Raw genomic sequence first — 115,090 nt, forward strand, 5'->3', positions numbered from 1 at the left:
CGCCTATTAGGGCATCGTCACCCGTATAACCAAATAAGGTATCGTTGCCTGCCAAACCCGATAAGGTATCGTTGCCTGAACCGCCCGTCAGGGTATTGGCATTGGCATCGCCCGTTTTAATTTGGTCGGCGGCAAAAATCAGTAGGCCTGAATTGGCGGCGGATTCCACTAAATTAAGCGGTTTTTTATAGTTGCCCGGCGACAGTAATTCAAGCTTGCCGTCCGCAACCGCATCGCCATTGCTGTCGATTAAGACTTCTGTGACAAAATTAAAAGATTGTTGGAGAGTGAGGGTGTTGTAGCTAAAGGCATAGGTATAAACATAACGGATTTCTCCAGCCACGCCATTAAATTCTGCATTGCCGATAAAATGTCGGCTGGTTAACGCCGAAAAGTCGAGTTTATCGCCCGCACTAAAATCATGCACTTCTTCGGTGAGGTTCAACGGGTCTATTTGTATGTCGGCAACTGATTTGTAAACAAACAGATCGGCGCCTGCCCCGCCAAATAATTCATCTGCGCCTAGGCCACCTTGTAAAATATCATTACCATTACCGCCTGACAACATATCATTACCCGTGCCGCCAACTAAGGTGTCATTACCATCTAAGCCATAAAGCCAGTCGATACCTGCTGTGCCTGTTAGGGTATCGTTTGCCGATGTTCCCATTTTTGTATTAATTGCCATAGATTATCCTGTATGTATTTAAGTGAGCCTTTCCTAGGAAAAAGACATTCTTAGGTATAAGGCATTGACAGTATAGTCAATGTTTTTAGGCTTTTACAGAATTTATGTAATTAATTTGTATGTTACGGGTAATGGGTGGGCTGGCGGTTATTAGTCCGTTTTTCGTGGGTGCAACGGGATGCATAGCCGAAATGGTTTGTTGGGTTTTTTTAAGGGGATGTTGGCGTAGGGCTGTTTATCGTAAAATCGATTACAACAGCAAGAACCTAAAAACAAAGGTTTAGCAGGCAAGGCCTTAGGCCAGCCATTTACGGCGAATGACGCGACGATGTTGCCGTTGGATTGTTGGAAAAAGCGCCGCGTCCTTCTTGGTGAATGTGGTTTGTCAGTATGAAAGGCCTTATTTTTTAACCAACACTTCCCCACGCCCCATTTCCGCCATATCCCCGGCATAACGCTGGACGCGGTTAAACGCAGCCGCGCTGTCGGCAAATTTTGAGTTTAACGTTTGGAAGGCTTTGAACAGCAGGGGTAAAAACGCTAGGGTATGGGTGCCGCAATCGTTGAAGCTGGCGGACAATTGCGGTGGGTTCCAGAGCAATAAAGTGCCACGGCGCATGGCGTAGCCTAGGTAACGTCCGGTTTGCCCCATGACCGCGATAGTGCCTGCGGTCATGCGTGAGCCGCAATAATCGCCCGCGTCGCCTTCGATAAGGATAGTGCCGCGCCGTAAATGGTCGCCGACCCGCTCACCCGCGTTGCCTTTGACCAAGATCATGCCGCCTTTCATGCCCATTTTGTTGCCGGGCAACGCCGCGCCCAAAAAGTCGCCGACATTGCCGACGATTTCCAGATAGCCTTTTTTCATTTCACAACCGGCATACAAGCCGGCATTGCCGGAGACGGTGATGGTGCCGGTTTTCATGCCCATTGCCAGATACGCGCCCGCGTCGCCTTCCACGCTGATGCTGCCGCCGTCAAGGTCTTTGCCGATGAAGTCGAGCTTTTCAAAGCTGTTTTTGATGACGATAGTTTGGGTGTCGGAGCCGGACACGCTGAACAAGTCGGCCACGCGCAGTTTGCATTTGCCGCTTTGCAGTTCGATGGCGGCGATGTCGCTGGGGTCTTTGTCCTGTAACAGGTGGCAGGACAGCGGTGACATGTCCACGCGCTGGTCGGGGCGGTATTTTAAGGTGAAGGTTAACGCGCTCATGCCATGATCTCCTGTAAATGAAAGTGGAACGGCCCCAGTTTGCCGCCGTAATTGCCCGCGCTGATGCGTTGGATGCCGTTGGCCGCGCCCAGGTCGCACACGGCTTGGATGCCGACGCGCATGGCGTGGTCGATGTCGGCTTTGGTCAGGCCATCAATAACGATTTCCATGACTGATTCAATGTCCGGTGACAAATCGGTTTTGGTCATGCCTTTTAAGGTCGGGCAGAACGCATCGTTGCTGGATGCGCCCAAGGATTTGTATTTGGAGCCGACTTTGGAGCCGGAACGCACGACCCCGCCAGGGAAGGGCATGATGACATTGGGGATTTTTCTCATTTCTTCAATCGCCGCTTCACAGGCGGCCAAGGCTTGTGGCTGGGATTGGGCCAAGACCAAAAAATTGCCGCCGCCAATCGCTTCGACTTGGCCGGTGGTCGCTTCGGCCAAAAATTCGCCGTCCATGACCGGCACCCGCCAATAGCGTTTGCCGCCGATGACTTTGGCGATTTGGAAGCCATCGCCGAAGTAGCGCAGGTTTTTGCCTAAGGGGATGCGGGTGCCGCCGTCTATGCCCGCAAACAAGGCCGAAGTCGGCGAGGTCAACACGCATTGTCCGGCGCGGGTTTCCAGTTGTTTGGCTAGGCCTTTGCCGCCCATGGCAAAGATCATGACGGCCACGCCAGGGCGGCCATCGGGGGTTTCTTCGGGGCTTAACGTGCGCTCGATACCGGCCTCACAGCCACAGGCGATCACCGATGTGGCAAAGCCGGTCATGGCTTGGGCGGCGATCAGTGCCCATTTCTCGTTTTGCGCCGTGATAATGGCGCGGGTCGCTTTCATAGGAAACGCTTCGGCAAACGTAGCGTCTATGGTTACACCGTTAATGATCATAGTGTGTTGCTCATGGTTAATGTGTTTGTTTGTTTTAGAGGGATTAGGGCAAAGGCACAAGTTCGATATAAATCAATTCCATTGGTTAAGATGCCGCCTTTTTTCTTGGATGGCTTGATACTCCTCATCCGTCATTTCCGGGCTATCAAGCAGAAGCTTCTGGAAATTGTTGGTATCTGGGTTGTTGCCATCCACGGCCAAAATAATCAGTTCCACCCGTTTGGCGGTAAAGTCTTTCGGCAGATTGACGTGGATGCTACCGTTGATGACTTCAGTGTATTGTTTGATCGCTTGCATCTGTTTTTCTCCTTAAGGGTGTGCAACCTTTATGGCACAGGATTGATATTGCCGCCCTGGCGTTGTTCTTGTTGCCCTGCCATTAATCTGCCAATCCAGTCATCAAAATGGGGGCATTTCGCCCTTAATGCGGTCATGCCAATGTCTTCGGCGATTAACGGCCCCACTTGCGCTTTTTGGTTAGTATATTGTGGCAGGTGGCAGATGATTCTTTTTGATGGCGCAGTTTGTGGTGAGCCGTTAATTTCTTCTGGATTTGTATTGCCAATATCGGCTTTCAGTTTATTGATGCCGGTTATCCCATCAGGATATAGGCCGCTTAAGCGGTCTGGATCAACTAATAAAAAGGCTTCAAATTCATGAAGCTGGACGTAGGGTATAAACCTATGGTGATTAATGTCCTGGCTAATAGCCGCTTCCAGCGTAGCAATTTTACTATACGGGTCGCGGATGTCCTGAATATCCGCTTGATAAGGGCTGTCTTTTCCGGTTGGAAAGGCGTACAGATCAATAAAGCTGGTGTACCATGTATCCGGCCTGCCATTATCTGAATGTATCCAACGGGTCACGTCATCACGAAATTTACTGTATTGGCGCAAACCGCCTTTGGCGGGTTTATTGCTCTGCTTATCCCAGCCTGTGGTTATTTTTCGGACGCTGACATAAATGCCCAAAGCCGCAAAATGCCCAACCAAAACCTCATTGACAAAATTTTCTTCGGTGCTGCCCTCGGCGATGATGTTCAAATATTTCAAGGGCGGCCCCCAATGATGTTTTTCTCCCAAATTTCCCCGGTCGAAAATGCTTCCAGGTAGGCTTGTAGCGAAGCGGTGTCGGGCCTTGAGTATTCGGAGCTTCTGCCATGACGGTCAATGACGACCAAATCATCCAAATCAAAGTTATTGACTAGGCTGATGGACTGCGTGGCGACAAACACTTGGCAATGGCTTGAGGCTGTTTTTATCAGCCCCGCTACGGCATCAATCGCGCTCGGATGCAAGCCCAGCTCAGGCTCATCTAAGAATAATACGGTCGGCAAGTCTTTAGGGTTTTGGGCCAGTAAGCTGATAAGGGCGATAGTCCTTAGCATCCCATCGGATGCCTGTCCGGCGTTAAATACTTTATTGGTGCCTTTTTCTTTCCAGCGCAATAAAATTTGCCCAAATTCATCGTACAGCTCAAAATCGTCAAAAAACGGTAGCACTAAACGGATGTATTTGATTATCCTTAAATAGTAAGGCTTTTCTTCGTTTTGCAGACGGTATAAAAAGCTGCCGAGGTTGTCGCCATTTTGTTTCAGCCACTTGCCATCGGCCAGCGACCATTTCAGTCTCATCGGCGCAGTGTCGCTGGTATTGTGAAACTGATAAACAATGAGTTTCCGCAATAAATTGAGGATGGTGGTCGCGGTTTCATTGTTAATGCCAGGCAACTTGGCTTCTTCATGGCCTACGCCACAGGTATGCCAATCAACTGCTTGAGCGGTACCGGCCTCTGAAAAGCGGTATTTTTCTGCCTTAAAAACCAGCTTGTCTGGTTTTGCAAACATTAAGCTAAATTTATACTCATTGATTCCAGACGCTGTTTTTATGGCAATTTGAGCCTCTATGCTTTTCGTAATGTCAGCGCCATCGTGCAAAATATCATTTGCCCCCCCTAAATAGGCCACATGCTCTTGAAGTTTGCCGTCAGAATAAAGCATCCAACTTAAAAATTTAAAGAACGCTATAAAATTGCTTTTACCCGCCCCATGGGGGCCTATCAATATATTGATGGGTCTAGGCGTAAAAACACTAATGTCCTTAATGCTTTTGTAGCCTTTGATGGTAAAGCTTTCCAGTTTTATAGTTGGCATATTATTTGGGTTAAACGGATAGGAAGCATTCTAATGGCATTGAAGTTTAAACCAACGGATGCACGGTAACACTCCCCCGTCCATCATCGGTAATTTCATCATCGCTGATTTTAAAGTTACCCACTTTCATGGTCAGGTAGCGGTCAAAATAGTCCTTTAGGCCTTTTTCCACCGAGGGGTCAAAGTCGGGTTTGACGGTGTGGGTGGTTCCCCATGGGGTGGCGATGACTTTGCCGTCAACTACGACCAATTGGCCGTCCTTAAAGACATAATCGGGTTTTTCGAACATTTGTTCGCGGTTGGGATTGTCGGTGTAGACGGTGATGTCCGCCCAGTTGCCTGCGCTTAAGCCGCCCCGGTCTTTTAGGCCGATCAGTTTGGCGGCTCCGGCGCGGGTCATGATGGCGATTTCTTGCAAGCTGTATTCGCGGTCTATCGAAGCCAAAGTGGTCATTTTTTGCGCTTCGGGGTGGATGGTCGCCAGCATGTCGTTGCGGAAGGATTTGTCCATCAGCAAGCGTATCAGATGCGGGTAGCTGGTGAACGGTGCGCCGTTGGGATGGTCGGTGGTCAGGAAAATGCGCCACGGGTCATCGACCAACAAGAAGGTTTCCAAGCCTATCGCCCATTGCAAGGCGTTGACAAAATTTTGGTCTCGGTATTTGAACGGCACGACCCCGCAACCGGCATCACATTCGATGTCCATCGTCACCCATTTGTTGGGGCTGGCGTGTTTGTGGTTGGCGTGTTGGCGCATACTGTCGCCGGAGGCGGTGACGGTTTGCCCGAACAGGATTTGCCCGACATCGATGGTGATGTTTTTGTTTTTGTTGACGGCTTCGGCAATCTGCGCCGCGCCGGAGGAGAATTTAAAATCGCCTTCGGTGCCGTAGCTGTGAAACTGGATGTGGGTCAAGTGCATGGGCAAGCCGCCGATGCCTTGGATGGTGTCCAAGGTCGTTTGCACATTGCCCGGTACGCCCAAGTTGCAGCCGTGGACATGCAGCGGATGGCTTACACCCAATTCTTTGACCGCCGTTGCCAACACCCGCAGGATTTCACGCGGGGTCACGCCGTAATGGCTGTTTTGCTCATCCAAGTCCAGCTTGCGTTGGTTGAACTTAAACGCATTGATGCCGCCGGGGTTGACGACTTTAACGCCGATGGCTTTGGCGGAATTGATCGTCCACGCCACATAGTCGTTAATGGCCTTTTGGTCTTGTTTGGCGGTGAGCATCCGCAGCAGGTAGTCGTCACTACCGAGCATGACGTAACCGCCTTTGTCCAAAATCGGGATGTCGCCCATTTCCATGTGCGCCTGACGGGCATTGATCGGCAACAGCGCGGGTTCAAAGCCTGCGGTATAGCCCATTTCCGCATAGCGGTAGCCGGTGACGAAAGTGCTGGGCATGGCGTGGCCGCAACCGGAGCGGCAGATATGGGTGCGCTCGACCGGATCGGCGCGATGGTCTTCGGGCAACAGGGTACGGGCGATGTTGCCCTTGCCGCCGCCGATGTGGGTGTGCATGTCGATGGCCCCTGACATCACCACCTTGCCTTTCAGGTCGTAGTCCTTATCGGGCGTGGCTTCGGCGGGCGCGTTGATGATGCGCCCGTCTTGGATGTAAATGTCCTGTTGCTGTCCGGCTATGCCAGCGGCTGGGTCATAGACAGTGCCGCCGCTTAATTTGATTAACATGGTGTTTCCTTATAAAGCGTGTTCAATGGCATTCAGGACATCCGCCGTACTAGGCAAACCCGAATCGCGTAATTTTTTCAGCCGGATGGCGACGACATTATCCATGCGGAAAGCGTGTCCGGCATGGTCTATCCCAGGTGTGCCGACGGGGATGTACACATCAGGCTCTTGGCTAAAGGTCATGCCGGAGCGGCCCACCACAATAGTTGGCAAGCCAGTGACGGGTGGCACGGACTGGCTGTTGAACGCTTGTACCCAGACCAGCGCGTCCGCTTCGCCGTTGGCCAGCAACGTGCGGGAGTCGTTCAGGAACGGGTCGTATTCGGGATAACCCCGGCTAAAGCGCGTCCGTGCCGGATAGCCGGTCGTCCAACCGCACACTTGGTTGGCGGTTTGGTCGCCTTCCTTGCCCGCCAAGGGCAAACCGGAACAGCGGGTGTTTTGGTCGTTAATGTCCTTAATCATCTCCGAGAGCGTTTGCACAGTCAGTTCGGCTTGGCTATAGGCCAACGCCCCCGCCGCCCACGTCACCACGCCGTACTTTGCCGCTTTAAGTTGGTCGGCAATGCCCTGCAAATCGGCCACCGCCAATCCCGCCACGCAGGCGCTACGGATAGGCTGTTTTTTCACCAACGCGCGTAAAACCGCCATGACTTCGGGCAGGTCGGCGGTGGCGCATTCAAACACTTGGGCTTGATTGCCGTTAGGCGAAGTCGAGGCGCTGCCGCTGGGGGCTTTGCCCAGATAGATCACCTGCCGTTGGCTGGAGTCCTCAACGAACATGGCATCCGTCCACAAATAACGCTCGAAAAAGCGCGGCGCGAAGGCTTCCAAATCCGTACCGACAACCAGCAGCACATCACAACGGTTTTTCACCTCCGCCAGCGTGGTGTTCATCCAACCGGAGTCTTGCAAGGCCAAGAAGTTATTGCGGGCACCGACAAAATTCATATTATCGACCACCGCGCCGCAATGGTCAGCCAAGGCCAGTAAGCCCCGCATCCCGTTGACATCGGTGGCGCAACCGCCGATGACGGGCAGTTTGGTGTTTCTTAATAATTCTGCCGCCTTGGCGACAGCGGCCTCTAGGCTGGCTTCCTTGCCACCCACCCGTGGGCTGGTGTCGGTAATGGCTTGTTCAAACAGCGGCGTATTGACCGCGCAGCCATTGGCTGTCACTTTCAGCGATAGGCCGTCCACCTGAATGCTCAGGTCATCCGTGCCGATACCGCAAAAAGGACTGGGTACTTCAGTTATTTCAGTCATTGAGCTGTCCTTTGATGGTTTTGGGGTATAAAAAACGCCAGTCACCCGCGTTGTGTGGCCGATATTCTAGCTTGATTTTATCGTGCTGTCTTGGGTGGGTAGATTATGGGAGAGGGGATAGGTGATTTTGGGGTCGGCAGGCTTGATTAAGGCATGCCCGGCATTAATTTATAAAAGGTGTTTCGCTTTGCTTAATAAGCTATATACGCTATACTTTGTCTCAATAAAGCTACTATAATTGCCAATGTAACAACAGTTTTTTTATTGGTTGCTAAAAAGCTATGATTGGCTTTTGGTTATCTGCATGAAATTTATTGCCTGTCAAATACCTTGCTGTTGGGTTTGAATCCAAAATACATGCCGCTTCTTTTGGGGTCGCCTTGTTTGTCCCTTAACTCTCTTTTAGGAAAATATGTTATGAAAAAATCACATTTATGGGCGCTTGCTGCCTTGACGGGTATCGGTGCTATGCCTGCCCATGCCGACACCGTTGAAGACAACCGCTTTTATGTCGCACCATTTGCCTCTTTTTTAAACACGGGCGGTGATCGTGGGGCCGATGACGGTTTTAGTGCCGGTGCGGGTGTAGGTAAAATCCTGAATAAGCATTTCAATCTCGAACTGAGAGGGTTTTATCAGGAAGCCGACAGCAATCAAGGTACTTGGGAAATGCCCGGCGGTACAGTCGATTTGCAATATTATTTCTCGCGTGACAAATTGGCGCCTTATACCGTGATTGCTTTGGGTGGTATGGATACGACCGTGAATGGTATTGAAGCAGGTTCGTTTATTGGCGAGGCAGGTGCGGGTGTCACTTACGAGCTGAATGACAATTTCTTGTTGCGGACTGATATTCGTTACCGTTACAACAACAATTTTGGCACTCAGTTTAACCGCAATACCGATGAGTTTCATGATATGACCATGAATTTTGGTTTTGTCGTGCCATTTGGCCCTAAACCAACCCCTGTGAAGTTTGAAATGCCTGCGCCGACTCCTGTGCCGTTGCCGGTTGAAAAGCCAATGGATTGCTCCATGATGGATTCGGACAGCGATGGCGTGAACGACTGTAAGGACAAATGCCCAGAAACGCTGGCCAGCAGCAAGGTCGACTTTAAAGGTTGCCCAGTCAGTTTGGAACTGAAAGGTGTCAACTTTAAGGTCAATTCAGCGGATTTGACCCCAGGTGCAATGGGCATTTTGGATCGGGTTGCCGTCAGCCTGAAAAAATATCCTGAAAAGGTCAACATTGAAGTACATGGCCATACCAGTAGTGAAGGCAGCGATGCCCATAACCTGAAATTGTCACAAAACCGCTCACAATCTGTGGTCAACTATCTGAAAATGAAAGGTGTGACCAATCGGATGACAGCAAAAGGTTTTGGTGAAAGCCGACCGATTGCCGAAAATGTCACCGAACAAGGCCGTTCTTTGAACCGTCGTGTCGAGCTGGTTTGGATGGGCAATTAAGCTTAGCGACCGCTACCGCGCATTAACGAAAACCCGCTGTTATGGCGGGTTTTTTTATGCCGGATAAAAAGGGGGGAGCCATGCCGCCTGGTGGTTTTGGCGATTAATTTACTGTGGGTGTAATGACAATTTCATCTTTAGGCTATAATTTTGCCAGCCCCATCGATTTTTGATGGTTTTTTATTCACAGGAAGTCGTTATCATGCGTTTACCCGCTTCAGAACTTGCCCAAGCTATCCATTATTGTCGTCAGTCCTTCCAGTCCGCCGCTATTTTTAGTCTGTTCATCAATCTGCTGATGTTGTTGCCTTCCATTTATATGATGCAGGTTTATGATCGGGTACTGACCAGTAACAGTACCTCAACATTGTTGATGTTGACCTTATTGGCGGTCGTCCTTTTTATCACGTTGGGGGCGTTGGAATGGGTGCGTTCACAAATCTTAATCCGTGTCAGTACCCGTTTTGATGTGTTGCTCAATGAGCGTTTGTATAAAGTGATATTCAGGCAGGCTTTAATCAGTGGCGGTAAAAGCAGCGTCCAGCCGTTAAGCGATTTGTTGGCGTTACGGCAATTTTTAACCGGTAACGGTTTATTTGCCTTTTTTGATGCGCCGTGGCTACCTGTTTATATTGGTTTGCTGTTTCTGTTCCATCCGGTATTTGGTGCGGTTGCCGTCGTTTCCGCCGTGTTGTTAATTTTATTGGCGATTTGGAATGAGCGGGCGACCCATGACGATTTGGAGCAGGCGAACCGGGTTTCGGTAGAAAGCGCCAATATCACCGCGCGTAATTTGCGCAATGCTGAAGTCGTACAGGCTTTAGGGATGTTGCCGGATTTATTGGCGCGTTGGCAAGCCAAGCAAAAAAAGCTGATTGTTTTGCAAGCGGTCGCCAGTGAAAAAGCCGGACTGATTGCCGCGCTATCAAAAACCTTCCGCTTGACCATCCAGTCGTTAATTTTGGGTTTGGGGGCGTGGTTGGCGATAGAAAAGCAAATTAGCCCCGGCATGATGATTGGCGGTTCTATTTTATTAGGCCGTGCATTGGCGCCTATCGATTTGATGATTGGCAGTTGGAAACATTTTTTGACTGCGCGTACGGCTTACGCACGTCTGAATACTATTCTGGGGCAATTTCCGGCCGAGCCGGAGCGGATGCCTTTGCCGGCCCCTAGGGGAGAATTGCGGGTCGAGCAGGCGGTGGTTGTGCCGCCCGGCTCGAAAGTGGCAGTTATTAAAGGGGTTAATTTTGTCATTCAGCCGGGGACGTTTGTTGGTTTGATCGGTTCCAGCGCGTCGGGTAAATCGACCTTGGCTAGGGCCTTGCTGGGTGTTTGGCCGGTCGCTAACGGGGCAGTGCGTATTGACGGGGCAGACGTGGCGCAGTGTGACCGTGCTATGATGGGCCAGTACATTGGCTATTTGCCACAAGATATAGAGCTGTTTGACGGCACGATTGCCGATAATATTGCCCGTTTTGGTGAGTTGGACAGCAATAAAGTCGTCGCTGCCGCGCAGGCGGCCGGGGTGCATGAGATGATTTTGCACTTGCCGCAAGGTTACGACACCGAAATTGGCGGTAGTGGCGGAGCGTTGTCGGCGGGGCAAAGGCAGCGGGTAGGCCTGGCGCGGGCGTTGTATGGCGATCCGGTGCTGGTGGTGTTGGATGAGCCGAATTCTAACCTTGATGACCAGGGTGAGCAGGCGCTTGCCAGGGCTTTGTTGGCATTGAAGCAACGCGGCAGTACCATTATCGTTATTACCCATCGGGTCGGTATTTTAAGTTTGGTTGACCGTATTATGCTGTTAAATGAGGGTGCTGTGGCACTGGACGGCCCGCGTGATGAAGTGTTGGCAAAACTTAACCAACGGCAAATACAACCCGCAACTCCTGGAGCTTCTGCATGACCTCTCTTGATAAACCCGTAATGGACAAATCTTCTATGGATACGTCTGCCGATACTGATGTATCCCGCTATGCGAATGACGGCCCGATACGCCGTTTAGGCTATTTTATCGTTATTTTTATTTTTGGTTTCTTTGGTGCTTGGTCGGCTTTTGCCCCCCTAGGTAGCGCCGCCCTTGCGCCGGGTACGGTGGCAGTGGAAGGTTATCGGAAAACCGTGCAACATTTGGAGGGTGGTATTGTTAAGGCCTTGCATGTGCATGACGGTGATACCGTTACTAAAGGCCAAGTGTTGGTCGAATTGGAGGACACCTCGCCACGGGCGCAAGTGGAAACGATGCGAGGGCAATTGTTTTCGGCCTTGGCGCGTGAGGCGCGGCTGACTGCCGAGCGTGACGGTAAGGCATCGGTCAATTATCCCGATTTGTTAAGGCAAGATAACCATGACCCACGGGCGCAGGAAGCCATGCGTGTCCAAGACCAAGCTTTTGCGGTACGCAAGCATTCGCGCAATGGCGAAATCGGTATCTTAAAAGAGCAGCATCGGCAACTGTTGGCGAAAATTGAGGGCATTAAGGCGCAAAAAAACAGCCGCAATAGCTTGGCAGCTTCTTTAGAGAAGGATTTGGTAGATTATCGCGCCATGCTCAAGGAAGGCTATATGGAGAAACAAAAAGTCACCGAACTGGAAAGGCGTAAAGCGGAGGCGCAAGGTGATGAGGGTGATTTCACCGCTAATATTGCCACGGCACAAACGCAAATCAGCGAAATTGCCTTGAAAGTGCTGCAAATTGATAAGGATTTCCAGCGTGAAGTCATTGATGAGCTGAGTAAGGTGCAAACCGAGCTGTCGGAGTTGCGTGAAAAAATCCAATGGCTGGACGATACGGTGGCGCGTACCGTCATTAAAGCCCCCGAAGCGGGTATGGTGTTGGGCTTGACTGTCCACACGCTAGGTGCGGTCATTCCGCCGGGCGGGCATATTCTGGACATCGTGCCGCAACAGGAAAAACTGGTGATTGAGGCGCAGGTGTCGCCGATAGATATTGACCGTGTCCATATCGGCCAAAGCACGGAAATCCGTTTCAGTGCCTTTAAAAGTGCGAAAACGCCAAAAGTGGCGGGCCGGTTGATTGCCCTGTCGGCAGACCGTTTAAGCGATGAAAAGCAGGAAGTCAGTTATTATCTGGCGCGGGTCGAAGTTGACCCGGACGGTTTGGCGGAATTGACCCGCCGGGGCTTGGTATTGTTGCCGGGGATGCCGGCGGAAGTGCTGATTAATACCGGTGACCGCACCTTTTTTGAATATCTGATGCAGCCGCTCAGTAATGTGTTCGCCCGTTCGTTAATTGAGGATTAAGTTGATGCGTTACCCAGTTATGTTACCGTTATTGGCGGCTCTGAGTTTGCCGGCGGCGGCCGAGGATTTGTTGTCGCTGTATGAGCGGGCGGTTTTGGCTTCGCCTGAGTTGGGCAGCAGCGAATATTCATTGGATATTATCAAAGCCCAAGAAGACCAAGCGTTTGGTAAGCTGTTGCCGGAAGTCAGTGTGGTGGGCAACTATTCTTTAAACGAATATCACCAGCAACATTCTACGCTAGGCCGTAGCTCTAATAGCAGTTACCCTGGCACGCGCGCCAGTATCACCTTGCAGCAACCGATTTTTGATTTGCAGGCGTATTTGCTGATGAAGAGCCAGCAGGCAAAAACCTCGCAATATGAGGAGAACTTGTTGGCGGCGCACCAAAAATTGGTAGCCGATTTGTTGGAGCGTTATGTCAATGCCTTAAAAGCCCAAGATAAAAGCGAAATTATCGCCGCCGAATTGGCTTCCACGGAAAAGCAATTGGCGCGGGTTGAGGCAATGAGCCAGCGGCAATTGGCGATGATTACCGATAAGTACGAATTGCAGGCGCGTACCGAAACCTTGCGTACCAACCTGATTGACAACGACAACGATGCGCGGATCGCCTTGGAGAAGTTGCGGGAATTGACTGGCGATGCCGTGGGGCCGGTTCAGCCTGTGCGTATGAATGCGGTGCAATTGCCGCCGGAAGGCAGTGTTGACACTTGGGTGAAGCAAGCGGGGCAAATCAACCCCGAATTGCAAGGGCTTAAACATGCGGTCGAATCCGCCCGGCAAAGTATTAGCGCCTATCAGGCCGGGCATTTGCCGCGTATTGAGTTGCAATTGAGCGGCACTTATAGCGACACGGTTTATAATAATCTGACTTCGTCGCCTTATGATATAGGCTCGGCCTCTGTCCAAGCGGTTGTGCCTATTTATGAGGGCGGCATCACCAGCGCCAAAGTCAGGGAGGCACAGGCGCGGAAAAAGCTTGCCGAAGCGGAATTGGAAAAAAAACTGCGTGAATTTGAGCAAATTACCCGTGCGGCTTATTTGGATATGGTGACATCGCCTAAGCGTAGCCAAGCGACTGACCGGCAATTGCAAGCGAGTGAGCAATCGCGTGATGCTATGAAAAAAGGCTACGAATTGGGTGTGGTGACGATTGTCGATTTGCTGAATGCGGAAAAGCAACTGTCCGAAGCCCGCCAGGCTCAGCGCGAAGCCCGCTACCGCTATTTTACGGCGCGTAGCTCCCTGTATTTTCAGACCGGGCGTTTAATCGGCGACGAATTGCTGAAATTTAACCAATGGTTGGTGGCGGATGTCCGCCCTGGCAAAAAAACACCCTGAGGCATCGCCTCTTCAGCCACTTTTTGTTTACTGTCTCGCTATGTCATTGTTAATAGAGTATTTACAGCTTTGCTGGTTTGTCAATAACCCCACTGAGCTACATCCGGCACGCGCATTTTTTTGGAAAAATGTGCTGTTTTATGTGGTGTCGGGGATTATCGTCGAAGCGAATATCGGTGATTTTCCCGAAGCTACGCTGGAAGTGGCGATGCGTGCTATCGTCGCGTTAATGTTATTGTCGACGCAAATTCTGGCCACTAAGAAAGCGGCGGTGTTTTATCAGCTACAGACCGCCGTCTTCATCTGCGAAAACTTTATGATGACCTTAGGGATAGGGGTCGAGATTTTTGATGCCTTTGCCCATAACACGCCCTACGAAGATTATCCGCTCTATTTAGGTGCATTTTTGATTGTATGGTATCTGGCGATTATCAGTTATGTGTTCAAACGGGTATTTGCCTTCCATTATGCCAAATGTATCGGGATGGCTTTGCTTTATTTTTGTTTGACGTATGGCGGGCCGTTTTTGGTGATGGAGGTCATTTGAGACTCGATGCGAGTGTCCTGACATTTTTTGTCACAATATGACCTTCACGGACAATGATAGTGCGGATAATGGTCTAAAAAGCGTTCTTATTAAGAAGGGTTGGATGGCAATGGTTTGGGTAAAGGCGGTTTTTTTCTGCCTAAAATCACTGCTAAGGCCTTGTCGGCGAAGCGTGGCGGCGAAGTTTTTAGGTTGTGGCATATATCATGCTTTATATTTTCCGAGTTTTCTCATCACATATTCACTTATAAAAGGCGATACATTATGAAAAATCAAATGCAAAAAATGCAACAAGGTTTTACCTTAATCGAGTTAATGATCGTTGTGGCGATCATTGGTATCTTGGCGGCGATTGCGATTCCGGCTTACCAAACTTATACCAAAAAAGCCAAATTCTCTGAGGTCATTTTGGCGACTTCTGGCATAAAAGCGGCGGTAGAGATTTGTGGTCAAACAAATAATGATTTGTCCACCTGTGATGGTACTAGTGGTGGTACTCCTGATCCTGCTGTTGCGGCTGCTGTTGCCCAAGAAAATGCTTCAGCCGCAGCCAATACTAACGGCTATGTTTCTATTGTTGCCGCTAGTGGTGCTTCAGCAACGAATGTGACCATCACCGCTACCGCTAAAGGCGCTACGGGAGCTCCTGTAAATGGTTTGGAAGGCGAAACTTATGTCCTTACCGGAACTTATAGCCCTGCTCAAGGCAACGTAACTTGGGATAAAACTACAGCTCCAGGCTCTTGTGTTGCAGCAGGCCTTTGCTAAAAGGGATTGGTCGGCATAAGTTGCTGGCTGGTTATTTGATACAGAAAAAACCGCTTTTGGCTTAGCCATGAGCGGTTTTTTTTGGCTCTATAGAGGGGGGGGTGGATGTAAGGGTGCTATGCACTGCGGCGTCAAAAGCCCCTAAATCCGATGAGGGCTTAGCTTTGTTTATAAAAACAAACTGGCTTAGCGTCCTATGCGGCCATCGAATTGGAATTGGCTAATGTCCAAATCCATAATGGAAGTATTGCGTATTATACATACTGTGTTAACGGTATTTTATTTACGTTGCCCTTCGGAGTTGAATCCGCGATTGGTTTTTTGTTAAAAAATATGTTAATTAATATCCGCAAGCCTAAAAAACGCTTAACTGCAGCTTTTGTTCATTTTTGTATTAGTGCCAGTGCCTTTTCGTTGATATTTCTATTGATGATAGTTTTTTGGTATCCGGAGCCTTATTTTAATGTTTCTGGTGGTTGGGAAGGCATTAAAATTGTTACTGGCGTGGATGTGGTGTTGGGGGCATTGCTTACGTTTGTTGTGTTTAGCCCTACTAAGCCCGTCCGCGAGTTGGTTATTGATATCGGTACTATCGTTGTAATGCAGTTGACGGCGTTATTTTGGGGGGTTTATACCCTTTATGATCAGCGTCCTGTGGCAGTGGTGTTTTGGGAAAGTGCTTTTTTAACCGTACCCGCACAGGCATTGGCTGAGCAGGGTTACGCATTAAATAACCTGGCGGGATTGAGCAGTACGGAGCCTCCGATTATTTACGCCGAAAAACCCGCTAAGCTTGAAGATTTAAAAAAAATGCTGGAGTTGATAAAAAAAGATAAGATCCCGCCCCATCAACAAGCTTGGCTTTATCGTCCTATCAAAGACCACTTCAATGATATAAGGCCTATGCAATTTGATATAGACCAAATCATCGCCAAGCGCCCCGATGTCAAAAACCAACTATTGCCGATCATGCAAAAGCATAACATCAGCGACATCCACGCCATGCTGTACTTTTTGCTCCAATCAAAATACAGTAACAGCGTGTTAGTTTTTGACCAGAACGCCCAATATCTGGGCTATGTGAACCCCGAATAGTCACTTGTGCTTGTAAAGTCATCTGATTCTAAAAGGCTTGTGGATAACGCTTATCCTCAGGCCTTTTTCAGTTAAGGCAAATTCAAATCAAGCACAACTGGTGTCTATAAGCATCATGGGTTAAAATTACACAGTTTATTTGTGATTATTATAGCGTAAAGAAAAAGTCGGCTTCGCCCCGCTTTCCTGTTACTGGCTAGAGATAACATGCATAAGGGTTTATAACTACTATCGAAGGGGCTGCTCCGTGAAAAATACAAAGCAACTATTCGCAGGTCTGATTTTAATGGCTTTAGGTCTTGGAACAGCGCACGCGGAATATACGCTCAATTTAATGAAAGGGGTTACAAAGGTCAGTAATGACGTTTATGATCTCCATATGCTGATTCTATGGATTTGTGTGTTCATTGGTCTTGGCGTGTTCGGTACTATGTTTTATTCGATTTACCATCACCGTAAATCTAAAGGACATAAGGCCGCGCAATTTCATGAAAATACTACCGTTGAAATTATTTGGACAATCATCCCAACCCTGATTCTGGTCGGTATGGCGATTCCCGCCACGAAAACCTTGATGGAACTGGATGATGTCCAAGATTCCGAAATGTCCATCAAAGTGACGGGTTGGCAGTGGAAATGGGAGTATGATTATCTGGATAATGGCATCCATTTTTTCAGCAGCCTTGATGAGGCCAGCAATAAGGCGCGGCAAGTCCATTCCGGCATAGACCCGCGCTCGGTGCCGCATTATCTGTTAAATGTCGATAAGCCTTTAGTCGTGCCGACTAAGAAAAAAATCCGTTTTGTCTTTACGGCGGCGGACGTTATCCATTCTTGGTGGGTGCCCGAGCTAGGCTGGAAAAAAGACGCTATTCCTGGCTTTATTAACGAAGCATGGACTTCGGTTGACAAGCCCGGCACTTACCGTGGCCAATGTACCGAGTTGTGCGGCAAAGACCATGGCTTTATGCCGATTGTCGTGATTGCGATGGATCAGCCCGATTACGATGCATGGGTTAAAAAGACCAAAGAAGACGCACAAAAAGGCCCTGATTTAAGCGACCAACCGCGTGACCAATTGGTTGCCAAAGGTGCCGCTATCTATGCGAAAAACTGTTCGACCTGCCATTTGCCTGACGGTAAGGGCGTACCCGGCGCATTCCCTGCCATCGGTGGCAGTGCTGTTGTTAAAGGCGACATTAAGGCACAGACTAATTTGGTGCTGAACGGTAAAGGCGGTATGCCGGCGTTTGGCAAAATGCTGAAAGCGGACGAATTGGCGCAAGTCATCACTTATACGCGTAATGCTTTGGGCAATAGCGTCGGTGACGACATCCAGCCTAAAGCCATCCAAGAATTGTTGCCTAATAAAGCGGGCGCTGCGAAACCGGAAGCCAAAGCCGCTGCCCCTGAAAAAGCCGAGCCGATTGCCGATCTGTCTAAAGACGAGTTGGTTGCCGCGGGTAAAGCTGTTTATGAAAGTAACTGCGCATCTTGCCATCAAGCCGAAGGCCAAGGTATGGCGCCGATGTTCCCGGCTTTGCACGGCAGTGCTGTGGTTAAGGGCGATATTAATGCCCAAGTTGACCTGATGCTGAACGGCAAAGGCATGATGCCTGCTTTCGGCCATAGCCTAAGCGCCAAAGATTTTGCGGCCGTCGTGACGTTTACCCGCAATAGTTTGGGTAATTCAGTAAATGATGTTATACAGCCTTCAGCCATCCAAAAACTGCAAGCGGCGTTGCCGCCAGCACAGGATGATGAGTAAGGCCGTTGCTGAATTTATCCGTGCAAACTTTTTTTCCTAATTTTGAGGTATAAACTATGTCCGCTGTTGTAGCTGAGCATGATGAGCATCATGATGAACACCATCACGATGATCACGCCCACGGGCCTGAAAAAGGCCTATTAAGATGGATAGTGACCACTAACCATAAAGATATTGGCACCTTATATCTGTTGTTCGCCTTGGCGATGTTTTTTGTCGGCGGCGTTATGGCTTTGGTCATCCGTGCCGAATTGTTCGAACCCGGTTTGCAGTTTGTCGAACCGCAATTTTTTAACTCTATGACCACCATGCATGCCTTAGTCATGGTGTTTGGTGCGGTTATGCCCGGCTTTGTCGGCTTGGCGAACTGGATGATCCCGATGATGATCGGCGCACCCGATATGGCCTTGCCGCGTATGAACAACATGAGCTTTTGGATGTTGGTCGCGGGTGTGCTGTTGTTGGCGACGACTTTATTTATGGAAGGCGGTGCGCCTGCGGCAGGTTGGACATTGTATCCGCCATTAGTGTTGCAGACTGGCAAAGCCTTGCCGTTCGCTATTTTCTCGGTGCATTTGCTGGGTATTTCGTCAATTATGGGGGCCATTAATATTATCGCCACCATTTTCAACATGCGCGCCCCTGCTATGACGCTGATGAAAATGCCGTTGTTCGTTTGGACGTGGCTGATTACGGCGTTCTTGCTGATTGCTGTTATGCCGGTGTTTGCCGGTGCGGTGACCATGTTGCTGACTGACCGCTTTTTTGAAACCAGCTTCTTTGATGCGGCGGGCGGCGGTGACCCGGTATTGTACCAACATATTTTCTGGTTCTTCGGACACCCAGAAGTTTATATCATGATTTTGCCAACGTTTGGGGTCGCTTCAACGATCATCCCCGTGTTTGCGCGTAAACCGCTGTTTGGCTATAGCTCGATGGTTTATGCCACGGCATCGATTGCCTTTTTGTCATTCATCGTTTGGGCGCATCACATGTTCACGGTCGGTATGCCGATTGCGGGTGAGTTGTACTTTATGTATGCCACTATGTTGATCGCCATCCCTACCGGCGTTAAGGTGTTTAACTGGACGGCGACCATGTGGAAAGGGTCTATGACCTTTGAAACCCCCATGCTGTTTTCGATTGCCTTTGTGGTGTTATTCACCATGGGCGGCTTTACCGGTTTGATGATGTCGATTGCGCCATCGGATTTCCAATACCATGACACTTATTTTATTGTTGCCCATTTCCATTATGTCTTGGTGCCTTCTTCCATCTTTATTTTAATGGCGGCCGGGTATTATTGGTTGCCTAAATGGACTGGCCACATGTATAACGAAAAAATTGGCCAACTGCATTTTTGGTTGTCGGTGGTTTCGGTCAACATTTTGTTCTTCCCACAGCATTTCTTAGGTCTGGCGGGTATGCCCCGACGGATTCCTGACTATGCCGTGCAGTTTGCTGATTGGAATATGATCTCCAGTATTGGCGGTTTCATTTTCGGTATCAGCCAATTACTGTTTTTGTATATCGTTATTGATACCATCAGAGGCGGCACTGGCGAAAAAGTCAGTGACGAAGTTTGGGAAGATGCGCACAAGCACGGTTTGGAATGGACATTGCCATCACCTGCGCCTTACCATACCTTTACTACACCACCCACTGTCATCCCTACCGAACATATCTGATGTCCGGTTAAGCTTGCCAGCTTTTCGGTACGCCACCGTCAGGTGGCGTACTAGGTAACGAAATGAACACAAAAACAAAAAATATCCTGACAGCGGTAGTGTTGGCAATTGTCGTGATTGCCATTTATATCTTTGCAGTGATGAAAGCGGCGGCACAATGAGCGATGATGTCCAACTAAAAAATGCTAAGTTAGTGCGCACCCTGTTATGGGTGGTGGTTGCTATGTTCGGCTTTGGTTTCGCGCTGGTGCCGCTCTATGACGTATTGTGCGAAGTGACCGGACTGAACGGCAAAGTGTCCGGCACTGCGGTAGCGGAAATCGCTTATCAGGTGGACAAGGACAGGGAGGTGACTGTAGAGTTTATGACTTCCCTGAACGAATCGGCGCCGATGCTGTTCCGTGCCGAAACCAATAAGATAAAAGTGCATCCGGGGGAATATTACACGGTCAATTTTTATGCGGAAAACCTGACCGATAAAGTCATGGTCGCCCAAGCGATACCCAGTATTTCTCCTGGCTTGGCCGCCGAATATTTTAAGAAAACCGAGTGTTTTTGTTTTACCGAACAAACTTTCAAACCGCACGAAGGCAGGGTGATGCCGGTGCGTTTTGCGGTGAATCCTGAGCTGCCCAAACAGTACAAAACAATCACGCTTGCCTATACATTTTTTGATAATACTAAAACACAGTAGAAAGGAAAGGGGAACAACATGTCTGCACATGATACTTATTACATTCCGCACAAGGCCACTTGGCCGGTGCTGGCGACCCTAGGTCTGGTGACCTTGCTGGCGGGTTTTGCCAATTATTTGAACCATTCGCCGATTGGTTCGCCGATGATGATGGTGGGTTTCGCCATTTTTATTGTTATGCTGGCGGGTTGGTTTACCTTACAATCTACCGAGAGCGAATCGGGCATGTACAACGCCCAAGTGGGCATTTCTTTCCGCATGGGCATGATGTGGTTTATTTTTTCTGAAGTCATGTTCTTTGCCGTGTTCTTTGGCTCCTTGTGGTATACGCGTAACTTGTCGGTGCCTTGGTTAGGCGGCGAAGGCATCGGCGCGGCGACTAAAGCTCTGTTGTGGCCTGAATTTGAAGCCCATTGGCCAACTAATGGCCCTGCCAAACTGATTAACGGCCTACCGACGCAAGACGGTGAATTTGAGCCTATGGGCGCATGGGGTTTGCCCTTGCTCAATACCCTAATCCTGTTGACCAGCGGCGTGACCTGTACTTGGGCGCATCATGGTCTGTTAGCAAACAAACGCGACCAATTGATTAAGGGTTTGATTGCCACCGTGGCCTTAGGCTTTTTGTTCGTGGCGTTCCAAGCGATGGAGTATCATGAAGCATATACCGAAATGGGTTTGACTTTAGGTTCGGGCATTTACGGTTCGACGTTCTTTATGTTGACCGGTTTCCACGGTTTCCACGTCTGTGTCGGGGCGATTATTTTAAGCGTGGTGTTGTTCCGTAGCAGCAAAGGCCATTTTAAACCAGAGAACCATTTCGCTTTTGAAGCGGCGGCTTGGTACTGGCATTTTGTTGACGTGGTTTGGTTAGGTCTGTTTATCTTTGTCTACTTGATCTAGGCCATCTGACAAAACAAAAAAAGCGTTGTCTGTGGCAACGCTTTTTTTTTGTTTAACGGTTTTTGGCGGTTTATTTTATTGGGTCAGCGGTAATGTCGGTGTAGACTGTCTGGCTGTTTGCATAGTTGCCCCAATACCTTCAGGTTTTAGCCAGCCCATCGCCAAAGCGATACACACAAAAGCAAATAATAAGATAGACAGCGAGATGCGCACGGTTAAGGCTTTGACGATTTTCTCGGAATGTTCCCGGTCTTTAGCTCTTACTAAATTAAAAAGCGCGGTGCCAAGGCTGGCGACAATCAGGGCGAAGGCGAAAATGGCGATGCTTTTTATAATCATAGTGATCTTTTATGCTGGTGGGGTATGGCTATTTTCGGTTATTCGGCCCCGATTGCCAAACGCTTTTTTTAACGGCCCAACTACAGGAATGTGTTCCCATGGCGTTTAAAACTCTCCCTACCGCCGCGTATTGGCTGGTGTTGCCAGTATTGCTGGCTTTAGGCAACTGGCAACTCAACCGTGCTGACGAAAAACAGCAAGTTTTGGCGTTACAGGCACAACAGGCCAATAGCGCCGAATTGGCGTTGTCGGCCTCTACTCAAGACGACGTGCAGGGGTTAAGATATAAAAAAGTCCGTCTCCGTGGCCATTATGACGTGGCGCACCAGTTTTTGTTGGATAACCAGATCCATGCAGGTAAGGCAGGCTATTTTGTCCTGACCCCTTTTGTGTTGGATGATGGCTCTAAAGCCGTACTGGTTAACCGTGGCTGGCTACCGTTAACGGCTAACCGTAGTGTCTTGCCCGCACTGGTTTTTGCTGCTGCCCCGACCGCTGTGGCCGGGAGAGTTAACCAATTCCCTTCAGTGGGACTTAAACTGGCCGGTGCCGAGCAGCCGGGTGAAGGTTGGCCATCGCTGGTGCAGCTTGCCGACAGTGCGGTTTTGGCCAAAAAACTGGGCTACCCTTTATTTAGTTTTCAAATCGAGCTGGACCCGCAAGCGCCGGACGGCTATCTGCGGGACTGGCATACCAGTACGTTGATGTTGCCGGAACAGCACCGGGCTTACGCATTGCAATGGTTCGGCTTGGCCTTTACTTTAACCGTGCTGTTTATTGTCTACCGCTTAAAAAAAACAAAATGATTAACCAACAATTAAAAAACCGCCTGATTCTCCTTGGTCTGTTCGGCATGACCGTCATCCCTTTTCTGGTGGCTTGGGGCTTAAGTAAAAATACCGCGCTAGTGACAGGCGGTGTCAATAAAGGCCAGTTGATCGCCCCCGTGGTGGCGACGGATCGGGCTAATTTTGTTGGCTATGATGCGTTTTCGGCGCAAAATATCGGCGAAATTAACGGCCATTGGCTGATTGTCAATGTCATTCCGCAAGACCATTGTGCGGCGGTGTGTTTGGAGGCAATTTTAAAAACCAAGCAATTGCGCCTGATGCTGAACAAAGAGCTGCCAAGGACGCGGCGGGTTGTCATGCTTTTAAAAGATGTACCGGAAGCGGCCGCCAAACAGTATTGGTTGAAAGACACCTTATTATGGCGGCTACGGCAAAGCCAAACTCCACAGGATGATGCGCTGTACAGCCATCTGTTGGCCGAGGAAAATCCGCTGGATGAGGCTATGGCGGCCAAGCTGTTGGGGTCGGATAAGCCGGAAATGGCCTTGGCTTCGGATTTGCTCAGAATCAGACCGGGTCTTGGCTTAATAAAAAACCTGACAGACAGCAAAAAAGGCGATATACCAGATGGCATGTTGTTTTTAATCGACCCGCTGGGCAATTTAATGATGCAATATGCGCCGGGGTTTGATCCTTACCAAGTAAAAAGTGATCTCATGCACTTGCTGAAAATTTCTCAGATTGGCTAATAATAAAGAACGGGATAAGAAGAATAATGTTTAGAAAAATAACCCTGTTTAGCGTTGTGCTGGCGTTGCTCGTCATTGTCATTGGCGCGTATGACCGCTTTACAGGCGGGCAACTGGCTTGCCCTGATTGGCCGTTGTGCTACGCCCAGCCGTTTATTGCCGACAGCGGCCAATTGCCGCCCGCTGCCAATGTGACCATGGCGGCGGTGTGGACAGAATTGGCCTATCGGTACGGTTTTGGCTTATTAAGCTTGGTGGTCGTCGGCTTGGCGGTCAGCAGCGGCCATAAGTCCAGTTATCGTGTCGCCGCCGTGGCAGGCAGTTTGGCGGCATTAACCTGTATAGGTTTGCAGGCGGCGTTGGCGTTTTGGGTCGTTAGGCTAAACGCCATGCCTATTTTGGTCACTGCCGCAACTTTATTGGGCATGATGGTGTTATGGCTATTATTTGGCCTGTATTTGCGTAGCCAGACCCGGTTGCCATTGGCCTTACCCCATTCGGTTGGTTTGTGCCGTTTTGCCATGTTGGCGTTGTTCTTGCAGGTCGCTTTAGGCATCTGGGTCAGCGCCAACCATGCCAGTTTAGTGTGTGTCGGCTTTCCGCAATGTAATGGGCAATGGTTGCCCGCCGCCGACTATCAAGCGGCCTTAAATGTCGTCAGCGGTTTGTTTTCCGGTTATGCCGGCGATTTGGCTTTTGACCTGCAACTCGCCATTAATGCCTTGCACCGTTGGGGGGCAATAATCTGCTTTATATTATTGACTACCCTAATGTGGGGCAGTTTGGCGGCGGATAAACCTAAGCTGGTCAGAACGGCCGGATTATGGCTAAGCGCATTGGTATTTGTGGAAATTGCCGTCGGCATTGCCGGCTTTAAACTGCAAATGCCGCTTTGGGTGCTGTTGGCGCATACGGCGGTTGCTGCCGTTATGATGCTGCCGCTGTTGGCGATCAGTTTTTATAGCCGCTATGGTAGCGGCGCGGTGGGTGTTCAGGCTTCTCCTGCGGCGAGTTCCATCCCTACGGCTGTAGTGGCTGAGGATTACGTTGAACCCCCGCCAGAATCCTTGTTTTTACGCTTAAAAAGCCAATTGACGCGCACCCGTTCGGGTTTGGGCGGCATTCTGGCGAATTTGGCGTTAGGCACAAAATCCATTGACGGCGATTTGCTGGAAGAGCTGGAAACCCGTTTGCTGATGGCGGATATAGGCATCACCGTTACTACAGATATTATCGCGCGGCTGACCCAGCGTCTGGAACGCCATCAGCTCAATGACGCGCAAGCGTTGTCGGCGGCGTTAAAGGAAGAGTTACTGGCTATTGTGCAACCGTGCAGCCAACCGTTGCAGATTCCTCAACAAGATAAGCCTTTCGTCATTTTGGTGGTGGGAGTCAACGGCGCGGGCAAAACGACAACCATCGGTAAATTGGCGAAGCGTCTGCAAGCCCAAGGGCATAGTGTTATGCTGGCGGCGGGTGATACGTTTCGGGCGGCGGCAGTCGAGCAGTTGCAGACCTGGGGCGAGCGTAACCATATCCACGTCGTCGCCCAGCATACCGGAGCCGATTCGGCTTCAGTGATTTATGACGGGGTGCAATCGGCGCAAGCCAAGGGCATTGATGTCCTGATCGCCGATACCGCCGGACGTTTGCATACCAAGTCCAACCTGATGGATGAGCTGAAAAAAGTCAAGCGCATTATGGGTAAGCTCGATGAGACCGCGCCGCATGAAGTGCTGTTGGTATTGGATGCCGGCACCGGCCAAAATGCCTTGTCGCAAGCCAAATTGTTTAATGAAACTGTGGCCTTGACCGGCTTGGTGCTGACCAAGCTGGACGGCACGGCGAAAGGTGGGGTAATTTTCGCGCTGGCGAAACAGTCCGGCATTCCTATCCGTTTCATTGGTATCGGTGAAGGTATTGATGATTTACAGGATTTTAATGCCGAACTTTTTGTTGATGCCTTGTTTGCTAACGACTAACCGTTAATTTGCAGCTTATGTTAAAGTTTGAGAATGTCAGTAAGCGCTATCAGGAAACCGGCGAAGTGTTGCGTGATGTCAGTTTTCATCTGCGCCGTGGTGAACTGGCGTTTCTGACCGGGCACTCAGGCGCGGGCAAAAGTACGCTGTTGAAACTGATTGCGGTGATGGAGCGCTGCAACAAAGGCCAGATTTTCTTGGATGGCGAAAACTTAAGCCATGCCAGAGAAAAGCATATCCCCTACCTGCGCCGGAAAATGGGTTTTATCTACCAAGACTATAAGCTGCTGCAAGACCGGACGGTGTTTGATAACGTCGCCTTACCCTTGGTGATTGCCGGTTATGGGCATCAGGAAGTGGCGCGTAAAGTGAGGGCGGTGCTGGATAAGGTTGGCCTGACGGGTAAGGAGAAAAAATTTCCCCGCGCTTTGTCGGGCGGTGAGCAACAGCGGGTCGGCATTGCGCGGGCCGTAGTCAATAAGCCGCCGATGATTATCGCCGATGAGCCGACCGGTAACCTAGATCCCGACCTGTCCGCCGAAATTATGCGTCTGTTTGAAAGCTATCAGCAAATGGGCGTGACGGTGCTGATTGCCTCGCATGATATTTCGCTGATCAGCCGGATGAACCATCGGCTGTTAAAGCTCGACCATGGGCAATTGGTGGTCAGCTAAATGAACAAAAAACCTTCTAATAGGCGGCAAACACGCGAAGTTGACGCACCTAAATACCATAAGCCGACCAAAGCTGATGTCCGCCCTAATAGGGCCGCTGGAGGCGGTTTTGCCGATAAGCTCAATGCTTACCGTGACCTCCATGCCCATGCCTTATTCTCTAGCTTAGGCCGTTTGGTTGCCGAACCGTTTTCGTCGCTGATGACCATTGCGGTGTTGGCGATTACCATTTCCCTAGCCAGCGGTTTTTACCTGCTGTTAGTCAATTGCCAGCAATTGACTAACCACCTGGAAGCCAGTACGCAAATTTCTTTATTTCTTAAAGAAGAGGTGTCGGACATCCGCGCCGCGAAACTATTGGAAACGATCAAAAACAATCCTAAAGTGCAGCAAGCCACCTTAATCAGCAAAGACCGAGGCTTGGAAGAATTTAAGACTTATAGCGGTTTTGGGGCGGCTGTGTCGTCATTAAAAAGCAATCCGCTGCCGATAGTGATTGAAGTGTTGCCGAAAAATTCCCTGACCAATAAGGATGAATTGGAAATTTTGCAGCATGAATTCCAGCAAAACGAGGGGGTGGAACTGGCGCAACTGGATATGCAATGGCTGGAGCGTTTGCAGTCGATTATGGCCTTGGCCGGATGCGCGACCGCCTTATTGAATACAATGCTGATCGCCGCCGTGCTGTTCATCACCGCCAATACTATCCGTCTGGAACTGCACAGTCGCCGCGAAGAGGTCATTATCGCCAAATTGGTCGGTGCCACCCATGCCTTTATCCGCCGCCCATTTTTATATACAGGGGCTTGGATAGGCTTTATTTCCGGGGTGGCGGCGTGGTTTATCGTCACGGTGATGATGTTGGTGTTGCGTGTTCCTGTAGAAAGCTTATCTAAGCTCTATGGCGGCAATTTTCATCTGCTGTTTTTCAGTTTCGCCCAAACCCTCCAGCTTATCGCCATCGCCACCACCTTAGGGGTAATCGGTGCTTGGGCGGTGCTAATGTACCAGTTGCAGCGCACCAAACCCGAATAAGGTTTGAACTTTAAAAATTATTAGCACTCTTATTTGGAGAGTGCTAAAATTTATATCAGTTTTTACCTATCGGGAGACTATCTCTATGAGCAATGCCTTAACTTTACCCGTTAACTTATCCGTCGGTACCTTTGATGCCTATTTGAATCTGGTCAAACAGATGCCAAAACTGTCATCCGAGCAAGAGCACGATTTAGCCGTAAAATACCGTGACCACGGCGACCTAGAAGCCGCACGGCAACTGGTTATGACTAACCTGCGTTTTGTCGTCCATGTTGCCAAAGGGTATAGCGGTTATGGTTTGTCGATGCCGGATATTGTCCAAGAAGGTAATGTCGGCCTGATGAAGGCTGTCAAACGCTTTGATCCCGATATGGGCGTACGTCTGGTGTCCTTTGCCGTGCATTGGATTAAGGCGGAAATCCACGAATATGTCATTAAAAACTGGGCTATCGTCAAAATTGCCACCACCAAAGCCCAACGTAAGCTGTTCTTTAATCTGCGCAAGTCTAAAGAGGATTTGGGTTGGTTGTCCAATAACGAAGCCGAAGCCATTGCCAACGATTTGGACGTGCAGTTAAGCAGCGTCTATGAAATGGAAAAACGCTTGGGCAACCGCGACATGTCTTTCGATATCAGCGACGACGAAGGCGACGACGACAGTTATATCGCTCCCGCCAGTTACTTGCAACAGCATGGTGCCGATCCGGCGCTGTTATTGGAAAATGCCGATTGGGGCGGTCATGAGCATGATCTTCTGCACGACGCAATGGCGACCTTGGACGAGCGCAGCTTGGATATTGTCTCTAGCCGCTGGTTGGCGGACAAAAAAGCCACCTTGCATGAGTTGGCCGACCGTTATAATGTTTCCGCCGAGCGTATCCGCCAATTGGAGCAGAACGCGATGAAGAAATTGAAGGCGGCAGTCGTTTTGGCGGCTTGATAAACCTTCGCTTATTGGCGATAAAAAAGGCCTGACGGTGTTGCCGTCAGGCCTTTTTTTATGGGCTAAAGTGCAATCAAGCGGTTGCCCTGTACCTTTGCGCTGGTGAAGCGCCGGTTTAAACCGGATTCAACAAATTAAACAAGGTCTGCGCCATTTCTGCCGCTTCATGGCCGATGGTGGTCAGATAACCGCCGTCGGCTTGGGTGGTCAGGCCTTTGCTGTGTAGGCGTTGGGCGGCGGCTACGGTGGCTGGGCTGGCGCTGGAGCTGTGGACTTTAAGGCCTGCCAGGGTGGTGTCCAGATTGTAACGGGCCAACAAGTTCAGTTCGTCAATGGTGTCTTGGGTATAATTCATCGTTTATTCTCGTGTGGTGTGCCAAAACCTTTGCGGGTTTCGGCTGATATTAGGGTAGTGCTTACCCCGATGTTGCTTTTATTATTGTGAACCAATGCGCAAGTGGCGCAAGGATGGTGTACCGTACACCCTGACAGGGTTGTTTAGCAAGCACGTTTATACCACGCGGTCGGGTGGTTCGGTGCCGACAAAAAATGCCGCGATATTATTCAAGACCCTATTGCCCATCGCCACCCGCGTTTCTTCACTGGCACTGCCCAAATGCGGCAATAAGGTGACGTTATCCAGCCCCAAAAAGCCGGGGTTAAGGTTTGGCTCGCCTTCGTAAACATCCAGGCCTGCGCCGGCAATCCAGCGTTCTGTTAAGGCTTTAATCAAGGCATTGCTGTCCACTACGTCGCCACGCGCGGTGTTAATCAAGTGCGCGGACGGGCGCATCAGTTTCAGGCGTTGTTCGTTCAGCAGGTGTTTGGTGGCCGCGCCGCCGGGGCAATGCAATGATACGAAATGGGCTTCCGTTAACAATTCTTCGACGCTATGGCAGCGTACCGCTTGCAATTCTTCGACGATTGCCGGATCGGGCGTAGACGGCACATAAAAGAGGATTTTCATGCCGAAGCCGTGGTGGGCTTTACGCGCCATTGCTTGGGCGATACGGCCAAAGCCGATCAGGCCTAGGGTTTTGCCGGTGACTTTTTGCCCTACCAGTTGCGTAGGCCCCCAGCCTGTCCATTGTCCATTCAGGATGAGCCGTTCACCTTCGGCGGCGCGGCGTGCGGACATCAGCAGCAACAGCATGGCGATGTCGGCGGTGCAGTCGGTGAGGACATGGGGGGTATTGGTGACGGCGATGCCGTGTGCCTTGGCGGCGTTAATGTCGATATTGTTATAGCCCACGCCAAAGTTGCCGATGATTTGCACCCGCCGGTTTTCTACACCGATAATGTCTGCGGTAATCGGGTCGGTGACGGTGGGCAATAAGGCATCGGCGGTTTGCATGGCGAGCTTGAGTTGCTCGGCGTTCATGGGGATGTCGGATTCGTTGAGTTGCACGTCGTACAAGTCTTTAAGCTGGGTTTCGACTTCGGCGGGCCAGCGGCGGGTGACGATGATTTTGGGTTTGTTCATGGATGAGGCTCCGTATTTTTAAGGGCTTCAAGTTTGGCAAGCAAGCTTTTGACTGCATGGAAGTGTTGGGCAGCTTCGGCACGATTGATATGCAAATGAATGTCGTAGTCGGCTTTGGTGCGTTTGTTTCGGCGTTGTCGGATGAATCCGCCTAATCTTTGTCAATGGTTGTTGTCATGTCGTTCACATTTAATGAAGACTTTTTCGTGGCTTCCTAGTTGCTGGTATGCCGATTCATCTATAGGGATAGGGAGTTGCGGCAATGTCCTAGCTTAATAAAAATACCGCGTAGCATGAGCGGCTTATTAAGTTTCTAAAATCTATTTCCGTGCTGTTGGAATTATTCAGCAGGGCTTCGGCGGATTTAAAAAAGTCCTTAAATAATAAGCCAGTATCCAGATAACGCAAGGTTATTTTGATACTGGCCCAATTAAAACCCAAAAACGCTGAGCCGAGGCGCCCTCACGCCGCCTCGGATCTTAAGCTTTGTTGCGGATTTTGTAACTATTTCGCCGTCGCGCGATAATACTCAATCGCCGCCGCGACACCGCTACCGGGTTGGATGGCAAAACCGCAATCCAGCAACGCCATTTCTACGCCCGCAATTGCGCCGAGCATGGATACGTCGTTCATATCGCCGACATGGCCGATACGGAACACTTTACCCGCCAATTCGGATAGGCCTGCACCCAGCGAAATATTGTATTTGCTGAACGCGGTGCTGATGACCAGACGCGCGTCTTTGTCTTCAGGCACGACCACCGCTGTGACGGTGTTGGACTCAAAGCCTGGATGGGCGCATAAGCCTAAGCCCCACGCAGCGACTGCTTTGCGTGTGCCTTCTGCAAGGCGGAAATGGCGGGCGTAGACATTTTCCATGCCTTCTTCCAGCAACAGGTCTAAGGCTTTGCGTAAACCGTACAGGATAGGCAGGTTAGGCGTGTAAGGGGTATATCCGGCGGCGTTGTTGGTCATTTGGTCTTTTAAGTCCAAAAAGCACCGTGGGTAGGTTGAGGTTTCCACGGCTTGCAGGGCTTTTTGGCTGAATGCCAAGAACGCGCCGCCCGCAGGCAGCATAAAGCCTTTTTGTGAGCCGCTGATTGCACCGTCCACACCCCATTCGTCCATGCGGAAGTCCAAGCTGGCGATAGAGCTTACGCCGTCAACAAACAAAAAAGCGGGGTGGTTGGCTGCGTCCATCGCTTTACGCACCCCGCCAATGTCGCTGGTGACACCGGTGGCGGTTTCGTTATGGGTGGCTAACACAGCTTTAATGTCGTGGTTAGTGTCTTCTTTCAGGCGGGCTTCCAGCTTGTCTAAGGGAATGCCTTTGCCCCAAGTTTCTTGGTGGATTTCGACATCAAAGCCTAGGCGTTTCGCCATTTCCGCCCACAAGTGGCTGAATTGGCCGAAGCGGTAGATCAAGACCTTATCGCCAGGGTTTAAGGTGTTGGTCAGCGCCACTTCCCAACCTGCCGTGCCCGTGGCCGGAAAAATAAAGGCTTGTCCGGTTTCGGTGTTAAAGATTTTTTTCAAATCTTGTAATAAGGGGGTCAGCAATTTGGGGAACACCGGCGAGCGGTGGTCTTCCATGGTGACGTGCATGGCGTTCAGCACTTCGTTAGGGACGTTAGTCGGGCCTGGGATATAAAGGTGGTTACGACCAGCCATGGGGATTCCTCTTGTAAATGTAAGGTTAAGTAAGGGCGTGCCGCGCCGTACCACGGGGTAGCCGTGCGGCGCGGCAGTGCGGACAGGTGCAGGTGGTTGACTTTATTTAAAAAAATAGGCCAACTGCCAGCCCTAAGTATAAGGCCGTTGGCAGTTTTTAATAAAGTCTCAGCAAAAAAACGAGCAATGATGACATAGCCACTGCCAATCGGCAAGATTTCATTGACGATTTCTCGCGGTAACAATTGACTTTACGGTGTCTGAAAGTAGAATGGGCGATTTATTTGTTTCTGGGGTATGCCAGAATTATTTTTTTCAGGTACTGCTGGTCAGTACGTTAACACCCAAAAAGCAGGAATGTACAGATGAGTCACACTTTATATACAGCGTCAGTCCAACGGGTACAGCGCTGCGAATTGGCTGTTCCGGGTTCTAACCCCGATATGTTCGAAAAAGCGATGAAGAGTGGCGCGGATTTTATTTTTTTGGATTTGGAAGATGCGGTCGCCCCTGACGACAAGCTACGCGCCAGAAAGAACATCATCGAGGCCATTAACGATTTGGATTGGCAAGGTCATGGCGTGACCGTTTCCGTGCGCATCAATGGCCTGGATACCCAGTATATGGTGCGTGACGTAGTGGATTTGGTCGAACAGGCCGGCAGTAAGATCGACACGATTTTGATTCCGAAAGTCGGCGTTTATGCTGATGTGTACATGGTCGAAGCTATGCTCAACCAATTGGAAATGCAGCAAGGCCTGAAAAATAAAATCGGCATTGAAGCCTTGATTGAAACCGCCTTAGGTATGGCCAATGTCGAAGATATTGCCCGCCAAGGCGCGTGTGGACGTTTAGAAGCCCTGCATTTTGGCGTTGCCGATTATGCCGCCAGCAACCGCGCCCGCACGACGAATATCGGCGGCCTTAACCCTGATTATCCGGGCGACCAATGGCACGCGGCCATCAGCCGTATGACCGTGGCCTGCCGCGCTTATGGCTTGCGCCCTATTGACGGCCCCTTCGGCGATTTTAAAGACCCTGACGGTTATGTGGCGGCGGCTAAACGGGCGGCGGCTTTAGGTTGCGAAGGCAAGTGGGCTATCCATCCTTCGCAAGTGGCGTTGGCTAACGACGTGTTTACCCCGCCTGCGGCAGAAGTTGAAAAAGCCAAACGCATTTTGGTGGCTCTGCAAGAAGCGGCGGCACAAGGCAAGGGTGCGGCAGCGTTAGACGGGCGCTTGATTGATGCCGCTTCGGAACGGATGGCCAATAACGTGGTAAAAGCGGCAGAAGCGATTGCGGCGAAACAAAAATAATTATTTTGGCAGGTGACGGTAGTGGCATCTGCATTCAACTAGACATAAAGGAGATGCTGTGGATATTCATGAGTATCAAGCAAAAGAAATTTTAAGCGGTTACGGTATCAAAACCGCTGAAGGGGGCTTAGCGTATAGTCCTGAAGATGCGGTGCAACGTGCCAGAGAAATCGGCGGTCATGTTTGGGCGGTTAAGGCTCAGATCCATTCGGGCGCGCGCGGTAAGGCAGGTGGCATTAAAATCTGCAAAACGCATGATGAAGTCGAAGCTGCCGCCGAAGCTCTGTTAGGTAAACGTTTGGTCACGCATCAGACCGGCCCTGCGGGTAAGGTTTGCGCCCGTTTGTATATTGAAGCGGGTACTGATATTGCCAAAGAATTGTATTTTTGCTTTCTGGTCGACCGTAGTTCTGAGCGTATTGTGATGGTCGGCTCCGCCCAAGGCGGTATGGATATTGAAGAGTTGGCGGTGACCAATCCTGAAGCCATCACCAAAATTTATATTGAACCTGCGGTTGGCCTGCAAGATTATCAGGCGAGGGAAATGGCCTTTGCCTTAGGGTTGGATGCCGAAATCATCAGCCATGCGGTTAAAACCATCAAAGGCTGTTACCGCGCCCTGCGTGATTTGGATGCCAGTATGTTGGAGATCAACCCCTTGGTCATCACCCGCAATAATGAGTTGCTGGCTTTGGATGCGAAAATGGGCTTTGATGAGAACGCCCTGTTCCGGCAACTGAAAATCTCCGAATTGCGTGATAAGACCCAAGAAGACCCCCGCGAAACCGCTGCCGCTGACCGTGGCTTAAGCTATGTCGGCCTGGATGGCGACATCGGCTGTATGATTAACGGCGCGGGCTTGGCAATGGCGACAATGGACATGATTAAGTTGGCGGGCGGTGAGCCAGCCAATTTCTTGGACGTGGGCGGTGGCGCTTCCGCTGAACGTACCGAGAAAGCTTTCCGTTTGGTACTGGCGGATAAAAACGTCAAAGCCATGCTGGTCAATATTTTTGCGGGTATTAACCGTTGCGATTGGATTGCCGAAGGGGTGGTGCAGGCGGTCAGAAAAATTGATATGAAAGTGCCGCTGATCGTCAGATTATCCGGTACAAACGTCGAAGAAGGCCAACGGATCATTAAGGAAAGCGGCTTGCCTATCATCACCGCTGAAACGTTGGCTGAAGCGGCGGAAAAGGCCGTACAAGCGCGTAATGAAGTTGTTGCCCGTACTACAGCGGCTTAAGGAAATATTATGGCTATTTTAATTAACGAAACCACCCGCATCATCGTTCAAGGCTTTACCGGAAAAATCGGCAGTTTTCATGCCCAAGACATGCTTAACTATGGCTCGCAAGTCGTCGGTGGCGTTACCCCCGGGAAAGGCGGCCAAACCCATTTAGGTTTGCCTGTGTTTAATACGGTCAAAGAGGCCGTTCAACAAGTTGGCGCGGAAGCCAGCATCGTCTTTGTACCGCCCGCGTTTGCCGCCGATTCCATTATGGAAGCCGCTGATGCAGGCATTAAATACTGTGTGGCGATTACTGACGGTATCCCTACCCAAGACATGATGACGGTGAAAAACTTCCTGCGCCGCTTCCCGAAAGAACAGCGCATGGTGTTGACCGGTCCTAACTGTGCTGGCACCATCAGCCCAGGCCGCTCCATGCTGGGCATTATGCCGGGGCATATTTATCAGCAAGGCAATGTCGGTATTGTTGGCCGTTCAGGTACTTTAGGTTATGAGGCCGCTGACCAGCTCAAACGTTTGGGTATCGGTATTTCCACCTCAGTCGGTATCGGCGGCGACCCGATTAACGGCAGCTCGCACCGCGATATTCTGGAAATGTTTGAGGCAGACCCGGAGACTAAAGTGGTGGTGATGATCGGCGAAATCGGCGGTCCGCAAGAAGTGGAAGCCGGGTTGTGGGCGCGGGACAATATGACCAAGCCGGTTGTGGCATATATTGCCGGTTTGACCGCCCCCGAAGGCCGTCGCATGGGCCATGCCGGGGCGATTATTTCCTCGGCGGGCGAAAGCGCGGCGGAAAAAGTCGCTATGCTGAGGGAGTTGGGCGTAATTATCAGCCCGACCCCGGCGGCGATGGGCGCGACTGTGGCGGAAGTATTGGCTAAGCTGTAAAAATCGCTGGAAATAAGCCTATTGCGCTGTATGGTGCGGTAGCAGGGTGATGAAAAAGGGGTAAAACGTCTGTTTTACTCCTTTTTTTTGTCTGAATTTTGGTGGCTTGCGTTTTAAGGCATATTAAAAATCGCCAAGCCTTAAATAGTTTGTTATATATATAACAAAAAAGTTATAATAAAGACATGAATACTTTATTGTTGATTATCTCTCTTTCCACCGACAACACCGCCGGACGGATGCGGGCGTGGCGGGCTATTAAAGCGTCGGGCGCGGCGGTGTTGCGTGACGGGGTTTATCTGTTGCCGGAGCAGCTTGCGTGTCTGACGGCTTTCCAAGCGGTGCAGGCCGATGTGCAGCGCTGTGGCGGCACGGCTTATCTGCTGAAAATAGCGGCCTTGGACGAGGCGATGGATTTGCCCGCGCTCTTCCGGCGTGACGGCGATTATGCCGTGTTGTTACAGGCTATTCAGGCGGAGCGGCAGGGCGTGGCGGCGGGTTTACCCCCCGATATTTTGAAAAAAACTGCCAAGCTGCGTAAAGAGTTTACGCAATTGGCCGCGATTGATTTTTTCCCCAATGCTGCGCAACAGCAAGTCGGTGCCGCCTTAGCCGAGCTTGATAGTGCTATCCGGCGGTTGGTTGCACCTGATGAGCCTCAGCCTACCGATGCGGTGCTGGCACCGTTACGTTGCGCCGATTATCAAAACCGTTTGTGGGCGACACGTTGCCGACCGTGGGCAGACCGTTTGGCCTGTGCGTGGCTGATCCGCCGCTTTATTGACCCGCAAGCGCGGTTTGTGTGGTTGGAAACGCCGTCGGCTTGTCCGCCGGAGGCTTTGGGGTTTGATTTTGACGGCGCGGCGTTTACCCATGTCGGCTCTTACGTCAGCTTTGAGGTGTTATTAATCCGTTTTCAGCTAGAGACGGCCGCCTTGAAGCGCTTGGCGGCTCTAGTGCATTATTTGGATGTCGGCGGCGTACAGGTCGCCGAAGCTAGCGGTGTGGAATCGGTATTGAAGGGCTTGTCGGCAACGTTTAACGATGACGGGCAACTTTTGGCGGCGGCCAGCGGCGTGTTTGACGGTCTGCTGGCGGCTTTTGCAATGGCAACAGAGGAGTAAGGGGAATGGCAAAAACAAGCAGCACGGCATCCGCCGTAACAAGGCCTGCCGCCGTGTCTTTGGCAACGGCTTTTAGGTTTTGGCTAAAAATGGGCTTTATCAGTTTTGGCGGTCCGGCGGGGCAAATTGCCATTATGCACCAAGAGCTGGTGGAGAACCGCCGTTGGATTTCTGAGCGGCGGTTTTTGCATGCACTGAATTTTTGTATGTTATTGCCGGGGCCGGAAGCCCAGCAATTGGCGATTTATATCGGCTGGCTGATGCACAAAACATGGGGCGGCATTATCGCTGGGCTGCTGTTTGTTTTGCCGTCGTTGTTTATTTTAATTGCCTTATCGTGGTGTTATGTCGCCTTTGGCGATGTGCCGTGGGTGGCAGGGCTGTTTTATGGCATTAAGCCGGCGGTGACGGCTATTGTGTTGCAGGCCGCGCACCGTATCGGCTCGCGGGCGTTAAAAAACCGTGTCTTATGGGCGTTGGCGGGGTTGTCGTTTGTGGCGATTTTTGCCTTTGACGTGCCGTTTCCGGCGATTGTCGCCACGGCGGCGGTGATTGGCTATGTGGGTGGACGGTTTACGCCGGATACCTTTAAAGCGGGCGGTGGGCATGGTAAAGCCGATAAGTCTTTCGGCCCCGCCCTTATTGATGATGACACGCCCAAACTGGCGCATACGGTTTTTAAGGGTTCGCGCTTGCTGATGCTGGTGGCGGTCGGCGGCATATTGTGGCTAGTGCCGATGGCTTGGCTGACCGTGCAGTACGGCTGGGATAATGCCTTCACGCAAATGGGCTGGTTCTTCACCAAAGCGGCGTTGTTAACCTTTGGTGGTGCGTATGCGGTGCTGCCTTATGTCTATCAGGGGGCGGTGGAGCATTACCATTGGCTGATCCCGCAACAGATGATAGATGGCCTAGCCTTGGGCGAAACCACCCCAGGGCCGCTGATTATGGTGGTGACGTTTGTCGGTTTTGTCGCGGGTTGGACACAAGCCCTGTTTGGTGGCGAGGCTTTGTTTTGGGCAGGGGCGGTAGCAGCGACTGTGGTCACTTATTTCACCTTTTTACCGAGTTTTTTATTTGTGCTGGCAGGCGGGCCGCTGATTGAATCCACCCACGGTAACTTGCATTTTACCGCTCCGCTGACTGCCATTACCGCCGCTGTGGTTGGGGTGATCCTCAACTTGGCGTTATTCTTTGCGTGGCATGTGTTTTGGCCGTCGGGTTGGGCGGGGGCGTTTGATGCCGTCGCGGCGGTGGTGTCGGCTTTGGCGTTGCTGGCTTTATTACGTTATAAAATCGGCGTGATTAAGGTTATTGTTAGTGCTGGGGTGTTGGGTTTGGCGGTGACATTGGTCAAGCCTTGGGTTATGGCCTTATTGGCTACAGCAATGGCGGGAGCTTAAGATGCAGTGGATTACGCGTGAGCGGCCAAAAATAGACCGTATTGCCTGCCCGTGGCTGGTGGCACGGTTTATCGATACAGAGGCCGAGTTTTTGTATGTGCCGGCGGCGCAAGTGTTGCCGATAGCCGAAATGACAGGCGCGATACCTTACGATGTGCCGGATGTGGAATTGTCGCATGTCGGCGAATTGTGCAGCTTTGATGCGTTTTTGTTGAAGTATGGGCTTGATGATCCGGCTTTGGCGCAACTTGCTGTTATTGTCCGTGGCGCCGATACCTCGCGTTTGGACTTAAGCCCGCAATCGGCGGGGCTGTATGCGATTTCCCTAGGCTTGTCGCACACCTTTGCCGATGACCATGCGTTGCTCAAATACGGCATGGTGATGTATGACGCTTTGTATGCCTGGTGCCGGGATGGTCAGGCGGAGACGCATAATTGGCCGCCGCAGTAAGAGGGGCTAAATTTCCAGCAAATTTTGAAATGATGATGATAAGCGCGTCTTTTTCCTGAGCGGTCAGAGCTGATAAATAGGGATGGTTTTCCATGCCCATACTTTGCTTGATTTTCTATATTTTTTCAAGGGGAGGGGGCTGGGCAGTTACTTTTAAACACAATCAATTGCATGGTTTCTTAACCCGCCCCATAATCCGGTACGATCAGAAATAGATTCCAATACACTGTTAAATTCGTCAACTATTTTGGGGTAATGCTATGTCAGCAGTAAAAACTATTGGTTTGACCAGTGTGGAAGACTATTTGAAACGGGAACTGACCAGCGAAGCCAAACACGAATTGATTGATGGTCATGTGTATGCAATGGCAATGGCCGGAACGAGTGCCAATCACGAAAGAATATCTGTAAATATTTTAAGAAAATTCGGTAATCATTTAGAAAATAATCCTTGTGAACCGTTTGGTTCAGATATGAAATTGAGGGTCAATTCAAATTTTTTCTACCCTGATGCGATGGTGGATTGTAATTTTGACAATTCCGAGCCTTATTTTACGAAAACACCTGTCATCATTTTTGAAGTTTTAGCTAAGTCCACCCGACGAAAAGATACAACCATTAAGTTTATGTCGTACATAAACATCCCTGGCTTAGAAGAATATGTGATGGTTGAACAAGACATTGCGGATGTCCAGATATTCAGAAGACGTGAAGGTTGGTTAGCAAAACATTACTTCCTAGGCGATGAAATCACTTTTGAATCCATTGGGTTAACCTTGTCAGTAGAAGACATTTATCATCGCGTACAAAACGATGATATGGCGGAATTTCTGAACAACACAGCCGGACAGTAGTTCTGTTTTTTGATCCCTTAGGGATACCATTCCAATAGTTCGAACCATTGGTTATTTTTTAGACGGAAAGCCGAAAAGTCTGCTTTATCAGCGGTTAATATCTATTGTTGCCGATAGCTACACAAGCAAAACGCTGGGGTAGATACCCATTCCCCTCTTGCCACTACTTAAGCTCAATCATTATCCTCATCAGGAATTTGTCCGCGCAGTTCTTCGGACAGGAGCATTTGTGCGCCTGTGGTGACGAGGGTGTCGCCGGGTTTTAGGGTATCGCTGAGGAAATAGCCTTGGGCGGTGGGGGTGTAGTGGCTAATGGCGCGGCGGCTGAAGGTGTCGTCGGCGGTTTTTAGGTAAACGTAGGCTTGCCCGTTAGCCCAGCACACGGCGGAGGTGGGGATGATGACCCCGGTGTGTTGTTGGCCTTGTTCGGGTAGCCACGCGCTGACGCTCATGCCAGTTTTGATGGCTTTGCCGCTGGTTTGGAAAAAATAGCTGATGCCTTGGTTGGTGCTGTCGGTTTGTGGGGAGCTGGCGATCAGTTCGGCGGTCTGGGCTTGGTTGCGGTCGCCGGAGGCGGCCACGGCAATGCTGTGCAGGTTTTCGGCGGGGCTATGGTGGCTGGGCACGGTGACTTGTAATAAGGTTTGTTGGCCGCTCAGAAACGGGTTCAGTTTTTCGGCCCGTGCGGTCAAAGCCCAAGCGGATAGGGTGGCTCCCCAATTGAGCAGGGCTTCGTCAAGTAAGGCTTGGTCTTGGTATTGGGTGGCATCGAGCAGGGCTTTGTCGGTTTGCCATTGCGCCTGTTGGTCTTGCAAGTTGCGTTTAGCGGTGACACCGTGTTGGTATAAGTCCTGTTGACGTTCGATGCTTTGCTCGGCCTGCTTGAATTTGGCGGCGGCACGGTTGCGCTCGGTCAGTGTCGCCAGATAGCGGTGGTGCAGGGTGACCAAGGGTTGGACGCTGATGGCTTTGCCGTAGCTTAAGAATTCGGCATAGTGTTGGGCGGCTTGCAGTACGGTGGTGGCAAGGCCGGACAGTTGTTGGGTTTTCTCTGTCAGTTTGATGACGGTTTGGCCGTTGGTTTGTTGGACTTTGCGGTTGGTGGCCGTGTCGTCGTCATCGTCGTCCGCATGGGTGCTGTTAAGGCACAGCAGGGTGATAATCAACAGGGTAAGGCCAGGTTTCGGCTTTGGTGTTAAGTGTGTTAATCCAGCCATTAAGATAGGTTTTTGGGGGGTTGGTGGGCTTGTCGGTTAAAGGCGGCTATTTTAGTTGATATGGGCTGTTTCTGCTTGCCTGAAAATAAAAAAGCCCTGGCTGAAACCAGCCAGGGCTTTTAGGACGTGCTAAGGTTTATGTCTGACTTATTCTGGTAATGCGAATACAGTCAATACGCCGCCCAATTTGGTGTAAGAGCTTAAGCTTCTGTACGCGCCAACTGCACCCAGACCTTCTGAGCCAGATTTATCGGTGCCGTCATCCAGACCAGCGGCGATACCGATACCTGCCCAGCCGCCGATACCTGACAATACGCCGACATATTGTTTGCCGTTGTATTTCCAAGTATTGACGTTGCCGATGATGCCTGATGGGGTTTTGAATTTGTACAATTCTTTACCAGTTTTAGCATCAACCGCTTTCAGGTAGCCTTCCAGTGTGCCGTAGAAAACGACGCCGCCAGCAGTAGCGACTGAACCTGACCAAACAGAGAATTGCTCTTTGTTAGACCAAGCAATTTTGCCAGTTTTCGCGTCATAAGCGGTGAATTGGCCCAGGTTGGTAGTGCCGTCTGGTTTACCTGTCAGGACATCAGCACCAGCTGGCATCATGGTCAGGGTGGCGCCAACGTAAGGTTGGCCAGCGGTGTAAGCGACTTCAAACGGTTCGTAGTCCATACACAGATGGTTGCCTGAGATGTAGAACAGGCCAGTTTGTGGCGAGTAAGAAACAGGCTGTTGGTTTTTAGAGCCTAACGCCGCAGGGCAAGCGCCTTTGGTGTTGACATCTTCGCCGTTGTGTTCGGTACTGAACTCAGGCACCACTTGTGGGCGGCCTGTTTTCATGTCAACGTGGGTTGCCCAGTTAACGGATTTGTCGAATTTTTCAGCAACCAACAGTTCGCCAGTTTCACGGTCTAAGGTATAGCCGAAGCCGTTACGGTCGAAATGCACGATAGTTTTGTGCATTTGGCCTTTCACTTCTTGGTCAACCAGAACGGTTTCATTGATACCGTCAAAGTCCCATTCATCGTGTGGAGTCATTTGGTAAACCCATTTTACTGCCCCGGTGTCAGCGTCACGCGCCCACAATGACATAGACCATTTGTTGTCGCCAGGACGTTGTACTGGGTTCCAAGTCGATGGGTTGCCTGAGCCGTAATAGACCAAGTTCAGTTTAGGGTCATAGCTGTACCAGCCCCAAGTGGTGCCGCCGCCGATTTTCCATTGGTCGCCTTCCCAAGTGCTGGTGCTGGATTCTGGGCCAACAGGGGCTACTTTGCCGTCTTTCCACGCTGTGGTTTTTTTGCCGTCAATCAGGGTGTCTTTGTCTGGGCCGATGCTGTAGCCTTTCCACGCCAATTTGCCGGTGTTGATGTCGTAAGCGGCCAAGAAGCCACGGACACCAAACTCACCGCCGGAGATACCGGTCAGGACTTTGTCTTTAACGACTAAAGGCGCGTTGGTGTTGGTCATACCCAGTTTTGGGTCGCCGTTTTGTACGCTCCAAACACGTTTGCCGGTTTTTGCGTCCAGTGCAGTCAGGACAGTGTTGGATTGTTGCAGGAAGATTTTGCCGTCGCCGTAAGCTAAGCCGCGGTTAACGGTATCGCAGCACATGACAGGGATGGTGACATCAGCATCTTGGGTTGGGGTGAATTCCCAGATGACAGATTGGGTTTTTTGGTCGATTGCGTAAACAGTGTTAGGGAACGGGGTGTGGATGTACAGGACATCGTCAACAACCAATGGGCCGCCTTCATGACCACGCAATACACCTGTGGAGAAAGACCATGCCGGTTGCAGATTTTTGACGTTGCTGGTGTTGATGTCGTTCAGTTCGCTATAACGGGTACCGGCATAGTTACCACCCCAAGTCGCCCAGTTGGCAGGGTTTTTGGTCAGTTGCTCAACACCGCTATTAGCAGTTGAAATCGCTGGTGCGGCTAATAAAGCGGCTACGCTAGAAGCAAGTAGCAAGCTTTTTAAAGGCTTCATCATAATTTATTTCTCCTGATATTTTGTTGTACAACAAAATACTGATTATGTTTTTTTAGACTAATATTAGTTTTTGGGTGAACTTCTTTCATCCCCTCGTGTGCAGGAAATTTTCACGCCAAGTGCCTAGATTTAATGATTTTGGGTCAAAAGTCAACTATTAATAGAAGCGGCATCGTTTGACAGGGTTTTATCGCCGTTAAGACGCTCCATTGGGGATGCTTAGCTCCTTGTTTCCTAAATAACTTCTTAAATAATTTCGCGTCGGTAAGCCCCCCCGTTCCAGCTCAATGCCTCGCCTGCTTGCTTATGCCATGCCGCAAGCACAAAACGTTGCGCCGCTTGGCCGTCAACCGAGAGATCATGCACGGCGGGGCGGTGGGTATGCCCGTGGATCAGGCGCAGGCAAGCGTATTCGCGCAAGGTGTTCACCACGGTATCGGCATTAACGTCCATAATGGCCTGACTTTTTTGGCGTTTATGGAAAAAGCTCCGCAGACGGAACCAACGGGCGGCGAGCAAGCGTACCAGCAACGGCTTGCTGAGGACGTTCTGTTGCCATTGCAGTGTCCGCGCTTTGGCGCGGAAGGTTTGGTAAGGCAGGTCGTCGGTGCAGAGCAGGTCGCCGTGGGTCAGCAGGGTAGGGGTGCCGAACAAGTCGATCACGGCGTAGTCGCCTAACAGGGTGATACCCGTCTCTTGGCAAAAGCGTTGCCCCAGTAAAAAGTCGCGGTTGCCGACTTGCAGGTAGACTTTTGTGCCTGAGTCGGTCAAGTGCTTAAGGCGCTTACGGATCGTGCTGTTAGGGGGGGTGAAATCGTCATCGCCTATCCACGCATCGAACAAGTCACCGAGAATGTACAGGGCGGACGCTTCCGGCGCACGGTGCTGGAGAAAATCCACAAAGCGGCGGGTAATCTCTGGTTTATCGAGTGCCAGATGCAGGTCGGATATGAACAGGATGTCTTGGGGCATGGGCTGAAGACGGTTGGCCTGAGGTTGCGGGGCGGTTTAGGAGGGCGTAAAAACGTTTTTGCGCCCTCCGCAAATCCTGACGGCGGTTTAAGGCTTATTCGACCACTTCGGCCTTTTCGACGATAATATCCGTTTTTGGCACATCTTGGTGGCCGCCGCGGTTGCCGGTGGGGGCTTTGGCCATGGCATCGACGACTTCCATGCCGGAAATGACTTCGCCGAACACGGCGTAGCCCCAGCCGCTAGCGGTTGGGCTGGTGTGGTTTAAAAAGGTGTTGTCTTTCAGGTTGATGAAAAATTGGCCGGTAGCGGAATCAGGGACGTTAGTCCGCGCCATTGCCAAGGTGCCGCGTTTGTTCGCCAGACCATTGTTGGCTTCATTTTTGATGGGTGCGTGGACGGCTTTTTGCGTGAACGAGGTGTCAAAACCGCCGCCTTGCGCCATAAAATCAGGGATTACCCGATGGAAAATCGTGCCGTTGTAAAAGCCTTCTTTAACATAAGTCAAAAAATTGGCGGATGAAATAGGGGCTTTTTCGGGGTTAAGCTGAATGGTGATTTCACCTAAGGAGGTGGTCAGTTTAACTTTAGTCGGTTCGGACATGGTTTTTTCCTGTGCAAAAGAGAGCGATGTGGTTAATGAAAACAGTAGGGCAAGCATCAGTGGACGCATTATTTTTCCTCAAATTAATGGAAACAGGCAATTCTATGTGTTTTTATCTTGAAAGAGAAGTACGCGCTTGGTAAATTGTACAGATTTGTTGCTAACGTATTGCTAAATAATTGGGCCTAATGACAGTATGCTAAAAATTTATAACACTCTGACCCGTAAAAAAGAACCCTTCCGCCCGCGCGTGGCGGGTCAAGTCGGCATGTATGTCTGCGGCATGACGGTTTACGATTATTGCCATATCGGCCACGCCCGCGTGATGGTGGTGTTTGATACGGTCGCCCGGTTCCTGCGCCATAGCGGCTACGCGCTGACTTATGTGCGCAACATCACCGATATTGACGATAAGATCATCCAACGCGCCCATGAGAACGGCGAGGCGTTTACCGCATTAACCGAGCGCTTTATCGAGGCGATGCACGAAGACGAGCGGGCGTTGTCGGTATTGCCGCCGGACATCGAGCCGAAGGCCACCGAATCCATCGCCGATATTATCGCCATGATCGGCACCTTAATCGCTAAGGGACTGGCTTATGTCGGCGGTAACGGCGATGTGTTTTATTCGGTGCATAAGTTTGCCAATTACGGGCAGTTATCGGGCAAAAATCTGGCTGACTTGCAGGCGGGCGAGCGGGTCGATATTGACCATGCCAAGGATAATCCCTTGGATTTTGTGTTGTGGAAAATGGCGAAACCGGACGAGCCTGCTTGGCCGTCGCCTTGGGGGCTGGGTCGTCCGGGCTGGCATATCGAATGTTCGGCCATGTCCACTTGCTGCTTAGGCCACCATTTCGACATTCATGGCGGCGGTATGGATTTGCAGTTCCCGCACCATGAGAACGAAATCGCCCAATCCGAGGGGGCGACGGGTGAGACGTTTGTTAATGTCTGGATGCACAATGGCTTTGTGCGCGTCAATGAAGAAAAAATGTCCAAATCATTGGGCAATTTCTTTACCGTGCGCGAAGTGCTTAAGGCCTATAAGCCGGAGATTATCCGCTTCTTCATTTTGCTGAGCCATTACCGTAGCCCCCTGAATTATTCTGATGAGCAACTGAACGAGGCGGGCGTGGCCTTGACGCGCTTGTATACGGCTTTGCGCGGTTTGGACAGTACGGTGGCAGGCGTGGATAGCGCTTATGTCAGCCGTTTTGAACAGGCGATGGACGATGATTTTAACACGCCTGTGGCGTTGGCGGTGTTGTTTGATCTGGCGCGGGAGCTAAATAGCGCCAAGCAGGCGGCAGATACGGCCAAAAGTGCCGAATTGGCGGCGACTTTGCGGTTTTTAGGCAGCTTGTTAGGTGTTTTGCAACATGATGCCGACAGTTTCTTGCAAGGCGATGCCGACGACGCGGTAGCGCAACAAATCCAGGCGCGTATCGATGCCAAAAAAGCCAAAAACTGGGCGTTGGCCGACCAGATCCGTGATGAACTAAAAAGCCAGGGCATAATCTTAGAAGACGCGCCAAACGGCACAACGACGTGGCGGCGCGAAGCCTAAAGGCATTTCGCGGCCTAGGCCCTTTAACGCGGCAATTGCTGTCTAACCCATTATTGAATGATTAACCCCATGACTGAAATAAAAGATAAATCCATCCAGCTCTTTCTGGACGAATTGGCCAGCAAATCACCTACGCCCGGCGGTGGCAGTGTCGCCGCGCTGATGGGCGCACAAGGGGCGGCATTGCTTAGCATGGTGTGCAATTTGACCATAGGCAAGCCGCAGTATGCCGAGGTTGAGCCGCAGATGCGGGAGTTGTTGGCAAAAGCTGAAATCTTACGCGCCGAATTGACCGCGCTGGTCAAGGCTGATGTCGAGGTGTTTGGCCGTTTGATGGCGACTTATGGGCAAGCTAAAGAGACTGACGAAGAAAAGGCCGCGCGTAGCGAAGCCATACAGGCGGTTTTGAAAGAGGCTACCGAAGTGCCGCTGGCTTGCGCCCGTGCTTGCCATGAAGTGATGGTGTTAAGTGAGATTGCCGCTACCCACGGTAATCTGGGCGTTATCAGCGATGCGGGTGTGGCGGTGATGGCGGCGTACAGTGGTTTAAAAAGCGCGGCTTTAAATGTCCATATCAATACCGGCTGTTTAAAAGACGAAGTTTATGCGCAGGCGAAGGTTGCCGAATTGGCGGAGGTGTTGGCCGGGGCGGACGCACGCGCCGAAGCGGTATTTGCTAAGGTTAAGGGTAAGTTATAGACGGCGGGTTTGCGTTATAAGCGCCTGCCAGAAACCTGTAATATATACTGTGAACGGCCAAGTTTTCGGCTTTTACAATTCACCGTAGGGTACGCTGTACCCTCAGGGGCATAAATGCGTACCTTTTGCACTTGACCGTTTGAAGTATAGTTTAATAGGTGGCTTTTAGGAGCGTGGGCATCTTGCCCGCTCTTGCGGGCAAGATGCCCACGCTCCCAGCTTAAGCCAAACGGTGTTTGCACTTGTTGTAATCCTAAGCTTAGCTGGCTTGGGAGTGACCTAAGGGGAATCTGCCATGACCAATAGCGAATCTGTCCGCATAGCGGAGAATGTCGGCGAGCAGCCGCCATGGTGGCGGTGGGGGCCGTATCTCAGTGAGCGGTCATGGGGGACGGTGCGGGAGGATTATAGCCCTAATGGTGATGCGTGGCGGTATTTGCCGCATGATTTGGCGCGGAGCAAAGCCTACCGCTGGGGCGAGGACGGCTTGGCGGGGATTTGTGACCGTTACCAGCTTTTGGTGTTCGCCCTCGGACTCTGGAATGGCCGTGACCCTATCTTGAAAGAACGCGCCTTTGGCCTGGATATGTGGGAAGGCAACCATGGCGAAGATGTCAAAGACTACTACTTTTATCTGGACAACACGCCGACGCATAGCTATATGCGTTATCTCTACAAATACCCACAAGGCGAATACCCCTACCAAGAACTGATCCGCGAAAATCAGCGGCGGGCAGGCAGCGGTGCTGAATTTGAATTGTTGGATACGGGGATCTTTAAGGACAACCGTTATTTCGATGTCGAAGTGGAATACGCGAAAGCGTCCCCCGATGACATTTGCATCCGCATCAGCGCTCATAATCGCGGCCCTGATGCCGCCCCGCTGCATATCCTGCCGCAGTTGTGGTTCCGCAATACTTGGGCATGGTCGGAACCGCGCGGCCCTATCCCGACTATCCGCTTGTTGAAGAAGGCGGGTGCTTATACCTGTCTGTTGGCGGACAGTTCCGAACTGCCACCCTTACCCGGCCTGTTGTTTCCTTATCAGCTAGGTAAACGTTATCTGTATGCCGATGGTGACTGTACGCCTTTATTTACCAATAATGAGACCCATAGCCAGCGGGTGTACGGAAGTCATGCCACTAATCCCTCGCCTTATGTAAAAGATGCCTTTCACCGCCATATAATTAATGGCGAAACCTGCGTCAATCCCGCGCAGACCGGCACGAAGTCCTGTCTGCATTATCGCCTGGATATTCCCGCTGGCGAATCGGTGCAATTGACTTTACGGTTAACGCCCACCGCCATGCAACAGCCGTTTGCAGACATTGGCCGCGTGTTTAGCCAACGCCGGGCGGAAGCCGATACGTTTTATGAGGCTCTCCATCCGCCTAAAGCCACGCTTGAGGAGCGGCGGGTACAACGGCAAGCCCTGGCGGGATTGTTGTGGAGCAAGCAGGTGTATTTGTTCGATGTCCACCAGTGGCTGCATGGCGATTTGCCCAATTCTCCGCCACCTGCATCCCGAAAAAAAATCCGTAACCAACATTGGGAGCATCTCAATTCCATGCGGGTGCTGTTGATGCCTGATAAATGGGAATATCCTTGGTTTGCCGCTTGGGATTTGGCGATAGCTTCGGTACCGATGGCTTTGGTTGATCCGGCTTTTGCCAAAAACCAATTGTGGCTGATGTTATTTGAGCAATTTCAGCATCCTAACGGGCAATTGCCCGCTTATGAATGGGATTTTTCCGATTTGAACCCGCCTGTCCATGCTTGGGCGGTATGGCGGGTCTACAATATGGAAAAACGCCTGCATAACAAAACCGACCGCAATTTTTTGGAGACCTGTTTCCATAAGTTGCTGATTAATTTTACTTGGTGGACAAACAAAGTCGATAATCACGGCAACAATGTGTTTGAGGGCGGTTTTTTAGGCTTGGACAATATTGCTGTGGTTGACCGCAGCCAAGCCTTGCCGCAAGGCGAGGTGCTGGAACAGTCAGATGCGACGGGCTGGATGGCGATGTTTTGCTTGAATATGATGCGGATGGCTTTGGAACTGGCGGGGGAAAATAAGGCTTACGAAGGCTTGGCGACCAAGTTTTTGCAGCACTATGTCTATATCGGGGCGGCCATGAAACAGATGGGCGGGCGCGATTACCAACTTTGGGACGAGACGGACGGCTTTTTTTACGATGTGCTCAGGCATCCTGATGACAGTTTTGACAAATTTCGGGTGCGTTCACTGGTCGGGCTAATTCCGCTGTTTGCCGTGGAACGGTTGGAAGAGGGTTGGCTGAAGCCATTCCCTAGCTTTAGCGCGAACTTGAATTGGTTCCTCGCAAACCGCAACCACTTTACCCAATTCAGCTGCCATTGCCTGAACCAGGGCCAGCAAAGCACTTATTTATTGAGCGTGCCTAACCAGCAGCAAATTAAGCGGCTGTTGGCGCGTGTTTTCGACCAGGATGAGTTCCTCTCGCCGTTTGGTATGCGTAGCCTGTCCAAGGTACATGCGGGCCAGCCTTTTAAATACGGGGCCAGTGAAGTGCGGTATGAGCCCGCCGAAGCCGAATCTAAGCTTAAAGGCGGCAATTCCAACTGGCGCGGCCCGGTCTGGTTTCCGGCGGGTTTCCTAATGATCGAGGCGTTACGCAAGCTTGATAGGGCCTTGGGGCCGACCTTTGTGTTGGATGTGGTCTTGGATGACAACCCGTATCCGGTCGCCATGACCTTGGGGGCGTTGGCGAGAGAACTGGCCAACCGCATGATCCGGCTGTTTGTTCCCGATGCCCAAGGCCATCGGCCTATTTACGGTGCTGATCCGTGCTTCCGGCAAGACCCGTATTGGCGCGACCATATCTTATTCCACGAATACTTCCATGCCGAGACAGGTAAGGGCTTAGGGGCTTCCCACCAAACCTGGACGGCCTTGGTTGCGGCGTTGATTGATGAATGGCGGTGTTAAGGCCACACCTATTCCTAGATCCCCTTTGTGGCGGCACTTGCCGAAGTGCGGGGATTAAGCCCACCGCCAAAGCCCGCCCTTAGAAAAAGTTCTTGGGCGAGAAGTGTCTGGCTTGTGGGGTTTGTTCGCATTTCTCCAAGGTGTTCTGGATGTGTTGGCCGGCATGGGCAGCGCCTAAGGCTTCGCATAAAGCCGTGCACATCAGTTGGGCAATTTCGGCGAAGTTTTGCTCGGTTAAGCCAATTGTCCATAGAAAACTGTTGGTATTGTTTAGCCATTGGGCGATTTGCTCTTCGGTTTCGCGGCTGGTGGTGGTTTTATTGATGGACAATTCCCACAGCGCGTCAAAAAAATCCATTGGGTCTGGCAGATTGGCTAATAACTGGCTGGCAAAATACTCGAACATCCACGCCTGTGCAGAAATGTCATTAGGCAGGGCGGTGCTGTCCGGTTCCGCGCTTGGGGCAGGGCTAGTTATGGCGTTGTCTTCCGGTGTGCTTTCCGCTGGGGCAACAGCTGTCCCGGTGCTGGGCTGCTGAAGCGATAACAGAGGGTCTGGCAGCGTATTGTTCTCAGCCATCAGCTCATGAAATTGGCCATAGAGGCTTTTGCGCACTGTGGTGTCGAGATTAAATTCCGTACAAATATGCGTAATGTAGGCAATTAAGCTACTGACACTGTCATTTTGAAAGTTTTGTTCCAAAATTTGGATGGTTTTAATCAACTGTGCTTCATTCAAATGTGGTGTGAAGCATTGCCAAGTGACTTGCCTCCGGCGTTTTTTCATATCAATCATACTTAACCCTCTATTATGCGCCGATGGAATCCCAATATGTCGGGTTTGCGATAGGCGGCCGCATTGTTTTCTGTGTAATCTAAGCGGTGAGTAAGGCACAGGCCGTAATGCCGCATGTTTTGCTAAGGGCTTAATCCGCCCTTGTCGGGATGCTATAAGGAGATCGTGTAACCTCCTATTAATTATAGTAAAAAATACCGGAAAGACGAGGCCGTATCGCATAAATAAGGTGTTCGGCCAGCGTTTCACAAAAGGCTGTTTCGGCGATGCAAGGCAAAATTACTGCGCTTACCGTCAGTTGTGTAATTTTACCGCAATTAGCATTACGAAGCTGAAGAATGTGCAAGCCGCCAGTGTGGTAGTGGGTCAGGTTTGGGAAAGCTGTAGCCGTTGAATTGCTTCATGCCCTGCTGAAAAAACGGTTCGGTGAAAGGCAGGGCAGTTTTGCCGTTGTATAGGGAGGGGGTGTCTGGTGGCATGGGGAGAAAAATCGAATATGCCAGCCCGCTGGTGACGATAGGTATGCCCGCTAAGTGATTGTTTCCGTCTTAACTTCATGGCATTTCTGTACGATAAGGGCTGGCTAGGGCAGGTTGGCGTTAAAAAACGTTTGCCGCCATGCAAAACATGATTTTTTTTCTTAGCAATGCTAGAATGAATCACAACTTATGATTAACCCGATGGTGACGGATGCCGACAGACGCTCAAAACACGCCTCATAACGCGCCTGCACTTGAATTTAAGAGCAGCACTTTTTCTGTACCTGTTTTAGTTTTATCAAGCGATGATTTTGTTATAATTGAGCAGCAGTTACAAAAAAAAACCCAACTCGCGCCGGATTTTTTTAAAAATTCCCCTGTGGTGTTTGATGTCCAGTGGTTGAACAAGCAGAATCTCGCCCTTGATATAAAAACCTTGGCCGCCATTATCCGTAAGGCGGGGCTGTTGCCGATAGGTATACGCGGGGGTAACGATGCGCAAAACAAACACGCTTTAGAGTTAGGCATTCCGGTCTACTCTGTCCATAACAGTTTGGCTGCCGAACCTAAAAAAGCGGAGGCTGCACCGCAAAAAACGGCGGAAAGCCCAGTTGTACCGGCCACTAAGGTCGAGACCACGTTAATCACCCATCCTGTGCGCTCCGGCCAGCGGCTTTATGCCGAAGGCGATTTGATTATCCTTGCCCAAGTCAGTGCGGGTGCAGAGATTCTCGCCGAAGGCAATATCCATGTTTATGGTTCTTTACGCGGCCGGGCTTTGGCGGGTGTCCAAGGCAATACCGGCGCACGCATTTTTTGCTCGCAGTTAGCGGCGGAACTGATCTCCATTGCCGGCATTTATAAAATCAGCGAAGACATGCGTGATGTAGTGCGCGATAAGCCTGTGCAGATTTACTTACAAGAACACGCTTTAATCATTAAAGAGATTACTTAAAAACCTACTTAGAGGAACACTTGTGGCAAGAATTATCGTTGTAACATCGGGTAAAGGCGGTGTTGGCAAAACCACAACCAGTGCTGCCATCGCTATGGGGCTGGCAAAACGGGGTCACAAAACAGCGGTCATTGATTTTGATGTGGGCTTGCGTAATCTGGACTTGATTATGGGTTGCGAACGCCGCGTGGTTTATGACTTTATCAACGTCATTAACGGCGAGGCTTCGCTTAACCAAGCCCTGATCCGTGACAAGCATTGCGATCAGTTGTATATTTTGCCTGCTTCCCAAACCCGCGACAAAGACGCGTTGACCCAAGAAGGCGTAGGCAAGGTGTTGGAGGAACTGTCCAAGGACTTCCAGTATGTGGTTTGCGATTCGCCGGCCGGTATCGAAAGAGGCGCTCATCTTGCTATGTATTTTGCGGATGATGCGTTTGTGGTGACGAACCCTGAAGTGTCGTCGGTGCGTGACTCGGATCGTATGTTAGGTTTATTGTCCAGTAAATCGCGTCGGGCGGAACGTAATGAAGAGCCGATTAAGGAATACTTATTGTTGTCGCGTTATGCGCCGGATCGGGTAAAATTGGGCGATATGCTGAGTGTCGACGATGTCCAGGACATTTTGTCCTTACATTTGCTCGGTGTCATCCCCGAATCGAAATCGGTGCTGACGGCCTCAAACTCCGGCGTACCGGTTATCCTTGACGACAAGAGTGACGCAGGGCAGGCTTATGCCGATATTGTGGCCCGTTATTTGGGAGAAGATAAACCCCATCGTTTTATTGATGAGAAAAAAGGCCTCTTAGCGAAGCTTTTTGGAGGCAAATGATGAGTTTACTTGACTATTTTAGAATCACTAAAACCAGTTCGGCATCGCTGGCTAAAGAACGCTTGCAAATTCTTGTGGCTCATGAGCGTTCTTCGCGCCATCAGCCCTCTTATCTTCCTCAGTTACAAAAGGAATTGCTGGAAGTGATCAAAAAATATGTCAATGTCGATCAGGAAGCTATTTCTTTTAATTTCGAGCAAGATGAAGATCAGGAAACGCTGGAATTGAATATTGTGCTGCCGGATCATCCGACAAAAAATGTTTAACCTCTCTAACTACCCTAAAGGTGATTGCTATGATTGATGTAATTGGTGAAGCGGCAGGTGTGGTATGGCAATATCTCAATGATAACGGGCCGACCAGTGTGTCAAAAATCAGCACAGAAACGGGCATCAATAAAAATGATATCCAACGTGCGATTGGCTGGCTGTCGAAAGAAGATAAGCTGGTTTTTGAAATGAAAGGCCGGACTGAAACTTTGGCGTTGAAATAATCGGCAAGCTATTGCCTTAAGCCCAAGATGGGTGCGCTTTGCACCTTTCTTGGGCTTTTTTGTATCTGGAGGATTGGCTAGGCTGGGTCTGTGGCTTCCTGAGTGGCCTTTTAGGCCCGGTTCAGCAATTCCCTGTGCCTGACGATAACATTGGAATAGGTGTTGTTAAACAAACTGATTAGGCTGTCGACCAGATACACCGAGCGGTGCTGGCCGCCTGTGCAGCCGATGGCTACCGTCAGGTAAGTGCGGCCTTCGGCCTCAAAACGCGGAATCCAGCGTGCCAGAAAGTCGGTGATGTCTTGGGCCAACTCGCTGGCTAAAGGCTGTTCTTGTAAAAAGCGGATGACTTCCTGGTCTTTGCCGGTCAGGCCGCGCAGTTCAGGAATCCAATAAGGGTTAGGCAAGGCGCGGGCATCAAAGACAAAATCGGCATCTAGGGGCACACCGTGTTTAAAGCCGAAGGATTGGAACTGTAGGGAGATATGCTTGATATTCCGTTCGCCGATTTGGTCTTTAATCAGTTCGCGTAATTGGTGGTAATGGGTGCGGCTGGTGTCGATAATGACACTGGCGTGGCGGGCAATAGGGGTAAGCATGTCCCGCTCGATTTTCAGCGCTTCTTTTAAGGGGACGTTAACATTGGTCAGGGGGTGTTTGCGGCGGGTTTCGCTGTAGCGCTTGAGCAGGGTGGCTTCTTCCGCCTGCATAAAAATGACTTCACAATCGATGCCTTTGCTGTGGATTAGCCCCATGCTGTCGGAAAAGTTCGCCAAGCTCTCGGTTTGGTTCCTGGCATCAATGCCGATGGCGGTTTTGGCGTAGGTCTGGGTGTCAACCAGCATGACGTGGTTGATGAAATCTGCCAGTAAAGTGACTGGCAGATTGTCTATGCAGTAATAGCCACAATCTTCAAGGGTATCTAAGGCAATACTTTTGCCGGAACCGGATAGGCCGCTAACAATGAGTAGTTTCATAAAATCAGGTGCAAGATGCTGTGAATGTAAGGAAGTTGTCCGCCACCATCTTGCACCGAAAGCTTACCGATGGTTATTAGTTTTTTCTTTGTGTTTGGTGATTTGGCGGTCGAGTTTGTCGACCATATTATCAATTGCCGAATACATGTCGTCCTGATGGTCTTCAGCAAATAACTTGGCCCCGCTCAATTGCAGAGTGGCTTCGGCTTTTTGCACCAGCTTTTCTACACTTAAAATAACATGCACATCAGTGACGTTGTCAAAATGACGCGCCAATTTGGCAAATTTTGCGTCAATATTGGCTCTTAGCGCTTCTGTTATTTCAAGATGATGACCTGTTATTATAACTTGCATGGTAAAACTCCTTTATGAATTGATGGTTTTAAGCCTGAGGGCGGATTTTTTCTTTAATATGGTGGAGTTATAGAATCCGTTTTCTCTGGCTTGATGATGCGATAAACATCGCTTCACGATACTTGGCAATTGTCCTTCTTGCGACATGGATGCCTTTTTCGTTTAAAAAATCGGCAATTTTACTATCACTTAGCGGTTTGGCTGGATCTTCATTGCTGATTAATTCTTTAATAATCGCCCGGATGGCGGTGGATGAGCATTCGCCGCCACCGTCGGTCGAAACGTGGCTGGAAAAAAAGTGTTTAAATTCAAAAATGCCGTTCGGGGTGTGCATGTATTTTTGCGTGGTCACCCGTGAGATGGTTGATTCGTGCAATTCCAGTTCTTCGGCAATGTCACGCAGCACCATCGGGCGCATGGCGACCGAGCCATGTTCTAAGAAGGCGGTCTGTTTTTCGATGATCGAACGGGCGACGCGCAATAGGGTGTCGTTACGGCTGTGCAGGCTTTTGATAAACCATCTGGCTTCTTGCAGATGGTCTTTCATACAGGCATTGTCTTTGCTGTTGTCGGCGCGTTTGATCATCGCCGAATAGAACGGGTTAATCCGTAGCTTCGGGGCGATTTCAGGGTTGAGGTTGACCTGCCAGACCCCGTTTTGCTTGACGACATAGACATCGGGAATGACGTATTCGGAATCATGTTCTTGGATGCGTGAACCGGGTTTAGGCTCCAAAGTTCTGATTAGGGCGACCACTAAGTCCAGTTGCCGTTCCGTCAGCCCCAGTTTGCGCATGAGCTTGGTTTGCTCGTGGGTCGCCAGCAAATCCAAATACTGCGACACGATGACCAAAGCTTCGGCGCGGTAGGGGGTGGATTCGGGCAGTTGCAACAGTTGCAGGCGTAGACAGTCGCTTAAGTCCAGCGCGGCCACGCCGGCCGGGTCGAAGTTTTGGATGCGGTGCAGGACGGCGGTGACTTCTTCGACATCGAGGTCGTCTAATTGCGATTGCAGGCCTTGGAAAATTTCTTCGGGGTTGCTGGTCAGGTAGCCGTCTTCGTTGATGGAGTCAATGATGGCGATGGCGATGGCATGGTCGCGCTCGGAAAAGCGGGTCAGTTCCATTTGCCATAACAGATGGTCGAGCAGGGTCGCGCTGTTGCTGCGTTGGGTCTCAAACTCCACCTGTTCGTTGTTGTGGCTGCCAGACTCCATCACCGTGTCGTAAATGTCTTCCCATGAGGAATCTACCGGCAACTCGTCAGGAATGTCGGTTTGCGACCCTTCGCTGGTTTGGGTGTCGGATTGCTCGGTTTTTTTCTCAGTCGGCAACTCACTGGCCGCACCGGTGTTATTGTTGTCGTCGTCGCTGATCTCCAGCATCATGTTGGATTCAAGCGCTTGCTGGATTTCCTGCTGCAAATCCAAGGTTGACATCTGCAACAACTTAATCGCCTGCTGCAATTGCGGCGTCATAGTCAGTTGCAGGCCTTGCCTGAGATGTAAGGATTGTTTCATTGCTGTTTAATACTGTGGCTTAAAGACTAAAATTTTGACCCAAATAAACCTTGCGCACTTCTTCATTGGCAACAATAGCCGCCGCGCCCCCTTCGGCGATGACCCGCCCCTCGTTGAGGATGTACGCCCGATCACAAATGCCTAACGTTTCCCGCACATTATGCTCGGTAATCAGAACGCCAATGCCGCGTTCTTTCAAATGGACAATGATTTTTTTTATATCATCCACCGAAATAGGGTCAACACCCGCAAAAGGCTCATCCAATAAGATGAATTGTGGCTGGGTCGCCAAGGCGCGGGCAATTTCCACCCGCCGCCGCTCGCCGCCGGACAAGCTCAAGGCTTGTTGGTCGCGTAAATGCAGGATGTTAAATTCCTGCAATAAATCATCAATCACCAGTTCTGTTTGGCTGGCGCTTAAATCGCCACGGATCTGTAAAACGGCGCGTAAATTATCGGCGACGCTTAGTTTACGGAATACCGATGGCTCCTGAGGCAAATAGCCGACACCTAAACGCGCCCGACGGTGCATAGGGTAATCGGTAATGACTTTATCGCCTAGGCGGATGGTTCCGGCATCGGCTTTAATCAGGCCGACTAGCATATAGAAACTGGTGGTTTTGCCCGCCCCATTGGGGCCTAATAAGCCCACCACTTCGCCTGTATGGATCACCAAGGACACACCATTGACGACTTGACGTTTATGGTAGGCTTTAAACAGATTATCGGCTACTAATGTTGCCATAATTTAAGGCTTGTCTGTGGGGGGCGGGTTAGTTTCTGTTTCGGGCTTGTCCGATTCCGGCTTATCTTTAGGTTTAGGCTTTAATATAACATGGACACGTTTGGTATCGGATGATTTTTCACCTGCTTTTACCAGTGAGCTTTTAATATCGTATTCTATCAAGTTACTGGCGTAAGTGGCATTGCCATTGACGACGACCGCTTGGTTTTGTAAGACCAGCAGGTTTTTCTTCGGATAATATTCGCCAATCATGGCGTTGCCAAGAATATCTTCACCGCCGGCGGAAGGGGTTTGCTTAAATTTGGCGGGGTTGCCGGTAAACACCAGCTTGTCAATTTCGCCATTTTTTTGATAGGCGACCAATTTGTCGGAATTGACGCGGATGCTGCCTTGGACGGATATCACATTGCCTGTATAGGTGCTGGTTTTGCTGGCCTCGTCGTAAGTGGCGGTGTTGGAGTCAATGGCGATGGGCTGGGCGGCATCGCTCTCCAAGGCCGCAGCAGTAGGCAGGTAGTGGCAGGCCAACAACAAGATAGCGCGGAAAAAAAAGCGTTGTTTATGGTTTGGTTTCATATTTCCCTTGCACATGGGCCAGTAATTCAATATGAATCGGCTGCTTAAAAACCAATTTCATGCCAGTCCCTGAGGTGGTATGGGGCAAGCTTTGCAACACTGCGTGGTCGGCAGTTTCTGCGTAATGAATGTCTGGCTTAACTTTAAGATTAGAAGTGATAATTTTTAAGGCCTTATTATTGCCATAAGCCTCACGGCTAATGGTCGCCCGTCCTTCCAGAATAACCTCTTTGCCATCCGCCGAGACCAATCCTGCTTCAGCTTGGATAAGCCACGGCGGCTGGTCGGGCTGTTGGAAGGTCAGCAACGGCTGTTGCAGATGGGTGGTCTTGTCGTCGCTGTAATGGCTTATATGGGCTGCTGATAAGTGGTTGTCGGGGTTGCCGTCAGCAGACATTGTCCATTTCTGGTAACCGCTACTGAAAAAGTTAGGGCTGTGGGGCGGCGACAAACGGTTGCCGGTATCTTCGACCTCGATCAGATTAGCTAATAGCCAACTGGCCAGTGCAGCAAATACCAGATAGAAATAGCCAGATTGCTCTTTCAATGTGTTCATGACGGGCGGGGCACTTTAGGTCAGATAAGTGTCAACAATGGCATCATAATGCCCTTGCGCTTGCATGATCAGGTCGCACACTTCGCGTACCGCCCCGCACCCGCCACATCGGCTGGTATGCCAGTGCGCCAGGTCTTTGACGGTCGCCACGGCATCGTGGACGGCCACTGCCAAGCCCACTTGCGACATAATGGGCAAATCTAATAAATCATCGCCGACATAAGCGACTTGTTCGGGCGTTAACGCCAGTTTTGCCAACAGTTCGGCAAAGGCGGCGCGTTTGTCTTCGTGTCCTTGATAGACATGGCTAATGCCCAAAGCGTTCATACGCAGGCTGACAATCGGCGAGGAACGTCCTGAAATAACCGCCACTTCCACGCCGGTGCGGCGCAACAGCTTAATGCCGTGGCCGTCTTGGGCATGAAAGCTTTTGTATTCATTACCCTGCTGGTCAAAGAACAGTTTACCGTCGGTCAAGACCCCGTCAACATCAAGAATCAGCAGCCTGATGGCTGCTGCTTTGGTAACGGCCTGTTCCATCAGACGATACCCGCTTGTATCAAGTCGTGCATATTTAAGGCGCCAATGGCGCATTGCTGCCCGTCTACGACAATCAAGGCGTTAATTTTTTTCTGCTCCATAATTTGCATGGCTTCGGCGGCCAAGACATCGGCGGTGATAGTCGCGCAATGCGGGGTCATCACTTCTGTGATCGACGTGCTGTTGATGTCCAAGTTTTTACCCAGCATCCGCCGCAAATCACCGTCGGTAAAAATCCCAATAACCCGGTTATTGGCTTCGACGACGGCGGTCATCCCCAGTTGCTTTTCGGTCATTTCCAATAGGGCATGGCTAATTAACGCCGATTCGGGTACGGACGGCATGGCGACACCGACGTGCATAATATCTCTGACCCGCAGCAAAAGGCGTTTGCCTAAGCTACCGCCCGGATGCGCCAAGGCGAAGTCGTCACGGGTAAAGCCGCGTGCTTCCAGTAACGATACCGCCAGCGCGTCGCCCATGACTAAAGCGGCAGTGCTGCTGGAAGTGGGGGCTAAGCCTAAAGGGCAAGCTTCTTGCTTGACTGCGACATTCAAGTAGGTGGTCGCGCATTTGGCTAAAGTTGAATTGGGGTTGCCGGTAATCGCCACTAGCGGTACGCCGAGCCGTTTGATGATCGGCAGGATAGTCAGCACTTCCTCGGTTTCGCCCGAATTGGATAAAGCCACCACAACATCATCTTTCGTGATCATGCCCAAATCACCATGGCTGGCTTCGCCCGGATGGACAAAAAAAGCCGGTGTGCCGGTACTGGCAAGCGTTGCGGCGATTTTGCTGGCAATATGCCCCGATTTGCCCATACCAATCACGACTACCCGTCCTGTGCAAGCAAACAACAGTTTACAGGCCATAACAAAGTTTTCGTTGATTTGCACTTCCAAGTCGGCAATGGCTTGTGCCTCTACTTGAATAACGGCTTTGCCTAGCTCACAGAGTTTGTAATCGTTTAATTTCATTTTCTGCCTCCCAGCGTGTGCATTAATGTGATGATGACAAAAAACTCCATAAAAAAACAGTTTGATGGATAGTTGTTAAAGCCTCTGGCGGCTTTTTTTAAGCCTTATGGCGATAAGTCTGCGTCAAAATAGTGCTATTATGCCATGCTTATATTTTTCGTGCTGCATGAGAAACTAATAATCTTATTTTAGCCCCATAGCACGGGTGTAAAAACCATTGCAGAACAAGGTTTTTGCGTATTTTCCCCCAAGTGTGTTTTATAAATTGACTTCATAAAGCATAGTCAGACAAAATAACACCTTTAAAATTCCCTAGAGCAGTCTTTAAGCAATATGGCTAACAGCGATTATTCCGAAAACAGCTTGGTTTGCGTCCGGCATTTGTCATTTTTACGCGGTGATAAAAAAATCTTTGATGACATTTCTCTGGATTTCCAGCGCGGTAAGGTAACGGCCATTATGGGGCCTAGCGGCACGGGTAAAACGACCTTGCTAAAGCTGATAGGAGGGCAATTGTGTCCGGCTCAAGGGTCAATAACGGTGGCGGGCGAAAACGTTCACCAGTTGCGCCGTAAAGAGCTTTATGCATTGCGTAAGCGCATGGGTATGTTGTTCCAAAGTGGTGCGTTATTGACCGATATGACGGTTTACGATAATGTGGCTTTTCCGTTACGCGAACATACCCGCTTGCCGGAGTCGATGATCCGCACCCTGGTGCTGATGAAGCTGCAAGCGGTGGGCTTGCGCGGGGCCCGCCACTTGATGCCTAATGAACTCTCCGGGGGGATGGCGCGTCGCGTCGCCTTAGCTAGGGCAATTGCCTTAGATCCGATGATGATACTGTATGACGAGCCTTTTACTGGGCAAGACCCGATTGCTATGGGGGTTTTGGTGCATTTGATTAAAGCCTTGAATACCGCCTTAGGGCTGACCAGCATTATTGTCTCGCACGATGTGGCTGAGACCGCACAAATTGCCGATTACATTTATGTGATTTCCGAGGGCAAAGTTGTTGATCAGGGCAGTCCTGCCGAGATCCGGCAATCGTCCTCGGAATGGACGCAGCAGTTTATGGCCGGGGCTGCTGACGGACCGGTGCATTTTCATTATCCGGCGGCGGATTATGTCGAGGATTTGCTGGCAATGGGCGGGCATTAGGCCGGAAGGGCGGCGGCGTAAGTTGAGCTGTTTTTTAAGGTGAGGGTCTGGCGTTGCCGGATTCTTCTTTAGCAGGTGGGTAGTTGCCTGAGATCAACGTTGCCCCGAATTTACCCCATAGCCACTTTTGCTAACAAAACAAACCCTGTAGGCCTTAAGCCGTTACCCCAGCCGCTAGCCCTCAGCTTTTAGCTAACCAGCCCTTAATATAAACCGCTAGCCCTACATGGAACAAAAAAACCATTACGTCAATTGGTTCAGAGCCTCATCGCCTTATATCCACGCCCACCGCAACAAAACGTTTGTGGTTGCGTTTGGTGGCGAAGCCGTGCTGGCGGACGATTTCCAAGATCATGTCCATGATTTTGCTTTGCTTAACAGCTTAGGTATCCGCCTAGTATTGGTGCATGGTATCCGCCCGCAAATTGATCAGCGTCTAAAGGACGGTCTGCCACCGCGTTTCCATAAGCATCTGCGCATCACTGACGGGCCGGCTTTACAGTGCGTCAAAGAGGCGGCAGGCTTAGTGCGGGTCGAGATTGAAGCGTTGCTGTCCTTGGGCTTGGCGAATTCGCCGATGGCAGGGGCAAAAATTAAGGTGGCCTCCGGCAATTTTGTGACCGCCAAACCGCTAGGGGTTATTGACGGCATCGATTATTGCCACACCGGGGAGGTGCGCCGGATTGACAGTGAGGCCATCCACCAGCAACTCGACCAAGACAATGTGGTGCTGATTTCGCCGATTGGCTATTCGCCTAGCGGGGAAATCTTTAACTTATCCGCCGAACAGGTGGCGACGGCGGTGGCGATTGCCTTAAAAGCCGAAAAACTGATTTTTTTGACCGAACAGAACTGCGTTAGTCCCGATAGCGGCGAACAGCTCCAACAATTGACCAGCTCTGAAGTGTCAGGATTGCTGGAGCGGCATCCTGACCTACCCGAAACCATCAGCCAGCCGCTGAGGGCCGCCCGCCATGCTTGCCAATCGGGCATTGCGCGGGTACATCTGATTAACCGTTTCCAAAACGGTGCCTTGTTGCTGGAATTGTTTACGCGTGACGGTATCGGTACGCTCATCAGCTCGAGCCCGTTTGAGGAATTGCGCCCGGCCACACTGAATGACATCGGCGGCATTTTAGAGCTGATCAAACCGCTTGAACAACAAGGTATTTTGGCAAAACGTTCCAGAGAAAAAATCGAGATGGAAATCGGCGATTATCTGATCATCGAACGCGATGGCCTAGTCATTGGCTGTATTGCCTTACATGCGCATCTGCAACGCCATTTTGGGGTGCTGGCTTGTCTGGCCGTACACCCGGAATACCAGCGTTCAGCCCGCGCTAACCGTCTGTTAGACTATGCTTGCCGCAAAGCCAAGCAGTTGCACTTAAAAACCTTATTCGTCTTATCGACTCAGACTGCACATTGGTTTATCGAACGGGGCTTTACGGCTTCGGATGTTGATAGCCTGCCTGAGCCGCTTAAGGCGCTTTATAACCCGCAAAGAAATTCCAAAGTTCTTTGTAAAGACCTTGAATAGCTCTAATGATGACATTAGCCACCGAATGCCTGTCAATATTGCAATTATCCGACACCCATATCCTTGCCAGTTCCGATGCGACGTTGCTGGGCGTGGATACGGCATATTATTTTCGGGCGGTTTTGGCGCGGGCTTTTGCCGACCATCCCCGCTTTGATCTGATTATGCTTACGGGGGATTTGGCGCAAGACCCCATCAGCCCCAGCTACCAATATCTTTTACAGCATATCAGCCAGTACGGTGTCCCCACGGTATGCTTGCCGGGCAACCACGACGATTACGCCCTGATGCAGCGCGTTCTCAATACTGAACTGGTCAGTTGCCGTAAACAGGTGCTGTTGGGCAATTGGCAAATCATTAATCTGAACAGCCAAATCATCGGTGAAGAAGGTGGCTATTTAGATGCCGGAGAACTAAGTTTTTTGTCGGCAAGCCTTAAGGCATATCCTGACCGTCATGCCTTAGTTGCCGTCCACCACCATAGCTTGCCCACCGAAAGCTATTGGATGGATACTATGATGATTAGCAATAGCGACGCTTTTTGGGAAATCCTCAAAAGCCATCGGCAAGTTAAGGCACTGGTAAACGGCCATATCCATCAAGAGATGGAGGCGCAAATAGCCAATGTGCGTATCCTCGGCACGCCTTCGACCTGTTTCCAATTTAAGCCAAAAAGCCTAGGTTTCGCCCTAGATGAAACGTCTCCCGCCTACCGCCATTTGCAGCTCTACACGGATGGCCGCATCGCCACCCAAGTCAAGCGTCTCCCCGAAGCCTTGGTTGGCTTGCAACATACCCCGCATGGCTATTAAGGCCAACCAATCCCATCGGACGTATTGATGGCCTTGCCAAAAAAGGACGTTTGGTAGGGTTTATTCATCGGATTTAACAGAGCCATAAGTTGATAAATACCGTATTTATCCGCATCAATGCGACAATGGCCTTATCTATAATTTTTACATAAAGGACAACATGAGCAGCCAAACCCATGAACACCAACCTTCTAACGGGCTGATGGCCCTGATGTTGGGGGCTATCGGGGTGGTGTACGGTGATGTCGGCACTAGCCCCTTGTACACCATGAAAGAAATTTTTAACGGCCCCCATGCAGTAGCGGCCACACCGGAGAATATCCTCGGCATCCTGTCGCTGATTTTCTGGTCGCTGATTATGGTGATTTCAATTAAATATGTGCTGTTTGTCATGCGCGCCAACAACCGTGGCGAAGGCGGCATTATGGCGCTGATGGCCTTGGCTTTACGCCACCGTAACCAGCAACGCCAGCGCAATGTCATTATTGCCCTGGGGTTGTTCGGTACGGCGTTGTTTTATGGCGACGGCATTATCACGCCGGCGATTTCCGTGTTGAGTGCGGTGGAAGGCCTACAGGTTGCCGCTCCGGGTTTAGAAGCCTATGTTTTGCCTATTACCATTATTGTACTGATCGGTTTGTTTATGTTCCAAAGCTATGGCACTGAAAAAGTCGGCCTGTTATTCGGGCCGATTATGTTGGTGTGGTTTGGCGTGCTGGCCGTCATGGGTGGCCTGAGCATCAGCCAAAACCCGGCGGTGCTGGAAGCCTTAAACCCCTTGTACGGGCTGCATTTTTTTCTTGAACACGGCTGGCACGCCTTTATTGCCTTGGGTGCGGTGGTGTTGGCCTTAACTGGCGCGGAAGCGTTGTATGCCGATATGGGGCATTTCGGCAAGCGTCCGATTCAATTGGCCTGGTTCTCGCTGATTTTACCCGCCTTGGCGGTCAATTATTTTGGCCAAGGTGCTTTGATCTTGCGTGACCCGACCGCCATCCTTAACCCGTTTTACCTGTTAGCCCCATCTTGGGCAATGTATCCTTTGATCGGTTTGGCGACTTGCGCCACCGTCATCGCCTCGCAAGCGGTCATTTCGGGGGCGTTTTCCATTACTAGCCAAGCCATGCAAATGGACTATATCCCACGTATGCAGCGGGTACATACCTCAACCGAAGCCATCGGGCAAATTTATGTGCCGACCATGAACCGGACACTGTTGCTATTGGTCATTTGTACGGTGCTGGGTTTTGGCTCTTCCGGCAACCTCGCCGCCGCTTATGGTTTGGCGGTGACGGGCACCATGATGATCACCACCTTGCTGACGCTGATTGTCGCCCTAGATAGTTGGCAATGGCAGCCTAAATGGGTCTATCCGCTGGTAGCAGTATTTTTAGTGATAGACAGTGCCTATCTGGGTGCCAATGTCTTGAAAATCCCCCAAGGCGGTTGGTTTCCCTTGCTAATTGGCGGGGTGTTGTTTTTGCTGATGTCCACTTGGCGGCAAGGCCGTGAGGTGGTTACTTATCACTTGCAAAAAGCCGCCATGTCCTTAACCAAGTTTATTGACAGCCTCAGCGCCAAGCCGCCGCTGGCGCGTGTACCCGGTACGGCGGTGTATATGAGTGCGCGTAACCTGAGTATGCCCCATGCTTTGCAAATTAACTATGCCCACAACCAAGTCCTGCATGAACGGATTGTGCTGTTGACCATCGCCACCGAGGATGTGCCGACCCTCTTGGACAAGGAACGCGTCGACATTGACGCATTGGCGCAGGGCTTTTATCGCGTGACCGCCCGGCATGGTTTTATGGAAACCCCTAACGTACCGAAAATTCTCGGTTTATGCCGTCTGCTTGGTTTGGACATTGACATGGCCAGTGCCTCATTTTTTATCGGTAAAGAAACCCTCATCCCTTCGGATAAGGCCGACCTGAACCCTTGGCAGGAGAAAATATTCCTGTTCATGTTCCGTAACGCTTCTTCGCCTATTCAGTTCTTTAAAATCCCACCGGAGAGGGTGGTTGAGTTAGGGGTGCAGTTTGAGGTGTAGGGTAGTTTTTGCTGACAACGCTTATCCCATCAACCCAAATCCATAGCGCAACAACTCCCCGCCTTGCTGTTTTAGCCATTGTCGTTGGCTTTGGTAGCCGGGCAGGTGTTCGGCGACTAAGGCCCAAAACTGCGCCGAGTGGTTGCGGATTTGGATATGGCACAGTTCGTGGACGACGACGTATTCCAGTACCTCCGGTGGCGCCATAATCAGCAGCCAGTTGATATTGATGTCGTTGTGTATGCCGCAACTGCCCCAGCGGCTTTTTTGGGTTTTAATCAATACTGACTGCGGGATGAGCTGTTGGGTGGCGGTATGGCGCTCTAGTGCCTGGCCGACGTGTTGGCGGGCCTGTTGTTTGAGCCATGCCACTAAGGCGGGTTTTAAGGCGGCGCTATGGGCTTCTGGCGGTAAGTGGGCGGGGATTTGCGCGGTCAATTCGCCGTTGAAGCTGATTTTGACGCGCTTATTGGGGTAACGGACAAGGCGGAGCGGGTATTGCCCGCCCCGATAGGGGATGGGTGTGCCTTCGCCGTAGGTGGCGGGTAACGGAAAGGCGGCAGGGCGGTTGTTACCTGCGACTTTTTGCCGGGCTTGTAGAATCCATTGTTGTTTGTCGTTGACGAACTGGTGCAGCAGGGCTTCGGCAACTTTGGGCGGCGCGACCACTTCGATTTTGTCAGGGGTGACGGTAATGCGCATCCGGCTGACCCGTGGGCTACGGCGGATGCTGTAGGAAAAAGGTAAGTTTGCCATAGTGGTATAGGGTTGTCGGTGGCTATTGGCCTGCTGCCATTACGTTAATATTGCCGCCGTTTCCCAAAGCCGAAGCTTGGGAAACGGTGTCCGCGTTCTTACGCCGCTCCGTCTTTGGGCGGCTCTACTGCAACGGGGGCGGCAGGGGCTTTGCGCCATAAGCCATTACTGGCAAAACAGCCCCAGCCCCATTTTAGCCAGTTTACCAAGGACATTGCCAGCCATAACGACCAGGCTAACATCAGCAGGCGGTAGGCGATAAGCGGTACGGAGACGATAGAAGCTTGCGGTAATTGCGCGGCACTGCGGTCTTGGTACCAATTGAGGTTAGTGGCAGTGGAGCCGTTGCCGGTGATACGCATATCGGGTGAGTTTAACAAGCCTTGCGCGACCGCGCCGAACAAGACGGCTAAGGCCACTAGCGTGGTGAGCGCCACCAGCACTTGCACGGCGTTAAAGTATCGTGTTTGCGTTGTTTGCCCGTGCCGCCAGCCGAGTAGTACCAGCCAGGCGATGACGATGCCTGCGGTTGCCATCGGCACTTGGCTGAGGCCGAGCAATAACAAAAACCATTGCCAATGCCGCAAGGGCGTTAGGCGGATTTTATCCAAGCCTAATGCCACCATAAGGATAACCAACAACACGCCCCAAAATAACACCGCCGGCCCTAAGGTGGGGCCGGCTACCCATAATACCCACCGCTCGGCACCTAAGTTAACGGTCAAGCGGCTGTTGACGCTGGGCAGGCCTAAATCTACCGATGGTGTTTTAGTGATAATGCCTAACGGTTGTTCGGCTTGCCAATGCAGTTCGACCTCTTGCTGGCCTGGGGTGATCGGTAGGGTCAATTTACGGCCTTGAGGGCGTAAGGGTTGGCTTTGCCCGTTGATGGTTACAGATTGTAAAGCCGCCGTTTCAGGTAAGGTTAGCGTGTGCTGTCCGCCTTGTGAGCTTTTTAGGCGCAAACGTAACGCCACTGTCTGTTGCCGTTGCCCTGGGGTAAGGTCTAATTGGCTGTCGTCGATGGTTAAGGTTTGGCCATTGACGGCTTCGGGGCGGGTAATGCGCAAGGTGACGGTTTCGCCCGGCCAAGGCCGCCATTCCGGTTGCCATTGGTCAATGAAGGCACTATGGATAGGGGCGATACCTTGGCTTTCCAGATGCCAGATGGGGCTGGCATCGACGCGCCAAACTTCTGTCCATTGCTCGGTGGCGGGTGCAGTTAGGGTCAGGGCCGGGTTGCGTACTAAGGTCGATTGCCATGTCAGTTCGCTGTCTTGCGCCGCCATATTGACTTCGACGGCGTTGTCTTTAACGTGTATGCCGGCACTGCTGACCGCTTCGCCGGGTAACAGGCCGACTTTTAACAGCACGGCACTGCCGGGCGGTGACAGGCGGATAATGCGGGTTTCGACCCGCCAATCCAAGCCCAGTTGCACTGTGCGTTCGACGCGGATAAATGCGGGTAAGGGGCCGGTTTCTAGGGGATGGGTTTTTCCGTCGGTGCGTTGCGGGGCGGTACGGCTAAATTGTAACTGGCTGTCCGCTACGCCGTCGTCTTGGAGGCCGACCACTTCCCAACCCAATTTATCCAGCACGACCCGTTTGGGTTTTAACGGCAAGGGCAAGGTGAATTGGCTTAATAAGGGCGGCGTACCGCGTAACACGACCCGATGCCCGCCCGCGTTTAAGTGCATCCATAGGCTGTTGTTATCCCGGTACAGGGCAGTGGCAGGTGCGCCGTTATCTAAAACCTCATGCGGGAACCATTGCCCATAGTCGGCGGGCAGCGGCAACAGCACCGAAGCGGCGGTGTGGATTTGTAAGGTGATCTCCAGGTGTTCTTCGTCCAGACGCATCTGCATCTGCGGAATATCGGCACAATTGGGCAAGCAATCGGGTTTGTCTACCGCTTCCAAACGGGTTTTTAATTGCTGCAACAGCGCGTCACTGGGGTAGTCGGCATAGCTGTCAGGCGAATGGCTCCCTAATAGCAACAATAGCAGCAAGCCTACGCCAGCGGGCGACAGTGTCCACCAGCGGGGTGGTTTGGGGAGGATTTTATCGGCGACTCCGAACATCAGCAAGGCCAGTACCGCGACGAATAAGACGCGTAAAAAATTCAGCAAGGCGGTTTGGCGCGGCGACAAATACCATAAGCTGAGCTGTTGTTGGCTGGTGACCGCACCGATCCATGACAAATGCACGGTATGCCATTGCCATTGCGGCAGGCCGGGGCCGGTTTGCACTTTGGCGGTGGAATCTACACGTTCGAAAGGGGGTAGGGCAGATGGGGATTCGATACCCCCCATCATGGATTTTTTAAACATTGTGTCGTGTTTTGATAAGGTTTCTTGTGGGGAGGCGACGGATAGCGGTGAGGCTGGCATTTCGACTGCTTGACCGTGGGCTTCCAATTGCGGATACCAGCCGTTATGGACTTGTTCGGTCATAAACGGTAAGGCTTGCAGTAATAAAGCCAGCCAGCCTATCAGGCGGTAGCCTTGTAGCACCCGCCGAAAGTTTAAGAATTTATCTTCGGGCAAGGCCTTAAGCAAGGCCGTTGCCGCCAAGATATGCAGCCAAACGAATTGCGGCGCGTGGGGTTCTTGCCAAATCAGCACTAAGGCCACGAAGGCCAGTATTCCCCAATAAGGTTGCCACAGCTTACCGACTGCCACTGCCGCGCACAGCATCAAGAACCAATCCAATAACGTCCAACGCCATAGCCAGCAGTCCGGTACATTATCAACGCCGAAAGCCGCTAACAGCCGCCAACCCGGCGGCAGGTTCAGTTCGGCTTCGGCCTGTTGAAAGTCTTGTTCCCAACCGACTGCGCCCAACTCGCCAATATTACCGATAATCCGGCTGTCGGCTTGCAGATCAATCCCACCTGGGCGCACTTCCACGCCTTGTTTATCGCTGCCCGCTTGGCGGGTAATCAACAAGTCTTGATGGTTTAGCGTGACTTTGCCAAGCTGGTTGGAGGCTAAGGTGTTTAAGCGCCAGTCCCGTGCCATCGTGCCTATGATCGTATCATGGGCGGTATAGCCGCCGCCGTCAAAATCCAGCCATAATTTCCGTTTGATAACCAATTGGTTGGCATCGGGTTCTGGATCGCCGCGCCGGATGACTTTAACCCCCATCGCTTGTCCGGCTTTAATGCTATAGGCGGGCAAATGCTGCCATTCTTCCGGTACATTGTTTTGGCGGGTGTCTATGGAGGGCAATTGCTCTATTTCGACCACCCGCACCTCTGGGTCAGCTTGGAATAGCCAAATTTCTGAGGCGGGCCAGTCGGCACCGATGGCGGGGAGGGGTAGGCTAGTCAGTTCGCTGACGCTACGCGCGGTCAGGTCAATTTGCCAGTGTCCGGGGCGTAGTTGCAGCAATAACTGCCCGTCCGCTTCCAGCCGTGCGGGCAGGGGACTGTCTAAGGTCAGTGGGATAAAGCCGTCAAGCAGAGGCTTAGGTAGTTTTAACTCGCGCTGTTCGCCCGCCACATCTAAGATGATACGGGTAATAGCTTGCATAGGCACACTGTCGGTAAAGTGGCGGAAGACTTGGATGTCGAGGCTATTCTGGACGTTATCGGGCTTTTTCTGTCCGCTTTCGCTGTCTTTTAGCCATAATTGGCCTTCGCGTAGCGTTGGGGTGTTAATGGCCTCGCCGTTAATGCTGAGCTGAATTAAGCCCGTATCGGCAGGTAGGCTTAGGTTGTCGGGGATGCGCTCCCAGAAAAACTCGCCAGTAATCTGATAAGTGGACGGCGGCTGTGCGCCTGCCAATAATTTGATGCTAGGGATGCCTTCCCTATCCATCACCAAAGCGGTTTGCTTATTGACCATGACGTTTTGCGGCCAATGTGCGGCATAGCCGGGTAAACCCACCCAAACGTCTTTATAGACCTGCCAAGTGCTGGTGAATTGGCCTTTTTGGGCGGATAAATCAAACTGGATGGCGGTCGGCCACAGGCAGCGTTTTTGTTCGGGATCGGTATATAAAAACGGGCAGTTACCTTCGGGGTTAGGCTCCGAGACCCACGCTATCCAGGGCTTGAGGGGATCAGGGACTTGCTCGTGGCTGAGCGGCTTGGCGCTAACCAAAGCGGCAGATAAACCGAGACTGAGACAGATTAACCAGACTAGCCGTTGCATGGGTTGCTCCCGAAAGTAATATCGCCCAACAATACCACGAAGTGTCGGGCTTGTACAAAAGATGGGGATTGTGGGCGTTAGCGGGATTGCCCAAATGGCAGGCAAGACGTTTATAACTGGCTACAACGGCGGCAGAGGCCATGTACTTCAATGGCTTTGCTATGGGCGGAAAAACCCGCTTGCCGGAATTCTTCGGCTAAGACCTGCATAACCCCCGCCGCCATACGTTCTTCAACTTGCTCACATTGTTTGCAGATTAATAACAACTGTTCATGCTGATGCCCCGAACAACTGCAACCGACAAAGGCGTTTAGGCTTTCGACCCGATGGATAAGGCCTTGGGCGAGCAAAAAATCCAAGGCGCGGTAGATGGTCGCCGGTTTGGCGGCGGCTTGTAAGGGTTTGATCCGGTCTAGCAGCTCATAAGCTTTGACCGCCTTATGGCTTTCCCAAATCAAAGCCAAGACCTGTTGGCGGATGGCCGTCAATTGTACGCCCCGCTCGGTACATAATTGGTCGGCAATTTTTAGGGCATCATCGACACATTGCTGGTGGTTATGGGCAAGCGTATCAGTATGGGGGGGCGGTTCGGCAAGTATAGTCATGGGTACGGCGAGCAGTTAAATTGTGGATGTTATAATATAACTGATGGCACACGCCGTCTATGACAGGCGGGAAAAAGCTTTGCGGGGAGGGAATAGGCGAAAGCGTGGGCGGCAGGCCATAATGGCCTGCCGCCCACGGCAGTACCGATAAGCGGCTTATTTAGGGAAGTTAAATAAGCTGGTCAAGTCGCCAACAGCGGGTTGGTTGGCAGGCAGGTAAGGGTTTGGACCGGCGACTGGGTTAGGCAGGTTGTCACGGCTACGCGCGGACAAAGGGCTTAGGCTCCAGTTATATTCGATAAATTTCAAAATTGACGCATGGTCGTGATAAACATGGTCGACATAGCCTTTTTTCGCATAAGGCGATACCACTAACAAAGGAATCCGCGGGCCGTCGCCGAAGAAATCCAGGTTTTGGATCACACCGCTGTCGAAATAACCGCCACCTTCATCGGTGGTGACGATAATCGCCGTGTTTGCCCACAAGGCGGGTTTGGCTTGGACTGCCGCTACTAAATCGTTGATAAACAATTCATAACGCACGGGCGCAGAATAGCCGGGATGGCCGCTGACCAAGTTTTTCGGCACCACGAACGACACGGCGGGTAAGGTTTCTTGGTCTATGTCGGTTAAAAAGCTGTCCATGCCTTGCAGATGTGCGCGTAAGGCTGGGGTATTAACCACATTGGCAGAAGCGTTGTGCGGGTCGCCAATGCTGTTATAAACTACTGCACGCATGGTATCCAGGGTTTTGCTGTCAACAATTTGGGTGCGGGTCGGCTCAGGAATATAAGTCGGCACTAAAGAGTTAACGTAAGCATGGATGGTGGGGTACAGGTCGTCATTCAGCAAGTCGTTGGCATCACGGCCTGCGGTATACCATTTCCAACTGACATCCTTGGCGGATAAGGCTTCGCCGATAGTCGGCACAGTTTGCGGCGGATACACAAATTTATCCGCACCCAAGGCTTTGGCGGTGCCATCGACGTTATACGGTACGTCATAGTTATTGACCAGATAATACGCGCCGTTCGCGCAATTGCTGGCGCGGTTATGGGCGTTTAAGATCCGCAAAATGGATTTGACCCCAGGTTGGTTGGCATCGGAGCAATTAACGTAAGAGCCGCCTGCATAGCCGTCTTGGGTATAGAAATTGTCCGTACCCGCTTGTGGGTTGGGGTTTTCGATTTGGTTGGCAGGTGGTGCGGTTAACACGCCGTTGGTGTTGTAAACCGCTACGTCGGCAGTCGCGATGGAGAAAAAGTTTGCCCCTGTGCCGCCCATAATCGCTTGGTGGTAGTTATCGCTTAAGGCGTAGTTTTGCGCCAGTTGCTTAAAGATCGGCGCGTCGCCTTGCGACATGTTAAAAAAGCCCATCAGCTCGCCGCCTTGTTGGGAGTCAGCGGCAGTGGGGCCGCCTGCGCCGTTGTCGCCACCTAGGCCGACGGTGTTGGCTACCCAAGTGAACAGGCTGTGGCTGCGGTTAGTGCCGCCAGTTTGTTGCCACATTTGGAAAAAGCGATGCACTGGGTCGCCTGTTGCCGACCCGGCAGAACCGTAAGGGACGTATTTGGTGATTTGGAACGGGCCGTTAGGCAAGTCGGCGGGAAAACGGGCATCGGCAATGGGCGCGACGTTTTGTAAGGTTGCCGGATCCAGGATGCCGGTTTGGTAGGGTTGCGGTAAGGTCGCATAAGGCGCCCCTTGCACAGGTCTGGCGGTATAGTGGTCGCTAGGGTTGCTGGCTTGGAGCTGCATCGCCTTGGCAAAGTTTGGGCCGGGGGTGCCGTCGGCGTTAATAATGCCGCGTGACAATAAGTTTTTTATGGTTTGGCCTTTGGCTGGCTTATAAGCGCCAAACAAAGCATCAAACGTGACATTCTCGCCGACCACGACAATAACGTGTTGGATAGGTGTCACAGGTGCGGCGGCTAACGCGGCCCCGCTGTTGATCGCGGCAGCTACCCCTAGCGCCAACGCCGAATAAAAAAATGCGTTCTTACCGTTCATTAAAATAAGCCCTTATCAGTTAGGTTGAAAGACGGATAGTTGGATTACACGTCTATTGGTAATCCCAATAAGGATGACAGGCATTTGTTACCCGCTAATGACAGCGGCTGCTCTAGGCGCATCAGCACTTGGGCATCGCGGCCATAAAGCTGGTGTTTTTTGCTGGTATCGCTATATTAAGCACTTGGCAACCGCGCATCGTTCGGGTGCGGACAGATGATTTATAAGCCGCTATTTAAAATAATTAACGTAGATTCAGCGGGCTACGGACACTAGAGAGAGGATAAGTTATGTACAAAATGATGACAGTCGCCTTTATGGCTTTATTGGCGATGGGCACTGCCCAGGCCACCGAACATCACAGTGGTCATGGCGGCGGTGCTATGGGTGGCGGTGGCGGCGGCGGGGCTTGTATGAAGCCTAAGCTGGCGAAATTTTTTCCTGAGAACATGGCCACGGCGGCACCGGAAAGCGAAATTTCTTTTGTGGTGATTAACATCAATCACCCTGACCAGATTGAAGTCACTATTAAAGGCATTGAAGTGGAGGCGCAGGCAGAATTTAAAGACCCGTTCTATCTGGTCAAAGCCAAGTTGCCTGCCAGCTTGCGTAACACCGTCGCGCGTATCAATGTTAAAGTTAACGCCAAATCGCCGCATTGCGAAAATACTGCCGGGTGGCTGGTGAAAATCTCCGAATAAGGTGCAAGGCCTGCGCGGGTACGGATACCGTGCAGGCTTACAGCGGACTGCAATAGTCTTCAGCCTTGGCCAAACTTAGGGTGGGGCGGCGGCTTTAAACGGGCGAACGCCTACTTTTCCTCAAAAACCGGAAACAATCCGCAAATCGGCAAAAAATCCGCCGCAATTAGCGCACACGCCGTAAAATAGCGCATCCTGACTTTACCTACGAGCGTCTTATGTCCGAACAACCCGCATTTAAGCAATGTGCCGCTTTTTGTCTCGCCCAATCTTTTGATATTAGCGCGTTGGCGAAAGTGATTTCGGAAACCACCCTGATCCGCATCATTAAAGGGGCTTTGCTGATTGAAGACAACTATTCGTGGTCGGTGGTGTTTTCTTATGGTGCGGTGGTGCATTGGAATGTCAGCAACGAACAACAAAGCAAGCTGCACCATCTGTTGCTAAACAATGCCGAAAATCCTTTACAGGCGGTAGAAGAGGATAATTTTACTTTCGAGCTGGAATGCCCTAGCACCCGCATTATCGAAGACCATATCGAAGTCGAGTCTTCCGACCCTATCTTGCTGTTTTCGCTTTCGCAAGGCATGGCGCAATCCATTAAGCTGGCATCGTTCGAGACCAATGCCATCACCACCATTAACAACACCAACTATATCCCCAAATCCTTGGCGGAAAACGGCAGCATCAAACTCAGCCGCCATAAAATCGCCAAAATTCGTGGCCAGTTGTTTTTGACTAAAAGCGACATCATCCTCAATTACGACCTGCTCGATACCCCGGATTTCTTTTGGGAATACCCTGAATACGAGGAATATTACAGCATCACCGCCAAATATCTGGAAATCGCCCCGCGCACGAGAGTCTTGTCGAAAAAACTGGAAACCATCCATGAGCTGTTTGAGATGCTTGCCGATGAGCAAAAACACCGCCATTCGTCGATATTGGAATTGATTGTGATCGGCTTGATTGCTTTTGAGATTTTTATGACTTTGCTGGGTAAGCTTTTTTAATAGCTTGCCAAGCCGCCCACACTGATGGACATAACCCTGGTTTATTTACTGAAACGGCTGCTGTTGCCACCTGCCAGCTTGTTGTTAATGGCGGTGGCGGGGCTGTGCTTGCGCCATTACCGTATCGGCATGCCGTTGACAGTGCTGAGTTTAGTGCTGCTGACGGTGTTAAGCTTACCCCTTGTCAGTAAGGGCTTGGCCGATACCGTGGAAATCTACCCGGTGTTAAGTGCCGATGCGCTGAAGGCTTTTCAGCCGCAGGCCATTGTCGTGCTGGGTGGCGGCAGTCATTGGGGGATGGAATACCAACAGCCGGAAACGGTGAATGCCTCGACCTTGTTACGCCTGCGCTATGCCGCGAAATTGGCGCGGGCTACCCAGTTGCCGGTTTTGGTGGCGGGGGGCAGGGTCTTTAGCGAATCCGCTTCGGAAGCGCACAGCATGGCGGCGATTTTGCAAAACGAATTCAATGTGCCAGTGGCTTGGCAAGAAACCACCAGTCATAACACCGCCGAAAACGCCTTGTATAGCCGGGCGTTGTTGCAAGCTCAGGGCATAGACAAAATCCTCTTAGTTACCCAAGCCTACCATACGCCCCGTGCTATCCGCGCGTTTACCGAAGCGGGTTTCCAAGTCTTAGCCGCCCCGACGGCCTTTATCGGTCATACTGTGCAAGCGTCGGTACTCAGCTACGTCCCCTCAGCCAAAGCCTTTGAACACTCGTGTTTGGTGCTGCATGAACTGTTGGGGTTGTTATGGTATCGGCTCAGTTGACCGCCCTTTTTTCATTTAGCCCTTTTGCTTATCCCTAATCATGCTTAGCTACCGCCACGCCTTCCATGCCGGCAATTTTGCCGATGTCCTCAAACATACTGTTTTAGTCCACTGCTTGCGTTATTTGGGACAAAAAGACAAAGCTTTTTGCTATATCGACACCCACGCGGGGCCGGGTGACTATACCTTAACCAGCGATTACGCCCAGCAAAACCGCGAATTCGACGACGGTATAGGCCGCTTATGGCAGGGCAGCAATTATCCCGCCTGTATCACTGATTATGTGCAGTTGATCAAACAATACAACACCAGTCCCACACTGACCCACTATCCTGGCTCGCCGTGGTTCGCCAGAACCCTGTTGCGCCCCCAAGACCGCCTGTGCCTATACGAACTGCACCCCACCGAACAGCGTATTTTGCAGAAGACGACCAGCAAAGACCGCCGCATCACCGTCTACCCGGATGATGGCCTAAAACTCGCCTACGGCCTGTTGCCGCCGCACGAGCGGCGCGGTTTGGTGTTGATCGACCCGTCTTATGAGCTAAAAACCGACTACGGGCAAGTGGTGGATACTTTAGTGAAAATGCACAAGCGTTTTGCCACAGGCACTTACGCGCTGTGGTATCCGGTCGTCAGTCGCCGCCGCAACCAGCTTTTAGAACGGGCATTACAACGCACGGGCATTGCCGATATGCACTTGTTTGAACTGGCGGTAAAACCGGACTCGGAAACGCCGGGTATGACGGCTTGCGGTATGATCGTCATTAATCCGCCGTGGACATTGGCGGCGAATATGGCCGAGGCCGTGCCTTGGTTGGCGCAGATGTTGGGGGACGAGGGGACAGGCGGGTATCGGGTGGAGGTTTTGGCGGGGGCGTAGTGCAAAAAGCTATATCGTGCAATGGCTGAAGACCATTGCACTCCGTTCAGCATTTATCCAGTGGGATGCAAAGGTCTTTAGCCTTTGCCGAGGGCTTTACAAGCTCGCGTTTAGCCCAACAGTCAGGCTGGTCTGTCTGTGCGTCGTTTAATGGCTGCGGAACACGTCTTCTAAAGTGGCGGCATCCAAGGTGTTGTCCAGCCATTGCTCCAGTTGTTCTATGGGGGCCGCTTCGATACGGGCCAGCACCTCGTCGGGCAGGGTTTGGAAGCGGCGGGTTAACAGGCGTTTGAGCGCGTGATATTCGCCCTGATGAAAACCTTGTTTGAGGCCTTGCTCTATACCTTGCTCAATGCCTTGTTGGATACCGAGTTGAATGCCTTCTTCTTTCCAGCTGGTCGTCAGTTCCATCGCTTGCTCCTGTTCGGTGGGTAAAAATTCAGTATGGATCAAATGGTCAAAAACTTGTAGCTCTTCCTGCCGCAAACACAAATAAGTGTCGATAAAGCCCGATATAAAGCGGCTGCGGGCGGGGTCGAGCCTGAGCGTCACCAACAGCCGCAAACATTCGGCCTTCACCCGTGGCCGGTCTTTCGGGTCTATCGCTATCTTCGCCATCAAGGCGCTGGCGACCGGGTTATGGCTGATTGTACCGGATTATGGGGTAGCTAAAAATTTATTTATATCAAATTAAATCAATTGGTTATGTATTAATTGCGCCGTCAATCTGAGGGCATTTGTTTTTCTGGATAGGATTTTAGCGCGTTATTACAGGATAATTGTCCTATTTTTGATTGTGCGGCATACTAATTTTTAAAACAAAATCAATTGCATGGCTTTTTTAACACACCCCATAATCCGCTACAATCAGCAGTTTTTTAGTATAAGTGATTTTCAATGTTACGCGGTTGTTTTTGTTGCTTTTATTATTGCGCTAGTATGGTATTTATGCTTTATGCTTTATGCTTTATGCTTTATGCTTTATGCTTTATGCTTTATGCTTTATGCTTTATGCTTTATGCTTTATGCTTTATGCTTTATGCGCTTGAATGTATATTCTTCTTGCGTATTGTTCTCGCTGTCATATTTGAATAAATATGCTTCTTCTTCTTCTTCTATTTTTGTAGGACTTTCTTTTTTGAGAGTAACCTGTATTTCGATTTGCTTTGAATTTTCAAGGCTCGTTTGAAATCGTTGTGGTAGGTTCATTGGTTTATCCTCAATAGGTTTGTTGTTAGTAATGTTCTCTTTAAAAAAACTTTCGAGTGATTGTGTTTTTGATTTATCTGATTCAACGGAAGCTAGCTTTTTTTCTTTTGGCGATTCTTTTGTGTCGTTATTATTTATTTTTTGAATGATTGTTTTAGCTAGAAAAAGAAAAACACTAGATCCAGCGATCTCCAAAAAACCACTGGAAAAATGCTCTAGGAGATACTCTACAATAGCTAATTGACCTAAAGCTTGTAACGCTTGCGCTAAATCAATGTGTTTGGCAATATAGTAAGCTTTTAACCAAGTATTTAAAGCTTGTCGTTGTTTGTCATTTTGCCAATAAATATGCCCTATATTAAACAAAGTTGAACATTCTCCAGTTGTATTTCCGATGTCTTTCTGGATTTTCAGCGATTGTTCCAGGTAACGCAAGGCGGTGTCGTAGTCGCCTTGGGTAGCGTAGATTTGGGAAATATTATTGAGGGTCACGCCTTCGCCTTGTTTGTCGCCGATGGCTTGCCGGATTTGCAGGGATTGTTCCAAGTAGCGCAAGGCGATACCGTAGTCGCCTTGGGCATGTGCAGTCATGGCAAGGTTATTGAGAGTCGCGCCTTCGCCTTGTTTGTCGCCGATGGCTTGCCGGATTTGTAGTGATTGCTCCAAGTAGCGTAAGGCGGTGCCGTAGTCGCCTTGAGCCTTGTAGATTTGGGAAATGTTGTTGAGGGTTACGCCTTCGCCTTGTTTGTCGCCGATGGCTTGCCGGATTTGCAGGGATTGTTCCAGGTAACGCAAGGCGGTGCCGTAGTCGCCTTGCGCATCGTAGATTTGGGAAATGTTGTTGAGTGCAGATCCTTCGCCTTGTTTGTCGCCGATGGCTTGTTGGATTTGCAACGCTTGCTCCAAGTAGTGCAAGGCGGTGCCGTAGTCGCCTTGCACTTTGTAGATTTGGGAAATGTTGTTGAGGGTCGCACCTTCGCCTTGTTTGTCGCCGATGGCTTGTTGGATTTGCAGCGCTTGTTCTAAGTAACGTAAGGCGGTGCCGTAGTCGCCTTGCACTTTGTAGATTTGGGAAATGTTGTTGAGGGTCGCGCCTTCGCCTTGTTTGTCGCCGAGTTCGCGGGTAATGGGCAGGGCTTGTTCATAATAAGCCAAGGCTGTTGCATAATCGCCCCGCAAATCCTGAATCATCGCCATTTGGTTAATAAACCAAGCTCTCGGCTTTTCTGTCGCCCAACGCTTGGCGTATCGGCAACAGGGTTTCATACAAGACTTTTGCTTCATCATAACGGCACTGCTTATATAAGCGATTAGCCAGAACCCCAGTTACTTGCGAATAAATATGCAGTTGCCCACTCAGTTTGATGATTCGGCTTAGTTCCGAATGCTCTTCAAGGCGAATGGCATAATCATTCTCCCACCACAACGCATACAAGCACTGCGCCGCCAAGCGATAAACCGCCTGTTGTTTCTCCAAATCCAAAATATCCGCCAGCAACGGCAGCAACAAACGCGAGACAAAATATCCCGCCGCCGAAGTTTCCACCAACCCTACCGCCAGTGCCGCGTTTAAATGTGCTTCAAAATCCGGCAAATCCAGCACCCGTCGCCAAGACCGTTTTAGGGATAAATACCTCAAACAATGCCAAGCTGGCGATGAGTTGGCGGGTAGCGGCGTTTTGGTAGCTCAATAAAGTTGCCAGCAACAGTTCTTCCCGAAACTCGGCTTGTTTTTCCGCCAATTGCGCAAACAGCGCGTCCGTATCCAACTTAGCCGCCACCACTTGATAAAGGCGTTCCAATAAGCGCGGGTTGCCAGCGGCCAGCTGAATCGCCTGTTGCTCTTGCGCCAGCGTCGTGGTGTCCGGCTTAGGCGGCAAATAGCTTAAGCGTAAGGCAGCGGTTTTCTTGCCTTGGAAGGAGCTTAAGGCAATGTCGGCCAGCCGTAACGGGGAGCTTACTGTCACCGCATAACGGCTGGTGATAAGGACACGGCTGGGCGAACCCGTTTGCCGGATAGCGGCCAGTAAGGCGATGATGATCCCATAAGCGATAGGGTCTACGTTCTGATAATCATCGACACGGAAGTTCTGCTCAAAATCATCAAACACAAACAGCGCGGCATCAAATTCGGGAAATTGCCCAAAGAGTTGGCGCAGGCGTAATGTTAGGGCTTGCGGCTGGTTAAGGATGTCATTAATGGTAGCAGTATGTTTGGGCAGGTTGTTGCCGAGCAGGTTGCGCAACACCGCTTCATCCATTTTGCCGCTGGCAATAAAGCGCAACGGCAGGTCATGTTCCAAGTGTTGGCATATACGCACCGCTAAGCTACTTTTTCCCAAGCCGCCCATACCCGTCAGGATAATGCCCTCGGCGTAATTCTCTTCACCTTGAAGGCTACGCAGAATCCGCACCGCCTGTTGCAACAGCCGCCGCCGACCAACAAACGCCTCGCGCGGGCAGACTTCGACCTTGACGTTATTATCCAAAAACTCTTGGCGGATTTCCGGCATTGCCCGCCGCTTACCCTTAAGTGCTAAGGCGGTCAACGGCGTGTCGTCGCTATAAAAGCGCAATAAATGCCATTGCGGCTTATAAGTGGGGTCTGTTTGCAGGATACGTTGTTCTTCGCGGTACAGTGCTTGGCGGGTCAAACTGACCGCCCGCCCCAGTTCCACACCCTCCGCCAGGCGTTGATACAGCTCTTGGGCGGTAAAACTGGCGATTAAATCACCCACAGGCTTAGCCCAACCCAACACCGCTGGCACACCCGCCGACACCAAAGCTTCGCATAAGCTGGGCAAGGCCTTGGTGCTGGCTTGCGCGGTATTGCAACCGGACAGGAACAGCAAACGCGGAAACCGCCCGTGTCGGCTAAAAACCCCGGCAATAGCATCGGCATCGGCAAGCTGGGCTTGGCCGAACTCGTCTTCCAATAAAAACACCGGCTGATCATTAACAATATCGGCATGGCCGGTGATATGGACGACATCAAAGCTATCATTAGCATCCCCATAACTGATGCGCTCGCTTAAGCCTTCCAAAGAGCCGCTTTCTTCCACCACCAACTCCAAATTACTGGCGCGGGTGGCGGTTAAGATTAACGCCTCTTCCTGTTCAAACTGGAGCAAGGGCCGGACATCTTCCGGCGAACTCGCCATAAACAACAAGCGCAAGGGGCGGTTTTTCGGCTGGACTGGGTTTTCTCTGGTCGAGACCCGGCGCAAGGGGGTAAACGGGTGGTGCAGGTTGGCGCATAAATACCCGCCATTGTGCAGCAACTCCCACGCGACCTCACCTAGGGGACTGCTAGGGATGTACAACACGGTATCTTGGCTATAACCGTCCAAATAGCCTTCCTTACCATGCAGCCAATCAAACAGTTCTTTGCCCAAGGCTTGCAAGGACAGCCCGTCTTGGTAATGCGTTTGGCTGCGTTCGATAAAGTCAGTTAATTCGGCAGGAGCTACATCGCGGATGCGGGGCAGGGGATTGTCATCCGCAAAAAACCGCAATTGCGCAAGGCTGGAACTGGCGTTAAAGACTTCTATGCGTAGGGTTTTCATTTGGAAGGGCAGACCTTAGGAGGGGGCTTTTATCTTAAAGTAAAAGAAGATTTGAGTGGCTAAGGTAAGAAATTTTTTTTGCTTTCTCGCTACTATGCCCTGCGTGTCTGTCTTTAAGTTGGTATATTAGCTTTGTTAGTCGGTATATTATGTGCGGTTAAGTAAGGCTCAGCCATTCGCCAGTTCTTCAGTCATCTTTGTGGTGGCATTTGTTGAAGGGAGGAGCTGGCTTTATGAAAACCCCGCCCATAAAAAAAGCCCGCATTATCAATAATGCGGGCTTTTTCAACGTTACCGTAACCGGGGTTAAGATTAACGTTTTGAGTACTGTGGACGTTTTCTCGCTTTGTGCAAGCCGACTTTTTTACGTTCAACAACACGCGAGTCGCGGGTTACATAACCTGCTTTGCGTAAGGCTGGGCGTAAAGTTTCGTCGTATTCCATTAAGGCGCGTGTCAAGCCTTGACGGATAGCACCTGCCTGGCCTGATGGACCACCGCCTTTAACAAGGACGTTGATGTCAAAATTGCCGACCATATCAACGCACTCTAAAGGTTGACGGGATACCATCTGGTCGGTTTTACGGCCAAAGTATTCTTCAATCGCTTTAGCGTTGACGGTGATTTTTCCGGTACCTTTTGTTGCGTAAACGCGCGCTACGGCACTTTTACGACGACCTGTTCCGTAATACTGAGCTGCTGCCATGGTTTACTCGCTTATAATTCTAAAACTTTAGGCTGTTGTGCCTGATGTTCATGTTCTGGGCCTGCGTAAACTTTAAGCTTTTTGAACATTGCGCGGCCTAGTGGATTTTTAGGTAACATGCCTTTAACAGCAGTCGTAAGAATGCGGTCTGGGAATGTTTTTCTTAACTTACCTAAGCTGACGGTCTTAAGATTGCCGATATAGCCTGTATGATGCTGATACAGCTTATCTTTTTCTTTAGTTCCGGTGACACCTATCTTTTCGACATTGACGACGATGATATAATCGCCGGTATCGACATGGGGTGTGAATTCTGGTTTATGTTTGCCGCGAAGACGACGTGCAATCTCAGAAGCAAGGCGACCTAGCGTCTTTCCTTCTGCATCGACCACGTACCAATCGCGTTTTACTTCTGCTGGTTTTGCACTGAATGTTTTCATCGTTACTTAGTCTTTCTGTAAAGCCTCAATAAAAGACTGACAATTTTACTGGACATTACGGGTATTTACAACGTTTATTTGTAAAAATAAGTCCAGCTACGTTTAATCAGCCGTGGTTCCTAGAGTTTGATGTTTAAGGAATGAAGTTTGCGGTAGAGATGGGTGCGCTCCATGCCGACGGCGGCAGAGAGTTTGGCGACGCTGCCGCCGGTGCGCTCGAAGTGGTATTCCAGATAGGCTTTTTCAAAATGGTCGCGGGCTTCTTTCAGCGGCAGGTTGAAAAAGTCCGGCACTGACGAGGCGGTGCCGCCGATGTCACCCATGACCGTGCCTAGGGCAGATTTGACCTCTTCCAATTCAATATCTTCACCAACGCCTAATATCATTAGCCGTTGCACCAAGTTCTTTAGTTCGCGCACATTACCGCGCCAGCCGTAATTACGCAAGAAGTTTTGCGCGGCCATCGAAAAACGCCGGAACGCCAGCTTGTCTTGGTTGACGAAATAATCGACGTAAAAGCCCAGCAGGGCAGGCACATCTTCACTGTGGGTGCGCAGCGGCGGAATTTCGATGGTGACTTCATTTAGCAGGTAGTAGAGGTCTTGCCGGAAGCGGCCGGATTTGACCTCTTCGTCCAAGCTGATGCGCGTGGAGGCGACAACCCGGACATCAACGCGCACGGCTTCGCTGCCGCCGACCCGCAGGAAAGAGCTGGACTCTAGGGCACTGAGCAGGCGCAGTTGGGTTTCTTTATCCATGCCGGCAATTTCGCCCAAGAACAAGGTGCCTTTATGGGCGCGTTCCAATAAGCCCGGATAGACTTTGCCGCCGCACTCTTTGCCGAAAAATTCGACAGCAGAGTTTTCCGGGGAGATGCTGCCCACCGCAACATCAATAAACGGGCCATCGCGGTGGGCGCTGTTATTGTGCAGAAAGCGTGCGTACAGCTCTTTGCCTGTACCCGCTTCGCCGACGAACAGGACGCGGGCATCATGTTGCGCCAAGCGTTTCAGTTGGTCTTTGGTGCGGGCGACGGCGGCGCTTCTGCCGACGGGTTCTATGTCTATGGCCGCGCCCTGTCTAAGCCCGGCGTTTTCGTGTTGCAAATAGCCTGCTTCTAAGGCGCGTTCGACGATCAGCAGCAGTTTTGCCATGGACAGGGGCTTTTCCAGGTAGTCATAAGCACCCAAGCGGGTCGCTTCGACGGCGGACTCCACCGAACCGTGCCCGGACATCATCACCACGGGGCAGGTGAGGGTGTCTTCTGCCACCCATTCTTTGAGCAGGGTAATGCCGTCGGTGTCGGGCATCCAAATGTCCAGCAGGATCAGGTCAGGGTTGGTGGCGGCCTTAAGTTGCCGGGCGGTGCCGGCATCTTCCGCCATAGTAACTTCGTAGCCTTCATCTTCAAGGATTTCGCTAACGAGGCGGCGGATCTCCGGTTCGTCGTCGACGACTAATAAACGGGGTGTCTGTATGTCCATCATGACCTTCTTTTTATGCGTTACAGGCTGGCAGTTGGATGATAAATCCTGCGCCCACTTTTCGGCGCGTATCTATCCAGATCGCGCCACCGTGTTCTTCGATAATTTTTTTGACGATTGCCAACCCTAAGCCGGTACCTTTGGCTTTGGTGGTGACGTAAGGCTCAAAAATCTTTTCGATTTGTTCTTCTTTTATGCCTGGGCCGTCATCATACAGGGCGATTTCGATAAAATCGGTGCTGTTTTTTTGTACGCGGTGCAGGTTAATTTCAATCAGACCTTGTGTCTCTATGGCCTCTAGGGCATTTTTGATCAGGTTGTGCAGCACTTGCCGGATACTGATGGGGTCGCCTTCGATAAACAAGCCTGCCGCCGCTTCATAGTTGGCTTTGAATTTTACGCCAGATTTAAGGACATACAAGGCCAACACTTCTTGTACTAAGCGCGGCAGGTCAATGGCGACGGTCTGTTTTTTGGAGGGTTTGGCGTATTCGGAAAAATCATCGACCATTTCCTTCATGGCCTCGACCTGTTGGACAATGGTAGTGGTGGATCGTTTTAAAATAGTGGCGTCGCTTTCGGACAATTTGTCCGCTAGCTTATGCTGGAGGCGTTCCGCCGACAATTGGATGGGGGTGAGCGGATTTTTGATTTCGTGCGCCAAGCGTCGCGCCACTTCGCCCCAAGCGGCATTTTTTTGCGCTTGGATCAGGTCGGTGACATCATCGAAGACCACGACCGCGCCGACGCGTAAGCCGTCTTGGCTAAACAGCGGCGTACCCCGGCAGAGCAGTTCTTGGCGGCCATTAGCGCCTAAAAAGGCGAGGCGTTGCTCCCAAATGTCGTCGGCCTGCCCCAATAGGCGTTGGATGGATTTGAGCGGTTCGGCCAGTTCGGCGCTGGTGTCGGCCAGTTCCAGTAAGGTGTAGCCTATGCAGTAGTTAACTTGGATACGGAAAATACGGTACGCGGCTTGGTTGGCGGTGCGGATTTTAAAGTCGGCATCAAAGCTGATGACGCCGGCGGTCAGGTTGGCGAGGATGGTTTCCAGGTAGGCGCGTTGGTTTTCCACTTCAAAGCCCGCCATGCGGGTTTCGTAGCTGGCACGGGCGATGCGTTGGGTCATGTCGTTAAAAGATTCGACCAAAAAGCCCAAGTCGTCTTGTGCCATAACGGGCAGTTGTTGGTCATAATTGCCCAAGGCGACAGCTTTGGTGCCTTTTACCAAGGCTTTGACGGGGGCGGTAATATGGCGGATGCTGATGAAGGCGACCCAAATCGCCGCCAGCAAGCTCATTAACAGCACCAGCGATAAGGCCAGCGAAAAACTGAGTTTTAGGGAGTGCCGTAAGAAGCTCATTTCCTGGTAGCGGACAAAGGCAAACTCCACCGAGTCGGCCAAATCGGCAATGCGTACGGGTACGGGATACAGTGCTTGCAGGTACAACGGTTGCGCGGCTTGGATTTTGACGATGACGCGGATCATCAGTTCGTCGTCGCGGATAGGGGTGACGGCGACAAAATCGGAATGCTGTTGGCGCAATTGTATCCAGATGTATTTATCGGGCAAGCTGGGCAGAATGTCGCTGGGGCTGTTACTGCTGGAGGCGAGGATGGTGCCGGGTTGCGAGAATAGGGTCATTTCCGCCGCTCCCGACAATTCGCGTAAATGGTCCACTTCGGTGGTCAGTTGGGGGTTGGGTGAAAATTCCAGCGACGCTACCAGTTGTTGGGTCTGTTTCAAATGCCAGCGCATCCGTTGGTCTAAGGAGGCTTGGCTGAGTTCCAGCGAGTCTTCCATCGCACGGTCGATTTCGACGTTAAACCAACTGTCTATGCCTTGATGGAGGAACTGCATGGAGAAATAAAACACGATGGCGGCCGGGGCTAGGGCCAGCAGCACAAACAAGGACACCATGCGCGTGGTCAACCTAGAGCCGGCCTCGCGTTTTTTCAGTTGCTTGGTCAGAGTGTAGATGTTTGCCCCGACCAACGACAGTAAGGCCGCTGAGCCGATGGCGTTCATCAGCAGTAGCCAAGAATACATTTCGCCCAGTTGCGAAGATTCTTGAGTGGCTGAACTCATCAGCTGTAAAGACAGCAAAATCAGCCCGGACATGACGAAGGCCGACAGGTTGAGCGGCAGTTTCAGTTTTTTAGCGGCCATAAGCTCCAATCACTGGATAAGTACCATTGCTGATTGAGGTAAGCCACTGGCCGTAAAGGCAGGGGCAGGGCGTTGCGGTCAAACACGACTTTAATGGCCGCGACGGTGTCCGGTGTTGGGGCAAAGTCGGCATTGTCGGTAAGGTGGAAGTTGGTCACATTGGCCATTAAGTCAAAAGCGGCGGCTAATGATGAGACATTCGCCACCACGCCGGCGCTTTCGTTATCGACACGGTAGAGGTTGAGTAAGGCGTGGTATTGCAGGCGGTAGCGGATCTGCGCTTGCGCCACCGTTTTTGCCCAGAGGAAAGCGCGGGGTTGTCGGATTTGCAGCTCGATTTCCCAAAATAACGGTACGCCGTTTTGCAGGGCTTCCAAGGCCTTGGCGCTGAGTTGGTAGTTAACTTCGGCGTTGAGCAGGTAGCTTTGGCCATGACGGATCAGCTCGGCGTTTTTGACGCTGGCGGAGCAACAGTCTGCCCAAAGCGGTGGTGATACTAAGCATAGCAGGACTAGCCATGCCAGCCAGCCCTTAAATCTTACGCAAGCGGGCATAATAAAAGCCGTCCATGCCTGACTCGCCAGTTAAGATTTGCCGCCCGACATTGGCCGCTATGCCCCAGCCGTCTTCAGGGCAGGGCAGTTCTTCGGCATCCGCATGGCTGGCTAGGAATGCTTGGATTTGCTGTTCGTTTTCTTGCTTGAGCACTGAGCAGGTGGCGTAAAGTAACAGCCCGCCCTGGGCCAGTAACGGCCAGATGGCGTTAAGGATGCGCTGTTGCAGGGTTTGCAAGGCGCTAATGTCTTCGGCGCGGCGCAATAGCTTAATGTCAGGGTGGCGGCGGATGACGCCTGTTGCCGAGCAGGGCGCGTCCAATAGGATACGGTCGAACGGTTGCCCGTCCCACCAGCTCTGCGGATGGGCGGCATCGCCGCTTACCAAGGTTGCCGATAAGCCGAGGCGGTGCAGGTTGGCGGCGACCCGTTGTAAACGGGCGGTATCAATGTCGACGGCGGTCAGGGCTTGCAGTTGCGGCTGCTGTTCGAGGATATGCGCGGTTTTACCGCCAGGGGCGGCGCAGACATCCAATACCCGTTGCCCAGGCTGGAGGTCTAATAAGCCTGCCGCCAATTGTGCGGCGGTGTCTTGCACCGACACGGCGCCGCTGGCAAAGTCGGGCAATTCGTCAACCGCCACGGCTTTGTCCAGTACCAGGGCGGAAGGGCAAAAGCTGACGGTGTCGGCAGCGAGGCCGCGTTCTGCCAAGTGCTGTTGGTAGGTGTCGCTGTCGGTCTTAAGGCGGTTGATGCGCAGTGCCATTGGGGCTTGCCGGTTGTTCGCCAAGAGTATCTGTTCGGCTTGCTCCGGCCAATCTTGGCGGATGCGCTTAAGCAGCCAGTCGGGGTGGCTGTGCGCCTTATCGGCGGTAAGGGCTTCCAGGCGTTCGGTCTCGCGCAGGTATGTCCTCAGCAAGGCGTTAATTAAGCCCTTGGCCCATGTTTTCTTGCGGATGGCATAGACGGTCTCGGAAACGGCGGCATGGGGCTTGACGCGCATAAATTTAAGCTGGTATAGGCCGATGAGGGCCAGGGCTTTAATTTCCACGTCTTTTAGGGGTTTGGTCGCCAATTCGTCTAAGAGGGCATCAAGTTGGTGATAATGCCTACAGACCCCGTAGCAGAGCATTTGGATAAAGGCGCGGTCTTGGTGCGACGCGACGCTGGCTAAGGTGTTATCAAGGCTTACCGTTAATGACTGTCCGTTGTCCATGACATTGGCAAGCACCCGTGCGGCGATGGCGCGTGTATTGGTACTCAACCCAGTATTACCCCGTTAAGATCGTGCGCGTTGAGAAAGGCCTCAACAGCCATGCGTTTGCCACCCGGCAACTGCACTTCTAACAAACGTAATTTACCGTTTCCGGTCATGATGTCCAATTGTTTGTGGGCGCAGACGACCGCGCCCGGAAGGGCGGTGCCGGTATTGTCCTCAAGGGCTTCGGCACGCCAGATGCGCAGCATTTCGCCACGGTATAGGGTTTGCGCCACGGGCCAAGCGTTCAGGCCGCGCACTTTACAGGCGATGGCGGTAGCGGCCTGCGTCCAATCAATGAGCGCTTCGCTTTTGTCGAGTTTTTCGGCATAAGTGACCAAGGCTTCGTCTTGCGGCTCGGCGTGTACCGTGCCTTGTTCGAGTTGTGCCAAGACTTTGCCCAGCCCCACCGCACCCAAGGCCGCTAAACGGTCGTGGAGGTCGCTGGAGGTGTCGGCCTCGCTAATGGTGCAGACTTCTTTATGCAGCATGTCGCCTGCGTCCAGTTTAAGGACAAGCTTAATGATGGTCACTCCGGTTTCCCCGTCGCCCGCCATGACGGCGCGTTGGATAGGGGCCGCGCCGCGCCAGCGCGGCAATAAGGAGCCGTGGACATTCAGGCAACCCCATTTCGGCGCATCCAGCACGGTCTGCGGCAAAATGATGCCGTAGGCGACCACGACCATCAGATCGGCGTTAAAACGGCGTAGCTGTTGCAGGTCTGCGTCTGCTTTAAAGTTTAAGGGTTGCAACACCGGAATGTCGGCGGTCACCGCCACTTGTTTGACGGGGCTGGGTTGGAGGTGGCGGCCACGGCCTGCCGGGCGGTCCGGCTGGGTGTAGACGGCGCAGACTTCATGCCCCGAAGTGAGCAGCATTTGCAGGCTGGGCACGGCAAAGTCGGGGGTTCCGGCAAAAATAATTTTCATGCTTAAGTTTTTTCCAGTTTATGAAGCTTTTCCAGTTTCTTTTTAATTCGTTGGCGTTTTAACGGCGATAGGTAGTCGACGAAAAGCTTGCCTTCGAGATGGTCCATTTCGTGCTGTATGCACACCGCCAGCAGTTCGCGGGCTTCCAGCGTAAACTCGCGGCCTTCGCGGTCTAACGCTCTGACGATAATATGCTCGGCGCGTTGGACTTTTTCGTAAAAGCTCGGCACGGACAAACAGCCTTCTTCCGATTCCTCAACCCCGTTTTTTTCGATAATCTGCGGGTTAATCAGGCAGAGGGGGGCATTTTTTTCTTCACTCAGGTCTATGACGATGACCCGTTGATGCACATTGACTTGGGTGGCGGCCAAGCCGATCCCTTTCGCTGCATACATGGTCTCTAACATGTCATCGACAAGTTTTTTGATGTTTTGGTCGATTTTCCCGACAAGCGCCGCTTTTTTGCGTAAACGCTCGTCGGGAAACTCGAGAATAGTTAGAATACTCAACAAACTCTCCACTATAATAATTGAATACTGGAATTCTATCCGAATTCATCTAAACTTTGAATTCAAACACACTAAAAAAGACTCCCGCAGGAACCACTATGGCTTATCGTAAATTTTCAGGATTGTTTCTTACGGCGATTATCAGCATGAATGTGTGCGCCGATCAGTTACAAATCAATCCCGCCCATCCTGACCAATATACCGTCGTGCATGGCGATACCTTATGGGATATATCCGGCAAATTCTTACAGCATCCGTCGCAATGGCCCGAATTATGGCGTTACAATAGCCAAATCCGCAATCCTGACCTTATCTATCCTGGAGATACCATTTATTTTGCCATGGTCAATGGCACGCCGCAGGTCAATCTGGTCAGAGGCCCCGATTATATTGATCCCGGCCAGTCTGGCGGCGAGTTGAATATCCAGTCGACCTGTGTCCTGAACGAAGATGACCCTAAACAAGGGCGTACCCAATTTCCGGTCACTGCTGACGGTAAGCTGATGCCGTGCATTCGCGCCACTAATCTGGCGCAGGCCATTAAGCTCATCCCGAACAGTAAGATTATGCAATACCTGACGACACCACGGGTAGTCGGTATGGATGAGCTGGCTGGTTCCCCTTATGTGATTGATGTGGCAGGCGAGCATCTGGTCGCGGGGGTGGGTGATAAAGTCTATGTCCGTTCGATTCCGAAAGGTACGCAAATGGGTTATACCATTTACCGCCCTGGCGAGGTTTATAAAAATCCCGAAACAGGTGAGATTTTGGGCTATGAGGCGCAATATGTCGCCGATACCGATTTGTTACAGGCAGGTGATCCCGCTACGTTGATGATTAAACGGATGAACACAGAGATTCGCTATGGCGACCGCCTGATGCCGAATCCCGAAGCGGATATCGCCTTAAATTATTTCCCTAGGCCGCCCGCAAAAAAGATTAGCACCAATATCATTAGTGTCCAAGGCGGGGTGACACAAATCGGCCTGTATAATACGGTGGTCATTGACAAGGGCGAGAAAGACGGTTTGCAAGTGGGGCATGAGTTGGAGATTTACCAAAGAGGTAAGGTGATAGTCGATGCCCTTAGCCCGATTAAAAACGATACGGTGAAGTTGCCTGATGAAAAAGCCGGTGTGCTGATGGTGTTCCGGGCTTTTGACCGCGTCAGCTATGCCTTGGTGATGAAAGCCACCCAGGCCATCCATGTCTTAGACAAAGCGAAGACCCCCTGAGCCTGCTAAGCGCACCCACTGATGATGACGGTATCCGCTACTGGCTGGCGCTGTTGCGTGTGCCGGGGGTGGGTTGCCGGACGTACCTTAAGTTATTGGCGACCCACACGCCAGAGCAGGTGTTTGCCGAGTCTTACCAAGCGTTGTCGGCGCTGGGCTTAAAAAACAGTGTGGTTGATGCGATCAGAAAGCCGGATTGGGCGGTGGTCGAGCAAGATTTGGCTTGGCTGGCCCAACCTAATAACAGCGTCTTGACCTTGGCGGATGCCGGCTATCCGGCGCAATTGCAAGAAATTGCCGACCCGCCGCCGTTGCTGTTCGTGCGCGGTAAGCCGGAACTGTTGGCGTTGCCGCAATTAGCGATAGTGGGTAGCCGCAACCCGTCGCAATTGGGCAAAGCCACCGCTTTTGAATTTGCCAAAGCCCTGTGCCAAGCCGGTTTTGTCGTCACCAGCGGCTTGGCTTTGGGGATTGATGCCGCTAGCCACGAAGGGGCTTTGCACGCCCAAGGCTATACTATTGCGGTGGCGGGTACGGGTTTGGATAGGGTTTATCCCGCTAAGCATAAGGACTTGGCAACCCAGATTGTCAACACCGGGGCGATGGTGTCGGAGTTTCCGCCCGGCACGACGGCAATGGCCAACCATTTTCCGCGCCGTAACCGTATCATCAGCGGTTTGTGCCAAGGTTTGCTGGTGGTGGAGGCGGCCAAACAAAGCGGCTCGTTGATTACGGCCAGAATGGCCTTGGAACAAAACCGTGAGGTTTTCGCCATCCCCGGATCCATCCATAATCCTTTGGCGCGGGGCTGCAATGCCCTGATCCGTCAAGGTGCAAAGCTTGTCGAAACAACGCAAGATATTCTTGAAGAATTACATCAATATATTCAACAAGATGTGAATTATTCACAAGTCCAACCACAAACAATGCTTGACCTGGAGCAACAAACATTATTGAATCTAGTCATGTTCAGCCCAACTTCCATTGATAATCTAGTCGAAAATGCAGGTTTATCGGTTGAAATTATCTCCTCAATGCTACTCATTTTAGAACTGCAAGGATATGTAGAAGCGACCGCTGGCGGTTTCTATACAAGAATAAAATAATCCAAACCTTAAGCGAACCATGAAAGAAAATATTTTTGATGTCCTGATGTATTTATTTGAGAACTATATGGAAGATGAAGTGGAGATTCTTCCTGATAGCGATGTCATCAAAGTCGAACTTGAGGAAGCGGGCTTTGAATCCTGTGAGGTGAGCAAGGCGTTTGATTGGCTGGAGTCGCTCAGTTTGCAACGGGCGATTAAGCCGAGCGCGTCGGTGGCGTTCCGCATTTTCTGCGCCGAAGAGCAAGCCAAGCTGGATATTGAGTGCCGCAATCTGATTATGTTCTTAGAACATAACGGCATTTTGACCCCGGCTAACCGCGAGATTGTCATTGATAGGGCGATGGCCTTGGAAAATGAGGAAATTTCAATGGAAAAGCTCAAGTGGATTGTGCTGATGGTATTGCTTAGCCAACCGAACGAAGAAATTGCTTTTTCCCGAATGGAAGATATTGTCTATGACTTAGTGCCGACTTATCTGCACTAAACGCGCGTAGTCAAATCCGCCTGCCTTATCCCAACCTCTTGGCCTAGAGGATACGACCCCTTTTACTGTAGATTTTAATTAAATGAGCAAGCATCTTGTCATCGTAGAATCGCCCGCTAAAGCAAAGACCATTGAAAAATACTTGGGCAAGGATTTTCACGTCTTGGCTTCTTATGGTCATGTCCGCGATCTGGTGCCTAAAGAGGGCGCTGTTGACCCAGAACATGACTTTGCCATGAAATACGAAGTCATTGAGCGTAACCAGAAGCATGTTTTGGCGATCAGCAAGGCCTTAAAAGCCGCCGACACTCTGTATCTGGCGACTGACCCGGATAGGGAAGGTGAGGCCATTTCTTGGCATTTATATGAACTGCTCAACGATAAAAAATTGCTTAAAGACAAACCCGTGCATCGGGTGGTGTTCCATGAGATTACCAAAAAGGCCGTGACCGAAGCCATTGCCCATCCGGGTAAGCTGGCGACTAATCTGATTAATGCCCAGCAAGCCCGCCGCGCTTTGGATTATCTGGTCGGCTTTAATTTGTCGCCGTTATTGTGGAAAAAAATCCGCCGGGGGCTATCGGCAGGCCGTGTGCAAAGCCCGGCGTTACGGCTGATTGTCGAGCGTGAACTGGAGATTGAGGCTTTCAAAAGCCGCGAATATTGGACGTTGAATGCCGCGCTGACTGCCGACGAGCAGCACTTTAAGGCCAAATTGATCCAGTTTGGCGGCGAGAAAATCAGCCAATTCAGCATCACCGACCAAGACCGCGCCGAGCAGGTCAGGCAAGTGCTGATAGAGGCCGCTGACGGGCAGTTGTTAGTCACCAAGCTGGAAAAAAAGCAACAAAAACGCCACCCAGCCCCGCCGTTCATCACCTCGACATTGCAACAGGAAGCGGCGCGGAAACTGGGCTTTACCACCAAGCGCACCATGATGGTCGCCCAGCAGCTTTATGAGGGTATCGACATCGGGGGCGACACCGAGGGGCTGATTACTTACATGCGTACCGATTCGGTCAATTTGTCCGAAGATGCCGTGCAAGACATCCGCGCTTTGATTGCCGAAAACTATGGCGCGGACAATGTGCCGCCGGAACCCCGGCTATTTAAGACTAAATCGAAAAACGCCCAAGAAGCCCACGAAGCGATCCGCCCTACCTCTATCCGCCGTTTGCCCGCGTCAATAAAAAATTATCTCAATGCCGAGCAGTTTAAACTGTATGAGCTGATTTGGAAGCGCACCATTGCTTGCCAGATGATCCATGCCACGCTGAACCGCATTGCCGTGGATTTAAGCTGTGCGGCGGGCCAGCATGTTTTTCGGGCGACGGGTTCGTCTATCGCCATCCCTGGGTTTATGACCGTCTATCTGGAAGGCAAGGACGACAGCAACGAAGGTGACGATAAGGAAAGCTTTCTGCCGACTATGCAGGAAGGCCGCCCCGTGCCGCTTAACGATGTGATTGCCGACCAGCATTTTACCGAGCCGCCGCCGCGCTATGGCGAGGCCAGCCTCGTTAAATCCTTGGAAGAGTACGGCATAGGCCGACCTTCTACCTATTCGACGATTATCTCGACGCTGCAAAACCGCGAATACGTCACCTTAGACACTAAGCGCTTTTATCCGACCGATGTCGGGCGTATCGTCAACCGCTTTTTGACCGAGCATTTCACCAAATACGTCGATTACGACTTTACCGCCAATCTGGAAGATGAGTTGGATGCGGTGTCACGCGGGGAAAAAGACTGGATTCCGCTGATGCGGGCATTTTGGCAGCCGTTTACGTCCTTAATCACCGAAAAAGAGGGCAGCGTCCAGCGCAAAGACATTACCCAAGAAGCCATTGACGAAAAATGCCCCGACTGCGCTAGCCCGCTGTCAATACGCCTAGGCCGCAACGGACGGTTTATCGGTTGCACCCAGTATCCCGAATGTTCGTACACCCGCAATTTGGGTGATGACGGGGATAGCACCGAGAAAGCCGCTGAGGTGGTCGAAGGTCGGGTCTGTCCTGAATGCGCCTCGCCTTTGGTGCTGAAAGCTGGCAAATATGGCAAGTTTATCGGCTGTAGCGGGTATCCGAAATGCCGCCACATCGAGCCGCTGGAAAAACCTTTAGATACCCATGTCGAATGCCCGCAATGTAAAACAGGCAGTTTGCTGAAACGCAAATCGCGTAACGGTAAAGTGTTTTATTCTTGCTCAGGCTACCCTAAATGCAGCTACGCGTTGTGGAACGCGCCGCTTAAGGAAAGCTGCCCGACTTGCGAATGGCCGATCTTGACGGTGAAAGTGACTAAGCGCAATGGCGCGGAAAAAGTGTGTCCGCAGAAGGATTGTAAATATGCCACGCCTTATGAAGGGGATCCGGCGGATGCTGAGGGGCCTAAGTGAGGAGGGCGTAGATTATGTCCAAACCTTTATCCAAAGCCATATTTACGCTTTTAAGTTGGGCGGACGGCCATTCTCATCGGCAGAGACAACATATTATTATCAGTAATCTAGCTAGTGTGATCCGGCGATTGCACCAATTGGACATAGATGATAGCGCGGCTCTTCCGGTTAGTGGTTTGGGTTTTCGTTTTCGTGATATACAAGAAGCCCTTGTGCAGTTAATCACCAAAAATGTCGATGTATTGGCGCAAATGGCTATCCAGCCTCAAAACTTGCCCGAATTGGAAAATGCCTTAAACCGTTTACAAGGTATTATCGATAAGTCTACAGTGGCTGGTTTTTCTGGGGTTGAGCAAAAAACGGTTTTTCATGGCCGAATTGATCGGCATTTTACGGAATTGGAACTGTGTCATTATAAGAAATTCCATAACCTTAAAATCACTAAAATAGCGCGTATTAATCTTTTTACAGGGATTAATAATTCAGGAAAAACCACTTTGTTGGAAGCGGTTTACTTACTGTCTAAGCAAAATGATTTTGGCGGGTTATTGGAAGTTATCCGTCGGCGCGGAAAAGTCTCGGAAGACAAGTTGAATCCTGAATGGTTCTTGCAGCAATTGCCCGAATCTTTTGCGCTAAAAGCCCGTTTTGATAATCAGGATACGTCTGTCGCGATGCGCCATTACGAAGAAGACAGTCTGGAAATCGACCGGTCCCGTTATTTACAAAGCGTGGAATTAACCGCCATTTTTGCAGATATTCATCAGGCATCATCAACGCGCCTCTTTAAGGGGCGTGATAGGGAATCTAAGGCCGCATCAATCAAATTATTATGTCCGGCAGTATTTAGCAGCCCTTTTTTCCTTAACGAGCCGCACCGGTATGCGGCTTTTTACCATAAGAGCACCCAATCCAAAGCCTTGCCGAAGATTTTTGAATTTATCCGGCGTGATGTTGTGCCGGGTATCAGTGATATTCGTTTGGTCGATGAATGGCAACGTTTTTTGGTGACGGATAGCGATTATGACAATGCTTTGGATTTGATGGAATATGGCGAGGGTTTGCAGCGTATTTTCTTTATTTCCCTGCTGTTTGCTTCTGCCCAAAATGGCATTGTGTTAATTGATGAGTTTGAAAATGCCATTCATGTTGAGCTGATTGGCAAGTTTTGCCAATTTATCCATACTTTGTCGATAGAATTTAACGTCCAGGTTTTTCTGACCAGCCATAGCAAAGAATGTGTGGATGCGTTTGTGGAAAATGTGCCTGATATTCAGGATTTTGCTTTTCATACCCTGGTGTGCCAAGGCGCTGATATTGTCGCTAGGGAGTTTACTGGGCCGGAATTTAAAAAACTCTTGGAGGCAGGCGATGTGGATTTGCGGAGAGCTAAATAATGGGCGAAGTGAACGCCCTGCTGGTGTTTTGTGAAGGGGCGCATGATATTGCCTTTGTGCAGCAGGTTCTTAAAGTCTGCTTGGGGTTTACCCGGACACAATGGAAATTTAGCGAGCATCCGGCGCCGTTTAACCAATTGTTTAGCACCAGTGTGAAAAACTATGCGGCACAAGATTTGAGTTTGGATATGGCGCGTAAATTCTTTTTGCCGGATAGTGTCTGGCAAAAAGACCAGGACATGATACTGCTTTTTAATAGCGGCGGCAGCACGCAAGTTGCTAAGGTGAAAGAGTTGCTGGGTAAATTTTTGACCTTGTTTAAACAGTGCCAAGTTTTTCCGGGGCAAGCCACGGCTGTGGTCAGGCAAGCAAGCTATTTATTTTTGTATGATGCCGATGATGTGGGGGCGGCAGCATGGTTCAAAAAAATAAAGCAGGATTTTGCGGTTATTGATGACGAACCGTCATGGACTTTTGGTGAATGGGACGTTTTGCCAAACAATCCGTTTGGTGCCGTTGCGGGTGATAAAGCCGCCTATATTTGGGGGGCAAGTGCGCATCAAGGAACGCTTGAAGATGTGTTGTTGCCTATGTTTGAAGTTGACCGCCAGCAGTTAATGGCAGATGCTGGCGCGTTTGTTGATAGTGCGTTTCAATGGGATGTAGATGGGAGGGGTAAAAAAGACCCTATCGCTGAAATGGGCAAACGCAAAAAAGCCATTATCACCTGTGCCGGACAGCGTAAAAAACCGGGTAGCCCGATGAGTGCCATTCTTGATCAAGCTAAATTGATTACCGATTCTACCTTTGCAAATAATGCCGCTGTTGCTTTATTTGCCGATTTTATGAAAAAATTCATGGCTCTTACATAAGCGTAGTACCCTGAAGCCTAAGCCGTATTCCTGAGTCTATCAAGCCACATCGGATTTTTCTTTTAAAATGCCACAAAACATTGTTGTTAGCCAACCCGAAGACCTGACGGTGGCTTGGGCGCAGCGTGTTGTTAAGTTGCACGAACCCCATACCCTAGTGACCCAGGTTGACCTTGTCTCTGTCGAGGTGGGTACGACCACGCGGATACGTTTGGCCGTCACCTATCACGCCGAGACGGCGTTGCCGCGCCGTTGGTTTGTCAAATTGCCGTCTTTAGCATGGCGGGCGCGGTTTATCACCGCGTTGCCGCAGTTACTCGAAACCGAAATCCGTTTTTACCAAGAACTTGCCAAAGCAGTGCCGATTGCTTTGCCTGTGTGTTTGGCGGCGCAGAGCCGTTGGGGTTTGGGTTCTATCTTGGTGCTGGCTGATATTGAGGAACACGGGGCGTTGCCGGGCGAGCCGCATGATGTGTTGTCGGCGGCGCAGGCGGGCTTGGTGGTTGATGGTCTGGCGCGGTTTCATGCGCGTTTTTGGCATCAGCACGGCACGGTGCCGCGTTACCGTTGGTTGGCGGGCAGGGTGCGGCAGGTGGAAGACCATTTAGGGACGGTGCTGGCGGTGCCGCTGATGCAACAGGGCTTACGGCGTTCTGGTGCGGCGGTGCCGGTCGGGCTGCATCAGGCGGCGTTGCATTACGCCCGCAACCGCCGCCGCGCCATGCGGTTTTTGTCGGCCTTACCGCAAACGCTGGTGCATCATGATTGCCATCCGGGCAATTTGTTTTGGCAGCAACATCAGGCGGGGCTGTTAGATTGGCAATTGGTGCGTATCGGCGAAGGGGTCAGCGATGTGGCGTATTTTTTGGCGACGGCTTTAGAACCTGAGCAGCGCCGCTTATGCGAAACCGGGCTATTAGCCCGTTATGCCCAGCAATTGCACAGCCACGGGATTACCGATGTCGATAGCGGGCAGCTTAACGGACGCTATCGGGCGCATTTGGTGTATGCGTTTGAGGCGATGGTGGTGACTTTGGCGGTGGGCGATATGATGCCGACCGCCAGTAATCTGGAATTGATCCGCCGCACGGCGACGGCGGTTGAGGATTTGGATGCGTTTGCGGCGTTGCCGATATAGGCGGCTTATCGCTTGGGAAGGGAGGCTGGGAGCGCGGGCATCTTGCCCGCTCTTGCGGGCAAGATGCCCGCGCTCCCAATGCTTGCCTATCACTCCGCTTTGTTATTCCAAATTTGCAGCACACTTAAGGTCGCCAACAGCAAGAACGCCACTAATGTCCAGGCGGGCATACTCAGGCCTAACAGTTGCCAATTGACTTCGGCGCAGTCGCCTGTGCCGTTCAACATCAGTTTCAGCGTTTTCGTCAGCGGGAAATTATTGAACACATACTCCAAGGGCGGTTCACATTCGGGGACTTTGTCGGGCGGTAAATGCTGTATCCAGACATGGCGGGCGGATACCGCCGCGCCGCACAAGGCCAGTGTTGCGCCGACCAAGCTATAGATTTTCACGCCTTTGGGGCTAGGGTTATGCAGGGCGGCAACTAGAAAACACAGCCCGGTCGCCGCAATGGCAATACGTTGGGAAATGCACAAAGGGCAGGGTTCTAAGCCATCAACCAATTGAAAATACGCCCCCATACTCAGCAAAAACACGCAGCCCAAAAAACCCAGCAGAAACCAGATTCGGGGGTTAAACTTTAATGACTCCAACATGTGACATTCACCTGACTTTTAGATTGAATAAATTAAAATACTGCGTTGTGGCAGAAGCGGCTACCGTTGCGGTAGGGAAGGGAGTCTCTACTGGGTAAACCTTTGCTGTTAATCCTCTTTTATGCCTAGTTAGGGCAAGATTGTATAAAAAAGCAAATAGTGTAACATCGGCTGGCTTAAGGAAGAAAATCTGTCGGCTTGGCCGCAGCGGCGGGCTTTGCCAGTACAATAGGCGGGTAACTTCCGGCCGCTTTGCTTATTTGCCACACTCTGAACCTTTTTTATGAAACAAATTCCCGCGTTTTCACTTTTATTAGCCCATTTTGACCATAATGAACTTCTGGCTTCCTTATTGGCCTTAGTGGCGGGCAGTCCCGTGTATTGTGTCGATAAGGGGCAGCATATCCTGTATTGGAGTGAGGCGATGGCGCAATTGACGGGCTTGCCCGCTTGCGATGTGGTGGCTAAGCGGTGTGCACCGGAATATGCCCTCACCACCGAGGAAGACGGGCAGGTGCTCAGTTTAATCAATAAAGACGGGCAGACGGTTTGCCTGAAAAAATCCGTGCAGATGGTATATGACCAGTATGGGGCGGTCAGCGGCGGCTTAGGCTTGTTAAACGCGTGTGGGCAAGCGTTGGCGAAGGAAGCCGTGCCAAGCATCCAAAAAACCACCAAGCAAAATTTTTACGGGATCATCAGCCGCTCCCCGGCCATGCAGGCAGTGTTCCAGATTATCGAGAACGCCGCCGAAACTACGGCGACCGTGCTGGTCAGGGGCGAAAGCGGCGCGGGTAAGGAATTAGTGGCGCGGGCTATCCATCAGCTCAGTGCGCGGCGTAATGCGCCATTTTTGGCGATCAATTGCGCCGCCTTATCGAGCAGCCTGCTGGAAAGCGAATTGTTTGGTCATGTGCGCGGGGCGTTTACGGGGGCGGTTAAGGATCATCATGGCATGTTCCAGCGGGCGCATGGCGGCACTTTGTTTTTGGATGAGGTTGCCGAGTTGCCGCTGGATTTACAGGCTAAGCTGTTGCGGGTGATACAGGAGCGCAATTTTATTCCGGTCGGCGGTGACCGTTCGGTGAGCGTGGATGTGCGTCTGGTCGCCGCTTCGCACCGCTCATTGCGCGAGCAGGTCAAAAAGGGCGAGTTCCGCGAAGATTTGATGTACCGCTTGCGGGTCGTGCCGATTTTTTTGCCGCCCTTACGCGAACGCCGCGAGGACATCAGTTTGTTGCTTTGGCATTTTATCCAAGTGCACAATGGGGAAAATCTGCGCAAAATTGACAAAATAGACCCTTTGGCGATGCGCTTGTTATTGGATTACGCTTGGCCGGGTAATGTCCGTGAACTGCATAATGTCATTGAATATGCATTTGCGGTCGGACGCGGTTCTATCTTGAAAGTGGCCGAATTGCCGCCGGAATTTCGCGAACCCACCAGCACCGAATCCCCAGCCATTGCCCTGCTGACGAATAAGTTGCGTTTGTCTGCCGAAGAGGAGGCCGTCGCTATTCGCCAAGCCTTGCAACAAAGCAATGGCTCGCTAGGCCATGCCGGAGATTTGCTGGGTATGAGCCGTGCGACCTTATGGCGTAAGCGCAAGCGCTATGGCTTATGAGAGGGGAGTTAGGCAATCAGATTGGTCATCCGCGCCAGAAACTTTTAAAATGGCGTTACATAGAATTATTTTTTTGAGAATCATTTACAATGTCTTTACCTATTCAGGATTACGCCTTACTCGATGATGACGAATGCGATGTGCGGATTGCCGCCGCTAAAGCGCAGTTAGGGTCGCGCTGTGTGATACTCGGCCATCATTACCAACGCGATGAGGTGTTTAAACATGCCGATTTCTCCGGCGATTCGTTAAAGCTTTCCAGGGATGCGGCAAACTCGGCGGCGGAATATATCGTGTTCTGCGGGGTGCATTTTATGGCGGAAGTGGCGGATATTTTATCGCGCCCCGAACAAATTGCCATTTTGCCGGATTTGGCGGCGGGCTGCTCAATGGCGGATATGGCTAATTTGCTGAAAGTGCAAAAGTGCTGGGCGGAATTGGCGCAAGTACTGGATGTGGATAGCCAAATCACGCCGATTACTTATATCAATTCTGCGGCGGATTTAAAGGCTTTTTGCGGCCAGCATGACGGGATTGTCTGCACCTCATCGAATGCGCAAAAAATCCTCGAATGGAGTTTTGCCCAAAAACCGAAAGTGCTGTTTTTCCCTGACCAGCATTTAGGGCGCAACACGGGCTACCGGATGGGCATTCCGTTGGAGGAAATGGTCACTTGGGATTTTAACAAACCGATGGGTGGTCTGACTGAGGCGCAAATCCTCAACGCCAAAATCATTTTGTGGAATGGCCATTGCTCGGTACATCAGGCCTTTAAGCCGGAGCAAATCGACAATTTTCTGGCGCGTTATCCCGAAACCCAGGTCATTGCCCACCCCGAAGCGTGTTTTGAGGTGTGCCAAAAAGCCGATTATGTCGGTTCTACCGAATATATTTTAAAGACTGTCCGCGCCGCCGCACCGGATACGCGCTGGCTGGTGGCGACGGAATTGAACTTGGTCAACCGCCTGCATGAAGAATGCAAAGGCGAGGGCAAAAACGTCCATTTTATGTCGCCGACCTTGTGCATGTGTTCGACCATGTTCCGCACCGACCCGCAACATTTGGCGTGGGTGTTGGAGAATTTGGCGGCGGGTGAGGTCATTAATCAGATTGCCGTCCCTGCCGATGTTGCCCAGTTTGCCAAAAAGGCCTTGGATGCGATGTTGGTGGCGAGTTAGTCTTTTCGCCAAGCAAGGTTTGGCGGCATAGCGGTACTGGAAAAACTTGGGATAGGGATAATTAAACTATTATAACGGGTTGGAAATTATGATTTTTATAAAAAGAAACGACAGAATTCCGTCAACAGCACAAGCCACCGCCGTGTTAGCCCGTCAGGGGGGTAAGCCATGACCATGACCGCAGCCGAACTTAACGTCCTGCACAGCCATATTGATTCGGCCAGCAACTTTTTAGAATTTGGCGCAGGAGCCAGCACCTTGTATGCGGCCAGTGTGCCGTCTATCCGGCAAATAGACTCGGTGGAGTCGTCCGCTGAGTTTGTTGACGAAAACCTTAAGCCCAATCCGGTGATTTCCGAAGCCCTCAGTGCCGGACGCTTGCTGTTCCATATCATTGACATAGGCAAGACTTTTTATTGGGGCTATCCGGCGAGTTTTTGCAAAAAACATGTCTGGCCGGATTATTCCTTCCGCATTTTCCGGCAAAAAAGCGAGCATGATCTGGTGTTGATAGATGGGCGTTTCCGGGTCGCCTGTACGCTGAACACCATTTTAAACACGCCGGAACACTGCAAAATCCTTATCCATGATTTTTGGAACCGCCCGCATTACCATGTCGTTTTAAGCTTTCTGGAAACCCAAGCCGAAGTGGATACCTTAGGGGTGTTTACCAAACGACCAGGGATTGATCAACGTCAGGTCAAGTCGTTGATTGATAAATATAAGTATTTGCCGCGTTAACGGCGGTTTGGGAGGGTTGTGGCTACTCGGTTGGCACTTTCCGCGTAGGTATAGCTTGTTCATATCGGCTTTTTTTCTTCAATCAGGACGGTATTATGAAACAAGGCGTTTTTTTGATAGGGATTATCCCGTGTTTGTTGGCTTGCAGCACAACGGATGACCCTCAGTCGGCGGCTTATAAAGAGCAGGCTAGGCAGTGTTATGACGAGTCTAACCAACAAAAAGTGTCTACGCAAGTGCCTGGCGGTGCGAAGCCAGGTGGGGTGATTAAGGTGGATATTCCGCTGGGCAATAACCCTTACTTGTATGCAGACTGTATGTCGCGTAACGGTTATCAGGTGGTGTTGCCCGAAGTGCCTGTGAAAAAAGGCGGGCATGTCGTTCCTGGGGCGGCGGATAAGGATGGACAGAATTTCCATTGGAGTGGCGGCCAACCTTAGGGGGGGGCTTTTGGCTAAGCTGAAAATCCTAGAATGTCGTGTTTTTTGTGGTGTATAAAAATAGTTATTATCGTGAGGCGGTTTCATCGATGGAGCGCGGGCATCTTGCCCGCCTTTGCGGGCAAGATGCCCGCGCTCCAAGGCCTATCCCAGCAAGGCTTTAACCTCCGGTACACAAGAGCCGCAGTTAGTCCCCGCTTTTAAGCACCGCCCGACTTCTTGTGGGGTTTTCAGGCCTTGTTCCTGGATGGCGGTGCGGATGGTTTTTTCGCCGACATTAAAACAGGCGCAGACTATCGTGCCGACATCGGCAACGCCTAAGGGCGGCTTGCCGGTCAACAAAGCCCGCCGCTCGGCATCGCTTAAGGCGGCTTTGACAAACAGGCTGGTCAGCCAGTTGCGTTCGGGCAGGTTGGGGTGGGTGGCGATAAAGACCACGCAATCTAATTGCTGGCCGACTAGCCGGGCGGCGCGGTAATTGCCGTTGCTGGCATCTTGATATTCCTGCCATTGCCCCGTACCGTCTTCGCCAAGCTGGTTTTGCGCCCAGGCTTGCCAAGTGGTCGGCAGGTGTTCGCCGGCCAGTTCATAGCGGTAAAATTGCTCGCCCTTTACTTTTACCCAATACGCCGTACCGCTAAGGGTTAACGGTTGCCGCGCTAAGATAAACCCGTACCACGCCGCTGGGTAAGTACGGATCCGCGCGGGGGTGTGTTTGCATTCCGGTTGTTTGGAGACCGGGTCGACCGCCGGATTGACTAACGCCCCCATGCGCCCGTGACTGGCATAGTGTGCCGTCCAGTGCATAGGCACAAAGAGGTTGCCGGGTTTTTGGCCGTCGGTAATGTGTACCCGTGCGGTCATGTTGCCCCAGCGGCTCTCCAGCGTCGCCAGGCTGTTGTGTAGCAGCCCGAAGCGTTCGGCATCGGTGGGGTGTACTTCGACAAACGGTTCCGGTTTGTGCTGGTTAAGCTGGCTGGCAAGCGCGGTGCGGGTCATGGTGTGCCATTGGTCTCGCAGGCGGCCCGTATTTAAGATCAGCGGATAATCGGTATCGGGCAGGTTGGCGGGTGGTCTAGGGGTTATGGCGATAAATTGGGCTTTGCCGGAGGGGGTAAAAAACCGCCCGTCGGCAAACAGCCGTGCCGTACCGTGCGGGTTTGCGGCATTGACGGGCCATTGCACGGGTTGGAGATCATCGTAATCGGTTAAGCTGATGTCCGCGAACGCAGAGATGTCAAAATCGCGGCTGCCGTGGTTTTCAAAGCCGGATAGGGCGGCGTGTTCGCGGAAAATCTCTACCGGATGTTGGAAGGCGAAAGCCTCGCCAAAACCCATGCGTTGGGCGACTTGGCAGATGATCCACCAATCCGGTTTGGCGTTGCCCGCGCCGTTAAATAAGCTGCGTTGCCGGGAAATCCGCCGCTCGGAGTTAGTCACCGTGCCGTTTTTTTCGCTCCAGCCTTGCGCAGGCAGTAATACATGCGCCAGGGCGGTGGTGTCGGTGTCGGCAATACAATCGGAGACTACGACAAAATCACAGCGTTGCAGGGCTTGTTTTACCTTATCGGCATTGGGCAGGCTGACCACCGGATTGGTGCCCATAATCCATACGGCTTTCACTTTCCCTTCGTAGATGGCATCGAATAGGGCTACCGCCGGTAAGCCGCCTTGGGCTGGGATATTATCGGTCTGCCAAAATCGTGCCACCCGGTTAATATCACCAGGGGTGGCAAAATCCATGTGTGCTGCCAATTGGTGCGATAAGCCGCCGACTTCGCGCCCGCCCATGGCATTGGGTTGTCCGGTCAGGGAAAATGGCCCCATGCCCGGTTTGCCGATGCGTCCGGTTGCCAAATGGCAGTTGATGATGGCGTTGACTTTATCGGTCCCCGACGTGGATTGGTTAACCCCTTGGCTGTAGAGGCTCATGACTTTTTCGGTGGCGGTAAACCAAGCGAAAAATAAGGCCACATCGGCAGGATTGAGCAGGCAATCGGCCGCCACTTGCGCCATATCGGCGCTGCTGGCGGCGGTTAGAGCTTCAGCAAAGCCTTGGGTGTGGTGTCGGATATAGCCGTCCGCCAAGGCCGAGGCTGACAAATGCTTGAGCAGGCCGTTAAACAGCGTGGTGTCGGAACCCGCCGCCAAGGGGAGGTGCAGGTCGGCAATATCGCAGGTGGCGGTGCGGCGCGGATCGATGACGACGATTTTTAAGCGCGGATTGGCTTCTTTGGCGGCGCGGATACGTTGGAAACTGACCGGATGGCACCAAGCGGTGTTGGAGCCGATCAGGACAATAAGGTCGGCGTGTTCGAAATCGGCGTAGCAGCCGGGTACGGTATCGGAACCGAAGGCGCGTTTATGCCCAGCCACGGATGAAGACATGCACAAACGGCTGTTGGTGTCGATATTGGCGTTACCGATAAAGCCTTTCATCAGCTTATTGGCGACATAGTAGTCTTCGGTCAGTAACTGCCCTGAGCCGTAAATGGCGACACTGTCTTTACCGTGTGCCGCTATGGTTTTGAGTAAGGTGTCGGCGACCAGATCCAAAGCCGCTTCCCAACTGGCGGTTTGCCCGTTGATGCGCGGCTCCAGCAAGCGCTCCGCCAGCCCGACGGTCTCACCCAGTGCCGAACCCTTAGAGCAAAGCCTGCCAAAATTGGCGGGATGGCTTTGGTCACCTTTAATCTGGATGTGGCGGTTACTGGCGCTAACTGTTGCGTTAACGCCGCAGCCTACGCCGCAGTAGGGGCAGGTGGTGTTGATGGTTTGGGTCATAATAAAAGTTTAGTCATTCGTATTTTGTTTTGGGGAAAAGCGTACGCGCGTCAGCCGTACTGCTATACCAATGGCTTACGCTGGGGGGAGTCCGTTTGCCTTTTTGCAATTCTGAAATGACGTTGGTATCTAGTAAATAGCCCACTTAAAGCTCCCTACCGACATCATACGGACGCGTCAAATCCTCATCTGTTAAGCCTTCGGTGATACCTGCCAATAAGGTTTTAAGGTCTGTATTGTGGGGTGCGGCTATTTCGTCTAATAACACTAAAACCCGCAAATTCACACCATCAGGTACGGAATCCGGCAAATGGATAGTATGGTTGACTGCGGTTGCTTCAAATTCAATGGCTTGCATGGTTGCTTCCTTCCTGTCGTGTAAGGTTTGTGCCGGAATATCTTGGTTTCGGAGCGTAACGCGTTAAGAGGGAGTGCATATATCTTTTAACATTTAATATTGGTATCTCTGTAACCCCCTCCCAGCCTCCCCCTTGCCAGGGGGAGGGGCTTTTTCCCCCATTTTCGCCTGTTCGACGGGGAATATGCTCCCTCCCCTGCGAAGGAGAGCCCTTCGGCTTCGCTCAGGAGGGGCGGGGTTTAATTCGCGAATGTTAAAAGATATATGCACACCTACTTAATTGCCGGGTGAGGGCAGTGGCGGTGTGCTATTTGGGTGTCCAGTAAAAAAGGGATTAAGCGTTTGGTTTTGGGGTTTTGATTTTCGTAGACATCAAACTGAGCCATTAGAAACGCCGTATATCATCAGAAAATACCCCGTGTTTATCAACATGCCGATTATAGTTGGCGATAGCGGCTTGGTTGTCGGCTAGCCAGTTGGCCACCTGTTTGAGCTCGATTTGTTCGGCTGGCTTTTGCTCCAAAGCGGCTGATGTATCATATAGTGCTTGCATGGCTATAATGTTCCTGTGGGTTTATGCTGGATATAGTATATGCGTCTATAATAGACTTATCCAATCCCAACATATTGTTTACCAAACACTAAGCCTTCGCGTATTCCGGCAATATCCTGGCCTTGTTCCAATAATTCCTGATACCAAGAGCCATCTGCCGTGTCACCATACAATACCGCCCCGACCAGTTTGCCCGCTTTAATGACCAGTTTTTTATAAACACCTAAGGTTGCGTCAGTAAAATGAATGGTTTCGCTATGGGCATCGCCGAGAAAATTGCCGACGGAAAATAAGTTGATGCCTGTCACCTTCAATTTAGTGGCGGTGGGCAAGGTCAGGTAATGTGCCGTACCGTCCGCGCTCAGGTGGTTGGCGCAGACTTTGGCCTGCTCAAATAAGGGCGCGACCAAGCCAAAGGTATCGCCGCGATGCTGGATACATTCGCCGACGGCATAGATGCTGGGATCATAGCTTTGCAGGGTGTCATTAACGACAATGCCCCGCTCGCAATACAGGCCGGCTTGTTGCGCTAGGCTGATATTAGGGCGTACCCCGACCGCCATCACGAAAATATCACAAGGCAGTTCGCTGCCGTCGGTAAAGCTGACGGCGCGGATATGGCCTTGGGCATCACTTAATAAGGCTTGGGTTTGCGCGGCCATTTTGAAATGGATGCCGCGCTTGACCAAGGCCGCTTGCAAGAGCTTGGCGGCGGGTTTGTCCAACTGGCGGTTAAGTAAAACTTCGTTGTTATGGACGACAGTCACATCCATGCCGCGTTGCACCAAGCCATTGGCGGCTTCCAGCCCTAAGAGGCCGCCGCCTAAAACCACCGCTTTGCTATGGCTGCGGCTGTAGGCGAGCATGGTTTTTACATCGGCAATATCCCGAAAACTGACGACTCCCGCCAGATCATTGCCCGGCAAGGCGGGTTTGACGGCATTGGAACCCGTGGCGATTAACAGGCGGTCATAAGCGGCGCTGGTGCCGTCTTGGGCGTGGACTTGTTTCTTGGCGCGGTCAATGCGTACGACGGCTTTGGTTTCGCCAGCATGAAGGCGGATACCGTGGTGGTCGTACCATTCGCGGTCATTAATGACAATATCGCCGAGATTTTTTTCCCCGCACAACACCGATGACAACAGGATGCGATTGTAATTGCCGTAAGGTTCGGCACCAAATACGGTAATCTCGTATTGGTCTGGTGCGGCGGCGAGCAGTTCCTCCACCGTCCGCATTCCCGCCATGCCATTACCGATCACAACTAAGCGTTTTTTCACATTCATTCCTTGCTAAATCACTTTAGGGCTGACCTTGCTTAAAGGATGCTTAGGGCAGGTCAGGGATGGTCATTGTCCCTTTAGCGACCAGTACCGCTTCGCCGCCGACGCGTAAGGTCAGGCTGTCCATGCCTTTATGGTCCATTTCCAGATTCACTACACTACGGCGGTGCTTGTCTTCGCCACGGTCTACTGAAAAGGTGTAGGTGCCTTTTTGCATGAAATCAAACGAACACAAGTAGGCGGCAAAAGCCGACATGGCACTGCCGATGGGCGGGTCTTCGTAGATGCCAATGCGTGACCCTAATAAACGGGTATGGAAATTGGCATCAAGGTGCATAGTTTTTGGCGCAAACAGCAATATTTCTTGGGCGGCGGTTTGCGGGGCGCTCGATTGGCTCCACGCCATCGGGTTAAAGCGGGCTTTCCTGACCGTTTCGTAAGCAAATACCGGAACGATCAAGTAGGGAAAGCCGCAAGAAACTAACCGTGCCGTGTATTTTTTGGTATCAAAATCCCCTGTCCGTAAGGATAGAAAACTGGCCAGTTCTTCGGTGCTGGGGGCGAAACGGTCAACAATCGGCGTAACGTTACGCGAAAACTGCACGAGGGTCGGCTTACCTTGATAAGCGGAAATGTTCACTTCGACACTGCCGGCGTTTTGCTCAAAGATCACAGGCGTGGTGGCCTCAGTGAGCTTAATATCGCCGATGCTTGCCAAGATGTAGGCGGTGGCGATAATTGGGTGGCCGGCAAAATCCAGCTCCCGTTGCGGCGAAAATACCTGCATCACGCGCCTGCCTGTGCGCTTGTCGCGTTTTCTCACGAACACCGTTTCCGACAGGTTCATTTCGTTGGCGACTTTTTGCATTTGTTGCCGGGTCAGGTTTTCGGCATAAGGAAACACCGCAATTTGCGCCCCGCTAAAAATCTGCCGAGTAAAGACATCGGCAATATAGTAATGGTATTTCATACGCTGGGCTCCGGAATGCCGACCGAGACGCGGGCATTATCTATACGCACGGGATAGGCGGGGATACGGACACTGCTATTCTCGAAACACTCGCCTGTCGTAAGGTGGAAATGCTGTTTATATAAAGGCGAAGCGACCATGGGCTGGCCGCCAATATCACCGATTAGCCCCCGCGCCAAAACATTGGCTAGTCCGAACGGGTCGAAATTATGCACCGCATACACCGATTCGGTGGCGGGCAGGTAAAAAAGGGCGATTTGTTGGTTTTGTACCAGTACACACACGCCGGAATTGGGTTGTAGATCTTCTACCGCACAGACATCAAACCAGATTGTCATTTACGCTACCTCCACTAATTGAAAATGGCGACGTTCTTCGGGATTAGCAGGGCGGATTTGGCCGCGCTCCTCGACAAATACGATATTGTCGTCCGTTTGGTCGCTGTTGATGAAGTGACGGAAGCGTTTCAGCTTATCGGCATCTTCCAGCGTAGTCTTCCACTCGCATTGATAAGTGTCAATAACATGGGACATTTGCTGCTCCAGTTCGGCACACAGCCCCAGCTTATCGTCAATGACCACCGCTTTAAGGTAATCCAGTCCGCCCGCCAAATTTTCCAGCCATACCGAAGTGCGTTGCAGGCGGTCAGCGGTACGGATGTAAAAAATCAGCACCCGGTCGATGTAAGCGATAAGGGTGTCTTTATCCAATCCGGTGGCGAACAAGTCGGCATGGCGCGGTTTCATGCCACCATTGCCGCAGACATACAGACTCCAGCCGTTTTCGGTGGCGATCACACCGATGTCTTTGCCTTGGGCTTCGGCACACTCGCGGGTGCAGCCAGACACGGCAAATTTGATCTTATGCGGCGAGCGTAAGCCTTTGTAACGGTTTTCTAAGGCAATCGCCAAGCCGACGCTGTCATCCACGCCATAGCGGCACCACGTGCTGCCGACACAGGATTTGACGGTGCGTAGGGATTTGCCGTAAGCATGGCCGGATTCAAAACCGGCATCCACTAATTCTTTCCAGATAGCAGGCAGTTCCTCAAGCCTTGCACCGAACAGGTCAACCCGCTGACCGCCAGTGATTTTAGTGTACAGATTATATTTTTTGCCGACTTGCCCCAGCACAATCAGCATATCGGGGCTAATTTCCCCGCCCGGAATCCGTGGTACGACCGAATAAGTACCGTCTTTTTGCATATTGGCAAGAAAGGTGTCGTTAGTGTCTTGCAAACCGACATGTTCGGTTTTAAGAATGTAATCGTTCCAGTGCGAAGCTAGGATTGACGCGACGGCAGGCTTGCAAATCTCACAACCTAAGCCCCGGCCATGCTTTGCCAGCAAGGCATCGAACGTCTTAATGCCTTCGACTTTAATCAGGTTGTATAAGTCTTGGCGGGTATAGGCGAAATGTTCGCACAAATCGGTATTGACTTCGTAGCCTTGCTTGGCCAATTCGCAATTCAATACCGACTTTAACAAGGGTACGCAGCCACCGCAGCCTGTGCCCGCTTTGGTTTCGGCCTTTAGGGCATTGACCGTAGTGCAGCCTGCTTCAATCGCTGAACAGATGGCGCCTTTGCTGACTTCGTAGCAAGAGCAGATTTGTGCGGAAGCGGGCAGGGCATCAGGGCCTAGACCCACCGCTTCGCCGGCGTTGCGCGGCAAGATCAGGCTATCGGGGTGTTCGGGCAGGGCTATACCGTTTTGGCAATATTGCAGTAGCGTGCCGTATTCGTTGGCATCGCCAACCAGCACCGCCCCTAGCAGGCGGGTTTTGTCTTCACTGACTACCAGGCGTTTATACACATCGCTGCCACCGTTTTGATAGGTAAAAATTAATGCGCCTTGGGTTCTGGCATGGGCGTCGCCGATACTGGCGACATCCACGCCCATCAGTTTGAGCTTGGTGCTCATATCCGCGCCAGTGAACAGGGCTTCGCTGCCGTTCAGATCGGCAATAACGGTACGCGCCATCGCATAACCGGGAGCGACCAGCCCAAAAATCATGCCGTTCCATAAGGCACATTCGCCAATGGCGTAAATGTCAGGGTCAGAGGTTTTGCAGTGGTTATCAATGACAATGCCGCCGCGTTGGCCGATGTCTAAGCCGCAACCTTTGGCAATATCGTCACGCGGACGGATACCTGCCGAAAACAGCACTACATCCGTCTCTAGCTCTTCACCGTCGGCAAAGCACATCTTGTTCACGCAGGTATCACCGTCGATAATTTGGCTGGTGTTCTTATTAGTGTGGACAGTGACACCTAAGGCTTCGATTTTCCGCCGTAACATCGCGCCGCCGCCTTCGTCGATCTGTACCGCCATCAGGCGCGGGGCAAACTCCACGACGTGGGTGTCCAAACCTAAATCTTTTAAGGCTTTAGCCGCTTCCAAGCCGAGCAAGCCACCGCCGACCACGGTACCGACTTTACCTGTCCGTGCCGCCGCCGTCATTGCTTCCAAATCTTCAATGGTACGGTAGACTAAGCAGTTTTTACGGTCGTGGCCGGGTACGGGCGGCACAAAAGGATAAGAGCCGGTCGCCAGCACCAATTTGTCGTAACGGATACTGACACCTTTGGCGGAAGTGACGGTTTTATGCTCGCGGTCAATTGTCGCTGCCCGGTCGCCCAAGTGTAGGGTGATGCCGTTATCGGCAAAAAAGCCTTCGGGGATCAACGACAGGTCTTCGGCGGTTTTGCCTGAGAAAAACTCAGACAGATGGACGCGGTCATACGCTGGCCTGGGTTCTTCGCAAAAAGTTACGATGTCGTATTGGTCTTTTCCGGTGCTGGCCGCCAGCCCTGCCAAAAAATGTTGGCCGACCATGCCGTTACCGATAACCACTAATGTTTGTTTCATAACAACCTCTACAGGAATTGTCAGGCAAAAAAAAAGGTGTCTTCGCGCATAAGCCATGCTTATGTGCGAAAGACACCTTTGTCTGGTCAGTTCAGCTTTGAACTGTGATTGTTTACTCCTGCTTTGGAGTTTGAATAACAATAAGCAATTCGTGTGCCTACTTTTATGAGGAGCTTGTTTGCCTTGTTAATGCTGGGTTTTGGGGAATTTTAGCCGCTAAGAAAGCGGCTTTAGGCTGATTTTTCGCGCTATTCTGGTGCAGTAAACTGTTTTTTTAGTGCGGGTGCTGAGGGTTAAAATGGGGGGTAGAGCGGAGTGCAAAGGTCTTTAGCCTTTGCACGATGGCCTATAACCGTGTGTACCAACGTTCGGCCTAACGTCGGATCCTATAGCTAAAGTTGCTCCTGTCCCTGTAGTTTACCAACATCTAATTCGTTATGCCGATTGCTGTCAGTAATGCCGTCAAGCAACGTCGCCAATGTAAAAATGGGGCTTGCCGATTCGATAATGATACGCCCGTTCTCGGCACAAACTTCTATGCCTTGCTCTACATTTAATTGGGTGGCTTGCATGTTCTTACCGCAGGCCCTAAGCCTTAATCGCCTTAAAGCCAATATCGGTGCGGTAATAAATGCCGTTCCAGTCGATTTTCGCCGCCAGTTCGTAAGCTTTGCGTTGTGCGGTGGCGATGTCTTCGCCTAAGGCACAAGCGCATAATACCCGCCCGCCTGCGGTAACGATGTCGTCGCCGACTTGCGCTGTACCCGCATGAAAAACTTTGCTGTCGTTGGCATCTTCACCCGGCAGGCCGGAAATGACCGCGCCTTTTTGGTAATGGTCAGGGTAGCCGCCCGCCGCCAACACGACACCTAAAGCCGCCCGTGCGTCCCATTCGCTGGTGGTGGTATTCAACTCGCCTGCCAAAGCCGCTAGGCACAACGCCACTAAATCGCTGTTCAGGCGCATCATAATCGGTTGGGTTTCGGGGTCGCCGAAGCGGCAGTTGAATTCCAAGACCTTAACCGAACCGTCGGGGGCGATCATCAGCCCGGCGTATAAAAAGCCTGTGTACGGAAGGCCGTCTGCCGCCATACCGTTTAAGGTTGCGGCGATGACTTCGCGCATGACGCGGTCGTGGATTTCGGGGGTGACGACCGGGGCGGGCGAATACGCGCCCATCCCGCCCGTGTTAGGGCCTTGGTCGCCGTTATCGCGGGCTTTATGGTCTTGCGAGGTCGCCATCGGCAGGGCGTGTTTGCCGTCGGCGATGACGATAAAGCTGGCTTCTTCGCCTTGCAGGAATTCTTCGATAACAACACGGTGTCCGGCTTCGCCAAAAGCGTTGCCCGCCAGCATGTCTTCAACGGCATTCACCGCTTCTTGCTCGGTTTGCGCGACAATCACGCCTTTGCCCGCCGCCAGCCCGTCGGCTTTAACGACAATCGGCGCACCGTGTTGCTTGATGTAAGCAATGGCTTGGGCTTTATCGGTAAAGCTTTGGTAAGCGGCGGTCGGGATGTTATGGCGGCTTAAAAAGTCTTTACAAAACGATTTGGAGCCTTCCAATTGCGCCGCTTGTGCCGTAGGGCCAAAGCATTTCAGCCCGGCGGCGTGGAATTGGTCGACAATGCCCAGCACCAACGGCACTTCAGGGCCGATAATGGTCAGGCCTATCGCGTTGTCTTGGGCGAAAAACAGTAAGGCCGGAATGTTATCGACGGCAATATCGACATTTTCAATGCCGCTTTCCAATGCGGTGCCGGGATTGCCGGGGGCAACAAAAACTTTTTTGACCAGCGGGGATTGGCTGGCTTTCCAAGCAAGGGCGTGTTCGCGTCCGCCGCTGCCGACGATGAGGATATTCATAATGGATGGTCTCGGGTTTTAGCTGGATGTGGGGTCTGTGGGCTGGAGCATCACGGCCGTCAGTTACTCACAGTGGTGTTATTAATATGGCTAAGTAACGTGCATAAAATTAAGTCGGCGTTCCATTGCGTCTCAGCGTGTTAAACCCCACCCCAGCGGAGCTTATGGCTTCCCCATCATACAGGCGAAAATCAGGGGAAAAAAGCTCCTCCCCCTGACAAGGGGGAGGCTGGGAGGGGGTTGCCGTACTTTCGCCTGTACAACAGTAACGTGCATAAAATAATATCGGCCAGTCACTATCGTAAGGCGATTTCTCCCTTGGAGCGCGGCCATCTTGGCCGCCCTCTAGGACTTATGCCGCCTAGCGTTATTTTATGCCGATGTTAAGCAAGATAGTCCTTTCATTACGGTCACGGATGTCATCAGTGTCCGCGCCTTTCAAAACGTCGCGCAATGCGTTGGCATCAGATTTTTTCGCTGCAAGCACAGCCAAACCAAACCCTCTTGAAGGCCAGTGGCAGATTGTGGCTTGGCGGTATCTTTAGGCAATGGATTAATGCCGGAAATGCCGCATTCCCGTAAACACCATCGCAATCCCGTGTTCGTCGGCGGCGGCGATGACTTCGCCGTCGCGCATGGAGCCGCCTGGATGGATGATGGCGGTCACGCCCGCGGCGGCGGCGGCATCGATACCGTCACGGAACGGGAAGAAAGCATCGGAAGCCATGGCCGAACCGGACACCACCAAACCTTCATCAGCGGCTTTAATGCCGGCGATTTTCGCCGAATAGACGCGGCTCATTTGCCCCGCGCCCACGCCGATGGTCTGGCTGTTTTTGCAATACACAATGGCATTGGATTTGACAAACTTGGCGACTTTCCACGCAAACAGCATATCACGCAGCTCTTGCTCGGTCGGGGCGCGTTGGCTGACGATTTTCAGGTCGGCGGCGGTGATGGCGCCTTGGTCTTTATCCTGTACCAGCAAACCGCCCGCGACGCGTTTAAAGTCCAGCGATGCACCTTCTTGCTCAGGCCATGCCCCGCACTCCAAAACGCGGATATTCTGCTTAGCGGCAAGCACGGTTTGTGCCGCCGGGCTGATGACCGGAGCGATAATCACCTCGACAAACTGGCGGCCTATAATTTCGGCAGCGGTTTCGGCATCGAGTTCGCGGTTAAAGGCGATAATGCCGCCGAACGCCGAAGTCGGGTCGGTTTGGTAGGCCAGATTATACGCGCCCAGATTGTCGTCCGCTTGCGCTACGCCGCAGGGGTTGGCGTGTTTGACAATCACACAAGTCGGCAAATCGGTAAAGGCTTTGACGCATTCTAACGCGGCATCGGCATCGGCGATATTGTTATAAGACAGCTCTTTGCCTTGCAGTTGCTTAGCGGCGGCCAGCGTACCGGAAGCGGGGGGTTTTTCACGGTAGAAAGCCGCATTTTGGTGCGGGTTTTCGCCATAGCGCAAGGCTTGGTGATGCTCAAATTGTAAGTTTAAAGTCTCAGGGAAGGCCGTGCCGTTGAGCTTGCCCAAATAGTCGGCGATTTGCGTGTCATAATTGGCGGTATGGGCAAAGCATTTGACCGCCAGCTGGAAGCGCGTCTGTCCGCCCAGTTGGTTGGCATTGGCACTCAGCTCGGCAAGGATAGTCGCGTAATCTTCTGGGTTGACCACCACCGCCACATCGGCATGGTTTTTCGCCGCCGCGCGTAACATGGTAGGGCCACCGATGTCGATGTTTTCAATCGCCGTCTCAAAATCACAACCGGGTTTGGCGATGGTCGCCGCAAATGGGTACAGGTTAACCACCACCATATCAATCGGCAAAATGCCGTTCGCCGCCATAACCGCCTCATCAATGCCCCGACGGCCTAAAATGCCGCCATGCACTTTCGGGTGCAAGGTTTTAACGCGCCCGTCCATCATTTCTGGAAAACCCGTGTAATCCGACACTTCCGTTACGGGTATTTGGTGTTCCGCCAAAGTTTTGGCCGTACCGCCCGTCGAGAGGATTTCAATCCCCAACTGGTTCAGTGTCCGGCAAAAATCAACGATGCCGGATTTATCGGAAACGCTGATTAACGCCCGTGTGATTGTTTTGTTCATGTCTGCCTTAATTATTAAAGAGTGTGCAAAGGTTGGGGGCGGCTTTATAAAGCCGCTGCTGGGCGTATTATAAACGGCTAGGGCATTCCTTCAATGCTTGTTTAAGAAAGGCTTGCCTATTACGGAGATAAGTTGGCTATAAAGGTAATTTATCGGTAAACTTAAGCGATTATCGCCATTGGAAAACACTGATATGTCTACCCCGTCTAACGCTATTGTTTGGCTGCATTTGTCTGACCTTCATCTTTGCGAACCGAAAACGGGGTGGGATGCGCATAGTGTTTTAGATCCGCTTATCGAAGATTTAAAAACAATGGAAGCCGAGCATGGCTTATTGCCGCAATTGCTGTTTTTTACGGGTGATGCGGCGTTTGGCAGTGTGGCTGGGGCGAGTTTGGCCGACCAATACCAAGATGTTGAAACCTTTCTGGCTGGAGTGCGGGGAGCTTTTTCACAAGCTATCCCTAAGGACAATGTGTTTTTGGTGCCGGGTAATCATGATGTGGATCGAGGTGAAGTGACGGATGACCAAAACCTGTGGCTAGACCAGCAAACCGATGTAAAGAAAATAACCCAACGCATCCAAGAGGGTAAGAAAGACTGGCGGCAGTATATGGATCGCTTAGCCACCTACCGACAATTTCTGGAAACTAACGGTTATGACCATTTGTTGACAGACCCAGGACGCTTGCTTTATGCGCAAGTTCGGGAAATCCACGGCGTAAAAATAGGCATAGGCGGTTTTAATTCGGCGTGGAGCTGTGGGCGTAATGGCGAAAAGGGCAAGCTTTGGCTGGGAGGTGACTGGCAAAACGGCACCATCGTAAACCAGTTAAAAGAACAACAAGCCGATTTAAAAATGGCCTTAATTCATCACCCCCCCGGCTGGTTTGTTGAGCAAGAAGATAACCAATTACGAAGCCGGACGGAAAGGGATTTTGATTTTTTCTTGCATGGGCATGAGCATCAAGGCTGGGTTAACAACATAAACGATAAGCTTGTGCGTATAGCCGGAGCTGCTTGTTACGAAGGCTCAGGGGAAGAAAACGGCTATAACTTTGTACGTTTAAATCTCGACACGGGGGCTATGGAAATCTGGTTACGGAAATTTGATAATGACGGCGGCGGTTGGATTCCTCGGATTATTGCGAAGAAAACCGATAATCATGGTTTATGGAAGTTAAATTCTCTCGCTTGTTTGTCGTCATTTAAGGGCAATCGGATTAATCAAGCTCAACCAATGGCTACAATTCTTCATACCGTTAATGTAGAAAATATGGGCGCTGGTGACACCACGGCCTCCCCACCTATAAAGAAAGCGAAACCGATTAATTTATTTTATTCTTATGCCCATGAGGATGAAGATTATCGGAATCAATTGGAAAAGCATCTTAGTACCTTAAAGCGTCAAGGTATTATTCAAGGGTGGCATGATAGAAAAATTATTGCGGGGCAATCTTGGGCAGATGAAATTGATAGAAATTTGGAAAAAGCGGATGTGATTTTGTTATTGATCAGTGCGGATTTTATTGCCTCGGATTATTGCCATGAGGT

General features: G+C 51.4%; 105 protein-coding genes. 52 read left to right on the forward strand and 53 right to left on the reverse strand.

The window, feature by feature from the left end; all coding sequences use genetic code 11:
- The 8 genes from AADEFJLK_RS25840 to AADEFJLK_RS06595 all read right to left on the reverse strand — a co-directional run.
- Positions 1 to 688, reverse strand: a 688-nt coding sequence (locus AADEFJLK_RS25840; RefSeq protein ID WP_428839021.1) for a M10 family metallopeptidase C-terminal domain-containing protein, incomplete at its 3' end; no start/stop codon positions are given.
- Positions 689 to 1,088: 400 nt separating this feature from the next.
- The gene (locus AADEFJLK_RS06565) at positions 1,089 to 1,901 is read right to left on the reverse strand and encodes a formylmethanofuran dehydrogenase subunit C (protein WP_103973718.1); all 813 of its coding nucleotides are present in this window, start codon (positions 1,899 to 1,901) and stop codon (positions 1,089 to 1,091) included.
- Positions 1,898 to 2,794 (reverse strand): formylmethanofuran--tetrahydromethanopterin N-formyltransferase, encoded by an 897-nt coding sequence (gene fhcD, locus AADEFJLK_RS06570; protein WP_103973719.1) that lies wholly within the window; start codon positions 2,792 to 2,794, stop codon positions 1,898 to 1,900. Before fhcD ends, AADEFJLK_RS06565 begins: the two co-directional genes overlap by 4 nt.
- Before the next feature lie 72 nt (positions 2,795 to 2,866).
- On the reverse strand, positions 2,867 to 3,091 hold the full coding sequence (locus AADEFJLK_RS06575; RefSeq protein ID WP_103973720.1) for a hypothetical protein: 225 nt from the start codon (positions 3,089 to 3,091) through the stop codon (positions 2,867 to 2,869).
- 29 nt (positions 3,092 to 3,120) lie between these two features.
- A complete protein-coding gene (locus tag AADEFJLK_RS06580; protein ID WP_170065048.1) occupies positions 3,121 to 3,846 on the reverse strand; it encodes a DUF4276 family protein in 726 nt (241 codons plus the stop codon).
- Entirely contained in the window at positions 3,843 to 4,946 is a 1,104-nt protein-coding gene (locus AADEFJLK_RS06585) for an AAA family ATPase (RefSeq protein WP_103973722.1), read from the reverse strand. The genes AADEFJLK_RS06580 and AADEFJLK_RS06585 overlap by 4 nt, the downstream gene beginning before the upstream one ends.
- A 46-nt stretch (positions 4,947 to 4,992) precedes the next feature.
- Positions 4,993 to 6,645: a formylmethanofuran dehydrogenase subunit A gene (locus tag AADEFJLK_RS06590; RefSeq protein ID WP_103973723.1), complete on the reverse strand. Its 1,653-nt coding sequence runs from the start codon at positions 6,643 to 6,645 to the stop codon at positions 4,993 to 4,995.
- 9 nt (positions 6,646 to 6,654) lie between these two features.
- Entirely contained in the window at positions 6,655 to 7,911 is a 1,257-nt protein-coding gene (locus AADEFJLK_RS06595; RefSeq protein ID WP_103973724.1) for a formylmethanofuran dehydrogenase subunit B, read from the reverse strand.
- Positions 7,912 to 8,328: 417 nt separating this feature from the next.
- On the opposite strand from AADEFJLK_RS06595, the gene AADEFJLK_RS06600 reads away from it, so the two are divergent.
- The 11 genes from AADEFJLK_RS06600 (at position 8,329) to AADEFJLK_RS06655 (ending at position 21,453) form a co-directional block, all read left to right on the forward strand.
- On the forward strand, positions 8,329 to 9,381 hold the full coding sequence (locus AADEFJLK_RS06600; protein ID WP_088617477.1) for an OmpA family protein: 1,053 nt from the start codon (positions 8,329 to 8,331) through the stop codon (positions 9,379 to 9,381).
- Positions 9,382 to 9,583: 202 nt separating this feature from the next.
- Complete coding sequence (locus AADEFJLK_RS06605; protein ID WP_103973885.1) at positions 9,584 to 11,290, forward strand: type I secretion system permease/ATPase; 1,707 nt, start codon at positions 9,584 to 9,586, stop codon at positions 11,288 to 11,290.
- Entirely contained in the window at positions 11,287 to 12,648 is a 1,362-nt protein-coding gene (locus AADEFJLK_RS06610; RefSeq protein ID WP_249027992.1) for an HlyD family type I secretion periplasmic adaptor subunit, read from the forward strand. The genes AADEFJLK_RS06605 and AADEFJLK_RS06610 overlap by 4 nt, the downstream gene beginning before the upstream one ends.
- A 4-nt stretch (positions 12,649 to 12,652) precedes the next feature.
- Positions 12,653 to 13,990, forward strand: coding sequence for a TolC family outer membrane protein (locus AADEFJLK_RS06615; RefSeq protein WP_088617475.1), 1,338 nt, complete (start codon positions 12,653 to 12,655; stop codon positions 13,988 to 13,990).
- A 40-nt stretch (positions 13,991 to 14,030) separates the two neighbouring features.
- Positions 14,031 to 14,537, forward strand: a complete 507-nt coding sequence (locus AADEFJLK_RS06620) for a hypothetical protein (RefSeq protein ID WP_088617474.1) — start codon at positions 14,031 to 14,033, stop codon at positions 14,535 to 14,537.
- Between the two features lie 264 nt (positions 14,538 to 14,801).
- The gene (locus tag AADEFJLK_RS06630; protein ID WP_282957354.1) at positions 14,802 to 15,305 is read left to right on the forward strand and encodes a pilin; all 504 of its coding nucleotides are present in this window, start codon (positions 14,802 to 14,804) and stop codon (positions 15,303 to 15,305) included.
- A gap of 216 nt (positions 15,306 to 15,521) precedes the next feature.
- Positions 15,522 to 16,400 (forward strand): hypothetical protein, encoded by an 879-nt coding sequence (locus AADEFJLK_RS06635; protein WP_146054525.1) that lies wholly within the window; start codon positions 15,522 to 15,524, stop codon positions 16,398 to 16,400.
- Between the two features lie 379 nt (positions 16,401 to 16,779).
- Positions 16,780 to 18,168, forward strand: coding sequence for a cytochrome c oxidase subunit II (gene coxB / locus AADEFJLK_RS06640; RefSeq protein WP_428839022.1), 1,389 nt, complete (start codon positions 16,780 to 16,782; stop codon positions 18,166 to 18,168).
- 56 nt (positions 18,169 to 18,224) lie between these two features.
- Positions 18,225 to 19,856, forward strand: coding sequence for a cytochrome c oxidase subunit I (gene ctaD / locus AADEFJLK_RS06645; protein ID WP_088617471.1), 1,632 nt, complete (start codon positions 18,225 to 18,227; stop codon positions 19,854 to 19,856).
- 157 nt (positions 19,857 to 20,013) lie between these two features.
- Positions 20,014 to 20,550: a cytochrome c oxidase assembly protein gene (locus AADEFJLK_RS06650; protein ID WP_088617470.1), complete on the forward strand. Its 537-nt coding sequence runs from the start codon at positions 20,014 to 20,016 to the stop codon at positions 20,548 to 20,550.
- 18 nt (positions 20,551 to 20,568) lie between these two features.
- Positions 20,569 to 21,453: a cytochrome c oxidase subunit 3 gene (locus AADEFJLK_RS06655; RefSeq protein WP_088617469.1), complete on the forward strand. Its 885-nt coding sequence runs from the start codon at positions 20,569 to 20,571 to the stop codon at positions 21,451 to 21,453.
- 75 nt (positions 21,454 to 21,528) lie between these two features.
- On the opposite strand, the gene AADEFJLK_RS06660 is transcribed toward AADEFJLK_RS06655, so the two are convergent.
- Positions 21,529 to 21,792 (reverse strand): twin transmembrane helix small protein, encoded by a 264-nt coding sequence (locus tag AADEFJLK_RS06660; protein WP_103973729.1) that lies wholly within the window; start codon positions 21,790 to 21,792, stop codon positions 21,529 to 21,531.
- Between the two features lie 98 nt (positions 21,793 to 21,890).
- Here AADEFJLK_RS06660 and AADEFJLK_RS06665 point away from each other — a divergent pair, with 98 nt between their 5' ends.
- From AADEFJLK_RS06665 to rpoH, 6 genes are all read left to right on the forward strand, one after another.
- Positions 21,891 to 22,598 carry an SURF1 family protein gene (locus AADEFJLK_RS06665; protein WP_103973887.1) on the forward strand — a complete coding sequence of 236 codons (708 nt, stop codon included), beginning with the start codon at positions 21,891 to 21,893 and terminating at the stop codon, positions 22,596 to 22,598.
- Positions 22,595 to 23,332 carry a hypothetical protein gene (locus AADEFJLK_RS06670; protein WP_103973730.1) on the forward strand — a complete coding sequence of 246 codons (738 nt, stop codon included), beginning with the start codon at positions 22,595 to 22,597 and terminating at the stop codon, positions 23,330 to 23,332. The genes AADEFJLK_RS06665 and AADEFJLK_RS06670 overlap by 4 nt, the downstream gene beginning before the upstream one ends.
- 26 nt (positions 23,333 to 23,358) lie before the next feature.
- Positions 23,359 to 25,314, forward strand: a complete 1,956-nt coding sequence (ftsY, locus tag AADEFJLK_RS06675; protein ID WP_103973731.1) for a signal recognition particle-docking protein FtsY — start codon at positions 23,359 to 23,361, stop codon at positions 25,312 to 25,314.
- Positions 25,315 to 25,331: 17 nt separating this feature from the next.
- A complete protein-coding gene (gene ftsE, locus AADEFJLK_RS06680; protein ID WP_088617465.1) occupies positions 25,332 to 25,988 on the forward strand; it encodes a cell division ATP-binding protein FtsE in 657 nt (218 codons plus the stop codon).
- On the forward strand, positions 25,989 to 27,023 hold the full coding sequence (gene ftsX / locus AADEFJLK_RS06685; RefSeq protein ID WP_103973732.1) for a permease-like cell division protein FtsX: 1,035 nt from the start codon (positions 25,989 to 25,991) through the stop codon (positions 27,021 to 27,023). It abuts the gene before it with no gap.
- A gap of 85 nt (positions 27,024 to 27,108) precedes the next feature.
- Positions 27,109 to 27,966 (forward strand): RNA polymerase sigma factor RpoH, encoded by an 858-nt coding sequence (gene rpoH / locus AADEFJLK_RS06690; protein ID WP_088617463.1) that lies wholly within the window; start codon positions 27,109 to 27,111, stop codon positions 27,964 to 27,966.
- A 118-nt stretch (positions 27,967 to 28,084) separates the two neighbouring features.
- Here rpoH and AADEFJLK_RS06695 read toward each other — a convergent pair whose 3' ends face one another.
- Complete coding sequence (locus AADEFJLK_RS06695; protein WP_088620678.1) at positions 28,085 to 28,324, reverse strand: TIGR02647 family protein; 240 nt, start codon at positions 28,322 to 28,324, stop codon at positions 28,085 to 28,087.
- A gap of 156 nt (positions 28,325 to 28,480) precedes the next feature.
- On the reverse strand, positions 28,481 to 29,452 hold the full coding sequence (locus AADEFJLK_RS06700) for a 2-hydroxyacid dehydrogenase (RefSeq protein ID WP_103973733.1): 972 nt from the start codon (positions 29,450 to 29,452) through the stop codon (positions 28,481 to 28,483).
- Positions 29,453 to 29,454: 2 nt separating this feature from the next.
- Between AADEFJLK_RS06700 and AADEFJLK_RS24405 the strand changes: the two genes are divergently transcribed.
- Positions 29,455 to 29,607 carry a hypothetical protein gene (locus AADEFJLK_RS24405; protein ID WP_157679388.1) on the forward strand — a complete coding sequence of 51 codons (153 nt, stop codon included), beginning with the start codon at positions 29,455 to 29,457 and terminating at the stop codon, positions 29,605 to 29,607.
- Between the two features lie 349 nt (positions 29,608 to 29,956).
- On the opposite strand, the gene AADEFJLK_RS06705 is transcribed toward AADEFJLK_RS24405, so the two are convergent.
- Positions 29,957 to 31,123 (reverse strand): aminotransferase class V-fold PLP-dependent enzyme, encoded by a 1,167-nt coding sequence (locus tag AADEFJLK_RS06705; RefSeq protein WP_103973734.1) that lies wholly within the window; start codon positions 31,121 to 31,123, stop codon positions 29,957 to 29,959.
- Positions 31,124 to 31,488: 365 nt separating this feature from the next.
- On the opposite strand from AADEFJLK_RS06705, the gene AADEFJLK_RS06710 reads away from it, so the two are divergent.
- From AADEFJLK_RS06710 to AADEFJLK_RS06740, 7 genes are all read left to right on the forward strand, one after another.
- Positions 31,489 to 32,439 (forward strand): HpcH/HpaI aldolase/citrate lyase family protein, encoded by a 951-nt coding sequence (locus tag AADEFJLK_RS06710; RefSeq protein ID WP_103973735.1) that lies wholly within the window; start codon positions 31,489 to 31,491, stop codon positions 32,437 to 32,439.
- A 58-nt stretch (positions 32,440 to 32,497) separates the two neighbouring features.
- Positions 32,498 to 33,685 (forward strand): malate--CoA ligase subunit beta, encoded by a 1,188-nt coding sequence (locus AADEFJLK_RS06715; RefSeq protein WP_103973736.1) that lies wholly within the window; start codon positions 32,498 to 32,500, stop codon positions 33,683 to 33,685.
- A 9-nt stretch (positions 33,686 to 33,694) separates the two neighbouring features.
- Positions 33,695 to 34,582 (forward strand): succinate--CoA ligase subunit alpha, encoded by an 888-nt coding sequence (sucD, locus tag AADEFJLK_RS06720; protein ID WP_088620683.1) that lies wholly within the window; start codon positions 33,695 to 33,697, stop codon positions 34,580 to 34,582.
- A gap of 185 nt (positions 34,583 to 34,767) precedes the next feature.
- On the forward strand, positions 34,768 to 35,706 hold the full coding sequence (locus AADEFJLK_RS06725) for a chromate resistance protein ChrB domain-containing protein (protein WP_103973737.1): 939 nt from the start codon (positions 34,768 to 34,770) through the stop codon (positions 35,704 to 35,706).
- A gap of 5 nt (positions 35,707 to 35,711) precedes the next feature.
- Positions 35,712 to 37,109, forward strand: a complete 1,398-nt coding sequence (gene chrA, locus AADEFJLK_RS06730; protein ID WP_103973738.1) for a chromate efflux transporter — start codon at positions 35,712 to 35,714, stop codon at positions 37,107 to 37,109.
- A 1-nt stretch (position 37,110) separates the two neighbouring features.
- The gene (locus AADEFJLK_RS06735) at positions 37,111 to 37,560 is read left to right on the forward strand and encodes a chromate resistance protein ChrB domain-containing protein (protein ID WP_103973739.1); all 450 of its coding nucleotides are present in this window, start codon (positions 37,111 to 37,113) and stop codon (positions 37,558 to 37,560) included.
- Positions 37,561 to 37,820: 260 nt separating this feature from the next.
- On the forward strand, positions 37,821 to 38,414 hold the full coding sequence (locus tag AADEFJLK_RS06740; protein ID WP_103973740.1) for a Uma2 family endonuclease: 594 nt from the start codon (positions 37,821 to 37,823) through the stop codon (positions 38,412 to 38,414).
- A 173-nt stretch (positions 38,415 to 38,587) separates the two neighbouring features.
- Here AADEFJLK_RS06740 and AADEFJLK_RS06745 read toward each other — a convergent pair whose 3' ends face one another.
- From AADEFJLK_RS06745 to AADEFJLK_RS06760, 4 genes are all read right to left on the reverse strand, one after another.
- On the reverse strand, positions 38,588 to 39,580 hold the full coding sequence (locus AADEFJLK_RS06745; RefSeq protein WP_249027994.1) for an efflux RND transporter periplasmic adaptor subunit: 993 nt from the start codon (positions 39,578 to 39,580) through the stop codon (positions 38,588 to 38,590).
- Between the two features lie 198 nt (positions 39,581 to 39,778).
- Positions 39,779 to 41,632 carry a methanol/ethanol family PQQ-dependent dehydrogenase gene (locus AADEFJLK_RS06750; RefSeq protein ID WP_103973742.1) on the reverse strand — a complete coding sequence of 618 codons (1,854 nt, stop codon included), beginning with the start codon at positions 41,630 to 41,632 and terminating at the stop codon, positions 39,779 to 39,781.
- 246 nt (positions 41,633 to 41,878) lie between these two features.
- On the reverse strand, positions 41,879 to 42,604 hold the full coding sequence (gene lpxH, locus AADEFJLK_RS06755; RefSeq protein ID WP_103973743.1) for a UDP-2,3-diacylglucosamine diphosphatase: 726 nt from the start codon (positions 42,602 to 42,604) through the stop codon (positions 41,879 to 41,881).
- Positions 42,605 to 42,698: 94 nt separating this feature from the next.
- On the reverse strand, positions 42,699 to 43,208 hold the full coding sequence (locus AADEFJLK_RS06760) for a peptidylprolyl isomerase (protein WP_088620694.1): 510 nt from the start codon (positions 43,206 to 43,208) through the stop codon (positions 42,699 to 42,701).
- A gap of 196 nt (positions 43,209 to 43,404) precedes the next feature.
- Here AADEFJLK_RS06760 and cysS point away from each other — a divergent pair, with 196 nt between their 5' ends.
- From cysS to AADEFJLK_RS06775, 3 genes are all read left to right on the forward strand, one after another.
- A complete protein-coding gene (cysS, locus tag AADEFJLK_RS06765) occupies positions 43,405 to 44,778 on the forward strand; it encodes a cysteine--tRNA ligase (protein WP_088620695.1) in 1,374 nt (457 codons plus the stop codon).
- Between the two features lie 69 nt (positions 44,779 to 44,847).
- The gene (fchA, locus tag AADEFJLK_RS06770; RefSeq protein WP_088621685.1) at positions 44,848 to 45,477 is read left to right on the forward strand and encodes a methenyltetrahydrofolate cyclohydrolase; all 630 of its coding nucleotides are present in this window, start codon (positions 44,848 to 44,850) and stop codon (positions 45,475 to 45,477) included.
- Positions 45,478 to 45,772: 295 nt separating this feature from the next.
- Positions 45,773 to 48,448 (forward strand): MGH1-like glycoside hydrolase domain-containing protein, encoded by a 2,676-nt coding sequence (locus AADEFJLK_RS06775; RefSeq protein WP_103973744.1) that lies wholly within the window; start codon positions 45,773 to 45,775, stop codon positions 48,446 to 48,448.
- Between the two features lie 79 nt (positions 48,449 to 48,527).
- On the opposite strand, the gene AADEFJLK_RS06780 is transcribed toward AADEFJLK_RS06775, so the two are convergent.
- On the reverse strand, positions 48,528 to 49,244 hold the full coding sequence (locus AADEFJLK_RS06780; RefSeq protein WP_103973745.1) for a hypothetical protein: 717 nt from the start codon (positions 49,242 to 49,244) through the stop codon (positions 48,528 to 48,530).
- Positions 49,245 to 49,934: 690 nt separating this feature from the next.
- Between AADEFJLK_RS06780 and minC the strand changes: the two genes are divergently transcribed.
- The 4 genes from minC to AADEFJLK_RS06800 are packed head-to-tail and all read left to right on the forward strand — an operon-like array spanning position 49,935 to position 52,003.
- On the forward strand, positions 49,935 to 50,678 hold the full coding sequence (gene minC, locus AADEFJLK_RS06785; RefSeq protein WP_103973746.1) for a septum site-determining protein MinC: 744 nt from the start codon (positions 49,935 to 49,937) through the stop codon (positions 50,676 to 50,678).
- A gap of 22 nt (positions 50,679 to 50,700) precedes the next feature.
- Positions 50,701 to 51,510, forward strand: coding sequence for a septum site-determining protein MinD (gene minD, locus AADEFJLK_RS06790; protein WP_088619952.1), 810 nt, complete (start codon positions 50,701 to 50,703; stop codon positions 51,508 to 51,510).
- Positions 51,510 to 51,776 (forward strand): cell division topological specificity factor MinE, encoded by a 267-nt coding sequence (gene minE / locus AADEFJLK_RS06795; RefSeq protein WP_088619951.1) that lies wholly within the window; start codon positions 51,510 to 51,512, stop codon positions 51,774 to 51,776. The genes minD and minE overlap by 1 nt, the downstream gene beginning before the upstream one ends.
- A 29-nt stretch (positions 51,777 to 51,805) precedes the next feature.
- Complete coding sequence (locus tag AADEFJLK_RS06800) at positions 51,806 to 52,003, forward strand: winged helix-turn-helix domain-containing protein (RefSeq protein WP_103973747.1); 198 nt, start codon at positions 51,806 to 51,808, stop codon at positions 52,001 to 52,003.
- A gap of 110 nt (positions 52,004 to 52,113) precedes the next feature.
- Here AADEFJLK_RS06800 and rapZ read toward each other — a convergent pair whose 3' ends face one another.
- From rapZ to AADEFJLK_RS06840, 8 genes are all read right to left on the reverse strand, one after another.
- Complete coding sequence (rapZ, locus tag AADEFJLK_RS06805; protein WP_088619949.1) at positions 52,114 to 52,980, reverse strand: RNase adapter RapZ; 867 nt, start codon at positions 52,978 to 52,980, stop codon at positions 52,114 to 52,116.
- A gap of 63 nt (positions 52,981 to 53,043) precedes the next feature.
- Positions 53,044 to 53,334, reverse strand: a complete 291-nt coding sequence (gene hpf / locus AADEFJLK_RS06810) for a ribosome hibernation-promoting factor, HPF/YfiA family (protein WP_088619948.1) — start codon at positions 53,332 to 53,334, stop codon at positions 53,044 to 53,046.
- Between the two features lie 67 nt (positions 53,335 to 53,401).
- Positions 53,402 to 54,853: an RNA polymerase factor sigma-54 gene (locus AADEFJLK_RS06815; RefSeq protein WP_088619947.1), complete on the reverse strand. Its 1,452-nt coding sequence runs from the start codon at positions 54,851 to 54,853 to the stop codon at positions 53,402 to 53,404.
- A gap of 19 nt (positions 54,854 to 54,872) precedes the next feature.
- Entirely contained in the window at positions 54,873 to 55,598 is a 726-nt protein-coding gene (gene lptB, locus AADEFJLK_RS06820) for an LPS export ABC transporter ATP-binding protein (RefSeq protein ID WP_103973748.1), read from the reverse strand.
- A 3-nt stretch (positions 55,599 to 55,601) separates the two neighbouring features.
- Positions 55,602 to 56,174 (reverse strand): lipopolysaccharide transport periplasmic protein LptA, encoded by a 573-nt coding sequence (lptA, locus tag AADEFJLK_RS06825; RefSeq protein ID WP_103973749.1) that lies wholly within the window; start codon positions 56,172 to 56,174, stop codon positions 55,602 to 55,604.
- On the reverse strand, positions 56,158 to 56,730 hold the full coding sequence (gene lptC, locus AADEFJLK_RS06830; protein WP_088619944.1) for an LPS export ABC transporter periplasmic protein LptC: 573 nt from the start codon (positions 56,728 to 56,730) through the stop codon (positions 56,158 to 56,160). Before lptC ends, lptA begins: the two co-directional genes overlap by 17 nt.
- 15 nt (positions 56,731 to 56,745) lie before the next feature.
- Positions 56,746 to 57,270, reverse strand: a complete 525-nt coding sequence (gene kdsC / locus AADEFJLK_RS06835) for a 3-deoxy-manno-octulosonate-8-phosphatase KdsC (protein WP_088619943.1) — start codon at positions 57,268 to 57,270, stop codon at positions 56,746 to 56,748.
- Positions 57,270 to 58,247 carry a KpsF/GutQ family sugar-phosphate isomerase gene (locus AADEFJLK_RS06840; protein WP_103973750.1) on the reverse strand — a complete coding sequence of 326 codons (978 nt, stop codon included), beginning with the start codon at positions 58,245 to 58,247 and terminating at the stop codon, positions 57,270 to 57,272. The genes kdsC and AADEFJLK_RS06840 overlap by 1 nt, the downstream gene beginning before the upstream one ends.
- 333 nt (positions 58,248 to 58,580) lie before the next feature.
- Here AADEFJLK_RS06840 and AADEFJLK_RS06845 point away from each other — a divergent pair, with 333 nt between their 5' ends.
- The 4 genes from AADEFJLK_RS06845 to AADEFJLK_RS06860 all read left to right on the forward strand — a co-directional run bounded on the left by AADEFJLK_RS06845 (position 58,581) and on the right by AADEFJLK_RS06860 (position 63,807).
- Complete coding sequence (locus AADEFJLK_RS06845; RefSeq protein WP_103973751.1) at positions 58,581 to 59,405, forward strand: ABC transporter ATP-binding protein; 825 nt, start codon at positions 58,581 to 58,583, stop codon at positions 59,403 to 59,405.
- Between the two features lie 226 nt (positions 59,406 to 59,631).
- Positions 59,632 to 60,945 (forward strand): amino-acid N-acetyltransferase, encoded by a 1,314-nt coding sequence (gene argA / locus AADEFJLK_RS06850; protein WP_103973752.1) that lies wholly within the window; start codon positions 59,632 to 59,634, stop codon positions 60,943 to 60,945.
- Positions 60,946 to 60,950: 5 nt separating this feature from the next.
- Positions 60,951 to 61,757 carry a 3',5'-cyclic-AMP phosphodiesterase gene (cpdA, locus tag AADEFJLK_RS06855; RefSeq protein WP_346222609.1) on the forward strand — a complete coding sequence of 269 codons (807 nt, stop codon included), beginning with the start codon at positions 60,951 to 60,953 and terminating at the stop codon, positions 61,755 to 61,757.
- 160 nt (positions 61,758 to 61,917) lie between these two features.
- Positions 61,918 to 63,807 (forward strand): potassium transporter Kup, encoded by a 1,890-nt coding sequence (locus AADEFJLK_RS06860; protein ID WP_088619938.1) that lies wholly within the window; start codon positions 61,918 to 61,920, stop codon positions 63,805 to 63,807.
- Positions 63,808 to 63,828: 21 nt separating this feature from the next.
- Here the strand turns inward: AADEFJLK_RS06860 and AADEFJLK_RS06865 are convergent, their stop codons facing one another.
- The 4 genes from AADEFJLK_RS06865 to AADEFJLK_RS06880 form a co-directional block, all read right to left on the reverse strand.
- Positions 63,829 to 64,563: a M48 family metallopeptidase gene (locus AADEFJLK_RS06865; RefSeq protein WP_088619937.1), complete on the reverse strand. Its 735-nt coding sequence runs from the start codon at positions 64,561 to 64,563 to the stop codon at positions 63,829 to 63,831.
- Between the two features lie 98 nt (positions 64,564 to 64,661).
- Positions 64,662 to 68,720 (reverse strand): hypothetical protein, encoded by a 4,059-nt coding sequence (locus AADEFJLK_RS06870; protein ID WP_103973753.1) that lies wholly within the window; start codon positions 68,718 to 68,720, stop codon positions 64,662 to 64,664.
- Positions 68,721 to 68,830: 110 nt separating this feature from the next.
- On the reverse strand, positions 68,831 to 69,325 hold the full coding sequence (locus AADEFJLK_RS06875) for a transcriptional repressor (RefSeq protein ID WP_103973754.1): 495 nt from the start codon (positions 69,323 to 69,325) through the stop codon (positions 68,831 to 68,833).
- A gap of 156 nt (positions 69,326 to 69,481) precedes the next feature.
- Positions 69,482 to 71,335, reverse strand: a complete 1,854-nt coding sequence (locus AADEFJLK_RS06880) for an alkaline phosphatase family protein (RefSeq protein ID WP_103973755.1) — start codon at positions 71,333 to 71,335, stop codon at positions 69,482 to 69,484.
- Positions 71,336 to 71,625: 290 nt separating this feature from the next.
- Here AADEFJLK_RS06880 and AADEFJLK_RS06885 point away from each other — a divergent pair, with 290 nt between their 5' ends.
- From AADEFJLK_RS06885 to AADEFJLK_RS06900, 4 genes are all read left to right on the forward strand, one after another.
- Positions 71,626 to 72,036 (forward strand): hypothetical protein, encoded by a 411-nt coding sequence (locus AADEFJLK_RS06885; protein ID WP_088619933.1) that lies wholly within the window; start codon positions 71,626 to 71,628, stop codon positions 72,034 to 72,036.
- Between the two features lie 218 nt (positions 72,037 to 72,254).
- Positions 72,255 to 73,049 carry an RMD1 family protein gene (locus AADEFJLK_RS06890; RefSeq protein WP_103973756.1) on the forward strand — a complete coding sequence of 265 codons (795 nt, stop codon included), beginning with the start codon at positions 72,255 to 72,257 and terminating at the stop codon, positions 73,047 to 73,049.
- 24 nt (positions 73,050 to 73,073) lie between these two features.
- Complete coding sequence (locus tag AADEFJLK_RS06895; protein ID WP_103973757.1) at positions 73,074 to 73,823, forward strand: YdcF family protein; 750 nt, start codon at positions 73,074 to 73,076, stop codon at positions 73,821 to 73,823.
- Positions 73,824 to 73,863: 40 nt separating this feature from the next.
- Positions 73,864 to 74,706, forward strand: coding sequence for a 23S rRNA (adenine(2030)-N(6))-methyltransferase RlmJ (locus AADEFJLK_RS06900; protein ID WP_103973758.1), 843 nt, complete (start codon positions 73,864 to 73,866; stop codon positions 74,704 to 74,706).
- Between the two features lie 147 nt (positions 74,707 to 74,853).
- Here the strand turns inward: AADEFJLK_RS06900 and AADEFJLK_RS06905 are convergent, their stop codons facing one another.
- From AADEFJLK_RS06905 to def, 12 genes are all read right to left on the reverse strand, one after another.
- Positions 74,854 to 75,324, reverse strand: a complete 471-nt coding sequence (locus AADEFJLK_RS06905; RefSeq protein ID WP_103973759.1) for a DUF4351 domain-containing protein — start codon at positions 75,322 to 75,324, stop codon at positions 74,854 to 74,856.
- Between the two features lie 405 nt (positions 75,325 to 75,729).
- On the reverse strand, positions 75,730 to 77,181 hold the full coding sequence (locus tag AADEFJLK_RS06915; RefSeq protein WP_170065050.1) for a tetratricopeptide repeat protein: 1,452 nt from the start codon (positions 77,179 to 77,181) through the stop codon (positions 75,730 to 75,732).
- Positions 77,117 to 77,509, reverse strand: coding sequence for a hypothetical protein (locus AADEFJLK_RS06920; protein WP_170065051.1), 393 nt, complete (start codon positions 77,507 to 77,509; stop codon positions 77,117 to 77,119). Before AADEFJLK_RS06920 ends, AADEFJLK_RS06915 begins: the two co-directional genes overlap by 65 nt.
- Positions 77,496 to 79,481 (reverse strand): CHAT domain-containing protein, encoded by a 1,986-nt coding sequence (locus AADEFJLK_RS06925; protein WP_103973763.1) that lies wholly within the window; start codon positions 79,479 to 79,481, stop codon positions 77,496 to 77,498. The genes AADEFJLK_RS06920 and AADEFJLK_RS06925 overlap by 14 nt, the downstream gene beginning before the upstream one ends.
- A 312-nt stretch (positions 79,482 to 79,793) precedes the next feature.
- Positions 79,794 to 80,186 (reverse strand): 30S ribosomal protein S9, encoded by a 393-nt coding sequence (gene rpsI / locus AADEFJLK_RS06930; protein WP_088619930.1) that lies wholly within the window; start codon positions 80,184 to 80,186, stop codon positions 79,794 to 79,796.
- Positions 80,187 to 80,197: 11 nt separating this feature from the next.
- Positions 80,198 to 80,626, reverse strand: a complete 429-nt coding sequence (gene rplM / locus AADEFJLK_RS06935; RefSeq protein WP_088619929.1) for a 50S ribosomal protein L13 — start codon at positions 80,624 to 80,626, stop codon at positions 80,198 to 80,200.
- Between the two features lie 119 nt (positions 80,627 to 80,745).
- A complete protein-coding gene (locus AADEFJLK_RS06940; protein ID WP_088619928.1) occupies positions 80,746 to 82,110 on the reverse strand; it encodes a sigma-54-dependent transcriptional regulator in 1,365 nt (454 codons plus the stop codon).
- A 13-nt stretch (positions 82,111 to 82,123) separates the two neighbouring features.
- The gene (locus AADEFJLK_RS06945; protein WP_103973764.1) at positions 82,124 to 84,277 is read right to left on the reverse strand and encodes a sensor histidine kinase; all 2,154 of its coding nucleotides are present in this window, start codon (positions 84,275 to 84,277) and stop codon (positions 82,124 to 82,126) included.
- Positions 84,259 to 84,831: a DUF4390 domain-containing protein gene (locus AADEFJLK_RS06950; RefSeq protein ID WP_103973765.1), complete on the reverse strand. Its 573-nt coding sequence runs from the start codon at positions 84,829 to 84,831 to the stop codon at positions 84,259 to 84,261. Before AADEFJLK_RS06950 ends, AADEFJLK_RS06945 begins: the two co-directional genes overlap by 19 nt.
- Positions 84,809 to 86,095, reverse strand: coding sequence for a 16S rRNA (cytosine(967)-C(5))-methyltransferase RsmB (gene rsmB, locus AADEFJLK_RS06955; RefSeq protein ID WP_103973766.1), 1,287 nt, complete (start codon positions 86,093 to 86,095; stop codon positions 84,809 to 84,811). Before rsmB ends, AADEFJLK_RS06950 begins: the two co-directional genes overlap by 23 nt.
- Positions 86,092 to 87,018 carry a methionyl-tRNA formyltransferase gene (gene fmt, locus AADEFJLK_RS06960; protein ID WP_103973767.1) on the reverse strand — a complete coding sequence of 309 codons (927 nt, stop codon included), beginning with the start codon at positions 87,016 to 87,018 and terminating at the stop codon, positions 86,092 to 86,094. The genes rsmB and fmt overlap by 4 nt, the downstream gene beginning before the upstream one ends.
- A 2-nt stretch (positions 87,019 to 87,020) precedes the next feature.
- On the reverse strand, positions 87,021 to 87,527 hold the full coding sequence (def, locus tag AADEFJLK_RS06965; RefSeq protein ID WP_088619924.1) for a peptide deformylase: 507 nt from the start codon (positions 87,525 to 87,527) through the stop codon (positions 87,021 to 87,023).
- Positions 87,528 to 87,625: 98 nt separating this feature from the next.
- On the opposite strand from def, the gene AADEFJLK_RS06970 reads away from it, so the two are divergent.
- The 7 genes from AADEFJLK_RS06970 to AADEFJLK_RS07000 all read left to right on the forward strand — a co-directional run bounded on the left by AADEFJLK_RS06970 (position 87,626) and on the right by AADEFJLK_RS07000 (position 96,160).
- Entirely contained in the window at positions 87,626 to 88,762 is a 1,137-nt protein-coding gene (locus AADEFJLK_RS06970; RefSeq protein WP_103973768.1) for a LysM peptidoglycan-binding domain-containing protein, read from the forward strand.
- Between the two features lie 53 nt (positions 88,763 to 88,815).
- Entirely contained in the window at positions 88,816 to 89,868 is a 1,053-nt protein-coding gene (gene dprA / locus AADEFJLK_RS06975) for a DNA-processing protein DprA (protein WP_088619922.1), read from the forward strand.
- Positions 89,869 to 89,887: 19 nt separating this feature from the next.
- Positions 89,888 to 90,355, forward strand: coding sequence for a Smg family protein (locus AADEFJLK_RS06980; RefSeq protein WP_088619921.1), 468 nt, complete (start codon positions 89,888 to 89,890; stop codon positions 90,353 to 90,355).
- Between the two features lie 82 nt (positions 90,356 to 90,437).
- Positions 90,438 to 92,753: a type I DNA topoisomerase gene (topA, locus tag AADEFJLK_RS06985; RefSeq protein WP_103973769.1), complete on the forward strand. Its 2,316-nt coding sequence runs from the start codon at positions 90,438 to 90,440 to the stop codon at positions 92,751 to 92,753.
- Positions 92,754 to 92,965: 212 nt separating this feature from the next.
- Positions 92,966 to 94,150: an AAA family ATPase gene (locus AADEFJLK_RS06990; protein WP_211299166.1), complete on the forward strand. Its 1,185-nt coding sequence runs from the start codon at positions 92,966 to 92,968 to the stop codon at positions 94,148 to 94,150.
- Positions 94,150 to 95,022, forward strand: coding sequence for a DUF3226 domain-containing protein (locus AADEFJLK_RS06995; protein WP_103973771.1), 873 nt, complete (start codon positions 94,150 to 94,152; stop codon positions 95,020 to 95,022). The genes AADEFJLK_RS06990 and AADEFJLK_RS06995 overlap by 1 nt, the downstream gene beginning before the upstream one ends.
- A 67-nt stretch (positions 95,023 to 95,089) precedes the next feature.
- Entirely contained in the window at positions 95,090 to 96,160 is a 1,071-nt protein-coding gene (locus AADEFJLK_RS07000) for an aminoglycoside phosphotransferase family protein (RefSeq protein ID WP_170065052.1), read from the forward strand.
- Positions 96,161 to 96,249: 89 nt separating this feature from the next.
- Here AADEFJLK_RS07000 and AADEFJLK_RS07005 read toward each other — a convergent pair whose 3' ends face one another.
- Positions 96,250 to 96,756: a disulfide bond formation protein B gene (locus AADEFJLK_RS07005; RefSeq protein WP_103973772.1), complete on the reverse strand. Its 507-nt coding sequence runs from the start codon at positions 96,754 to 96,756 to the stop codon at positions 96,250 to 96,252.
- Between the two features lie 283 nt (positions 96,757 to 97,039).
- Here AADEFJLK_RS07005 and AADEFJLK_RS07010 point away from each other — a divergent pair, with 283 nt between their 5' ends.
- From AADEFJLK_RS07010 to AADEFJLK_RS07025, 4 genes are all read left to right on the forward strand, one after another.
- Complete coding sequence (locus tag AADEFJLK_RS07010) at positions 97,040 to 98,380, forward strand: sigma-54 interaction domain-containing protein (RefSeq protein WP_103973773.1); 1,341 nt, start codon at positions 97,040 to 97,042, stop codon at positions 98,378 to 98,380.
- 89 nt (positions 98,381 to 98,469) lie between these two features.
- The gene (gene nadA / locus AADEFJLK_RS07015) at positions 98,470 to 99,558 is read left to right on the forward strand and encodes a quinolinate synthase NadA (RefSeq protein WP_088619915.1); all 1,089 of its coding nucleotides are present in this window, start codon (positions 98,470 to 98,472) and stop codon (positions 99,556 to 99,558) included.
- Between the two features lie 168 nt (positions 99,559 to 99,726).
- Positions 99,727 to 100,299 (forward strand): hypothetical protein, encoded by a 573-nt coding sequence (locus AADEFJLK_RS07020; protein ID WP_103973774.1) that lies wholly within the window; start codon positions 99,727 to 99,729, stop codon positions 100,297 to 100,299.
- A 95-nt stretch (positions 100,300 to 100,394) separates the two neighbouring features.
- Positions 100,395 to 100,739 (forward strand): hypothetical protein, encoded by a 345-nt coding sequence (locus AADEFJLK_RS07025; RefSeq protein WP_103973775.1) that lies wholly within the window; start codon positions 100,395 to 100,397, stop codon positions 100,737 to 100,739.
- Between the two features lie 144 nt (positions 100,740 to 100,883).
- Here AADEFJLK_RS07025 and AADEFJLK_RS07030 read toward each other — a convergent pair whose 3' ends face one another.
- From AADEFJLK_RS07030 to purH, 11 genes are all read right to left on the reverse strand, one after another.
- A complete protein-coding gene (locus AADEFJLK_RS07030; protein WP_103973776.1) occupies positions 100,884 to 103,523 on the reverse strand; it encodes a nitrate reductase in 2,640 nt (879 codons plus the stop codon).
- A gap of 145 nt (positions 103,524 to 103,668) precedes the next feature.
- Positions 103,669 to 103,881, reverse strand: coding sequence for a hypothetical protein (locus tag AADEFJLK_RS07035; protein ID WP_088619911.1), 213 nt, complete (start codon positions 103,879 to 103,881; stop codon positions 103,669 to 103,671).
- A 385-nt stretch (positions 103,882 to 104,266) separates the two neighbouring features.
- The gene (locus tag AADEFJLK_RS07040; RefSeq protein ID WP_103973777.1) at positions 104,267 to 104,434 is read right to left on the reverse strand and encodes a type II toxin-antitoxin system CcdA family antitoxin; all 168 of its coding nucleotides are present in this window, start codon (positions 104,432 to 104,434) and stop codon (positions 104,267 to 104,269) included.
- 56 nt (positions 104,435 to 104,490) lie between these two features.
- A complete protein-coding gene (locus AADEFJLK_RS07045) occupies positions 104,491 to 105,720 on the reverse strand; it encodes an NAD(P)/FAD-dependent oxidoreductase (RefSeq protein WP_332455516.1) in 1,230 nt (409 codons plus the stop codon).
- Positions 105,721 to 105,763: 43 nt separating this feature from the next.
- Positions 105,764 to 106,687, reverse strand: a complete 924-nt coding sequence (locus AADEFJLK_RS07050; protein WP_103973778.1) for a PhzF family phenazine biosynthesis protein — start codon at positions 106,685 to 106,687, stop codon at positions 105,764 to 105,766.
- Complete coding sequence (gene nirD / locus AADEFJLK_RS07055) at positions 106,684 to 107,025, reverse strand: nitrite reductase small subunit NirD (protein WP_103973779.1); 342 nt, start codon at positions 107,023 to 107,025, stop codon at positions 106,684 to 106,686. Before nirD ends, AADEFJLK_RS07050 begins: the two co-directional genes overlap by 4 nt.
- The gene (gene nirB, locus AADEFJLK_RS07060; protein ID WP_103973780.1) at positions 107,026 to 109,557 is read right to left on the reverse strand and encodes a nitrite reductase large subunit NirB; all 2,532 of its coding nucleotides are present in this window, start codon (positions 109,555 to 109,557) and stop codon (positions 107,026 to 107,028) included.
- Positions 109,558 to 109,949: 392 nt separating this feature from the next.
- A complete protein-coding gene (locus tag AADEFJLK_RS07065) occupies positions 109,950 to 110,129 on the reverse strand; it encodes an AbrB/MazE/SpoVT family DNA-binding domain-containing protein (protein WP_103973781.1) in 180 nt (59 codons plus the stop codon).
- Between the two features lie 16 nt (positions 110,130 to 110,145).
- The gene (gene purD, locus AADEFJLK_RS07070) at positions 110,146 to 111,423 is read right to left on the reverse strand and encodes a phosphoribosylamine--glycine ligase (RefSeq protein WP_088619822.1); all 1,278 of its coding nucleotides are present in this window, start codon (positions 111,421 to 111,423) and stop codon (positions 110,146 to 110,148) included.
- A gap of 367 nt (positions 111,424 to 111,790) precedes the next feature.
- Positions 111,791 to 111,916 carry a hypothetical protein gene (locus AADEFJLK_RS25845; RefSeq protein WP_282957355.1) on the reverse strand — a complete coding sequence of 42 codons (126 nt, stop codon included), beginning with the start codon at positions 111,914 to 111,916 and terminating at the stop codon, positions 111,791 to 111,793.
- Between the two features lie 60 nt (positions 111,917 to 111,976).
- A complete protein-coding gene (gene purH, locus AADEFJLK_RS07075; protein WP_103973782.1) occupies positions 111,977 to 113,536 on the reverse strand; it encodes a bifunctional phosphoribosylaminoimidazolecarboxamide formyltransferase/IMP cyclohydrolase in 1,560 nt (519 codons plus the stop codon).
- Positions 113,537 to 113,729: 193 nt separating this feature from the next.
- Here purH and AADEFJLK_RS07080 point away from each other — a divergent pair.
- On the forward strand, positions 113,730 to 115,090 hold a 1,361-nt coding region (locus AADEFJLK_RS07080), incomplete at its 3' end, for a TIR domain-containing protein (RefSeq protein WP_211299167.1).

The sequence above is a fragment of the Methylovulum psychrotolerans genome (assembly GCF_002923755.1).
GTDB classification, from domain to species: Bacteria; Pseudomonadota; Gammaproteobacteria; order Methylococcales; family Methylomonadaceae; genus Methylovulum; species Methylovulum psychrotolerans.

Coding starts and splice junctions, on each gene's coding strand:
- AADEFJLK_RS06565 (WP_103973718.1), bottom strand. CDS start 1,901: ATGAGCGCGTTAACCTTCACCTTAAAATACCGCCCCGACCAGCGCGTG.
- fhcD (WP_103973719.1), bottom strand. CDS start 2,794: ATGATCATTAACGGTGTAACCATAGACGCTACGTTTGCCGAAGCGTTT.
- AADEFJLK_RS06575 (WP_103973720.1), bottom strand. CDS start 3,091: ATGCAAGCGATCAAACAATACACTGAAGTCATCAACGGTAGCATCCAC.
- AADEFJLK_RS06585 (WP_103973722.1), bottom strand. CDS start 4,946: ATGCCAACTATAAAACTGGAAAGCTTTACCATCAAAGGCTACAAAAGC.
- AADEFJLK_RS06590 (WP_103973723.1), bottom strand. CDS start 6,645: ATGTTAATCAAATTAAGCGGCGGCACTGTCTATGACCCAGCCGCTGGC.
- AADEFJLK_RS06595 (WP_103973724.1), bottom strand. CDS start 7,911: ATGACTGAAATAACTGAAGTACCCAGTCCTTTTTGCGGTATCGGCACG.
- AADEFJLK_RS06600 (WP_088617477.1), top strand. CDS start 8,329: ATGAAAAAATCACATTTATGGGCGCTTGCTGCCTTGACGGGTATCGGT.
- AADEFJLK_RS06605 (WP_103973885.1), top strand. CDS start 9,584: ATGCGTTTACCCGCTTCAGAACTTGCCCAAGCTATCCATTATTGTCGT.
- AADEFJLK_RS06610 (WP_249027992.1), top strand. CDS start 11,287: ATGACCTCTCTTGATAAACCCGTAATGGACAAATCTTCTATGGATACG.
- AADEFJLK_RS06615 (WP_088617475.1), top strand. CDS start 12,653: ATGCGTTACCCAGTTATGTTACCGTTATTGGCGGCTCTGAGTTTGCCG.
- AADEFJLK_RS06620 (WP_088617474.1), top strand. CDS start 14,031: ATGTCATTGTTAATAGAGTATTTACAGCTTTGCTGGTTTGTCAATAAC.
- AADEFJLK_RS06630 (WP_282957354.1), top strand. CDS start 14,802: ATGAAAAATCAAATGCAAAAAATGCAACAAGGTTTTACCTTAATCGAG.
- coxB (WP_428839022.1), top strand. CDS start 16,780: ATGCTGATTCTATGGATTTGTGTGTTCATTGGTCTTGGCGTGTTCGGT.
- ctaD (WP_088617471.1), top strand. CDS start 18,225: ATGTCCGCTGTTGTAGCTGAGCATGATGAGCATCATGATGAACACCAT.
- AADEFJLK_RS06650 (WP_088617470.1), top strand. CDS start 20,014: ATGAGCGATGATGTCCAACTAAAAAATGCTAAGTTAGTGCGCACCCTG.
- AADEFJLK_RS06655 (WP_088617469.1), top strand. CDS start 20,569: ATGTCTGCACATGATACTTATTACATTCCGCACAAGGCCACTTGGCCG.
- AADEFJLK_RS06660 (WP_103973729.1), bottom strand. CDS start 21,792: ATGATTATAAAAAGCATCGCCATTTTCGCCTTCGCCCTGATTGTCGCC.
- AADEFJLK_RS06665 (WP_103973887.1), top strand. CDS start 21,891: ATGGCGTTTAAAACTCTCCCTACCGCCGCGTATTGGCTGGTGTTGCCA.
- AADEFJLK_RS06670 (WP_103973730.1), top strand. CDS start 22,595: ATGATTAACCAACAATTAAAAAACCGCCTGATTCTCCTTGGTCTGTTC.
- ftsY (WP_103973731.1), top strand. CDS start 23,359: ATGTTTAGAAAAATAACCCTGTTTAGCGTTGTGCTGGCGTTGCTCGTC.
- ftsE (WP_088617465.1), top strand. CDS start 25,332: ATGTTAAAGTTTGAGAATGTCAGTAAGCGCTATCAGGAAACCGGCGAA.
- ftsX (WP_103973732.1), top strand. CDS start 25,989: ATGAACAAAAAACCTTCTAATAGGCGGCAAACACGCGAAGTTGACGCA.
- rpoH (WP_088617463.1), top strand. CDS start 27,109: ATGAGCAATGCCTTAACTTTACCCGTTAACTTATCCGTCGGTACCTTT.
- AADEFJLK_RS06695 (WP_088620678.1), bottom strand. CDS start 28,324: ATGAATTATACCCAAGACACCATTGACGAACTGAACTTGTTGGCCCGT.
- AADEFJLK_RS06700 (WP_103973733.1), bottom strand. CDS start 29,452: ATGAACAAACCCAAAATCATCGTCACCCGCCGCTGGCCCGCCGAAGTC.
- AADEFJLK_RS24405 (WP_157679388.1), top strand. CDS start 29,455: ATGAGGCTCCGTATTTTTAAGGGCTTCAAGTTTGGCAAGCAAGCTTTT.
- AADEFJLK_RS06705 (WP_103973734.1), bottom strand. CDS start 31,123: ATGGCTGGTCGTAACCACCTTTATATCCCAGGCCCGACTAACGTCCCT.
- AADEFJLK_RS06710 (WP_103973735.1), top strand. CDS start 31,489: ATGAGTCACACTTTATATACAGCGTCAGTCCAACGGGTACAGCGCTGC.
- sucD (WP_088620683.1), top strand. CDS start 33,695: ATGGCTATTTTAATTAACGAAACCACCCGCATCATCGTTCAAGGCTTT.
- AADEFJLK_RS06725 (WP_103973737.1), top strand. CDS start 34,768: ATGAATACTTTATTGTTGATTATCTCTCTTTCCACCGACAACACCGCC.
- chrA (WP_103973738.1), top strand. CDS start 35,712: ATGGCAAAAACAAGCAGCACGGCATCCGCCGTAACAAGGCCTGCCGCC.
- AADEFJLK_RS06735 (WP_103973739.1), top strand. CDS start 37,111: ATGCAGTGGATTACGCGTGAGCGGCCAAAAATAGACCGTATTGCCTGC.
- AADEFJLK_RS06740 (WP_103973740.1), top strand. CDS start 37,821: ATGTCAGCAGTAAAAACTATTGGTTTGACCAGTGTGGAAGACTATTTG.
- AADEFJLK_RS06750 (WP_103973742.1), bottom strand. CDS start 41,632: ATGATGAAGCCTTTAAAAAGCTTGCTACTTGCTTCTAGCGTAGCCGCT.
- lpxH (WP_103973743.1), bottom strand. CDS start 42,604: ATGCCCCAAGACATCCTGTTCATATCCGACCTGCATCTGGCACTCGAT.
- AADEFJLK_RS06760 (WP_088620694.1), bottom strand. CDS start 43,208: ATGTCCGAACCGACTAAAGTTAAACTGACCACCTCCTTAGGTGAAATC.
- cysS (WP_088620695.1), top strand. CDS start 43,405: ATGCTAAAAATTTATAACACTCTGACCCGTAAAAAAGAACCCTTCCGC.
- fchA (WP_088621685.1), top strand. CDS start 44,848: ATGACTGAAATAAAAGATAAATCCATCCAGCTCTTTCTGGACGAATTG.
- AADEFJLK_RS06775 (WP_103973744.1), top strand. CDS start 45,773: ATGACCAATAGCGAATCTGTCCGCATAGCGGAGAATGTCGGCGAGCAG.
- AADEFJLK_RS06780 (WP_103973745.1), bottom strand. CDS start 49,244: ATGATTGATATGAAAAAACGCCGGAGGCAAGTCACTTGGCAATGCTTC.
- minC (WP_103973746.1), top strand. CDS start 49,935: ATGCCGACAGACGCTCAAAACACGCCTCATAACGCGCCTGCACTTGAA.
- minE (WP_088619951.1), top strand. CDS start 51,510: ATGAGTTTACTTGACTATTTTAGAATCACTAAAACCAGTTCGGCATCG.
- AADEFJLK_RS06800 (WP_103973747.1), top strand. CDS start 51,806: ATGATTGATGTAATTGGTGAAGCGGCAGGTGTGGTATGGCAATATCTC.
- rapZ (WP_088619949.1), bottom strand. CDS start 52,980: ATGAAACTACTCATTGTTAGCGGCCTATCCGGTTCCGGCAAAAGTATT.
- hpf (WP_088619948.1), bottom strand. CDS start 53,334: ATGCAAGTTATAATAACAGGTCATCATCTTGAAATAACAGAAGCGCTA.
- AADEFJLK_RS06815 (WP_088619947.1), bottom strand. CDS start 54,853: ATGAAACAATCCTTACATCTCAGGCAAGGCCTGCAACTGACTATGACG.
- lptB (WP_103973748.1), bottom strand. CDS start 55,598: ATGGCAACATTAGTAGCCGATAATCTGTTTAAAGCCTACCATAAACGT.
- lptA (WP_103973749.1), bottom strand. CDS start 56,174: ATGAAACCAAACCATAAACAACGCTTTTTTTTCCGCGCTATCTTGTTG.
- lptC (WP_088619944.1), bottom strand. CDS start 56,730: ATGAACACATTGAAAGAGCAATCTGGCTATTTCTATCTGGTATTTGCT.
- kdsC (WP_088619943.1), bottom strand. CDS start 57,270: ATGGAACAGGCCGTTACCAAAGCAGCAGCCATCAGGCTGCTGATTCTT.
- AADEFJLK_RS06840 (WP_103973750.1), bottom strand. CDS start 58,247: ATGAAATTAAACGATTACAAACTCTGTGAGCTAGGCAAAGCCGTTATT.
- AADEFJLK_RS06845 (WP_103973751.1), top strand. CDS start 58,581: ATGGCTAACAGCGATTATTCCGAAAACAGCTTGGTTTGCGTCCGGCAT.
- argA (WP_103973752.1), top strand. CDS start 59,632: ATGGAACAAAAAAACCATTACGTCAATTGGTTCAGAGCCTCATCGCCT.
- cpdA (WP_346222609.1), top strand. CDS start 60,951: ATGATGACATTAGCCACCGAATGCCTGTCAATATTGCAATTATCCGAC.
- AADEFJLK_RS06860 (WP_088619938.1), top strand. CDS start 61,918: ATGAGCAGCCAAACCCATGAACACCAACCTTCTAACGGGCTGATGGCC.
- AADEFJLK_RS06865 (WP_088619937.1), bottom strand. CDS start 64,563: ATGGCAAACTTACCTTTTTCCTACAGCATCCGCCGTAGCCCACGGGTC.
- AADEFJLK_RS06870 (WP_103973753.1), bottom strand. CDS start 68,720: ATGCAACGGCTAGTCTGGTTAATCTGTCTCAGTCTCGGTTTATCTGCC.
- AADEFJLK_RS06875 (WP_103973754.1), bottom strand. CDS start 69,325: ATGACTATACTTGCCGAACCGCCCCCCCATACTGATACGCTTGCCCAT.
- AADEFJLK_RS06880 (WP_103973755.1), bottom strand. CDS start 71,335: ATGAACGGTAAGAACGCATTTTTTTATTCGGCGTTGGCGCTAGGGGTA.
- AADEFJLK_RS06885 (WP_088619933.1), top strand. CDS start 71,626: ATGTACAAAATGATGACAGTCGCCTTTATGGCTTTATTGGCGATGGGC.
- AADEFJLK_RS06890 (WP_103973756.1), top strand. CDS start 72,255: ATGTCCGAACAACCCGCATTTAAGCAATGTGCCGCTTTTTGTCTCGCC.
- AADEFJLK_RS06895 (WP_103973757.1), top strand. CDS start 73,074: ATGGACATAACCCTGGTTTATTTACTGAAACGGCTGCTGTTGCCACCT.
- AADEFJLK_RS06900 (WP_103973758.1), top strand. CDS start 73,864: ATGCTTAGCTACCGCCACGCCTTCCATGCCGGCAATTTTGCCGATGTC.
- AADEFJLK_RS06905 (WP_103973759.1), bottom strand. CDS start 75,324: ATGGCGAAGATAGCGATAGACCCGAAAGACCGGCCACGGGTGAAGGCC.
- AADEFJLK_RS06915 (WP_170065050.1), bottom strand. CDS start 77,181: ATGAAACCCTGTTGCCGATACGCCAAGCGTTGGGCGACAGAAAAGCCG.
- AADEFJLK_RS06925 (WP_103973763.1), bottom strand. CDS start 79,481: ATGAAAACCCTACGCATAGAAGTCTTTAACGCCAGTTCCAGCCTTGCG.
- rpsI (WP_088619930.1), bottom strand. CDS start 80,186: ATGGCAGCAGCTCAGTATTACGGAACAGGTCGTCGTAAAAGTGCCGTA.
- rplM (WP_088619929.1), bottom strand. CDS start 80,626: ATGAAAACATTCAGTGCAAAACCAGCAGAAGTAAAACGCGATTGGTAC.
- AADEFJLK_RS06940 (WP_088619928.1), bottom strand. CDS start 82,110: ATGGACATACAGACACCCCGTTTATTAGTCGTCGACGACGAACCGGAG.
- AADEFJLK_RS06945 (WP_103973764.1), bottom strand. CDS start 84,277: ATGGCCGCTAAAAAACTGAAACTGCCGCTCAACCTGTCGGCCTTCGTC.
- AADEFJLK_RS06950 (WP_103973765.1), bottom strand. CDS start 84,831: ATGCCCGCTTGCGTAAGATTTAAGGGCTGGCTGGCATGGCTAGTCCTG.
- fmt (WP_103973767.1), bottom strand. CDS start 87,018: ATGAAAATTATTTTTGCCGGAACCCCCGACTTTGCCGTGCCCAGCCTG.
- AADEFJLK_RS06970 (WP_103973768.1), top strand. CDS start 87,626: ATGGCTTATCGTAAATTTTCAGGATTGTTTCTTACGGCGATTATCAGC.
- AADEFJLK_RS06980 (WP_088619921.1), top strand. CDS start 89,888: ATGAAAGAAAATATTTTTGATGTCCTGATGTATTTATTTGAGAACTAT.
- topA (WP_103973769.1), top strand. CDS start 90,438: ATGAGCAAGCATCTTGTCATCGTAGAATCGCCCGCTAAAGCAAAGACC.
- AADEFJLK_RS06995 (WP_103973771.1), top strand. CDS start 94,150: ATGGGCGAAGTGAACGCCCTGCTGGTGTTTTGTGAAGGGGCGCATGAT.
- AADEFJLK_RS07000 (WP_170065052.1), top strand. CDS start 95,090: ATGCCACAAAACATTGTTGTTAGCCAACCCGAAGACCTGACGGTGGCT.
- AADEFJLK_RS07005 (WP_103973772.1), bottom strand. CDS start 96,756: ATGTTGGAGTCATTAAAGTTTAACCCCCGAATCTGGTTTCTGCTGGGT.
- AADEFJLK_RS07010 (WP_103973773.1), top strand. CDS start 97,040: ATGAAACAAATTCCCGCGTTTTCACTTTTATTAGCCCATTTTGACCAT.
- nadA (WP_088619915.1), top strand. CDS start 98,470: ATGTCTTTACCTATTCAGGATTACGCCTTACTCGATGATGACGAATGC.
- AADEFJLK_RS07020 (WP_103973774.1), top strand. CDS start 99,727: ATGACCATGACCGCAGCCGAACTTAACGTCCTGCACAGCCATATTGAT.
- AADEFJLK_RS07025 (WP_103973775.1), top strand. CDS start 100,395: ATGAAACAAGGCGTTTTTTTGATAGGGATTATCCCGTGTTTGTTGGCT.
- AADEFJLK_RS07030 (WP_103973776.1), bottom strand. CDS start 103,523: ATGACCCAAACCATCAACACCACCTGCCCCTACTGCGGCGTAGGCTGC.
- AADEFJLK_RS07035 (WP_088619911.1), bottom strand. CDS start 103,881: ATGCAAGCCATTGAATTTGAAGCAACCGCAGTCAACCATACTATCCAT.
- AADEFJLK_RS07040 (WP_103973777.1), bottom strand. CDS start 104,434: ATGCAAGCACTATATGATACATCAGCCGCTTTGGAGCAAAAGCCAGCC.
- AADEFJLK_RS07045 (WP_332455516.1), bottom strand. CDS start 105,720: ATGAATGTGAAAAAACGCTTAGTTGTGATCGGTAATGGCATGGCGGGA.
- AADEFJLK_RS07050 (WP_103973778.1), bottom strand. CDS start 106,687: ATGAAATACCATTACTATATTGCCGATGTCTTTACTCGGCAGATTTTT.
- nirD (WP_103973779.1), bottom strand. CDS start 107,025: ATGACAATCTGGTTTGATGTCTGTGCGGTAGAAGATCTACAACCCAAT.
- nirB (WP_103973780.1), bottom strand. CDS start 109,557: ATGAAACAAACATTAGTGGTTATCGGTAACGGCATGGTCGGCCAACAT.
- AADEFJLK_RS07065 (WP_103973781.1), bottom strand. CDS start 110,129: ATGCAAGCCACCCAATTAAATGTAGAGCAAGGCATAGAAGTTTGTGCC.
- purD (WP_088619822.1), bottom strand. CDS start 111,423: ATGAATATCCTCATCGTCGGCAGCGGCGGACGCGAACACGCCCTTGCT.
- purH (WP_103973782.1), bottom strand. CDS start 113,536: ATGAACAAAACAATCACACGGGCGTTAATCAGCGTTTCCGATAAATCC.